Source organism: Streptomyces sp. NPDC042371, from assembly GCF_056437465.1.
The window spans coordinates 398,277-510,048 of record NZ_JBWKAP010000005.1 but is presented as its reverse complement, the minus strand read 5'-3'; the positions used below and the strand labels follow the sequence as shown (position 1 = coordinate 510,048).

Annotated in this window: 104 protein-coding genes and 1 riboswitch (2 of these 105 only partly in view); of the genes, 48 read left to right on the top strand and 56 right to left on the bottom strand. The window is 72.1% G+C overall.

Annotated features, from left to right (window positions below):
- The 3 genes in view from AC068B_RS18345 to otsB are tightly spaced (at most 19 nt apart) and all read left to right on the top strand, a layout consistent with a single transcriptional unit that may run on beyond the window.
- A protein-coding gene (locus AC068B_RS18345; protein ID WP_478672574.1) for an ABC transporter substrate-binding protein crosses the window boundary here: on the top strand, positions 1–888 show its 3' portion. 378 nt of this gene lie to the left of the window's left edge; the window shows 888 of its 1,266 coding nt (coding positions 379–1,266); its start codon lies off the left edge, out of view; it ends in the stop codon at positions 886–888.
- Between the two features lie 9 nt (positions 889–897).
- Positions 898–1,140, top strand: a complete 243-nt coding sequence (locus tag AC068B_RS18340) for a DUF3263 domain-containing protein (RefSeq protein WP_055567260.1) — start codon at positions 898–900, stop codon at positions 1,138–1,140.
- 19 nt (positions 1,141–1,159) lie between these two features.
- Positions 1,160–2,014: a trehalose-phosphatase gene (gene otsB / locus AC068B_RS18335; protein ID WP_478672572.1), complete on the top strand. Its 855-nt coding sequence runs from the start codon at positions 1,160–1,162 to the stop codon at positions 2,012–2,014.
- 8 nt (positions 2,015–2,022) lie between these two features.
- Here otsB and AC068B_RS18330 read toward each other — a convergent pair whose 3' ends face one another.
- From AC068B_RS18330 to AC068B_RS18315, 4 genes are all read right to left on the bottom strand, one after another.
- The gene (locus AC068B_RS18330; protein ID WP_478672571.1) at positions 2,023–3,540 is read right to left on the bottom strand and encodes a right-handed parallel beta-helix repeat-containing protein; all 1,518 of its coding nucleotides are present in this window, start codon (positions 3,538–3,540) and stop codon (positions 2,023–2,025) included.
- A gap of 72 nt (positions 3,541–3,612) precedes the next feature.
- Positions 3,613–5,019 (bottom strand): alpha,alpha-trehalose-phosphate synthase (UDP-forming), encoded by a 1,407-nt coding sequence (locus AC068B_RS18325; RefSeq protein ID WP_478672570.1) that lies wholly within the window; start codon positions 5,017–5,019, stop codon positions 3,613–3,615.
- Between the two features lie 98 nt (positions 5,020–5,117).
- On the bottom strand, positions 5,118–7,217 hold the full coding sequence (locus tag AC068B_RS18320) for a DUF7927 domain-containing protein (RefSeq protein WP_478672569.1): 2,100 nt from the start codon (positions 7,215–7,217) through the stop codon (positions 5,118–5,120).
- 80 nt (positions 7,218–7,297) lie between these two features.
- Entirely contained in the window at positions 7,298–8,242 is a 945-nt protein-coding gene (locus AC068B_RS18315; RefSeq protein ID WP_478672568.1) for a glucosyl-3-phosphoglycerate synthase, read from the bottom strand.
- A 155-nt stretch (positions 8,243–8,397) separates the two neighbouring features.
- Positions 8,398–8,571: riboswitch (SAM riboswitch) on the top strand.
- Positions 8,572–8,588: 17 nt separating this feature from the next.
- Here AC068B_RS18315 and thrC point away from each other — a divergent pair.
- The 4 genes from thrC (at position 8,589) to groL (ending at position 12,861) form a co-directional block, all read left to right on the top strand.
- Positions 8,589–9,884: a threonine synthase gene (thrC, locus tag AC068B_RS18310; RefSeq protein ID WP_478672567.1), complete on the top strand. Its 1,296-nt coding sequence runs from the start codon at positions 8,589–8,591 to the stop codon at positions 9,882–9,884.
- Positions 9,885–9,985: 101 nt separating this feature from the next.
- Entirely contained in the window at positions 9,986–10,261 is a 276-nt protein-coding gene (locus tag AC068B_RS18305) for a MoaD/ThiS family protein (protein WP_306333740.1), read from the top strand.
- A gap of 419 nt (positions 10,262–10,680) precedes the next feature.
- Entirely contained in the window at positions 10,681–10,884 is a 204-nt protein-coding gene (locus tag AC068B_RS18300; protein ID WP_005315736.1) for a cold-shock protein, read from the top strand.
- Between the two features lie 351 nt (positions 10,885–11,235).
- A complete protein-coding gene (gene groL / locus AC068B_RS18295; protein WP_356266648.1) occupies positions 11,236–12,861 on the top strand; it encodes a chaperonin GroEL in 1,626 nt (541 codons plus the stop codon).
- Between the two features lie 119 nt (positions 12,862–12,980).
- Here the strand turns inward: groL and AC068B_RS18290 are convergent, their stop codons facing one another.
- From AC068B_RS18290 to AC068B_RS18270, 5 genes are all read right to left on the bottom strand, one after another.
- Positions 12,981–14,261, bottom strand: a complete 1,281-nt coding sequence (locus AC068B_RS18290; protein ID WP_478672566.1) for an esterase/lipase family protein — start codon at positions 14,259–14,261, stop codon at positions 12,981–12,983.
- A 291-nt stretch (positions 14,262–14,552) separates the two neighbouring features.
- Positions 14,553–15,134: a Uma2 family endonuclease gene (locus tag AC068B_RS18285; RefSeq protein WP_478672565.1), complete on the bottom strand. Its 582-nt coding sequence runs from the start codon at positions 15,132–15,134 to the stop codon at positions 14,553–14,555.
- 56 nt (positions 15,135–15,190) lie between these two features.
- Positions 15,191–16,105 (bottom strand): hypothetical protein, encoded by a 915-nt coding sequence (locus AC068B_RS18280; protein ID WP_478672563.1) that lies wholly within the window; start codon positions 16,103–16,105, stop codon positions 15,191–15,193.
- A gap of 1,577 nt (positions 16,106–17,682) precedes the next feature.
- Positions 17,683–17,970 carry a DUF397 domain-containing protein gene (locus AC068B_RS18275; RefSeq protein WP_478672562.1) on the bottom strand — a complete coding sequence of 96 codons (288 nt, stop codon included), beginning with the start codon at positions 17,968–17,970 and terminating at the stop codon, positions 17,683–17,685.
- Positions 17,951–18,793, bottom strand: a complete 843-nt coding sequence (locus AC068B_RS18270; protein ID WP_478672561.1) for a helix-turn-helix domain-containing protein — start codon at positions 18,791–18,793, stop codon at positions 17,951–17,953. Before AC068B_RS18270 ends, AC068B_RS18275 begins: the two co-directional genes overlap by 20 nt.
- Positions 18,794–18,915: 122 nt before the next feature.
- Here AC068B_RS18270 and AC068B_RS18265 point away from each other — a divergent pair, with 122 nt between their 5' ends.
- Entirely contained in the window at positions 18,916–19,128 is a 213-nt protein-coding gene (locus AC068B_RS18265) for a hypothetical protein (RefSeq protein WP_478672560.1), read from the top strand.
- The gene (locus tag AC068B_RS18260; protein WP_478672558.1) at positions 19,125–19,349 is read left to right on the top strand and encodes a hypothetical protein; all 225 of its coding nucleotides are present in this window, start codon (positions 19,125–19,127) and stop codon (positions 19,347–19,349) included. Before AC068B_RS18265 ends, AC068B_RS18260 begins: the two co-directional genes overlap by 4 nt.
- A gap of 8 nt (positions 19,350–19,357) precedes the next feature.
- On the opposite strand, the gene AC068B_RS18255 is transcribed toward AC068B_RS18260, so the two are convergent.
- Positions 19,358–19,693 (bottom strand): helix-turn-helix domain-containing protein, encoded by a 336-nt coding sequence (locus AC068B_RS18255; RefSeq protein WP_478672557.1) that lies wholly within the window; start codon positions 19,691–19,693, stop codon positions 19,358–19,360.
- Positions 19,690–20,067, bottom strand: a complete 378-nt coding sequence (locus AC068B_RS18250; RefSeq protein WP_478672556.1) for a type II toxin-antitoxin system RelE/ParE family toxin — start codon at positions 20,065–20,067, stop codon at positions 19,690–19,692. The genes AC068B_RS18255 and AC068B_RS18250 overlap by 4 nt, the downstream gene beginning before the upstream one ends.
- Positions 20,068–20,130: 63 nt before the next feature.
- Here AC068B_RS18250 and AC068B_RS18245 point away from each other — a divergent pair, with 63 nt between their 5' ends.
- Complete coding sequence (locus AC068B_RS18245) at positions 20,131–20,331, top strand: hypothetical protein (RefSeq protein WP_478672555.1); 201 nt, start codon at positions 20,131–20,133, stop codon at positions 20,329–20,331.
- A 263-nt stretch (positions 20,332–20,594) separates the two neighbouring features.
- Here the strand turns inward: AC068B_RS18245 and AC068B_RS18240 are convergent, their stop codons facing one another.
- The 4 genes from AC068B_RS18240 to AC068B_RS18225 form a co-directional block, all read right to left on the bottom strand.
- A complete protein-coding gene (locus AC068B_RS18240; protein WP_478672553.1) occupies positions 20,595–20,759 on the bottom strand; it encodes a hypothetical protein in 165 nt (54 codons plus the stop codon).
- A gap of 142 nt (positions 20,760–20,901) precedes the next feature.
- Positions 20,902–22,422 (bottom strand): PTS transporter subunit EIIC, encoded by a 1,521-nt coding sequence (locus tag AC068B_RS18235; protein ID WP_478672552.1) that lies wholly within the window; start codon positions 22,420–22,422, stop codon positions 20,902–20,904.
- Positions 22,423–22,481: 59 nt separating this feature from the next.
- Positions 22,482–23,453 carry an N-acetylmuramic acid 6-phosphate etherase gene (gene murQ / locus AC068B_RS18230; protein ID WP_478672551.1) on the bottom strand — a complete coding sequence of 324 codons (972 nt, stop codon included), beginning with the start codon at positions 23,451–23,453 and terminating at the stop codon, positions 22,482–22,484.
- A 43-nt stretch (positions 23,454–23,496) separates the two neighbouring features.
- Positions 23,497–24,423, bottom strand: a complete 927-nt coding sequence (locus AC068B_RS18225; RefSeq protein WP_478672549.1) for a MurR/RpiR family transcriptional regulator — start codon at positions 24,421–24,423, stop codon at positions 23,497–23,499.
- Between the two features lie 114 nt (positions 24,424–24,537).
- On the opposite strand from AC068B_RS18225, the gene AC068B_RS18220 reads away from it, so the two are divergent.
- Positions 24,538–24,894, top strand: coding sequence for a hypothetical protein (locus tag AC068B_RS18220; protein ID WP_468563950.1), 357 nt, complete (start codon positions 24,538–24,540; stop codon positions 24,892–24,894).
- On the top strand, positions 24,891–25,157 hold the full coding sequence (locus AC068B_RS18215) for a DUF4031 domain-containing protein (protein WP_356268167.1): 267 nt from the start codon (positions 24,891–24,893) through the stop codon (positions 25,155–25,157). The genes AC068B_RS18220 and AC068B_RS18215 overlap by 4 nt, the downstream gene beginning before the upstream one ends.
- An 89-nt stretch (positions 25,158–25,246) precedes the next feature.
- On the opposite strand, the gene AC068B_RS18210 is transcribed toward AC068B_RS18215, so the two are convergent.
- The 3 genes from AC068B_RS18210 to AC068B_RS18200 form a co-directional block, all read right to left on the bottom strand.
- Positions 25,247–26,476, bottom strand: a complete 1,230-nt coding sequence (locus tag AC068B_RS18210) for a Cmx/CmrA family chloramphenicol efflux MFS transporter (RefSeq protein WP_478672734.1) — start codon at positions 26,474–26,476, stop codon at positions 25,247–25,249.
- Between the two features lie 102 nt (positions 26,477–26,578).
- On the bottom strand, positions 26,579–27,655 hold the full coding sequence (locus AC068B_RS18205; protein ID WP_478672548.1) for a GNAT family N-acetyltransferase: 1,077 nt from the start codon (positions 27,653–27,655) through the stop codon (positions 26,579–26,581).
- A gap of 25 nt (positions 27,656–27,680) precedes the next feature.
- On the bottom strand, positions 27,681–28,370 hold the full coding sequence (locus AC068B_RS18200) for a hypothetical protein (RefSeq protein WP_478672546.1): 690 nt from the start codon (positions 28,368–28,370) through the stop codon (positions 27,681–27,683).
- Positions 28,371–28,447: 77 nt separating this feature from the next.
- Between AC068B_RS18200 and AC068B_RS18195 the strand changes: the two genes are divergently transcribed.
- Entirely contained in the window at positions 28,448–29,125 is a 678-nt protein-coding gene (locus AC068B_RS18195) for a maleylpyruvate isomerase family mycothiol-dependent enzyme (RefSeq protein WP_478672545.1), read from the top strand.
- A 90-nt stretch (positions 29,126–29,215) separates the two neighbouring features.
- A complete protein-coding gene (locus tag AC068B_RS18190; protein ID WP_478672544.1) occupies positions 29,216–29,869 on the top strand; it encodes a CatB-related O-acetyltransferase in 654 nt (217 codons plus the stop codon).
- Positions 29,870–29,903: 34 nt separating this feature from the next.
- Here the strand turns inward: AC068B_RS18190 and AC068B_RS18185 are convergent, their stop codons facing one another.
- Positions 29,904–30,881 (bottom strand): hypothetical protein, encoded by a 978-nt coding sequence (locus AC068B_RS18185; protein WP_478672543.1) that lies wholly within the window; start codon positions 30,879–30,881, stop codon positions 29,904–29,906.
- Between the two features lie 167 nt (positions 30,882–31,048).
- Here AC068B_RS18185 and AC068B_RS18180 point away from each other — a divergent pair, with 167 nt between their 5' ends.
- The 3 genes from AC068B_RS18180 (at position 31,049) to AC068B_RS18170 (ending at position 34,910) form a co-directional block, all read left to right on the top strand.
- Positions 31,049–33,358 carry a heavy metal translocating P-type ATPase gene (locus AC068B_RS18180; protein ID WP_478672542.1) on the top strand — a complete coding sequence of 770 codons (2,310 nt, stop codon included), beginning with the start codon at positions 31,049–31,051 and terminating at the stop codon, positions 33,356–33,358.
- A gap of 147 nt (positions 33,359–33,505) precedes the next feature.
- Entirely contained in the window at positions 33,506–34,204 is a 699-nt protein-coding gene (locus tag AC068B_RS18175; protein ID WP_478672541.1) for a copper homeostasis protein CutC, read from the top strand.
- Between the two features lie 88 nt (positions 34,205–34,292).
- Positions 34,293–34,910 (top strand): DUF2165 domain-containing protein, encoded by a 618-nt coding sequence (locus tag AC068B_RS18170; protein WP_478672540.1) that lies wholly within the window; start codon positions 34,293–34,295, stop codon positions 34,908–34,910.
- Here the strand turns inward: AC068B_RS18170 and AC068B_RS18165 are convergent.
- Both AC068B_RS18165 and AC068B_RS18160 read right to left on the bottom strand, forming a co-directional pair.
- On the bottom strand, positions 34,907–36,985 hold the full coding sequence (locus AC068B_RS18165) for a HelD family protein (protein ID WP_478672539.1): 2,079 nt from the start codon (positions 36,983–36,985) through the stop codon (positions 34,907–34,909). The genes AC068B_RS18170 and AC068B_RS18165 overlap by 4 nt on opposite strands.
- 223 nt (positions 36,986–37,208) lie before the next feature.
- Entirely contained in the window at positions 37,209–39,752 is a 2,544-nt protein-coding gene (locus tag AC068B_RS18160; protein WP_478672538.1) for a helicase-associated domain-containing protein, read from the bottom strand.
- 137 nt (positions 39,753–39,889) lie between these two features.
- Between AC068B_RS18160 and AC068B_RS18155 the strand changes: the two genes are divergently transcribed.
- Positions 39,890–41,533 (top strand): DNA repair helicase XPB, encoded by a 1,644-nt coding sequence (locus AC068B_RS18155; RefSeq protein ID WP_356268185.1) that lies wholly within the window; start codon positions 39,890–39,892, stop codon positions 41,531–41,533.
- Positions 41,534–41,635: 102 nt separating this feature from the next.
- A complete protein-coding gene (locus AC068B_RS18150; protein WP_478672537.1) occupies positions 41,636–41,917 on the top strand; it encodes a type II toxin-antitoxin system RelE family toxin in 282 nt (93 codons plus the stop codon).
- Here AC068B_RS18150 and AC068B_RS18145 read toward each other — a convergent pair.
- Complete coding sequence (locus tag AC068B_RS18145) at positions 41,819–42,982, bottom strand: glycosyltransferase 87 family protein (protein WP_478672733.1); 1,164 nt, start codon at positions 42,980–42,982, stop codon at positions 41,819–41,821. The two genes, AC068B_RS18150 and AC068B_RS18145, sit on opposite strands and share 99 nt — an antisense overlap.
- Before the next feature lie 88 nt (positions 42,983–43,070).
- Entirely contained in the window at positions 43,071–43,259 is a 189-nt protein-coding gene (locus AC068B_RS18140; protein WP_468563920.1) for a hypothetical protein, read from the bottom strand.
- Positions 43,260–43,454: 195 nt separating this feature from the next.
- Here AC068B_RS18140 and AC068B_RS18135 point away from each other — a divergent pair, with 195 nt between their 5' ends.
- Entirely contained in the window at positions 43,455–44,540 is a 1,086-nt protein-coding gene (locus tag AC068B_RS18135) for a hypothetical protein (RefSeq protein WP_478672536.1), read from the top strand.
- Positions 44,541–44,577: 37 nt separating this feature from the next.
- Here AC068B_RS18135 and AC068B_RS18130 read toward each other — a convergent pair whose 3' ends face one another.
- The 4 genes from AC068B_RS18130 to AC068B_RS18115 all read right to left on the bottom strand — a co-directional run bounded on the left by AC068B_RS18130 (position 44,578) and on the right by AC068B_RS18115 (position 48,559).
- Positions 44,578–45,558 carry an ABC transporter substrate-binding protein gene (locus AC068B_RS18130; protein ID WP_478672534.1) on the bottom strand — a complete coding sequence of 327 codons (981 nt, stop codon included), beginning with the start codon at positions 45,556–45,558 and terminating at the stop codon, positions 44,578–44,580.
- 87 nt (positions 45,559–45,645) lie between these two features.
- A complete protein-coding gene (locus tag AC068B_RS18125; RefSeq protein ID WP_478672533.1) occupies positions 45,646–46,476 on the bottom strand; it encodes an ABC transporter ATP-binding protein in 831 nt (276 codons plus the stop codon).
- Positions 46,473–47,564 carry a FecCD family ABC transporter permease gene (locus AC068B_RS18120; protein WP_478672531.1) on the bottom strand — a complete coding sequence of 364 codons (1,092 nt, stop codon included), beginning with the start codon at positions 47,562–47,564 and terminating at the stop codon, positions 46,473–46,475. Before AC068B_RS18120 ends, AC068B_RS18125 begins: the two co-directional genes overlap by 4 nt.
- Positions 47,561–48,559: a FecCD family ABC transporter permease gene (locus tag AC068B_RS18115; RefSeq protein ID WP_478672530.1), complete on the bottom strand. Its 999-nt coding sequence runs from the start codon at positions 48,557–48,559 to the stop codon at positions 47,561–47,563. The genes AC068B_RS18120 and AC068B_RS18115 overlap by 4 nt, the downstream gene beginning before the upstream one ends.
- Before the next feature lie 82 nt (positions 48,560–48,641).
- Between AC068B_RS18115 and AC068B_RS18110 the strand changes: the two genes are divergently transcribed.
- A complete protein-coding gene (locus AC068B_RS18110) occupies positions 48,642–49,277 on the top strand; it encodes an HAD family hydrolase (protein WP_478672529.1) in 636 nt (211 codons plus the stop codon).
- Positions 49,278–49,327: 50 nt separating this feature from the next.
- On the opposite strand, the gene AC068B_RS18105 is transcribed toward AC068B_RS18110, so the two are convergent.
- Complete coding sequence (locus tag AC068B_RS18105; RefSeq protein ID WP_079074994.1) at positions 49,328–49,579, bottom strand: hypothetical protein; 252 nt, start codon at positions 49,577–49,579, stop codon at positions 49,328–49,330.
- Positions 49,580–49,772: 193 nt separating this feature from the next.
- Here AC068B_RS18105 and AC068B_RS18100 point away from each other — a divergent pair, with 193 nt between their 5' ends.
- Positions 49,773–50,156 carry a cold-shock protein gene (locus AC068B_RS18100; protein WP_076685560.1) on the top strand — a complete coding sequence of 128 codons (384 nt, stop codon included), beginning with the start codon at positions 49,773–49,775 and terminating at the stop codon, positions 50,154–50,156.
- Positions 50,157–50,221: 65 nt separating this feature from the next.
- On the opposite strand, the gene AC068B_RS18095 is transcribed toward AC068B_RS18100, so the two are convergent.
- From AC068B_RS18095 to AC068B_RS18080, 4 genes are all read right to left on the bottom strand, one after another.
- Complete coding sequence (locus AC068B_RS18095; RefSeq protein ID WP_478672528.1) at positions 50,222–51,133, bottom strand: 1,4-dihydroxy-6-naphthoate synthase; 912 nt, start codon at positions 51,131–51,133, stop codon at positions 50,222–50,224.
- Positions 51,126–51,767, bottom strand: a complete 642-nt coding sequence (locus AC068B_RS18090; protein WP_478672526.1) for a futalosine hydrolase — start codon at positions 51,765–51,767, stop codon at positions 51,126–51,128. Before AC068B_RS18090 ends, AC068B_RS18095 begins: the two co-directional genes overlap by 8 nt.
- 64 nt (positions 51,768–51,831) lie before the next feature.
- Positions 51,832–52,338, bottom strand: a complete 507-nt coding sequence (locus AC068B_RS18085) for a DUF2771 domain-containing protein (protein ID WP_478672525.1) — start codon at positions 52,336–52,338, stop codon at positions 51,832–51,834.
- Between the two features lie 121 nt (positions 52,339–52,459).
- On the bottom strand, positions 52,460–53,854 hold the full coding sequence (locus tag AC068B_RS18080; protein ID WP_478672732.1) for an MFS transporter: 1,395 nt from the start codon (positions 53,852–53,854) through the stop codon (positions 52,460–52,462).
- 509 nt (positions 53,855–54,363) lie between these two features.
- Between AC068B_RS18080 and AC068B_RS18075 the strand changes: the two genes are divergently transcribed.
- The 3 genes from AC068B_RS18075 to AC068B_RS18065 all read left to right on the top strand — a co-directional run bounded on the left by AC068B_RS18075 (position 54,364) and on the right by AC068B_RS18065 (position 60,710).
- Positions 54,364–55,302 carry a DUF3027 domain-containing protein gene (locus AC068B_RS18075; protein ID WP_478672524.1) on the top strand — a complete coding sequence of 313 codons (939 nt, stop codon included), beginning with the start codon at positions 54,364–54,366 and terminating at the stop codon, positions 55,300–55,302.
- A 1,034-nt stretch (positions 55,303–56,336) separates the two neighbouring features.
- On the top strand, positions 56,337–59,684 hold the full coding sequence (locus tag AC068B_RS18070) for a sacsin N-terminal ATP-binding-like domain-containing protein (protein WP_478672522.1): 3,348 nt from the start codon (positions 56,337–56,339) through the stop codon (positions 59,682–59,684).
- 183 nt (positions 59,685–59,867) lie between these two features.
- Entirely contained in the window at positions 59,868–60,710 is an 843-nt protein-coding gene (locus AC068B_RS18065) for a DUF5707 domain-containing protein (protein WP_478672521.1), read from the top strand.
- 25 nt (positions 60,711–60,735) lie between these two features.
- Here AC068B_RS18065 and AC068B_RS18060 read toward each other — a convergent pair whose 3' ends face one another.
- Positions 60,736–63,138, bottom strand: a complete 2,403-nt coding sequence (locus AC068B_RS18060) for a cation-translocating P-type ATPase (RefSeq protein WP_478672520.1) — start codon at positions 63,136–63,138, stop codon at positions 60,736–60,738.
- 107 nt (positions 63,139–63,245) lie between these two features.
- Positions 63,246–63,503 (bottom strand): DUF2530 domain-containing protein, encoded by a 258-nt coding sequence (locus AC068B_RS18055; RefSeq protein WP_055568429.1) that lies wholly within the window; start codon positions 63,501–63,503, stop codon positions 63,246–63,248.
- Between the two features lie 217 nt (positions 63,504–63,720).
- On the opposite strand from AC068B_RS18055, the gene AC068B_RS18050 reads away from it, so the two are divergent.
- Positions 63,721–65,175: an NCS2 family permease gene (locus AC068B_RS18050; RefSeq protein WP_478672519.1), complete on the top strand. Its 1,455-nt coding sequence runs from the start codon at positions 63,721–63,723 to the stop codon at positions 65,173–65,175.
- A 33-nt stretch (positions 65,176–65,208) separates the two neighbouring features.
- Here AC068B_RS18050 and AC068B_RS18045 read toward each other — a convergent pair whose 3' ends face one another.
- Positions 65,209–65,391 carry a ribbon-helix-helix protein, CopG family gene (locus AC068B_RS18045; protein WP_079075028.1) on the bottom strand — a complete coding sequence of 61 codons (183 nt, stop codon included), beginning with the start codon at positions 65,389–65,391 and terminating at the stop codon, positions 65,209–65,211.
- A 143-nt stretch (positions 65,392–65,534) separates the two neighbouring features.
- Between AC068B_RS18045 and AC068B_RS18040 the strand changes: the two genes are divergently transcribed.
- Together AC068B_RS18040 and AC068B_RS18035 are read left to right on the top strand one after the other, a co-directional pair.
- A complete protein-coding gene (locus tag AC068B_RS18040; RefSeq protein WP_055568427.1) occupies positions 65,535–65,972 on the top strand; it encodes a MarR family winged helix-turn-helix transcriptional regulator in 438 nt (145 codons plus the stop codon).
- A gap of 225 nt (positions 65,973–66,197) precedes the next feature.
- Positions 66,198–67,466 carry an MFS transporter gene (locus AC068B_RS18035; RefSeq protein WP_478672518.1) on the top strand — a complete coding sequence of 423 codons (1,269 nt, stop codon included), beginning with the start codon at positions 66,198–66,200 and terminating at the stop codon, positions 67,464–67,466.
- Positions 67,467–67,506: 40 nt separating this feature from the next.
- Here AC068B_RS18035 and AC068B_RS18030 read toward each other — a convergent pair whose 3' ends face one another.
- Positions 67,507–68,037, bottom strand: coding sequence for a GNAT family N-acetyltransferase (locus tag AC068B_RS18030; RefSeq protein WP_478672517.1), 531 nt, complete (start codon positions 68,035–68,037; stop codon positions 67,507–67,509).
- A gap of 41 nt (positions 68,038–68,078) precedes the next feature.
- Between AC068B_RS18030 and thpR the strand changes: the two genes are divergently transcribed.
- A complete protein-coding gene (gene thpR, locus AC068B_RS18025) occupies positions 68,079–68,669 on the top strand; it encodes an RNA 2',3'-cyclic phosphodiesterase (RefSeq protein ID WP_478672516.1) in 591 nt (196 codons plus the stop codon).
- Positions 68,670–68,813: 144 nt separating this feature from the next.
- Here thpR and AC068B_RS18020 read toward each other — a convergent pair whose 3' ends face one another.
- From AC068B_RS18020 to AC068B_RS18005, 4 genes are all read right to left on the bottom strand, one after another.
- Entirely contained in the window at positions 68,814–69,806 is a 993-nt protein-coding gene (locus AC068B_RS18020) for an aldo/keto reductase (protein WP_356268226.1), read from the bottom strand.
- 61 nt (positions 69,807–69,867) lie between these two features.
- On the bottom strand, positions 69,868–70,329 hold the full coding sequence (locus AC068B_RS18015) for a MarR family winged helix-turn-helix transcriptional regulator (RefSeq protein WP_478672514.1): 462 nt from the start codon (positions 70,327–70,329) through the stop codon (positions 69,868–69,870).
- Positions 70,233–71,483 carry a DUF418 domain-containing protein gene (locus AC068B_RS18010; protein ID WP_478672513.1) on the bottom strand — a complete coding sequence of 417 codons (1,251 nt, stop codon included), beginning with the start codon at positions 71,481–71,483 and terminating at the stop codon, positions 70,233–70,235. Before AC068B_RS18010 ends, AC068B_RS18015 begins: the two co-directional genes overlap by 97 nt.
- A 47-nt stretch (positions 71,484–71,530) precedes the next feature.
- A complete protein-coding gene (locus AC068B_RS18005; protein WP_478672511.1) occupies positions 71,531–72,541 on the bottom strand; it encodes an AraC family transcriptional regulator in 1,011 nt (336 codons plus the stop codon).
- Positions 72,542–72,630: 89 nt separating this feature from the next.
- On the opposite strand from AC068B_RS18005, the gene AC068B_RS18000 reads away from it, so the two are divergent.
- Complete coding sequence (locus AC068B_RS18000) at positions 72,631–73,551, top strand: MBL fold metallo-hydrolase (protein ID WP_478672510.1); 921 nt, start codon at positions 72,631–72,633, stop codon at positions 73,549–73,551.
- Here AC068B_RS18000 and AC068B_RS17995 read toward each other — a convergent pair.
- Positions 73,532–74,236, bottom strand: a complete 705-nt coding sequence (locus AC068B_RS17995; protein WP_356268238.1) for a GDSL-type esterase/lipase family protein — start codon at positions 74,234–74,236, stop codon at positions 73,532–73,534. The genes AC068B_RS18000 and AC068B_RS17995 overlap by 20 nt on opposite strands.
- Positions 74,237–74,338: 102 nt before the next feature.
- On the opposite strand from AC068B_RS17995, the gene AC068B_RS17990 reads away from it, so the two are divergent.
- On the top strand, positions 74,339–75,340 hold the full coding sequence (locus AC068B_RS17990) for a TolB-like translocation protein (protein WP_478672509.1): 1,002 nt from the start codon (positions 74,339–74,341) through the stop codon (positions 75,338–75,340).
- An 86-nt stretch (positions 75,341–75,426) separates the two neighbouring features.
- On the opposite strand, the gene serC is transcribed toward AC068B_RS17990, so the two are convergent.
- The 7 genes from serC to AC068B_RS17955 form a co-directional block, all read right to left on the bottom strand.
- Positions 75,427–76,545 carry a phosphoserine transaminase gene (gene serC, locus AC068B_RS17985; RefSeq protein ID WP_478672508.1) on the bottom strand — a complete coding sequence of 373 codons (1,119 nt, stop codon included), beginning with the start codon at positions 76,543–76,545 and terminating at the stop codon, positions 75,427–75,429.
- 108 nt (positions 76,546–76,653) lie between these two features.
- Positions 76,654–77,877 carry a cytochrome P450 family protein gene (locus AC068B_RS17980; protein ID WP_478672506.1) on the bottom strand — a complete coding sequence of 408 codons (1,224 nt, stop codon included), beginning with the start codon at positions 77,875–77,877 and terminating at the stop codon, positions 76,654–76,656.
- Complete coding sequence (locus tag AC068B_RS17975) at positions 77,874–79,133, bottom strand: cytochrome P450 (RefSeq protein WP_478672505.1); 1,260 nt, start codon at positions 79,131–79,133, stop codon at positions 77,874–77,876. Before AC068B_RS17975 ends, AC068B_RS17980 begins: the two co-directional genes overlap by 4 nt.
- Positions 79,130–79,774, bottom strand: a complete 645-nt coding sequence (locus tag AC068B_RS17970; protein WP_478672504.1) for a GTP-binding protein — start codon at positions 79,772–79,774, stop codon at positions 79,130–79,132. Before AC068B_RS17970 ends, AC068B_RS17975 begins: the two co-directional genes overlap by 4 nt.
- Positions 79,755–80,111 carry a DUF742 domain-containing protein gene (locus AC068B_RS17965; RefSeq protein WP_478672503.1) on the bottom strand — a complete coding sequence of 119 codons (357 nt, stop codon included), beginning with the start codon at positions 80,109–80,111 and terminating at the stop codon, positions 79,755–79,757. The genes AC068B_RS17970 and AC068B_RS17965 overlap by 20 nt, the downstream gene beginning before the upstream one ends.
- On the bottom strand, positions 80,108–80,554 hold the full coding sequence (locus AC068B_RS17960) for a roadblock/LC7 domain-containing protein (RefSeq protein WP_356268258.1): 447 nt from the start codon (positions 80,552–80,554) through the stop codon (positions 80,108–80,110). The genes AC068B_RS17965 and AC068B_RS17960 overlap by 4 nt, the downstream gene beginning before the upstream one ends.
- The gene (locus tag AC068B_RS17955) at positions 80,551–82,128 is read right to left on the bottom strand and encodes an ATP-binding protein (RefSeq protein WP_478672502.1); all 1,578 of its coding nucleotides are present in this window, start codon (positions 82,126–82,128) and stop codon (positions 80,551–80,553) included. Before AC068B_RS17955 ends, AC068B_RS17960 begins: the two co-directional genes overlap by 4 nt.
- Before the next feature lie 319 nt (positions 82,129–82,447).
- On the opposite strand from AC068B_RS17955, the gene AC068B_RS17950 reads away from it, so the two are divergent.
- The 3 genes from AC068B_RS17950 to AC068B_RS17940 all read left to right on the top strand — a co-directional run bounded on the left by AC068B_RS17950 (position 82,448) and on the right by AC068B_RS17940 (position 87,533).
- Entirely contained in the window at positions 82,448–85,201 is a 2,754-nt protein-coding gene (locus AC068B_RS17950; protein WP_478672731.1) for an FAD-binding and (Fe-S)-binding domain-containing protein, read from the top strand.
- Between the two features lie 117 nt (positions 85,202–85,318).
- The gene (locus AC068B_RS17945) at positions 85,319–86,572 is read left to right on the top strand and encodes an SPFH domain-containing protein (protein ID WP_478672501.1); all 1,254 of its coding nucleotides are present in this window, start codon (positions 85,319–85,321) and stop codon (positions 86,570–86,572) included.
- A gap of 25 nt (positions 86,573–86,597) precedes the next feature.
- Positions 86,598–87,533 (top strand): C40 family peptidase, encoded by a 936-nt coding sequence (locus AC068B_RS17940; RefSeq protein WP_478672500.1) that lies wholly within the window; start codon positions 86,598–86,600, stop codon positions 87,531–87,533.
- Here the strand turns inward: AC068B_RS17940 and AC068B_RS17935 are convergent.
- Positions 87,530–88,444, bottom strand: a complete 915-nt coding sequence (locus tag AC068B_RS17935; protein ID WP_478672498.1) for a LysR family transcriptional regulator — start codon at positions 88,442–88,444, stop codon at positions 87,530–87,532. The two genes, AC068B_RS17940 and AC068B_RS17935, sit on opposite strands and share 4 nt — an antisense overlap.
- Before the next feature lie 286 nt (positions 88,445–88,730).
- On the opposite strand from AC068B_RS17935, the gene AC068B_RS17930 reads away from it, so the two are divergent.
- From AC068B_RS17930 to AC068B_RS17895, 8 genes are all read left to right on the top strand, one after another.
- Entirely contained in the window at positions 88,731–89,744 is a 1,014-nt protein-coding gene (locus AC068B_RS17930; RefSeq protein ID WP_478672730.1) for an EamA family transporter, read from the top strand.
- Between the two features lie 75 nt (positions 89,745–89,819).
- Positions 89,820–90,704 carry a TIGR03084 family metal-binding protein gene (locus AC068B_RS17925; protein WP_478672497.1) on the top strand — a complete coding sequence of 295 codons (885 nt, stop codon included), beginning with the start codon at positions 89,820–89,822 and terminating at the stop codon, positions 90,702–90,704.
- Positions 90,705–90,763: 59 nt separating this feature from the next.
- A complete protein-coding gene (locus AC068B_RS17920; protein ID WP_478672728.1) occupies positions 90,764–92,416 on the top strand; it encodes an acyclic terpene utilization AtuA family protein in 1,653 nt (550 codons plus the stop codon).
- Positions 92,413–94,017: an acyl-CoA carboxylase subunit beta gene (locus AC068B_RS17915; RefSeq protein ID WP_478672496.1), complete on the top strand. Its 1,605-nt coding sequence runs from the start codon at positions 92,413–92,415 to the stop codon at positions 94,015–94,017. The genes AC068B_RS17920 and AC068B_RS17915 overlap by 4 nt, the downstream gene beginning before the upstream one ends.
- Before the next feature lie 11 nt (positions 94,018–94,028).
- Positions 94,029–95,909, top strand: coding sequence for an acetyl/propionyl/methylcrotonyl-CoA carboxylase subunit alpha (locus tag AC068B_RS17910; RefSeq protein ID WP_478672495.1), 1,881 nt, complete (start codon positions 94,029–94,031; stop codon positions 95,907–95,909).
- Complete coding sequence (locus AC068B_RS17905) at positions 95,906–97,090, top strand: acyl-CoA dehydrogenase family protein (RefSeq protein WP_478672494.1); 1,185 nt, start codon at positions 95,906–95,908, stop codon at positions 97,088–97,090. Before AC068B_RS17910 ends, AC068B_RS17905 begins: the two co-directional genes overlap by 4 nt.
- Before the next feature lie 12 nt (positions 97,091–97,102).
- Positions 97,103–97,837: an enoyl-CoA hydratase family protein gene (locus AC068B_RS17900; RefSeq protein WP_478672492.1), complete on the top strand. Its 735-nt coding sequence runs from the start codon at positions 97,103–97,105 to the stop codon at positions 97,835–97,837.
- Positions 97,825–98,418 carry a TetR/AcrR family transcriptional regulator gene (locus tag AC068B_RS17895; RefSeq protein ID WP_478672491.1) on the top strand — a complete coding sequence of 198 codons (594 nt, stop codon included), beginning with the start codon at positions 97,825–97,827 and terminating at the stop codon, positions 98,416–98,418. Before AC068B_RS17900 ends, AC068B_RS17895 begins: the two co-directional genes overlap by 13 nt.
- 93 nt (positions 98,419–98,511) lie before the next feature.
- Here the strand turns inward: AC068B_RS17895 and AC068B_RS17890 are convergent, their stop codons facing one another.
- A complete protein-coding gene (locus AC068B_RS17890; RefSeq protein WP_478672490.1) occupies positions 98,512–99,612 on the bottom strand; it encodes a citrate synthase 2 in 1,101 nt (366 codons plus the stop codon).
- Between the two features lie 375 nt (positions 99,613–99,987).
- Between AC068B_RS17890 and pdxH the strand changes: the two genes are divergently transcribed.
- Positions 99,988–100,623, top strand: a complete 636-nt coding sequence (pdxH, locus tag AC068B_RS17885; RefSeq protein WP_478672727.1) for a pyridoxamine 5'-phosphate oxidase — start codon at positions 99,988–99,990, stop codon at positions 100,621–100,623.
- Positions 100,624–100,737: 114 nt separating this feature from the next.
- Here pdxH and AC068B_RS17880 read toward each other — a convergent pair whose 3' ends face one another.
- Together AC068B_RS17880 and AC068B_RS17875 are read right to left on the bottom strand one after the other, a co-directional pair.
- Complete coding sequence (locus AC068B_RS17880) at positions 100,738–101,601, bottom strand: alpha/beta fold hydrolase (protein ID WP_478672488.1); 864 nt, start codon at positions 101,599–101,601, stop codon at positions 100,738–100,740.
- Positions 101,602–102,213: 612 nt separating this feature from the next.
- Entirely contained in the window at positions 102,214–102,906 is a 693-nt protein-coding gene (locus tag AC068B_RS17875; protein ID WP_356268287.1) for an iron-dependent transcriptional repressor DtxR, read from the bottom strand.
- Between the two features lie 150 nt (positions 102,907–103,056).
- Between AC068B_RS17875 and AC068B_RS17870 the strand changes: the two genes are divergently transcribed.
- Positions 103,057–103,821: an SIS domain-containing protein gene (locus AC068B_RS17870; protein ID WP_478672487.1), complete on the top strand. Its 765-nt coding sequence runs from the start codon at positions 103,057–103,059 to the stop codon at positions 103,819–103,821.
- A gap of 65 nt (positions 103,822–103,886) precedes the next feature.
- Here AC068B_RS17870 and AC068B_RS17865 read toward each other — a convergent pair whose 3' ends face one another.
- The gene (locus AC068B_RS17865) at positions 103,887–105,080 is read right to left on the bottom strand and encodes a sensor histidine kinase (protein ID WP_478672726.1); all 1,194 of its coding nucleotides are present in this window, start codon (positions 105,078–105,080) and stop codon (positions 103,887–103,889) included.
- 41 nt (positions 105,081–105,121) lie between these two features.
- Entirely contained in the window at positions 105,122–105,790 is a 669-nt protein-coding gene (locus AC068B_RS17860) for a response regulator transcription factor (RefSeq protein WP_478672485.1), read from the bottom strand.
- 138 nt (positions 105,791–105,928) lie between these two features.
- Between AC068B_RS17860 and AC068B_RS17855 the strand changes: the two genes are divergently transcribed.
- The 4 genes from AC068B_RS17855 to AC068B_RS17840 are packed head-to-tail and all read left to right on the top strand — an operon-like array spanning position 105,929 to position 109,474.
- Positions 105,929–106,462 carry a hypothetical protein gene (locus AC068B_RS17855; protein ID WP_478672484.1) on the top strand — a complete coding sequence of 178 codons (534 nt, stop codon included), beginning with the start codon at positions 105,929–105,931 and terminating at the stop codon, positions 106,460–106,462.
- Positions 106,459–107,529, top strand: coding sequence for a peptidoglycan-binding protein (locus AC068B_RS17850; RefSeq protein WP_478672483.1), 1,071 nt, complete (start codon positions 106,459–106,461; stop codon positions 107,527–107,529). The genes AC068B_RS17855 and AC068B_RS17850 overlap by 4 nt, the downstream gene beginning before the upstream one ends.
- A complete protein-coding gene (locus tag AC068B_RS17845) occupies positions 107,526–108,245 on the top strand; it encodes an ABC transporter ATP-binding protein (RefSeq protein ID WP_478672482.1) in 720 nt (239 codons plus the stop codon). The genes AC068B_RS17850 and AC068B_RS17845 overlap by 4 nt, the downstream gene beginning before the upstream one ends.
- Positions 108,242–109,474: an ABC transporter permease gene (locus AC068B_RS17840; RefSeq protein ID WP_478672480.1), complete on the top strand. Its 1,233-nt coding sequence runs from the start codon at positions 108,242–108,244 to the stop codon at positions 109,472–109,474. The genes AC068B_RS17845 and AC068B_RS17840 overlap by 4 nt, the downstream gene beginning before the upstream one ends.
- A gap of 401 nt (positions 109,475–109,875) precedes the next feature.
- On the opposite strand, the gene AC068B_RS17835 is transcribed toward AC068B_RS17840, so the two are convergent.
- Both AC068B_RS17835 and AC068B_RS17830 read right to left on the bottom strand, forming a co-directional pair.
- On the bottom strand, positions 109,876–111,252 hold the full coding sequence (locus AC068B_RS17835) for a PAS domain-containing protein (RefSeq protein WP_478672479.1): 1,377 nt from the start codon (positions 111,250–111,252) through the stop codon (positions 109,876–109,878).
- 469 nt (positions 111,253–111,721) lie between these two features.
- A protein-coding gene (locus tag AC068B_RS17830; protein ID WP_478672478.1) for a transporter crosses the window boundary here: on the bottom strand, positions 111,722–111,772 show its 3' portion. It continues 1,560 nt past the right edge of the window; only the last 51 of its 1,611 coding nucleotides appear in the window; its start codon lies off the right edge, out of view; its stop codon occupies positions 111,722–111,724.

Below are 111,772 nucleotides of genomic sequence, written 5' to 3'. Positions count from 1 at the left end.
CTGGCCCCCCTCTCGCGCGCCGGAGAGGTCAACCGCATCCAGTACGGCATGCCGTTCGCCTCCTCGACCCGCCTGCTCTTCTACAACACCAAGCTCTTCAAGGACGCGAACCTCACGCCCCCGCAGAGCTGGAGCGAGCTGCAGTCCGATGCGAAGGCGCTGAAGGCGCGCGGCGTGAAGATCCCGTACGCGCTGCCCCTGGGCCCCGAGGAGGCGCCCGCCGAGACGCTGATGTGGATGCTCAGCGGCGGCGGCGGTTACACCGACAACGTCGGCTCGTACGCCATCGACTCCCCGCAGAACGCCAAGACGTTCGACTGGCTCAGGGACGAGCTCGTCGGCAAGGGCCTCACCGGCCCGACGCCGCCCTCGAAGATGAACCGTGCCGAGGCGTTCGCGGCGTTCTCCCGCGGCGAGGTCGGCATGCTCAACGGCCACCCGACGCTGATGAAGATGGCCGCCAAGAAGGGCGTGAAGTTCGGCATGGTGCCGGCGCCCGGCGTCAACGGCAAGGCGCAGGGCACGATGGGCGTCGCCGACTGGATGATGGCGTTCAAGCAGAACGGCCACCGCAAGGAGGTCGGCAAGTTCCTGGACTACGCCTACAGCAAGAAGAACGTGCTGGAGTTCTCGAACGAGTACGACATCCTGCCGGTGACGACCTCCGCGTCCGAGGCGATGGCCAAGGACCGCGGCCACACCGAGCTCGGCAAGTTCCTCGACGAACTGCCGACCTCCGAGCTGTACCCGGTGGGCAAGACGTCCTGGGCGCAGGTCTCGGCCGACATCAAGAAGGACATCGGCAAGACGGTCAGCGAGGGCGGCAACCCCAAGTCGGTGCTGAGCCGGATCCAGACCCGGGCGATGACCGAGGAGAACGCCGAGTAGCGTGCGGGCATGACCGATCACGAGTCCGACGAGCTCTCCGCGCGGGATCGTGCCGTGCTTGCGCTCGAACGGCGGCAGTGGACCGGGCCGGGAGCCAAGGAGCGTGCCATCCGCGAGGAGCTCGGGATGGTCCCGGTGCGCTACTACCAGATCCTGAACGCCCTCCTCGACGACACGCGGGCGCTCGCCCACGACCCGATTACGGTCAATAGGCTGCGCCGGGTGCGGGAGTCCCGGCGCGACGAGCGCTGACGCGACTATGGTCGGGCCCATGGGTGACCCTACGTACTCACTGTCGGACCGGCCCGAGCCCGTGACACCGGCGGGGCGCGACGGTCTCGCCGCGCTGCTCGCCCGGCCCGAACGGGCCGTCGTGGCACTGGACTTCGACGGCACGCTCGCCCCGATCGTGCCCGACCCCGAGCAGGCGCGCGCCCATCCCGACGCGGTGCCCGTGCTCGCCGCGCTCGCCCCGCGGCTGCGCTCGGTGGCGGTGGTCACGGGCCGCCCCGCGGGCGTCGCCGTGCGGTACGGCGGCTTCGCGGGCGTGCCGGGCCTGGAGCACCTCGTCGTCCTCGGGCACTACGGCGCCGAGCGCTGGGACGCCGTCACCGGCACGGTGCGCGCCGCCGAGCCGCATCCCGGGGTCGCGGCCGTGCGCGCCGAGCTCCCCGGGTTCCTGGACGCGATCGGCGCCTGGCGCGGCACGTGGACCGAGGAGAAGGGCCGGGCCGTCGCGGTGCACACGCGCCGCGCACAGGATCCGCAGGCGGCCTTCGAGGCGCTGCGGGAGCCGCTGGGCGAGCTGGCGGCCCGGCACGGCCTGATCGTCGAGCCCGGCCGTCTCGTCCTGGAGCTGCGGCCGCCCGGCATGGACAAGGGCGTGGCCCTCGCCGAGTACCTGCGGGAGGTGGGCGCCGAGTCCGTGCTCTACGCGGGGGACGACCTCGGCGACCTGCCCGCGTTCGGCGCCGTGGAGAAGCTCCGCTCGGACGGGGTCGCGGGTCTGCTCGTGTGCAGCGGCAGTTCGGAGGTCGCGGAGCTCGCCGGGCGGGCCGACCTGGTGGTGGACGGTCCCGCCGGAGTGGTGCGGCTGCTGTCGTGGATCGGCGCTCAATTGGATTGATCTCTGGTTCAACTGGATTGATCCGCCCCGATGTTGGGCGGGTTCGGGATCCGATTGCCGAAGTAGTCGTGCGTGGTCCCGTCGGCGGTCGGCGTGCCCGCGCCCCGCGCGGGTGAACCGGGCTTCAGGCGTACGTCGCCGGGGGCGCGCGGCGCGGTGGAGACGAGGCGCGGGTCGGCGTTCACGGCCTTCGGGTCGCGGGGCTGCGCGGTGTTCCAGTACAGGTTGCCCTCGTAGGTGCTGACCGTGTCCTTGATGGGGGAGCCCGCGCCGGGCGCGCCGACGAAGACGTTGTCGCGGAAGGTGACGCCGGACGGCCCGTTGTTCGAGACGAGGGCGGTGTCGGAGCGGTCGGTGACGACCGTGTTGCGGTAGACCTGCGTGTCCGTCGACGCGCCGCAGACCACGGAGATCACGGCGTAGGGCGACGCGGTGTTGCGGTCGTTGACGCTGATGTTGTCGTGGACGCGGTTGCCGTCGCTGATCGTGTCCTCGGCGTTGCAGACCAGCAGGAAGCCGCCCTCGTTGTCGTGGCTGTAGTTGTAGCGGTAGACGTTGCGGTTGTTGCCGCCGTCGATGTCGTACGCCATGGAGTCGCGCGTCCCGTGGCCGCCGGTCACCTCGTTGTACTGGTAGACCACGTCGTCGGACTGCCAGGCCCACAGCCCCGCGTTGTAGCCGCCGGAGCGCATGTTGAAGCCGTCGACGTAGTTGTGCTCCGCCAGCGCGCCCCTGGCCTTCTGCACGACGATGCCGTCGCCGCCCACGTCGTACACCTTGTTGCGCCGGAACCGCACGCCGGTGGAGAGCCAGTTGGCGCCCTCGACGTCGCGGCCCCAGGTGGAGGAGGTGGCGATGCCGGTGCGGTCGACGTGGCGGACGGTGGAGTTCTCGACGCGGACGCCGTCGAAGCGGGTGGGCTTCGCGGTGCCCTGGACGGTGAAGAGGATGCCGCCGCTGGGGTCGGGGTCCTTGAAGTCGGCGCCGTTCACGTCGTGCACGTCGACCCCGTCGACGACGAAGTGGTGGGCCACGCCGTAGTCGGCCAGCCGGACGTAGAGGCCCGCGCGGCGCTCGGTGGTGGTGGCGGGTCCGGTGTTGGAGAGGTCCAGGTTCCGGATCTCCCACTGCTCGGTGTCGACCAGGTGGAGGGCCGCGCGGGCGCCGCCGCCCTCGATGTGCGGCTTGGCGGCCCGCTTGCTTCCGTACGCGTCGATGCGCACGGGGGCGCCGGCCGCACCCGCACCTTTGGGAGCCAGCACCCCCGTGCAGCTTGTGCCCCGCTTCAGCAGGAGCCGGTCGCCGGGGCCGAAGGCGTGCCCGCTCGCCTTGGCCACCGTGCGCCAGGCCGTCCTCGCGGAGGTGCCGGACGCGGAGTCGTCGCCCGCGGCGCAGTCGACGTAGTAGGTGGACGCCTTCACAAAGGCGGAAGGGGCGGAGGAGGCCTCGGAGGCGGAAGGTGCCAACGGGGCCGCCGCCGCGGCCAGGACCACGGCTGCCACGATGCTCGTGCGACGCAGAGTCATGCCGTGGACCGTAGTGACGCCCGCGCCCCGGCGCCCATGGACAAACGGAAGGGGTGCTTGGACTGCCCGGGGTCAGCCGGTGAGCGCCCGCAGCTGGTCCAGGAACCACTGGGCGGGCGGCAGCGCCGTCGCCGCCGCCGCGAGCCGCTTGGTGCGTTCGGCGCGCTCGTCCTGCGGCATGAGGAGGCCCGCGTGCAGCGCCTCGGCCGTGGCCATCACGTCGAAGGGGTTCACGGAGAGGACGTCGTCGGCGAGCTCCTCGTGGGCGCCCGCCTCCCGCGACAGGACCAGCGCGCAGCCCTCGTCGGAGACGACGGGGACCTCCTTCGCGACGAGGTTCATGCCGTCGCGGATGGGGTTGACCAGGGCCACGTCCGCCATCCGGTAGGCGGCGAGCGAGCGCGCGAAGTCGTCCTTGACGTGCAGGACGACCGGCGTCCAACCGGCCGTGCCGAACGTGGAGTTGATCTCCGCGGCGACCCGCGAGACCTCCTCCGTGTAGTCGCGGTAGACGGCGAGGTCCTGCCGGGAGGGGTAGGCGAAGGCGACGTGCACGACGCGCTCGCGCCATTCGGGGCGGGTGTCCAGCAGCTCCCGGTAGGCCAGCAGGCCGCGCACGATGTTCTTGGACAGCTCCGTGCGGTCCACCCGCACGATCAGCTTCCGGGCCTCTCCGTCCTGCTCACCCGCCTGCTCCCGCAGCGCCCGCATCCGCTCCTCGACGTCGTCCCGCCGCGACCGCTCCCGCAGGAAGTCCGCGTCGGCGCCGAGCCCGTGCACCCCGATCCGGGTGCCCGACGTGCCGCCGACGATCCGCACGCAGCACTCGGTGAACGCGTCCGCCCACCGCCCGGTGAGGAAGCCGAGCCGGTCCGCGCCGAGCATCCCGCGCAGCAGCTGCTCGGCCACGTCGTCGGGGAGCATCCGGAAGTAGTCGGCGGGCGCCCACGGGGTGTGCGAGAAGTGGCCGATGCGCAGGTCCTCGCGGAGTTCGCGGAGCATGCCCGGCACCAGCGCCAGGTGGTAGTCCTGCACCAGAACCGCCGCCCCCGGCGCCGCCTCCCGGGCCAGCGCCTCGGCGAACGCCCGGTTGTACGTCTCGTACGCCGCCCACTGCGTGCGGAACTCCGGGCCGAAGACCGGCTCCAGCGGTGTCTGGTAGAGCATGTGGTGGACGAACCACAGCACCGAGTTCGCGATGCCGTTGTACGCGTCCGCGTGGATCGCCGCGTCGATGTCCAGCATCCGCACGCCGGGCTCCCCGACGCCGCGCCGCACCGCCTCGCGGTCGCCCTCGCCGAGCGCCGCGCACACCCACAGGGCGTCGGCGTCGTCGCCGATGGCGCTGAGCCCGGAGACGAGGCCGCCGCCGCCGCGCTTGGCACTCAGCTCCCCGTCCTCTCCCACGCTGTACGAGACGGGGCCGCGGTTGGACGCGACGAGGACGTGCGCTGCTGACGATGTGGACTCGGAGACCATGTGGCAGAACGTAGCCAGTCCCGTAAACCCTCAAACGTACGGCGGCCGGACTCCCTGGGAAGGAGGTCCGGCCGCCGTGCTCCGCCGTGCCGGGTGGGTCAGTCGCGGCGCCCGCGTGCCGCGACGAGCACGAGCACGCCGAGCCCGCACAGCGCGGCCGCGGCCCCGCTGTAGAACAGGGTCGAGGAGGGGCCCGCCGCGGCGAGCTCACCGCGCGCACGGTGCGGCTGCTTGCTGGGCCGCTGCGGTCCCGCCTGCGGCTGTCCGGGCTGCTCCGGTGCCGGTGCGGCCCTGCCCTGCACCCGCTGGGCGAGGATCGCCGTGGTGCAGGGGTCGTCGCCGCCGCGCCGCGTCCTGGCGCAGTTGCTGCCCGGTGCCGTCACGGTGATGACGGTGACCTTGCCGGGGGTGCAGGACACCTTGATCTTCTGGGTGATGGTGACCTTGCCCTTGGCGGGGACGTTGCCCTTCCACACGTAGGTGGAGCCCCGCTTGGTGACCTTGCCCGCACTGGCCACGGGCTCGCTGCCGGGCCGCACGGGCCAGGACGCGGTGGCGCCGACGCGGGGGTCGCGCGACGGGTTGCGCACGGTGATCGTGTTCGTGGTCGAGCCGCACGCCGGGACGGTCCGCCGGGCGGGGGAGCTGCCCACGACGACCGGCGGCACGGGCATGTCGATGACCGGCTCGGACGTGCAGTTCGGGTCGGTGCTGCCCTTGTCGCAGTTGGAGCGCGGGGTCTCCACGTCGACGTTGTTGAGCAGCTTGCCGTCGCCGCTGACCGGATCGTTCACGGTGACCGAGTAGGTGACGGTCGCGGTCTCGCCGGGACCGATGTCACCGACGTAACCGATCTTCGGTTTCGTGTACGAGACGGTTCCGGTGGAGGCCTTCACGTCGTGGTCGTACGTCGCGTCGTCGAGGTTGCCGCTCAGGTCGTCGCTGAACCTCGCGCCGGGGTAGGGCAGTTTGCTGATGTTCTTCGCCTTGACCGTGTACGTCAGCCTGTCGCCCGGCTTCACCTTCGCGGGCGAGGCGGTCTTGGTGACCTCCAGGTCCGGCACCGGCACGGAGAGCGCCAGCTGGGAGGGGACGTACACGTCGCCGGTGCTGGTGAAGGTCAGCTTCGCCGACGTGGCGCCCACGGGGATCGCCCCGTCCGGCACCTCGAAGGCCTTGGCGTCGATGCTCAGGTTGTTGCGGTACTTGGGATCGACCGCGCCGTCGTCCTCGCTGACGAAGAAGTTGTCGGCCTTGCCCGAGTGCGGCTCGGTGACCGGTTTGCCGTCGACGAGGAACCGGTCGCCCTTGGTGTTCCAGTCCCCCTCGTACGCGGTCACGCTGGCGTGGATGTCGCCCGCGGTGCGGTAGAAGCCGTCGACGGGGACGGTGGTGGAGCCGTCCGGGGCCGCGGCGCGCCTGGTCGAGCGCTGGATGACGTGGCCGCCCCAGATGTAGACGTTGCGGCGGTCCGGCGCGTACTGCTCGTTCGGCCCGTCGTACTTGTAGACGACGGTCAGCGACCAGCCGCCGACGCAGCCCTGGCCGGACGGCGCCCAGATGTTGCCGACGGCCACCTCGACGGGGCTGCCGGTGGGCGCGCCCTGGAAGGCGTCGGTGACGTCGGCCTCGGCGGTGTAGTAGTGCGGGCCCTGCGTCGCGTTCGGGGAGCGGACCGCGTTCTCGACGTTCACCGTGGACTGGGCGCCGCCGCCGACGCGGATGACCGGGCTCGTGGTGAGCGGGTCGCCGGGCGCCGGGTCCACGGGCTTGTTGCCCTCGCGGTTGAGGTCGCAGATGTCGCGCACGGTCCTGCCGAAGCGGTGCGTGCCCGCGTTGCCGCCCCAGAACAGGCGCGCGTAGTCGACCTGGGCGCCCGGTGGGACGGTCACCCGGCCGGTGCTGGAGTCGAAGGTGCCGGTCAGGCCCGCGGTGTCGATCCGGCGCTCGACGAAGTTGTTGTTGTTCTTGGCGCCCTTGGCCTGCTGGGTCTCCTCGCAGGAGGCGGCCACGTCGGCGGGGCTCGTCGGGCAGTCCAGGACCGTGTTGCCGATGGTCTTGAAGTCCCCGTACAGCGATTCGTCGTAGCGCTTCGCGAAGGGCTCGATGACCTCGGCGGAAGCGGGTGTCGCGGTCGCGGTGAGCACCCCGGCGGCGACGGTGGCGGTGGCGAGTGTCAGTCCGCCCGCTCGCCGCATGGCTCTCATGGCATCTCGTGCCCACATACGTCTGACCCACATAAAAGGGCAATGTAGGCAAAACGGATCATATCCGGTGGCTACGCCACGCGACGGTGCGCATACTCGTCGATATCGGCCATGGGCGGCCGCTCCTCCGTGTCCACCGGATGGGTCCTCGGCTCGAACCCGTGCTCGCCGCGGACGAACTGCGTGAGCTCGGGACGTACGAGATGCCCGCGCGCCAGCCGCAGCTGAGCCGTCCGGTAGATCGCCGCCGCCATCCGCCCGAGCGCCTGCCCGTCCTGGTGCCGGTGCCTGCGCACCCCCACGTCGACCTGTGCCAGCGCGTCCAGGCCCACGGTGTGCAGCGCGTCCACGAGCAGGCCCAGCTCCACGCCGTACCCGACGGGGAACGGCAGCCGCTCAAGGAGCGACCTGCGGGCCGCGTACTCACCGCCCAGCGGCTGTACGAAACCGGCCAACTGCGGCCAGTGCATGTTCAGCAGCGGCCGCGCCATCAGCTCGGTGACCCGGCCGCCCTGCCCGGCGGCCCCGGCCAGCGGACGGTCGTACATCGCCTTCACGAACGCCACGTCCGGGTCGGTGAGCAGCGGGCCCACGATGCCGGAGACGAAGTCCGCCGAGAAGTCCTTCAGGTCCGCGTCGACGAACGCCACGATGTCGCCGCCCGTCACCAGCAGCGAGCGCCACAGCACCTCGCCCTTGCCCGGGACCGCGGGCACGCGCGGCAGGATCGCGTCACGGTGGACGACCTTGGCGCCCGCGGCCGCGGCGACCTCGGCGGTACGGTCGCCGGAGCCGGAGTCGATCACCAGGAGCTCGTCGACCAGCGGGACCTTCTCCATCAGCTCACGACGGATCTCGGCGACGATCTCGCCGACCGTCCCCTCCTCGTCGAGCGCGGGCAGCACGACGCTCACCGACGCGCCGCCCGCACGTTTCGCGGCGGCCAGCCGGTCCCGCGGGCGGTCGGCGACGGACCAGGAACGCCTGCTCAGCCAGTGCTCGACCTCTTCCAGCACGGTCGTGGTCCTCCCATATGTGATCCATCTCGCGGTTCGGACGACTATCTCAAGGGTCCGGGGCTTCGGTTACAGTCTTGAACAACGCCGGTGACCATCGCATGTCGGGGTCGCCGCCGCGTTGAGATCGACAACTGAAACCCATAATCGAATACCGCTCATCCAGAGGGGCAGAGGGATACGGCCCGTTGAAGCCCCGGCAACCACCCAGCCGCCACGCGTCGGTAGACGCATTCGTCACCGTGTGCGCAGTAAGCGCCGCGAGGCTCCCGGCTCGGGAAGGTGCCAATTCCGTCTCGTGGCGAGATGCGTCGCGAGGAAGATGAGGAGAAAGGGCCTCGCCTCCATGGCTGTGCAGACTGTCGCCACCGAAAGCACCACCTCTTCCGTAGACCTCGGGCCCGCATCCGGCCTCTCCTGCCGTGAGTGCGGCACCAAGTTCCCGCTCGGTCCGATCTTCGCCTGTGCCGAGTGTTTCGGTCCCCTCGAAGTCGCGTACGACCTGCCGCTCGGTGACCCGGAAGCCCTCCGCAAGCAGATCGAGTCGGGCCCCGCCAACATCTGGCGCTACGCCCCCCTCCTGCCCGTCCCCGCCGACGTGGCCGACAAGCCCAACCTGAACCCCGGCTGGACCAAGCTCGTCAAGGCCGACAACCTCGCCGCGGAGCTCGGCGTCGAACAGGGCAAGCTGTTCGTCAAGGACGACTCCGGCAACCCCACGCACTCCTTCAAGGACCGGGTCGTCGCGCAGGCGCTCGAAGCGGCGCGCGCCTTCGGCTTCACCACCCTGTCGTGCTCCTCCACCGGCAACCTCGCGGGCGCCGTCGGCGCCGCCGCGGCCCGCGCCGGTTTCCGCTCCTGCGTGTTCATCCCGCACGACCTGGAGCAGGGCAAGGTCGTCATGGCCGCGGTGTACGGCGGCGAGCTCGTCGGCATCGAGGGCAACTACGACGACGTGAACCGCTTCTGCTCCGAGCTCATCGGTGACCCGCTGGGCGAGGGCTGGGGCTTCGTCAACGTCAACCTGCGGCCGTACTACGGCGAGGGCTCCAAGACCCTCGCGTACGAGATCTGCGAGCAGCTCGGCTGGCAGCTGCCCGACCAGCTCGTCATCCCGATCGCCTCAGGATCGCAGCTCACGAAGATCGACAAGGGGCTCAAGGAGCTCATCGCCCTCGGCCTCGTCGAGGACAAGCCCTACAAGATCTTCGGCGCGCAGGCCGAGGGCTGCTCGCCGGTGTCGGCGGCCTTCAAGGCGGGCCAGGACGTGGTCCGCCCGCAGAAGCCGAACACCATCGCCAAGTCGCTGGCCATCGGAAACCCCGCCGACGGGCCCTACGTGCTCGACATCGCGCGTCGTACGGGCGGGGCGGTGGAGGACGTGAACGACGAGCAGGTCGTCGACGCGATCAAGATCCTCGCCCGCACGGAGGGCATCTTCGCGGAGACCGCGGGCGGTGTGACGGTGGGCGTCACCAAGAAGCTGGTCGAGGCGGGCCTCATCGACCCGTCCCTCACCACGGTCGTGCTCAACACCGGGGACGGCCTTAAGACGCTCGACGCCGTCGCTGAGACGTCGCAGGCCACGGCCACCATCAAGCCGAGCCTCGACGCGTTTCGCTCCGCGGGTCTTGCCGGATAGGCCGTAGCTTCCCTGCGGGCCCGCTGCGGCTGGTCGCGCAGTTCCCCGCGCCCCTTTCAGGGGCGCCATCCCTCCGCCCCCGTACTTCTGAGGTGAACACCATGAGCGTCAACGTCCGCATCCCCACCATTCTCCGCACCTACACCGACGGCAAGTCCGAGGTCGCCGCCGAGGGGGCGAACCTCGGGGAGGTCATCGCCGATCTGGAGAAGAACCACACCGGCATCGCCGCCCGCGTCCTGGACGACCAGGGCAAGCTGCGCCGCTTCGTCAACGTGTACGTGAACGACGACGACGTCCGTTTTGAGCAGGGCCTGGAGACGGCCACTCCGGACGGTGCCGGTGTCTCGATCATTCCCGCCGTCGCCGGCGGCTGAATCTTTACGCAAGCACCCTGCGTTATCTGAATTGCCCCCTCCGCGAGAGAAACGGAGGGGGCAATTCTGCATGGTTGAGCGCGGTACAGTTGGGAAGCGTGCTTCGCCGTCAGTGCCGAGTGCATATACGAAGTCGGCCTGGAGCCGACAAGAAGTAGCCAAAGAGTGCTGCCCATTTGATCCTTATGCGGCATTTGCCTGGCCCGAATTGCCCTGACTTCTGGCGAACTCTCCGCATATCGCCGATCGCGCGTGCCCAGAATTCTCGTCCGATTGACCTGTTGCAGACGGCAGTTGGACAGATACATTCAGCGGCGGTCGACGCGTTCCGGCGCACACCCCTACCAGTGGGGGGTGAGGTCTGACCCGGGTCCGCGAAGTGCGGTCCTGTGCAAGGGCCAGTAATAGGGGAGTTAGGCATGGCTCAGGGCACCGTCAAGTGGTTCAACGCGGAGAAGGGGTACGGCTTCATCGCGGTCGACGGTGGTGCGGATGTTTTCGTCCACTACAGCGCGATCCAGATGGACGGTTACCGCACCCTTGAAGAAGGTCAGCGAGTCGAGTTCGAGATCTCGCAGGGCCAGAAGGGTCCGCAGGCGGACATGGTCAAACTCGCCGTCTAGCTCGGCGCGACCGACCACCGAAGCAAGCATCGCGAGGGGCTCGTATCCCATCTGGGGTACGGGCCCCTCGTGTGCGTCCGGGGCGTCCGGGGTAGGCCAGGGGCCTGTCCGTGATCTGCGAGAGGCGCTTGCACTCGCAGGGGTCGAGTGCTAATCATTGGGCTTAGCACTCTCCCAGTGAGAGTGACAGAACTTGGATCGGGCCGGTGAGGTCCGCAGGCCGAGTGGGGCAAGGAACCACAAGGGCTGCAGGCCGTCCGTCGCGGGCACCTCCACGATCCGTTGCGTTTCCTCCCCCAAGCTCCTGGAGGGAGCAGGGGGGACCCCCATCGTCCGGGAGGACCACTTCACATGGCCAAGATCATCGCGTTCGACGAGGAGGCACGGCGCGGCCTCGAGCGCGGCATGAACCAGCTCGCCGACGCCGTCAAGGTGACCCTGGGCCCCAAGGGTCGCAACGTCGTCCTCGAGAAGAAGTGGGGCGCCCCCACGATCACCAACGATGGTGTTTCCATCGCCAAGGAGATCGAGCTCGAGGACCCGTACGAGAAGATCGGCGCCGAGCTGGTCAAGGAGGTCGCGAAGAAGACGGACGACGTCGCCGGTGACGGCACGACGACCGCGACCGTCCTGGCCCAGGCCCTGGTGCGCGAGGGTCTGCGCAACGTGGCCGCCGGTGCCAACCCGATGGCCCTCAAGCGCGGCATCGAGAAGGCCGTCGAGGCCGTCTCCGGCGCCCTCCTCGAGCAGGCGAAGGATGTCGAGACCAAGGAGCAGATCGCTTCCACGGCCTCCATCTCCGCCGCCGACACCCAGATCGGCGAGCTCATCGCCGAGGCGATGGACAAGGTCGGCAAGGAAGGCGTCATCACCGTCGAGGAGTCGCAGACCTTCGGTCTCGAGCTCGAGCTCACCGAGGGCATGCGCTTCGACAAGGGCTACATCTCGGCGTACTTCGCCACCGACATGGAGCGTATGGAGGCGTCGCTCGACGACCCGTACATCCTGATCGTCAACTCGAAGATCTCGAACGTGAAGGACCTCCTTCCGCTCCTCGAGAAGGTCATGCAGTCCGGCAAGCCGCTGCTGATCATCGCCGAGGACGTCGAGGGCGAGGCCCTGTCGACCCTGGTCGTCAACAAGATCCGTGGCACCTTCAAGTCCGTCGCCGTCAAGGCGCCCGGCTTCGGTGACCGCCGCAAGGCCATGCTCGGCGACATCGCCATCCTCACCGGTGGCACCGTCATCTCCGAGGAGGTCGGCCTCAAGCTGGAGAACGCCGGTCTCGACCTGCTCGGCCGCGCCCGCAAGGTCGTCATCACCAAGGACGAGACGACGATCGTCGACGGCTCCGGTGAGAGCGACCAGGTCCAGGGTCGCGTCAACCAGATCCGCGCCGAGATCGAGAACAGCGACTCGGACTACGACCGCGAGAAGCTCCAGGAGCGCCTGGCGAAGCTCGCGGGCGGCGTGGCCGTCATCAAGGCCGGTGCCGCGACCGAGGTCGAGCTCAAGGAGCGCAAGCACCGCATCGAGGACGCCGTTCGCAACGCGAAGGCCGCCGTCGAAGAGGGCATCGTCGCCGGTGGTGGCGTGGCCCTGCTGCAGGCCGCTGCTGTCTTCGAGAAGCTCGAGCTCGACGGTGACGAGGCGACCGGCGCCAACGCCGTGAAGCTCGCGCTGGAGGCCCCGCTCAAGCAGATCGCCGTCAACGGTGGTCTCGAGGGTGGCGTCGTCGTGGAGAAGGTCCGCAACCTCACCGTCGGCCACGGCCTCAACGCCGCGACCGGTGAGTACGTGGACATGATCGCCGAGGGCATCCTCGACCCGGCGAAGGTGACGCGCTCTGCCCTGCAGAACGCCGCCTCCATCGCCGCGCTGTTCCTCACCACCGAGGCCGTCATCGCCGACAAGCCGGAGAAGGCGGGCGCTGCCCCGGCCGGCGGCGGCATGCCGGGCGGTGACATGGACTTCTGATCGACCTCTGGTTGATCACGTCCTGACGTACCGAGGGCGGCACTCCTTCCCAGGAAGGGGTGCCGCCCTCGGGCGTTTCCCGAACCGGGCGCTTCAGCGTTCGTAGGGGCCAGGGCGCCCTACGGCAGACGCTCCATGAGCCAGGTGCAGAGCTCTTCGGTGACGAGGGTGTGGCCCTCGTTCCGGGAGGCGCAGAGGAACTCGTCGAGTTCGCTCTCCTTCTCCGCCGCGGCCGTCACCGGCTCGTACAGCTTCTCGTGCGTGTCGATGTCGCGCAGGGCGATCGCGCTGACCGTCGGCACGAAGCAGTGCTCCCGGATGTCCGCCTCGGAGCGGAGGCCGATCAGGGCCGGGACCTTGTTCAGCTCGTCGGCGAGGATGCCGAAGCCTTCCAGGGTGCCGCCCGGAGCGCCGTCGATCTCAGGCAGCCCCGACGTGTTGATGTGCGGCCGCCGCAAGGTCACCACCCGCAACTGCGCCACGAGTTCGGCCTCACCCGCGGACTGCGTGTACAGCCGGGTGCCGGTGATCGCCAGCCCCTTCCCGTGGAACGCCTGCTCGCCGGGGCGGATCCCGTTGCTCTCCCCGATGCGCACCCCGTTCGCGACGCCGATCTTCCTGGGCCGCGACGGCCATCCGCCCACCCGCTCCAGCTCGGCGAGGAACGTACCGCGTTCCTTGTCGGTCTCCGGTGTGTCACCCCACTCGCCGATGTGCTGCCACAGCAGCTGCCGCGCGGCCGGGCTGTTCATCTGGTTCGAGAACGCGGCGTTGAGCTTGCGGATGTAGTGCGCGAACGCCTGCAGCGCGATGGGGATCCAGGCGCCGCGGTGCGGGCTGTCGTAGGAGAAGTACAGGTCCGTCTGGTGGTCGTTCTCCGGTCCTCCGTCGTGCTCCATTTTGGCCAGTGCGTACCGCGTGACCAGGCCGCCCATGCTGAACCCGCCGACGGCCAGCGGGTGGTTGCCCCGGCGCCGCGCGATCGCCTCCAGGATCGCGGCCCTCGCGACTTCCGCGTTCTCCAGGATCGACGCGCTGCGCTCGTCGAAGCCGAGCAGGATGACGTCGCGGCCGCGGTTGCGCAGCTCGCTCAGGAACGGATACGGGCCGCGCTCCAGGATCTCCCAGGAGAAGTCCAGCTCGCTCGGCCCGCTGTTGAAGCCGTCGCCGAGGATCACCGGGCGGGTCAGGCCCTTCTCCTTGTCGGCGAGGTACACCCAGGCGGTGCCGCCGGGCAGCGCCCACTCGTCGTCGGGCGCCGGTGCCTCGGCGGGGGCCTCCCGTGCTTCCCTCGGGCCGGGGGCCAGGGTGATGCGGGCGGCGGCCCCGATCGCTTCGGCCACCTCGCGCTCGTCCAGGTGCTCCAGATCGGGCTGAGTGGGCTCGTTGGAGTCGGTCATGAGGGTCCCCTCCGGTCGTGCCGCTTCGATGACGTGGGGTGCCATCATCGGTACGCGCCGTGATCAGGGGCAGGGTCTCGGCGACCTTTCGGACAGCGCGCGTTCGGCCGTTCCCGTGCGGGGCTCACGAGGGGTCGGGGCGGTCGGCCAGGGGTGACCGGGCGGTACGGGGCGGGGGCGCGCAGGAAGGGGTGGTGCGTCGGCCACGTGAGGGCGGGGCGAGGGGCGTCGGCTGCCCGCCCGGCGGGGAAAGTATGTCGCGAAGACGACGCGGGGGCGGTGCGTGCCGTGTCAGTCGGCGTAGTCCTTGAGCTTCTCGGTGGCCAAGGTGATGTTCACCGGCTCGGGCAGCCGGACGGTGTCCCCGAAGGGGTAGGTGGGGCAGCGCTGATACGCACCGTTCATGGGTTCGCTGAATACGACGAGTACGCCCTTGTCGCGGTCGACGAGCAGGTAGACGGGGATGCCCGCCGCCGCGTAGCCGTCGCGCTTCTCCACTCGGTCGCGGAGATGGGTGTCCGAGTCCTTCGAGGTGACCTCGACGACCATCAGGACGCCCTCGGTGTCGGCCCACATGCCCTCCTGATCCACGAAGTGGTCGACCGGAGCGAGGGCGCCGTCCGCGTAGGCCCGGCCGTTCCGGTACGCCTCCACCTGGAGATCCTGTTCGGGGTACAGCAGCAGCTCGGGGCGTTGCTGCATGCACTGGGTCAGCAGCCACATGACGATGGCCCTGTGACGCTGGTCCGGCATCGGCTTGACCTTCAGCTTTCCTCGGATGAATTCGAGCTTCACCGCGTCGGGAGCATGCTTCTCCAGATGCTCGAACTCTTCGACGGTCATCTGGGCGTGCTCTTCGATGCTGGGGGTCATGGCGTCGCCTCCTCCCCTACATCGTGCCCCGCTTCTGGCGCGAGTGAGCCGCATGGTCATGGCTGTGTCCTCTCCTGTGAGCGGGATGCCGCTGCGCGGGCGGTGGCCGCGTGTGCATGGACCCGGGCCGATGGCAGCGCTGAGGGGTGCCGCCGGTGGCCGGGCTCGCCCCGGCACGGGCCGCACACGCCACCCGGCAGGACCTCTGGGCGGCCCGGGGCGCCGCAGGTCATGCACTCCAGCACGCGGAGGACGGGGCGGGGCGGCGGCTCCGGGGGGAGCTTCGTCGTGAGGCGGCTCCGGACGAGGGCCGCGGGGCTGTGGACCGGGCTGGGCAGCCCGGCTGTGAGCGCACGGAGCATGTCCGGCTCCGCGGCACCTCGCGCGAACCACGCCGTGGCCAGCGGTGCCAGGGCGGCGCAGTCCGCGGACGAGAGGGACAGCGCGGGGGCCGTCCGGCCGAGGGCCGCGAGCAGGATGAACGCGCGGCTGCGGGTGGCGGGCCGGTGTCTGTCCGGCCCCGCTCCCTCCGGCCCCGCTTCCTCCGATCCCGCTTCCTCCGCTACGTCGCCCCGCGTGAACGCCGCCCACCAGGCGTCGTCGCGCGCGGTGCGCGAGAACCACGTTCGGGTGATCCAGCGGGCGCTGCCGCTGCCGCTCACGTGTTCCCTGCCGCGTTTCAAGTGCCCTGCGTCCTGGATCCTGTTGAGGGCCGTGCGGAGGGCGCACTGTCCGTACGGGAGGTGCTTGGCCAGCGTCTTCACGGAGATGTCCGTGCCTTCGGGAAGCCGGTCGAGGTACGCGGCGATGGACGCCTCGCGGGGCGGGAGGTGGAGGAAGTCGTCGTTCGTCCGGGGGAGTTGGGACGGGGTGGAGCGTTTCCCGTAACCCGGGTTGGCCATCGGGTGGGAGCCCGCGTGGGGGGTCGCGTGCGTGGGCAGGAAGGCGGCACTAAGCTTGGCGTCAGCCATGGATCGGAACTCGTTCTTTCGATCGTGATGGTTAAACCCCCGCAGGTGTTCCAGCACCGGGCGGGGGTTGTTCGTTATGCGGGCACGCTAAGCCGTTGTCACGCTGCGTGGCAAGTCGAACGCGAAAAGTGTTGGGTCCTCCAACTCGCAGGGAGGGAGGGTGGGTTGAGGCCCGCCTCCCGTTCCACTGAAAGAGGGCTCGGGGTTCGTGACTTGAGCGTCGGGGTGGGCGCCGGGCGGGGACTTCGGTGGGCCGGGGGCGTTGATGGTGACCGGGGCCGCCCGGTGTTTTGCGGAGTGTGGCGGTTCCGGGCCGGGAGTAAAGGGCGCTCCTGCGTCGCGTCGGCTGCGCCGATTCCGCTGCGCTCCACCCTTGACTCCCGTCCCTCCACCGCACGTTGACTTTGACCCGGACGGCCAGGGGTGGGGGCTACGGGTCCGGCTGGGATGAGTCATCACCTTTCATCGCCGGGTGCGGACCGGTCCATCGTGGGCGGCCGCCACGGTCGCGGCTGGGCCAGCCGCGCGGCGTCGCCGCTCGGGCCATCCGCTCGCGCGGCCGGGTGCGGACCGGCCCAACGCGAGCGGGCGTCACGGTTTGGGGTGGGTCAGCCGCTCTCGTTGCCGGGTGCGGGCCGGCCCATCGTGGGCGGGAGCGATGGTCGATCTGCCGATGGGCCGCCAGACCCCGGGCCCTCCGGCACCTGTTTTGGAAAAGTGGTGAATGGATTCCCCGCGCGCCCCCCACCCGTGCCCGATGCGCCCCCGGGCATGCGGGGCGTGCCCTGCCGGATGCGCGAGGTGTGGGGGGTGTGGGAGCGGGTGGTTGGGTCGGGCCGCGCCCTCCGGCACCTACTTTCGGAAAGTTGCGAAGGGGATCGCCGTGCGCCCCCCATCCAAGCCCCATGCGACCCCCGCGCATGCGGGCTTGCCCTGCCGGATACGGGAGATGAGTGGTGGGCGGGACGGCGCACGGGGTGTGGGAAGGGGGCGCGCGGCGGGTCGGTTCGCAACTTTTCCAAAGTAGGTGCCGAAGGGCCCGGGGCCCGGGGCCGAGGGCTGGTGGCGCTTGGGGCGGGGCGGTCGCCGCCCGCACGCCATGCCGCACCCACACCCACACCCGCACCCGCACCCGCACCCGCACCCGCACCCGCACCCGCACCCGCACCCGCACCCGCACCCCAACCGCGACGGTGACGGCGAGGCACGATGGGCCGGACCGCACCCAGCAACGAGAGCGGCTGACTCACCCCAAACCGTGAGAGCGACGCACGTTGGGCCGGTCCGCACCCGGCAGCGCGAGCCGATGACCCGAGCGGCGATGCCGCACGCGTGCGGTGAGGGTGACTCACGTTGGGCCGGTCCGCACCCGGCGATGAAAGGTGATGGCCCGAGCGGCGATCCCGCAGCCCCCACCCCTGGCCGTCCGGGTCAAGGTCTGCGTGCGGTGCAGGGGCGGGAGTCAAGGGTGGAGCGCAGCGGAATCGGCGCAGCCGACGCGCAGCGCAGCGGAGCGCCCTTTACTTCCGGCCCGGAGCCGCCACACTCCGCAAAACACCGGGCGGCCCCGGCGACCTTCAAAGACGCAGGCCCACCGAAGTCCCCGGCTTCATGTGCGCCACGAACGCGGACCAGCTCGCGGCGCGGAAGGTGAGGTGGGGTCCGTTCGGGTTCTTGGAGTCGCGGACGGGGACGAACTCCGGGTGACCGTCGGCCACTTCGAAGCAGTCGCCGCCCTGACCTCCGCTGTACGTCGACTTCCGCCAGGAGGCGACCTCCAGGCAGTTGCCGCCGCTTGCGTCGCTGTAGGAGGACTTGTGCCACGTGGCGTTGCTCAGGTCGTAATCAGGGCTGTTGCTCTTCATGTGAGTAATCCTCTGCCACTGACTCAATCAGGGCCAGGGAATCTCGCGGCGAGAGGGCGCTGGCTCCGAGCAGATCGTGAGCCAACTCGTACCGAGCGACGGCCGCAGGGTCGTCTTCAAGGCGCCCCGTTCCGAAGCCTTCCAGATAGGCGAGCGTGGGAGCGTTCTCGCAGGACATCAGCTTGAGCGAGCCGCCCATCGCGATGTGCCCACCAGCTGCGAAGGGCAGTACCTGCACGATGACCCGGCGCTTCCGTCCCAGCGCCGCAGTGTGATGCAGGACTTCCGCCATTACGGCAGGTCCGCCGACCACTCGGCGCAGAACCGCCTCGTCAAGGACGGCCCACAACAGGGGGGTTGTTGGGTCGTCGAGCAGGTGCGCCCGCTCCAGCCGGGCGACGACCAGCTGGTCGATCTCGTCATCTGTTGCAGTAGGTCGGCCATCGCAGAACATTGCTCGCGCGTACGCCTCCGTCTGCAACAACCCCGGGATCAGCTGAGGCGCGTACTCCCTGATGGCCGTCGCCACCGCTTCCGCCTCCGCCGCCTCCGCGAAGTGATCCGGGTACTTGGACTTCGCGATGGCCTGGCAATTGCGGGCGAAGAAGCCCCCCGTGCCGAGGGCCTCGTCGAAGTACACCGCGTACTCCATGTGCATCCGCCGCGTACCCGACTCCAACTGCCCGATGAACGAACCGCTTACGAAGAGCGGGCCGCCCAGCGCCTCCTGGCTGAGGCCCGCCCGCTCGCGGGCATGGCGGAGTTCGGCGCCCAGGAGGGCCCGGGGGTTCGAGGACGGGTCCAGGTCCTTGGGGCGGGTCATGGGCAACTCCTCCATCGGCGCTGGACATGGGGGGTTGTTGGGTCACCGGAGCTTTTCAGCGTACGCAGAGGCGGACACGCTTAGTGAGGAAACAGCAACACTCGGTGTGAAGGGCAGGGCACATGGCGCTGACGGCGGAGGAACGGTTGAGGGCGGCGGAGGAGGCCGTACGGCAGCTGCGAGGGGGCCTCGCGGGAGTGGGAGTCACCCTGCCGTCGCTGCGCGTGGACCCGCTGACCGCGGCGGGCGACGGCACGCTGCCCCTCGTGGAGTTGGGGCGCTGCAACCTCGACACGGCACTGCGGCTGGCCGCCGCGCTGGAGGCGGCGCGGTGAGTGAGGACCCGAGCGTGCCGGAGACGGGCACGTACGCGATCGACTACCGGGACGGGAGCGTCGGGGAGGTCATGGGCTGCGAGGGGGGACTCGTGCAGCTGAGGCCGCTGGGCGGCGGGAGGGAGTGGGACTGTCCGCCGGGGTCGGTGGGGGAGGCGCCGACGGGGGACGTGCTGCTGGAGAGGGTGCGGCGGGTGAATCGGGAAGGGAGGTTGCCGTGAGCGGCGGATCAGGCCGCTGGGTTGCCGATGAACCTGACCTCTTCGTGGTCGGCGTCGAGCGCGATGTTCAGGGAGGCGTTCATCGCCGAGGCCAGGCGGCGCAGGAGGGGCAGGGTGGGGACGGCGTCCGCGCCCTCGACGCGGGAGATCTTGGCCTGGGTGAGGCCCGCGCGATCGGCGAGTTGCGTCTGGGTCAGGCCGAGTTCGGTGCGGCGGTCGTACACGGCCTTGGCGAAAGCCATCGCGAGGCGGATCTCGGCGCGCTCGGCCTCGACTTCGGGCGTCTCGGCGTACCCCTTGCGGAGCTTCCTCTCGCGGGCCAGCTTCCAGCGGGTGTGGCTCATTTCGCTTCTCCGTCCTTGGCTCGGTCGTACGTCAGATGGGCCGGGCCGTGCTCGCTCTCGCACACCTTACGGACCCGCACCGCGCGGTCGATCTGACCCTTCTCCTGCATCCGGGTCTTGTGGAAGACCGTGAGGAGCACGATGCGACGGGCCGGTGCGAACCAGTAGGTGATGCGCGTGTCCTGTCCGTCTGAGGTCGGGCGGAGCTCGTACACCCCGGCGCGCAGCGGGCGGGCGAACGGCATGGGGATGTACGTGCCCATGGCGGCGAGCAACTCCGCGTACTCCTCGACCTTGCGGTGCTGTCGATCGGTGAGGAGTTCGAGCCAGGCGCGGACCTCCGGCTCCATCTCGATCGTGTACAGGGTTTCCATGCGGGAACCGTATTATGTAGTTGACGACATAATAGCCGTTGTGGCCTGGCTTCGCCGGATCGAGTGACGGAGTTCGCCGACCCGAGATCGCAGACCGAGATGTCGCTGACGTCTATTGAGATCGACGACGAGGCACTGGCGATCGCCATGCGTCTCGGGGGCACCGGACGAAGGCGGCCGCTGTCGCGCATGCCCTTCAGGCGTACAACAGGCGGCTGGAGCGGGCCGCCGCATCGCGCCGTGAAGGAGACGCGCAGCGATTGAGGGGGCAATGCGCCGAAGGGCGGCACCCCGGTCAGTGAGGGTGCCGCCCCTCGGAGGCGGACCTCCGCCGCCTTGTCTGTCAGGTCCCGACGGGCTTGAAGTAGAGGGACCGGAACTTGACGTTGGGATCGGCCTCCCCGCCCACACCTACGTCTGTCCTGGTGCCCGTGCACTCCTCCTCCGAGAAGAGCATCACCTTCGATGACGTCCAGTTCTTGAACTTCCAGGCGTCCGTGCTCTTCCCGGATTCGACCTCGGCGACCTCAAGGCACTGCTGATTCGGGGTCCTCCAGCTTTGTGAACTGCGGGCTCGCGGGGTCGCCCCACGCGTAGAAGGCGTGGCCGTCGGCCGCGGCGGCCGAGTTGGGCAGAGCCGTGAGGAGGACGAGGGCGCCGAGGGCGGCGCCGAGAGTGTGACGAAGACGCATGGGAACCGATCCTTCTTCCTACCAGGGTCTTGGGCTCTCGAAGGATGGCGTCGGGCCGTCGTGCGTCCCCCTCGACCGGGCTCTCAAACCACCCGCAGGAAGTGCGAGGAAACGAATCTCCCGCGGCCATGTGGGTGCGGGCTCAGACCGCCGCCGGAGCCTTCGCCGGGTCGGTGCCGGGAGTGGCTGGTTCCGCTTCCGCTCGGGCCGCGGGGGACTCCCCGGCATCGACGTCCGCGTTCAGCTCCACCAGCATCTCCTTGCTGAAGCCGAAGAAGTACGTCGCGAGGAACCCGACCAGGTAGCCGACGAGCAGGCCGCCGCCGTAGATCGCGATCGTCAGGCCGAGGCCCTTGTTGCCGTCGAGGAGGGGGAAGAGGGCCCAGCCCGACGGGCCGATCGCCGTCGAGCCGACCTTGTCGCCGATCATCGAGAAGAAGCCGATGAACGCGCCGCCCGCCGCGCCGCCCACGCACGCCGTGATGAAGGGGCGGCCGAGGGGGAGCGAGACGCCGTAGATCAGGGGTTCGCCGACTCCCAGGAAGCCCGCGGGGAGCGCCGACTTGATCGTCGTACGGATGGAGGTGTTGTGCTTGAGGCGCTCGAACACCGCGATCGCGCACCCCACCTGGCCCGCGCCCGCCATCGCCAGGATGGGGAGCAGGACGGTGAAGCCCTGCTGTTCGATGAGCGTGGTGTGGATGGGGATCAGGGCCTGGTGCAGGCCCAGCATGACCAGGGGGAGGAAGAGGCCGCCGAGGACCAGGCCCGCGAACGCGCCCGTGTTGTCCAGGAGCCAGTTCGCCGCCGTACCGATGCCGGTCGACACCTCGCCCGCCAGGAACATCAGGCCGAAGATCGTGACCAGGCCCGAGATCAGGACCGTGAGGGTGGGGGTGACGAGAACGTCCACCGCCTCCGGGACCCACTTCCGGCACCACTTCTCGACGTAGGTGGCCAGGACCGCGGCTCCGAGGGCGCCCAGTACGCCGCCCTGGCCCGGGGAGAGCTTCTGGCCGAACGCCTCGATGTTCGCGACGCCCGCGTACACGATGATCGCCGCGACCGCGCCGCCCAGGATCGGCGTACCGCCGAACTCCTTCGCCGTGTTGAAGCCGACGAACACCGCGATCAGCGCCATGAAGCCGGAGGCGATGGCGGCGAGGGCGGGGGTGATCGACGGCAGCCACTCCAGGTTGATCAGGAGGCCGTTGATGCCCGCGATGATGCCGCAGCCGATCAGGGCGGGGATCAGCGGCACGAAGATGTTCGCGATGCGGCGCAGGAAGAGCTTGAAGGGCGTGGCGTTCTTGGCCTTGCGGGCTTCCTTGAGCGCGGCGCCCTGAGCCGCCAACTCCTCGGCCGTGAGGGTGTGTTCGGGGGCGGCCGTCGGTGCGTCCGACCGCCCTTCCGCCACCATGGCCTCGAACTCCGGCGTGACCCGGGCGACCGTGCCCGGTCCGAGCACGATCTGGTACGTGTCGTCCTCGACCACGCCCAGCACGGCGGGCACGGCCTTCAGCGCGTCGTCGTCGACGAGCGAACGGTCGGCCAGGCCCAGGCGGAGCCGGGTCATGCAGTGGGCTACGGACGTGACGTTCTGGGCGCCGCCGACGAGGGGGAGGATCGCGGCGGCGGTGGCGCGGTTCTTGTCAGGTGCCATGGTGCGGTGCCTTGCTGTGCGGGTGGCGCGGGTGGCGCTGTGCCTGGGGGGTGGGTGGCCTAGCTGGTACGGGCGTTGTCGAGGGCCGCGCGGAGGTGGCCGTCGGACGTGGCGAGGAGTTCGGCGGCGGTGGGGCCGTCGACCTGGCCGAGGATGGTGAGGATGGCGTTCTTCACCTCCCCGTCGGTGGCGGCGAGGGCGGCCTCGATCTCCGCGTCGGAGGCGCCGGTGGCGAGGGCGACGATCCGGCGGGAGCGGGCCCGCAGCTTCTCGTTGGACGCGCGCACGTCCACCATCAGGTTTCCGTACGTCTTGCCGAGGCGGATCATCGTGATCGTCGACAGCATGTTGAGGACGAGCTTCTGGGCCGTGCCCGCCTTGAGCCGCGTCGAGCCGGTGAGGAGTTCGGGGCCGACGACGACCTCGATGCCGTGCTCGGCGGCGGCCGCGAGGGCGCTGTCCGCGTTGCAGGAGAGTCCGATGGTCAGCGCGCCGTAGCGGGCGCGGGCGTGCTCGACCGCGCCGATCGCGTACGGGGTGCGGCCGGAGGCGGAGATCCCGACGACCACGTCGTCCTCGGTGAGGTTCAGCCCTTCCAGGTCCCCGGAGGCGAGCTCCTTGCTGTCCTCCGCGCCCTCGACCGCCTTCACCATCGCGCTCGGCCCGCCCGCGATGAGCCCGAGGACCTCGCTCGGGTCGGTGTTGAAGGTGGGCGGGCACTCGGAGGCGTCGAGCACCCCGAGCCGTCCCGCGGTGCCCGCGCCCGCATAGATCAGGCGGCCGCCGCGGGCCATCCGCTCGGCGGTGCCGTCGATGGCGGCGGCGATGGCGGGCAGCTGCTCGGCGACGGCGGCGGGGACGGTGGCGTCCTCGCCGTTCATGATCCGCGCGATCTCCTCGGTGGGCAGCCGGTCGATCTCGGAGAGCTCGGGGCGGAACGCCTCGGTGGTGAGGGTGGCGAGCTGGGCGCGGAGCTCTCCGTAGTTGTCGCGCGGCTCGCTCGTGCCGGTCGCGTCGGTGGTCGAGGTCATGGCGTCTGCGGCTCTTTCGTGTGCGGGGGGTGGTCGGGGGAGGTCAGCGGCTGTTGCCGCTGCGCGGGTGGTGGCGGTGGGCGAGCGCTTCGTAGGAGGCGGCGAGCGCGGGGGCCGCCGTCTCGTACGTCCGCTGCGCCACGCCCACGAACAGGCAGTCCACGACGAGGAGCTGGCTCGTACGGGACGACATCGCGGCGGGCCTCAGCTCGCTCTCGCGGGCCGTGGAGGTGGTCAGTATGTGATCGGCGTACTGCGAGACGGCCGCGCCGGGCCGTCCGGTGATCGCGATCGTGGTGGCGCCGTGCTCGAAGGCGACGCGGAGGGGTTCGATCACGTCGCCGGTCGAACCGGAGTGGGTGATCGCGATGGCCACGTCCTTGGCGCGCAGCGTCACGGCGTTGGTGACGGCGAGGTGCGGGTCGGAGTGGGCGTGCGCGATGTGCCCGATGCGGAGGAGCTTCTGGGCGAGGTCCTGGGCGACGAGGCCTGAGGCCGCGACGCCGTAGATCTCCACGCGGCGGGCGGTGGCGAGCGCGGCCACGGCGGCGCCGAGCTGCACGGTGTCCAGCCCGGCCGCGGTGTCGGCGAGGGTCTGCTGCTCGTCGTACGCCAGCTTCGCCACGACGTCCGCGATCGGGTCGTCGACGGCGATGTCCGCGGTGACGGCGGGGGCGCGGCCCGACTGCTGCTGGGCGGCGAGTCCGGCGAGCGCGAGGCGCAGGTCGCGGTAGCCGGGGTAGCCGAGGAGGCGGGCGGTGCGCACGACGGTCGCCTCGCTGGTGCCGGTGAGCTCGGCGAGGCCGGTGACCGTGAGGGCGGCGCATCCCGCGGGGTCGCCCGCGACGGCCTCGGCGACCCGCTGCATGGAGCGGGTCATCGACGGCGCGAGGGTCCGCACCTTGGCCGCGAGGGCGGCGGGGGCGGGGGGCGCGGCGTCCGCGAAAATTTCCTTCACATCATGGGTCACATTTGAAAGATATTTTCAGACCGGTGGCCGGGTCAAGACCCCGGAGGTCCCGAGCTCACCCGGGACCTTGGCCTCTCCTTTTTGCTGGGTTGCGTACGGGGCGACAATGGCTGCATGGACACGATCGACCCCTTGGAGCAGGCGCTGCACGCCGCTCGCGCCCTTGTACTCGCCGACCTGGTGGCCCGCGAGGTCGCCCAGTCCGAGGTCGTCTCGCTCGTCGAGGAGTCGGTGGCGCACCGCCGCTGGTGGGTCGAGCAGTGGCCGGAAGGCGTGGACTACGTCGCCGGTCTCGTCGCCCAGGATGTCCAGGACGCGCTCCTGGAGCGGTACGGGCGGTGGCCGCTGTGCCCCGTGTGCGGCGCGGGCGACCCCCACGCCCTGGACGTGGAACCGGAGCTCGGCCCCGACCCGCACTGGGTCTGCGGCAAGGCGGGCGTGGTCGTCGCGCCGGTGGGCGGCCTGACGTGACCGTCTACATAGACCCGCCCACCTGGCCGGGCCACGGCCGCATGTGGTCCCACCTGGTCAGCGACGTCTCCTTCGAGGAGCTGCACGCCTTCGCGGCCGCCGTCGGCTGCCCGCCGCGCGCCTTCGAACGCGATCACTACGACGTGCCCGCGGAGCGGTACGGGGACGCGGTGCGGGCGGGGGCGGTGGAGATCGGGTCCAAGGAGCTGGTGCGGAGGCTTACGGGGGCGGGGTTGCGGAGGCCTAAGGGGCGGCCTGCGTAGGGGTCCGTCGGTTCCGTCGGCCCCGTCCGTCCTGTTGGTCCCGTCCGTCCTGTCGGTTTCGTCGGCCCCGTCCGTCCCGTCGGTCAACTTCAGCTCCAGGAGGGGCTTTTGGTGCTGTCCTCGGCAGGGTTGGGGGAAGGGGCGGAGGACGTGGTGATCACGCGGCTCGGGGCTGTCTTGCGGTGCAGGCGGAGGGAGAGCGTCACCGCGACGATCGCCGTCGCCGTCATCGCCGCGCCCGCCCACGCCGTCGCCTCGTAGCCGAGCTTCAGGTCGATCACCGTGCCGCCCAGCCACGGGCCGCCCGTGTTGCCCAGGTTGAACGCGGCCGTCGTGGTCGCGCCCGCGAGGGTGGGGGCGGCGCCCGCGACGTTGAACATGCGGGCGTTGAGCGCCGGGGCCGTGTAGAACGCGGAGACGCCGAGGAGGAACGAGAGCGTGATCGCGGCGGCGGGGGCCGCGGCGAACAGGGCCAGGGCGACCAGGAAGACCGTGGACGCGGCGATGCCGCTCAGGAGGACGCCGAAGAGGTGGGCGTCGGCCACGCGGCCGCCGATCGTCGTGCCGACCAGGGCGCCCGCGCCGAAGAGCCCGAGGATGGTCGGGACCCAGCTCTCGGAGAGGCCCGCCACGTCCGTGAGGAGCGGGGAGAGGTACGAGAACGCGCAGAAGACGCCGCCCGCGGCGAGCGCGGTGACGGCGATCGACAGCCACACCTGGCGGTCCCCGTAGATCGACAGCTCCTTCTTCAGCTGGGGCTTCTCGGCGGGGAGCGGGATGCGGGGGATGAGGGTGAGGACGCCGACGAGCGCGATGGCGGAGGCCGCGCCGACGGCCCAGAAGGCCGAGCGCCAGCCCAGGTTCTCGCCGAGGAAGGCGCCCGCGGGGACGCCGAGCACGTTGGCGATGGACAGGCCGCCGATCATGACCGCCATGGCGCGGGCCCGCTGGTTGAAGTCGACCATCGCGATGGCGACCGCCGCGCCGACCGCCCAGAAGCCCGCGCAGGCGAGGGCGCTGACGACGCGGGACGCGAAGAGGATCTCGTAGGTCGGGGCGAGGGCACCGGCGACCTGGCCCAGGCCGAAGACCGTGATGAGGGCGATGAGGGTGGTGCGGCGGGGGAGGCGGAGGGTCGCCACGGCGAGGAGCGGGGCGCCGATGACCATGCCGATGGCGAAGGCCGAGATGAGGAGCCCGGCGCGGGGGATGGTGACGTTCATGTCGTCGGCGATGGGCGGGAGGAGCCCGGAGAGCATGAACTCACTGGTGCCGAGCGCGAAGACGGCGAGGCCGAGCATGTAGACGGCTATGGGCATGCGGGTGGCCGCGCCGGGCTTGAGCGGGGGGACGGAGTTCGGCATAACAGGAGTGAACGTTGGGGTGGCTGCTGTCATTCCCTGGGGACGGGGGAGCTGTCCCTACTTCCGGTGCAGCCCGTACGCGTAGTGCGGCGTGCGGTCCGGGAGGCGGGTGTAGCCCGCGCCCGTGGCCACCTTCTGGGACGCCGTGTTCTCGGGGGTGGTCAGGGCGAGCAGGGACTGGACCTCGGGGTGGGTGAGGGCCCAGGCGGAGAGGGCGCGGAGGGCCGGTGCCGCGTAGCCGTGGCCGCGGGCCTGCTCCACCAGGTCGTAGCCGACCTCGACGCACCCGTCGTCGTCCGGGGCGCCGTGGAAGCCCATGCCGCCGACGGCCAGCTCGTCCGCGGTGCGGACCAGCGCGTACAGGCCCCACCCGGGCCGGTGCACCCCGGCGACGTACGCCTTGAACACCGACCCCGCGGCCGCCCGCGTCCCGCCGAAGGGGGCGCCGCCCAGCCAGGTGAGTCCGCCCGTGCCGCCCTCGGCGAGGTCCGCCGCTGCGGCGGGGGTGACCTCGCGCAGGGAGAGGGCGCCCGCGGGCAGGGCGTGAGGGTTGTGCCAGCGCCAGTGGGTGGGGCGGGCGCGGCCCGGCAGGTCGCCGCGGCCCGTGGCCCAGAGCAGGGTCGTCCAGGGCGTGCCGCCCACGGGGGTCGGCGGGACGTGCGGGAAGAGGTGGGACAGGACGGCCTCGCAGAGCGCGGCGGGCGGCTCCGCGTCGACGCCGAGCGCGCGGGCGATGTCGTACGAGTGGAGCAGGGCCTCCGTGACGCCCATCGCCGCGAAGCCCGACGCGTTCGCGCCGCCCGACGGGTACGAGTGGTAGGCGCGGATGCCGGGCGGCGTCGTGCGGACCACCGCGGACAGGATGCCGCCGGACGCCTCGATCGCGTGGATCGCTCCCTCGGGGACCGTGCCCTCGTCGAACACGGAATCGATCGGGAGCCACCCGTCGGTGGCGCGGCCCGTCAGCTGGCCCGCGTACGCGGTGAGGACCCCCGCGATGTGTTCGGCGGTCTTCAGGCAGCTCCAGTCGAGCCCGTCCGCCTCGACGCTCCAGTCGCGGTCGGCCCCGGCGCGCAGCACCCCGGCCGCGTACGCCACGGCCTCGTCGATCTGGTCCCCACCCATGTGAATCATGGGGGTGAGCGTACGTAAGGCCGGTTCAGGGGGACAGGAGTTTTAGTTCCGTCGCCAGGTTCTCGCGGGCCGGGGTCTCCCAGTTCGACGTCCCGTACGGGGTGCGGAACAGGCGGGGGAGCGCCATGAGCTGGCGCAGGACCTCCGCCCTGCCCTGGCGGAACGCCTCGTCCGGTACGAACGCGTACTCCTCGCGGATCGCCGCCGCGTACGCCGCGTACGTGTCCGAGGGCGCCGCGAGGATCGCCAGGTCGGCGTCGCACAGCGCCTCGCCGTTGGTGTCGCCCTCGTCGGGGTCGTGCGTGACGGTGAGGCGGACCAGGCGGGCCACCTCTGCCGTCTGGTCCTCCGTCAGGCCCGCCTCGGGCAGCGCGCGTTCGGCGAGGCGGGCCGAGCGCTCCTCGTTCTCGGAGCGGTCGGGTGCGTACACCGCGTCGTGGAACCAGGCGGCCAGGCGGACGAGTTCGGGGTCATCGGCGTGCTCTTCCAGTACGTCGATGTGGTCCAGGACCGCCGCCAGGTGATCGGTGGTGTGGTAGCGGCGCTGCGGCTCGGCCCAGCGGGCGAGGAGCCGCTCCGCGAACGGCGCGGGGTCGGGGCCGGGCGTGCCGGGGGCGCCGGGCGTGCCGGGGGCGCCGGGCGTTCCCGGAGTGCCTCCGCTCGCGCGGAGCAGGGTCGCGGCCCAGCGGGCGTGGAGGTCCTTGTCATCGGCCATGCGTCGACCCTAGCCCGCGGGCCCCTGGGGCACGGGTGGCCGTTGCCATGCGCCGCCGGACACGGTTGGCTGCCGCCATGACCGCCATCGATGAGAAGACTTACGAACCCGAGCGCGCCGGACGCCTCCTCCGCGCCGAAGGCGACGCCCTCGTACCGCTGTTGCGGGCCGCTCCCGACGACGCGTACGAGATCCGCAGCTGCTGTCCAGGCTGGACCGTGCGCCATGTGCTCGCGCACTGCAGCTCGGCGCTGATGCGGGTGGTGGAGGGACGCTTCGAGGAGGGCGTGTACTCGCCCGAGTGCAATGAACGCGACATCGCCGAGCGCGCGGACTGGTCCCACTCCCGTGTCGTGGACGAGCTGGAGCACGCCATGACGGAGGCCGGGCCCGTCATAGCCGCGGCCAAGGGGCACCTCGACGGGGTCGCGCTCGGCGAGTGGGTGCACGCCGGAGACGTACGCGAGGCCTGGGGGAAGCCGGGCGCGTACGGGGGCGACGGGCTCGTGGACGCGCTGGCCCTGCTGGCGCAGTTCAGCAGGTCGGCGCATGCCGCCGCGCCCCTGCCGCTGCACGCGGACATCGACGGCAGGGACGAGCCGCTGATCCTGGGCGTGGCCGACGGCAAGCGGCCGCCCGCCCGCTACATCGGGGACGCCCCGACGCTGATCCGGCTGTGCACGGGACGGCCGCTGGCCGGTACGCGGTACGAGCTTGCGGGCGCCACGGAAAAGGAGTTGCCGCTGTTCGGCTGACGAGGATCATGGGACGGTCCGTCCGATGGCGAGGATCATGGGGCGGTCCGTCCGACGAGTCTGCCGATTCTGTTGAGGAGTCCCCGCGCGATGCCCACCGGACCTGCCGTCCCCGCCGACCCGACCGTGGTGCACCCGATGCCGGAGCAGCCCCGCGTGGTGCTGCTCAAGCCGCTGGTGACCTCGCCGCTCATCGAGGTCGGGGACTTCTCGTACTACGACGATCCCGATGACCCGACCGCCTTCGAGACCCGCAACGTGCTCTACCACTACGGTCCGGAGCGGCTGGTCATCGGGAAGTTCTGTGCGCTGGGGGAGGGCGTGCGGTTCATCATGAACGGCGCCAACCACCGGATGGACGGGCCCTCGACCTTTCCGTTCCCGATCATGGGCGGGTCGTGGAGCGAGCACTTCGACCTGATCAGCGGGTTGCCGGGGCGGGGCGACACGGTCGTCGGCAACGACGTCTGGTTCGGCTACCGGTCGACCGTCATGCCGGGCGTCCGGATCGGGCACGGCGCGGTCATCGCCTCGGGTGCCGTGGTCGTCGACGACGTGCCCGACTACGGGATCGTCGGCGGCAATCCGGCCAAGCTGATCCGGCGCCGCTTCGGCGACGACGACATCGCCCGGCTGCTCGAACTCGCCTGGTGGGACTGGCCCGTCGAGCATCTGACCGAGCACATCCGAGCCGTCATGTCGGGCAGTGTCGAGGAGCTGGCGGCCGTGGCGCCCGGCGCGTAGTCGGGGGATCTCCTTCTGGCGGGGGCGGCGGTCATCAGTGCTGGTGGCCGCCGCCCTCGTCCTCCTGGGACGCCGCGTGCCCGCCGCCCTTCTCCGCGGCCCCCGCCCCGCCCGCGTGCACCGTGAACGCCGCCGTGCGGACCTTGCCCTCGTGCTTGAAGTCCAGGAACAGGCGGTACGGGCCCTTGCTCGGCGCCGCCGTGCCGAACGAGATGCCGGGGCCCGCCTTCGTCCTGCCGTCGCCGGGCGTGCCGTTCGGGTGGACGTGGAGGTAGGCCAGGTCTCCCGACCGCAGGGCCACCAGGTGGCCGTACGCACCCAGGTAGGGCTGCAGGTCGGTCACGGGCCTGCCGTTCTTCGCCACGCTCAGGGTGAGGTCGCCGCCCGCGCCCGTCTTCAGCTCGCCCTTCAGCGTGACGTCGTAGCCGTCGACCTTCGCGGTGGTGCTCTGCGCGGGAAGCTCCTTCGGCTCGTACGCCCCCGCCACGCCGAGGTCCGCGCCCAGCGTCAGGCCCTCCTTCGCGCTCTGGGGGCGGAAGTCGGCGAAGACGCGGTAGCCGCCCGCCTCGGGCAGCCGGACCTGGGTCGACCAGGTGCCGTTCGCCGCGCGCGTCGGGTGCAGGTGGCGGTAGGTCGTCAGGTCGCGTGAGGCGACGATGAGGTGCAGTTCCTTGTCGTGCTCCTTGGCGTACGAGGTGACGTTCCGGCCCGTCGCGTCCTCGACGACGGTGAAGCGGAGCTGCTGCTTCTTGTCCGCCTCGATGCGGGTGCTCGCCAGGTTCAGCGTGTAGCCGCCGTCGGAGATCTGCAGGCCGCCGGGGGGCTGCTCGGGGGGCTGCTCTTCCTTCCTGCTCTCTTTGCCCTTCCGCTGGCCGTCGTGGTCTCCGTGCCGCGCCGTCGGCGTCTTCTCCTTGTCCGTGACGGGGGCGATGCCCGTGCCCACGCCGTACGCGGTGCCGAAGGTCGCGGCGACGGCGGCGACGAATGCGGTGATCTTCAGGCCGGTGTTCATGACGGCTCCCCATGCAGGTCGAAGTGATGCCTCGAAGATACCCCCCTAGGGTATGAAGTCAAGCGGTCGTCCGCCCTTGCGTCGAGTACCCCCCAGGGGTATACATGGATCTCGTCAGCGATACCCGGGCCGGGTATCGGAGTCCCATCCGTACAGGAGACCCAGACATGGCCACCACCACACCCGGTGCCGCCGACGCGGCGGCGTCCGCCGCGTCCGCCGCAGAGGTCGAACTCGCCATCGGTGGCATGACCTGCGCCTCCTGCGCCGCCCGGATCGAGAAGAAGCTCAACCGCATGGACGGCGTCGAGGCGACCGTCAACTACGCCACCGAGAAGGCCAAGGTCACCTACCGCGGCGACGACGTCTCCGTGCGGGACCTGATCGCCACCGTCGAGGCCACCGGCTACACCGCACAGGAGCCCGCCCCCGTGCGCACCGGGAGCGATGGGGGCGGCGGCGACGGCAGCGACGAGGAGCGGGCCGCCGCCGAGGAGCTGCGGCCGCTGCGGCAGCGGCTCACCGCCGCCGTCCTGCTCTCCGTGCCGGTCATCGCGATGGCGATGGCCCCCGCGCTGCAGTTCGAGTACTGGCAGTGGCTGTCGCTCACGCTGGCCGCGCCCGTCGTCACGTACGCGGCCTGGCCCTTCCACAAGGCGGCGGTCACCAACGCCCGGCACGGCGCGGCCACCATGGACACGCTGATATCCGTCGGCACGTCGGCGGCGTTCCTCTGGTCCCTGTGGGCGCTCTTCTTCGGCACCGCGGGCACGCCAGGGATGACGCACCCCTTCGAGCTGACCATCGCCAGGAGCGACGGCGCCGGGAACATCTATCTGGAGGCCGCGGCCGGTGTCACCGCTTTCATCCTCGCCGGGCGCTACTTCGAGGCCCGGTCGAAGCGGAAGGCCGGGGCCGCGCTGAAGGCGCTGCTCCAGCTCGGGGCCAAGGACGTCACCGTGCTGCGAGACGGTGGGCGTGAAGAGACCGTCCCTGTGGGTGAGTTGAAGGTCGGTGACCGCTTCCTCGTGCGGCCCGGCGAGAAGATCGCCACGGACGGCAAGGTCGTCGAGGGTTCGTCGGCCGTGGACGCCTCCATGCTCACCGGCGAGTCCGTGCCCGTCGAGGTCGGCGCGGGCGACGCGGTCACCGGAGCCACCCTCAACGTCGGCGGACGGCTCGTCGTCGAGGCCACCCGCGTCGGCGCCGACACCCAGCTCGCCCGCATGGCCAAGCTCGTCGAGGACGCGCAGAACGGCAAGGCCGCGGCCCAGCGCCTGGCCGACCGGATCTCCGCGGTGTTCGTGCCGGTCGTCATCGGCCTGGCGCTCGCCACCCTCGGCTTCTGGCTCGGCAACGGGGCCGGTCTCACCGCCGCCTTCACCGCGGCGGTCGCCGTACTGATCATCGCCTGCCCGTGCGCCCTGGGCCTCGCCACGCCGACCGCCCTCATGGTCGGCACCGGCCGCGGCGCCCAGCTCGGCATCCTCATCAAGGGCCCCGAGGTCCTGGAGTCCACCCGCAAGGTCGACACCATCGTCCTGGACAAGACCGGCACCGTCACGACCGGCCGGATGACCCTCCTCGCCACCCACACCGCCCCCGGCACCCCGGCCGCCGACGTCCTGCGCCTGGCCGGTGCGCTGGAGCACTCCTCGGAGCACCCCATCGCCCGCGCCGTCGCCGCCGGTGCCGCCGCCGAGGTGGGCGAGCTGCCCGTGCCCGAGGACTTCGCCAACGTCGCGGGGCTCGGCGTGCAGGGCATCGTCGAGGGGCACGCGGTCCTGGTCGGCAGGGCCCAGCTGCTCGCGGAGTGGGAGATCCGGCTGCCCGGCGGGCTGGCGCGCGCCAAGGCGGAGGCCGAGGCGGCGGGACGTACCGCCATCGCGGTCGCCTGGGACGGCGAGGCGCGGGCGGTCCTTGAGGTCGCCGACGCGGTCAAGGACACCAGCGCCGAGGCCATCGAGCGGCTGCGTGCGCTCGGTCTCACCCCGATCCTGCTGACCGGCGACAACGAGGCGGTCGCCGCGTCGGTCGCCGCGGAGGTCGGCATCGCCCCGGACGACGTGATCGCCGAGGTCATGCCGCAGGACAAGGTCGACGTGGTGAAGCGGCTGCAGGCCGAGGGGCGCAGCGTGGCCATGGTCGGCGACGGCGTCAACGACGCGGCGGCCCTGGCCCAGGCCGACCTGGGGCTCGCGATGGGCACGGGCACGGACGCCGCGATCGAGGCCGGTGACCTGACGCTCGTACGGGGCGACCTGCGGGCGGCGGCCGACGCGATCAGGCTCTCGCGCCGCACCCTCGGCACCATCAGGTCGAACCTGTTCTGGGCCTTCGCCTACAACGTCGGCGCGCTGCCGCTGGCCGCCGCCGGTCTGCTCAACCCGATGATCGCGGGCGCGGCCATGGCGTTCTCGTCCGTCTTCGTGGTCGGGAACAGCTTGAGGCTGCGGGGATTCAAGCCGCTGTCCTGACGGGGTTTCCCGCGGATTCTCCGCATGTTTCCCTCACCCCGGTGCGAGCGACTCGCCTCGCGCCGGGGTGTTCTGCGCGTAGGCTGGTAATTGGACTAGACCTATGTGCCCGGGATCGCGACCAGTGAGCAGAAGGAAGAGACATCCATGAGCAAGCGTGCAGTCCTGGAGGTGATCGCCCTCGACGCCGAGGACGCGGTCGCCGCCCAGGCCGGCGGAGCGGACCGCCTCGAGCTGGTGACCGACATGGCCGCGGACGGCCTCACCCCGTCCCGCGAGACCTTCGCCGCCATCCGCTCCTCCGTCGACATCTCGCTGCGCGTCATGCTCAGGCTGGCCGACGGGTTCGCCGCGGGCGATGTCGGTGAAGTCGATGACCTGCTCCGCCGCACCCGTGAGCTCAGGAGCGAAGGCGCCGACGAGTTCGTGCTCGGCTTCCTCGACGAGGCGGGCGGCGCCGACCTGCCCGCCGTGGAAGCCCTGGTGGACGCCCTCGACGGCTGCCGCTGGACCTTCCACCGGGCGATCGACCGCGCCGCCGACCGCGACGCCCTGCGCAAGCAGCTCGCCGACCTGCCGGGCCTTGACACCTACCTCACCGCGGGCTCCGCGGCCGGGGTCGACGAGGGCCTGCCGACCCTGCTCGCCGAGGCGGCCCGGCGCGGCGAACCCGGCTACGAACCGCAGCTCCTCATCGGCGGCGGCCTGCGCCTCGACCATCTGCCTGGGCTGCTGGCCGCCGGTGTCGACGCGTTCCACATCGGCGGGGCCGCCCGCCCCGACGGCTGGTCGGCGCCCGTCTCCGCCCCGGCGGTCGCCCAGTGGCGGGCCGCGCTCGACGGCTGATCCACGTCATCGTTCCACCGCGTGATCGTTCCTCGTGATCGTTCCTTCGCGGGACGCGATAGAACTGGGTCGACACTGAGGGGACTTCATGCCGACACCAGAACACCCGCGTCCCGCGGAGCGCATGCTCGCGGCCGGAACACTGCCCGTGGCCGCGACGCTGCTCACCGGAACGATCGCGCTCTACATCGCGCTCGTCGCGTTCGGGAACATCACCGACTTCGAGACCAACCAGCAGTTCGTACGCCATGTCCTCGCGATGGACACCACCTTCAAGGACAACGGCCTGCGGTGGCGCGCGGTGGATTCCACCGCGCTGCAGGACACCGCGTACGTCGTCATCATCGCCTGGGAGACCCTGGCCGCACTGATCCTGGGCACGTCGACGGTCCTGTGGGCCCGCGCCCTGCGGCGGCCCCAAGGGCTGCGCCGGGCCCAACTGACGGGCAGCATAGGCCTGATGATGATCCTTCTCCTCTTCGGAGTGGGCTTCATCGGGATCGGCGGCGAATGGTTCGCCATGTGGCAGTCGGAGGCCTGGAACGGCCTGGACGCTGCCATCCGCATGGTCACGTTCGCGGGCATCGTGCTCATCGCCACGCATCTGCCTGCCGCCTCGGAGCCGGGCCGTGCGCCGTCCGCCGCGTCGTCGGCGGACGGCCTCAAGGGTGACCTCAAGGACGGCCGCAAGGAGGGCAGACCCTAAGCCAGTTGCCCGGGCAGTCCGGCCGCGTGCACGACGATCAGGCCCGACACGGCACGGGTCAGCGCCACGTACAGACGGCGCAGGCCCGTCCGCTCGTCGGGCTCACCGGCCACGACCGCGGAGGGCTCGTCCAGCACCACGTAGTCGTACTCCAGGCCCTTCGCGAGGGACGCGGGCACGAGCGTGAGCCGGGTGTCGGGCGTCGTCTCCTGACCGGGGTCGAGGTAGGTGACCCCGGCCGCCGTCAGCGCCGCCGCCAGCGCGGGAATCCGGTCGTCCGCCGCGATCAGGCCGACGGAACCCTCCTGCCGCAGCGACTCCGCGCAGGCCTCCAGGCAGGCCGCGTCCAGGGCCGTGGTGTCCGCGGCGGCTCCGGCCTCCGCCACGTGCCGAACCGCGAGCGAACCGGGCGACTCACGCACCGAGTCGACCGCCGCGAGGCCCGGCGCGATGTCCGGCAGCAGCCGCGAGGCGTACGCGATGACCTCGCGCGGCACACGGAAACCGGCCGTCAGCTCCTCCACCACCGCGTTGTCCTTGCCGAGGTGCTTGAGGGCCTCGTCCCAACTCCGCGTCGCCCAGGGCGTGGTGCCCTGCGCGAGATCGCCGAGCACGGTCGCCGAGCCGGTCGTGCAGCGGCGGCCCACCGCCCGGTACTGCATGGGTGACAGGTCCTGCGCCTCGTCGAGCACCACATGGCCCAGGGAGTGGGTGCGCGCGACCAGGTCGGTGGCCTCGTCGATCAGGACGGCGTCCGCGGCGGACCACTTGGCGCTCTTCACGCTCCGGGCGGGCTTCGCCCACAGCACGGCCTTCTGCTCTTCGGCGCTCAGGACCCCCTCCGCGTGCGCGGCCAGGAAGTCGGCGTCGGACAGCAGCCGCAGCACGAGCTTCGCGGGCTCGACGGGCGGCCACACCGCCTTCACCGCCGCCTTCACCGCGGCATTGCGGGCCACCGCGTCCTGCACCCGGTCGTCCGGCGCCTCGCCCGCCTGCTCCATGCGGACCAGCACGGCGTGCGCGATGCGCTGCGGCAGGGCGTCCCGCGCGGCGCCGTACCGGATGTCCCGCGCGAGCAACTCCTGGACGATCTCCTCCAGTTCGTACGCCGGGACGCGCCACCTGCGCGATCCGCGCACCACCATGACGGGCTCGGTGGGCAGGGTGACGTGCGACCGCACGGCGTTGCGCAGCACCTGGGCCATGCGGGCGTCGCCCTTGACGAGGGCGGCCGTGGAGTCGTCCGTGCCGCGCACCTCCACGTGGGCGACGAGGTCGTCGACGGTGGCCTGCTTGACCTCAAGCTCGCCGAGGGCGGGCAGGACCTGCTCGATGTAGTGCAGGAAGGAGGCGTTCGGGCCGATGACGAGGGTGCCCGTGCGGGCGAGCCGCTCCCGGTGCGCGTACAGGAGGTAGGCGACCCGGTGCAGGCCGACGGCGGTCTTTCCGGTGCCGGGACCGCCCTGCACGCACACGCTGCCGCCGAGCCCGCTGCGGACGATCTCGTCCTGCTCGGGCTGGATGGTCGCGACGATGTCCCGCATCGGTCCCACGCGCGGCCGCTCGATCTCCTGCTGGAGGAGCCTGCTCGTCCGCTCGGCCTCCGTGGCGTCGCTGAGGTGCTCGTCCTCGTACGCGGTGAGGTCCCCGGACGTGTAGCCGAAGCGGCGGCGCAGCGCGATGTCCATCGGGTCCTTCTTCGAGGCCCGGTAGAACGGCTGGGAGACCGGCGCGCGCCAGTCGATGACCATCGGGTCCCCGTCGGCGTCGTGCACGTGCCGCCGCCCGATGTAGAACTGCTCGCCCTCCGCTCCCTCGGCCTGCTCGGCGCCGGGCGCGTGCAGGTAGTCCAGGCGGCCGAAGAACAGCGGGGTGTGCGCGAGGTCGGCGAGGGACTTGATGCGCTCGTCCAGCTGGCGCTCCAGGACGGCCGCGTTCACCCAGTTCGCGGTGACGTCGCGGATGTCGAGGGCCTCGGCGTCCTCACGCATGGCGCGCAGGGCGGAACGGGACGCGGCGAGGTGGCCGCGCTCCCGGGCGAGCGGGTCGGACTCGGACTGGGCGTGCGCGTGCACGGGGTGCCTCCGGCGGTTCAGCGGTGTCGTGTGCGGGCCTCTGCTCTGGTACTGCTCGGCTCAGGCGAGGAGCCGACCGGTTTCCGTCCGGGCGGCGGCGCTCCACGGGGGAGGCGGGGAAGGAGGCATCCTAGGGCGCGGTGGCTGTGGGGGCCAACGGTTTTTTACGTAGGCCTCGTAGGCCTCGTAGGCCTCGTGCGTCCCGTGCGTCCCGTGCGAAGGGTCAGTCGTCTGCCAGTTCCGCTACGCCCGTGACGCGGTGCAGGGGGTACGTGCGGACCTCGTCCGCCGTGTGGTCGTACGCCGTGACGAAGCCGCCCTCCACCCGGACCGGGGCGATGACGCGCTGGCTCGCGGTGCCCTCCGCGTTCACGTAGCCGATCCAGACCGCCTCGCCGGTCAGTACCGCCGCCTGCATCGTGGCGAGGGTCTCGGCGGCCGTGGTGCGCGGCAGCCTGCCGTCCGACGCCGACGCGGGGGCCTCCTTGCGGGGTGCCGTCGACGCGAGGTCGCCCGCGCGGATCGCCCGCACCGCCGCGCCGATGAGCGTGTCGCCGGGCAGCGGCGGGCCGTCCGGCACCGGCTCGGGGGCCGAGCGGGGCGGGGTGCGGTGGGCGTGCGCGCGGGTGATCAGGACATCGCCCTCCGCGCTCTCCGCCGCGGGCGCGAAGCCCATCGAGCGCAGCCCGTCGAGGAGCGTGCCGGGATCGGCCTGGGCGGCGAGCACGGTCGGCGCGAGACGGCGCAGCCGCAGGCCCTGGGCGCGCTTGTCGGCGAGGATCTCGTTGAGCAGGGCCTCGTCGTCGCAGCGCACGTACGCGGCGGCGGCGCCGATCCGCAGGTGGCCGTGTTTGCGGGCCACGTCGTCGATCAGATAGGCGAGGGGCTGCGGGACGGGGGTGCGGGAGTGGGCGGTGAGGAACGCGTGCAGGTCGGATGCCGACTGCCCCGCGTCGAGCGCCCGGCGTACGGAACCCGGCGTGAAGCGGTAGACGGTGGCGCCGCCCTTCGACTCGACGTCGGCGAGCACGGCGAGGGCGTCGCCGAGCGGCCGCTCCAGCGGGCCGGGCGCCACGGCGGTGAGGTCGGCCTGGAGCAGGACGTGGTCGAGGGGTTCGGGGAGGAGGGGGGCGAGGAGTCGGGCGGCTTGGGCGGCGTGGGTGGTGGTGACGCCCTGCCCGGTGGGGGTGGTTGCGCTCTCGGCTGCGGGCAGCAGTGCTCTGCCGTGCGACGCCAGCGCGCCGCGGCCCGTGACGCCCAGCAACTCGGCCTCGTTCAGCGTCCATTGCGCGATGCGGGAGCGCAGGTCCTGCGGGGTCGGCGAGTCGGCGGGGTGCGCGGCGCCGTCCTGGGCGGGGCGGCCGCGGGAGGCCGACGGGCGCTCCCAGCGGAGCCGGTCCCTGAGCGAGTCCGGGGCGGGCGCCGTGCCCTCGGGGAGCGTGGCGAGGAGGGCGAGGACCCGGTGGCGCACCTCGGGGGACGCCGAGCGGTCCAGGTGCGGGCCGAGCGCGGAGAGCGTGCGGTCCTTGCCGTCGCGGCCGCCCACGAGACCCGCCGTGCGCGTGGCCGCGAGCCAGGCCGTGGCAAGCGCCGACCAGCGCTCGGGCGCGGGCAGCTCCTGCCACTCGTCGTACGCGGGCGTCGCGGCGTACCGCTCGTCGGCGTCGCCGTCGGACGCCAGCAGGCCCGCCGCATAGGCCAGTTCGACCCAGAACGCGGCCAGCGGCTCGGACGTGTCGAGCGCCACCGCGGTCCGCTTCAGGTCGCGCACGCTCAGCCCGCCCGCGCGCAGCACGGCGGGACCGCCCTCGTCCCAGTCCTTCAGCAGCTCCTCGACGGTGGCGAGCGCGGTGTACGCCTGCCCGGCGGCGGCCGCGTCCACAACCTGTGGACGGTATTCGCGCGCGGCCTCGACCGGCGGCGGCGTCGGCTCGGGCGTGCGGTGGGCGCGGCCCGCGCGCAGGTGCAGGGCCGCCTCCCGGGGCAGCACGACCGTGCCGGGCGCGGTGGGCAGCAGCAGGCCCCGGTCCAGGAGCCAGCGCAGGTGCCGGGCCGGGTCCGCGGTGACCTGGCCGTAGGGCGGCCCCCAGACCAGCCGGGACAGCACCTCCACGGACTCGGCGGGCGCCTCGTCGAGCAGCGCCGACATCCGGCGGCGGTCGGTGAACAGGGCGGTCAGCGACCGCACGGCCGACACCGGGTCGTGGGTGGTCGGCAGCCCGGCCGCCGCCACGATGTCCTGCACCCGGGTCGGCGACATCCCGGCCGTGGCCTCGGCGACGGTGGGGCCCAGACCGGTCGGGGACGGGTGCTGCGGGGTCGGGGCGAGGAGCTCGCGGGCGGTGCGCACCAGCCGGAGCCGGTCGTCGGGCCCCCACACCAGGGCCTGCTCGTGCAGGGTGCCGAGCGCCCGGGGCAGGGCCTGCGCGACGGCCGGGGCGCCCTCGTCACCGGCCAGCAGGGCGAGCACCTCCTCGTACGAGGCGGGGTCGGGGGCCACGGCGAGCGCCTCCGCGACCTGCTGCGCGAACCGGTCGAGCCGCTCCAGGGCACGCACCACCGAGGCACGGGTCCCCGCACGGGTGGCGAGCTGCGTGAGGTCGTTCGGCACCGGGTTCAGGAGATCGGGCCTGGCCCGCAGCAGATCGGCGAGCGCGCCGTCCTCCCGCGACCGGAGCGCTTCGGCGAGGGAGCGGGGCGTGTCCGCGGCACGCGGCGGTGCGGGGTCGCTCGCGCTGTCCGTGGGCTGCGTCTCGTCGGTGCTCATCCGGCTCACGGTAGCGGGTCGGACCGGCTCCCCACCGCGCCGACGCCCGTCCCGGGAGCCGTCGGGGACGGCTTCGAGGGCGTGTACCGGCGCCGGTGCGGCACACTGGACGTTTGGCCTATGGAAAGGGCGCTCGCGTGAACGGACCCCTCATCGTCCAGTCGGACAAGACCCTCCTGCTCGAGGTCGACCACGAGCAGGCGGACGCCTGCCGCCGTGCCATCGCGCCCTTCGCGGAGCTGGAGCGGGCGCCCGAGCACATCCACACCTACCGGGTCACCCCGCTCGGGCTGTGGAACGCACGGGCCGCCGGGCACGACGCCGAGCAGGTCGTGGACGCGCTCGTGGAGTTCTCGCGGTACCCCGTGCCGCACGCGCTGCTCGTCGACGTCGCCGAGACGATGGCGCGGTACGGACGCCTCACGCTCTCCAAGCACCCCACCCACGGACTGGTGCTCACCACCACCGACCGGCCGGTCCTGGAGGAGATCCTGCGGTCGAAGAAGGTGCAGCCGCTCGTCGGCGCGCGCCTCGACCCGGACACCGTCGTCGTGCACCCCTCCGAGCGCGGGCAGGTCAAGCAGACGCTGCTGAAGCTGGGCTGGCCCGCCGAGGACCTCGCCGGGTACGTCGACGGCGAGGCGCACGCCATCGACCTCGACGAGAGCAACTGGTCGCTGCGGCCCTACCAGCAGCAGGCCGTCGAGGGGTTCTGGCACGGCGGCAGCGGCGTGGTCGTGCTGCCCTGCGGCGCGGGCAAGACGCTCGTCGGCGCCGGGGCCATGGCGCAGGCCAAGGCCACCACCCTCATCCTCGTCACCAACACCGTCTCCGCCCGGCAGTGGAAGCACGAGCTGGTGAAGCGGACCTCGCTCACCGAGGACGAGATCGGCGAGTACAGCGGGACCAGGAAAGAGATCCGGCCCGTCACGATCGCCACGTACCAGGTGCTCACGACCAAGCGGAAGGGCATCTACCCCCACCTCGAACTCTTCGACTCGCGCGACTGGGGCCTCGTGATCTACGACGAGGTGCACCTGCTGCCCGCGCCCGTCTTCAAGTTCACCGCCGACCTCCAGGCCCGCCGCCGCCTCGGGCTCACCGCGACCCTCGTGCGCGAGGACGGGCGCGAGTCCGACGTCTTCTCGCTCATCGGGCCCAAGCGGTTCGACGCCCCGTGGAAGGAGATCGAGGCGCAGGGCTACATCGCGCCCGCCGACTGCGTCGAGGTGCGCGTCAACCTCACCGACAGCGAGCGGCTCGCGTACGCCACCGCGGAGGCCGAGGAGAAGTACCGCTTCTGCGCCACCACGGCGACCAAGCGGAAGGTGACGGAGGCGCTGGTCAAGAAGCACGCCGGGGAGCAGACCCTCGTCATCGGGCAGTACATCGACCAGCTCGACGAGCTCGGCGAGCACCTGGACGCGCCCGTCATCAAGGGCGAGACGACCAACGCGCAGCGCGAGAAGCTCTTCGACGCCTTCCGGCAGGGCGAGATCTCCGTCCTCGTCGTCTCCAAGGTCGCCAACTTCTCCATCGACCTGCCCGAGGCGACCGTCGCCATCCAGGTGTCCGGCACGTTCGGTTCGCGGCAGGAGGAGGCGCAGCGGCTCGGGCGCGTGCTGCGGCCCAAGGCCGACGGGCACGAGGCGCGCTTCTACTCCGTCGTCGCGCGCGACACCATCGACCAGGACTTCGCCGCCCACCGGCAGCGGTTCCTCGCCGAGCAGGGGTACGCGTACCGGATCGTGGACGCGGACGACCTGCTGACCGGGGGCTGACGGGCATTTCCCGGTCGCCGCCCCCGGCCCGCCGCAGATCGGTACCCTGGGGAGCGGCCGGGCGCCGACGCAACCGGCCACGTCAAGGGCAAGGAGGGCGCCATGCCTCACCAGGAAATCTACGAGGTGCTCTACACCGAGCCCGCGGCTCGGGACCGCGACCACCTCGACCCCGCCCGCAGGGCGTCCTTCGACAAGGCCATCGAGATCCTCGCGCGCGATCCGTACACGGAGCACTCACGGTCGATCGGAGTCGGCGAGCAGGACCGTGAGATCCGCCTGACCTCACAGATCGTGGCCGAGTACATGGTGTCGCGCGGCCGCCTGCTCCTTGTCGTCCTGCGGGTGTTCGACGACGCGGACATCCTGCTGGCCGAGGACTGACGCCCACAGCGCCGACGCGCCCAGCAGCCCCAGTGCAAGGAGCGCGTACGGCGAGGCGAGCGGCTGCTGCCACCACGGCAGCGCGAGGTCCAGGTCGCCCTCGTGCGGGAGCAGCCAGAACGTGCGGGCGGTGAACAGCACCGCCACGGCTGCCGCCACGCGCGGCCTGCCCTCGGCGATCAGGACGGCGATGAGCGGCACGCACCACACCCAGTGGTGCGACCAGCTGATGGGCGAGACCAGCAGCGCCGTGCACGCGGCCAGGAGCAGCGCGCGGGGCTCGCCGGGCGTACGGCGGGCCGCCCAGAGGCCGACGGCGGCGGTCACGGCAGCCGGGACCGCCCAGGCCGCGCCGGGAGCCGCGTCGTGCAGCAGCCGGGCGATCAGCCCCTGCAGCGACTGGTTGTCGACGATCCACGCCTTGCCGACCCGGCCCGTCTCGAAGATCCGCCGTGTCCAGAACTCGACGCTCGCGGCGGGCAGCACCAGCGCGCCGAACAGCACGGTGCCCGCGAACCCGGCGAGCGCGACGGCCGCCTCGCGGACGCGCCCGCGCAGCAGGAGGTACGCGATGAAGAAGGCGGGCGTCAGCTTGATCCCGGCCGCGACACCGAGCGCGAACCCCTTGCCGGGGGCGCCCTGCGGACGGGTGAGGTCCCACAGGACCAGACAGGCGAGCGCGAGGTTGATCTGGCCGAACAGGACGGTCTGGAAGACGGGTTCGAGCCACAGGGCGAGGGCGGTGGCGGCGCAGAGGAAGGGCGCGCGGGCGGCGAGACCGGCCAGGTCGCAGGAGAGGCGGACCAGCAGGGCGAGGAGGGCGACGTTGCCAACGAGGAAGACCGCCTTCAGCGCACCCAGGGGGAGCCAGGTCGTCGGGACGAAGAGGATCGCGGCGAACGGCGGGTAGGTGGCGGGCAGTTCCCACTCGGTGACGGTGAACCCGTACAGATCACTGCTGTCGGCGACGGCGGCGCCCTCGGCCCGGTAGACCAGGGTGTCGGCCATCGGGACGTGCTGGACGGCGCAGAGGACGGCCAGGGCGGTGAGGGAGACCGCGAGCAGCACACCGGCTGCGGTGGGTGAACATCTCGTCACGATCCGTGGTGTCACGGCGTGACTTTACGTGACTGACGCGCCCAGCCGCGGTGGGTCAGCGGGTGCGCACGCCTGCTTCCTCGGCGTACTCACCGAGCACGACGACGCCGAACGCGGCGCTCACGAGGACCTTGGCGGCGCGCAGGGCGCCGCCAAGGCGGTGCGGGTGCGGGGCGCCGTGCGGCACGGCGCCGGGGTCTGCGGAGGACGGCACGGACGCGGGGGTGAAGGTGGTTGCGCTCATGTCTCCATGATGGTTTTCCCGCACCCCGCGCACATCGGCCTGCGGTGCAACCCGCCCCGGACCCGCCGTGCAACCTGCGGTGGAGCCCGTAGGCCTTGAGGAGGACGCCACCCCCTAGGGCCCCCGGAGAAGGTACCGTCGAGAGCGCTGGGAACAACCGCGGCGCGTCAACGCAGCCGCCCCGGAGGGGACTTCGTGGGGATCGAGAGCGATCAGCTGGTCTTTGACTATCTGAGCAGGGTCGGAGACCTGGCCCAGCAGCGGCAGTTGCCGTCCGGCGACCGGATGCGGCTGGTCTCCGAGCTGCGGGGCCGGATCGACCGCGGCCGTGACAAGGCCGTCGGCGACAACCCCGCGGCCGTCCGCCGCATCCTCGCCCGCCTCGGCACCCCGGAAGAGGTCGTGGAGGCGGCGGGCGGCAGCCCCGGAGACGTCACGGGGGCCCTGCCGGAAGACGCGGGGACCAAGGCGCCGGGCGACGTGCCCGCGAAGCCCCGCACCCTCCGCGTGCCGAAGCCCCGCCGCGCCGCCCGCGCCAAGGAGGACAAGGGAGCCAGGGGGGACAAGGGGGCCAGGGAGACTCCGGAGGCCGCGCAGATCCCGGAGCCGCGCCATCCGTCCGACCTCTTCGAGGGCGCGTCGCCGCCGCACCTCGCGGGCACCGACGAGCTGGGGCCCAGTGACTCCCAGCCCGACTGGTGGCGCGTGGACAGCAGCCCGTTCGGCCTCGCCGACAGCGTCCCCGGCTTCGTCGGCGGCGTGGAGATCCCCGAGCTGTTCAAGCCCCCGCCCAAGGCGGGCGGCAAGGCGAAGGCCGAAGAGGAAGAGGCCGAAGAAGAGGCCGATGACGAGGAGGAAGAGTACGAGGAGGAGGCGGCGGAGTCGGCCGGGCGGCGCCGGTGGCGGCTGCCCCGGGCGCGGGCCGCCGCCGACACCGGGCCGACGTTCAGCAACCCGCTGCTCCTGCTCGCCGCCGCGCTCCTCATCGTCGGCGCGGTCCTCGGCAACCTGGTGGTCCTCGGCGTCGGCTGGCTCATCGCCTACGCCTCGCGCAGGCTCTCCCGCGCCGAGGTGAAGTTCGCCGTCCTGGTGCTGCCGGGCCTCGCGGTGGCCGCCGGGATCACCTGGCTGTGGGGGCGCAGCGAGGGGCGCTGGGGCGAGGCGATCGAGGAAGGGCACATGAGCGACGCCATGGCCGACACGTGGCCGTGGGTGGTGCGGGGGGCGGCCGTCGCCTCCGCGCTCTTCCTGCTGTGGAGGTCGCAGCGGCAACGGCTGTGAGGAGCGGGCCCGGCAAGGCTCAGCAGGTCCAGGGGGCCTACTTCTTCGTCAGGTCGGCCTGCATCTCGTCCAGGATTTCGTCTGCCGCGGTGTAGCCGATGCCCTGGATCCACAGCTCGTCGTCGACGGTGTGGACGTTGCCCGACTTCACCGCCTTCATGTTCTTCCACAGGCCGCTGCCCACGGTCTGCGTCTCCTTGGACTTCTTCGGATCGCCGTACGTGGAGCGGAAGATGACGTCCGTGTCCGCGAGGTCGATCTTCTCGGGGGACAGGTCGTAGGAGAAGCCGTCCTTGGCCTTCGCGGAGATCGGCGCGCGGCCGAGGCCGACGTCCTTGAGCAGCGTGGCGATGTAGCTCTGGTCGCCGTAGAGGCGGATGTCGGCGCCCTCGATGAAGCGCAGGACGTTGACCTGGGTCTGCTCGGCCTTCGCGGGGCCGCCGATGGCGGTGGTGACCTTCTTGGTGTGCGCCTTGTAGTCGGCGACGACCTTCTTCGCCTCGGCCCGCTTGCCCAGCGCGTCGGCGTGCACCTGGAAGTTCTCCTTCCAGGGGTAGCCGGTCGTCTCCGTCATGACGGTCGGCGCGATCTGCTTGAGCTGGTCGTACTTGGCGGCGTGCCGGATCTTCGACGTCAGGATGAGGTCGGGTTTCAGCGCCGCGATGGCCTCCATGTTCGGCGTCATCATCTCGCCGACGTCCTTGATGCCGCTGACCTTGTCCTTGGGCAGATAGCCCAGGAAGCCCGACGACGCCTCGACGTGCGTGGCGCCGACCGGCTTCACACCGAGCGTGATCGCGGAGTCCAGCTCGGCGGTGTCGAGGACGACGACGCGCTGCGGGTGCGCGGGCACCTTCACGTCGCCCATGGCCGTCTTCACCGTGTGGGTCCCGCCCGAGGCCGCGGTGTCATCGCCGGAGTCCGAGGAACCGCAGGCGGTCAGGGCCAGCGCGCCGGTCAGGGCCAGCGAGCCGGTGAGGAGCGCGGGGCGGTGCAGGGGGGAGCGGAGGAAGGTCATGGGGGGACGCCTTTCGTGCGGTCGGACGGTGCGATGCGGTCAGGCGGTGCTGTGCTGTGTGAGGTGGTGCTGTGTTGTGCGGTGCGGTCAGGCGGACGTGCCGCTGTGGGCGGGGGCGGTCGCGGACGCGGACCACGGGGGTCCTGGGACGACCAGGGGGGAGCCGGTCACGGGGTCCGGCACGACCACGCACTCCAGGCCGAAGACCTGGCGCACGAGTTCCTCGGTGACGACCTCCGCGGGGGTGCCCTCGGCGACGACCTCGCCTGTCTTCATGGCGACGAGGTGGTCGGCGTAGCGCGCGGCCTGGTTGAGGTCGTGCAGGACCACGACGACCGTGCGGCCCCGGTCGTGGTTGAGCTCGCGCACCAGGTCGAGGACCTCGACCTGGTGCGAGATGTCCAGGTAGGTCGTGGGCTCGTCGAGGAGGAGCAGATCGGTGTCCTGGGCGAGGGCCATCGCGATCCACACGCGCTGGCGCTGGCCGCCCGACAGCTCGTCGACGGAGCGCTCGGCGAGCGCGGCGACGTCGGTGCGCTCCATCGCCTCCGTCACCGCCTTCTCGTCCTCGTCGGACCACTGCTGCCACCAGTGCTGGTGCGGCTGGCGGCCGCGTGCCACGAGGTCGGCCACGGTGATCGCCTCGGGCGCGACGGGCGTCTGCGGGAGCAGCCCGATCTGCTGGGCGATCTTCTTGGTGGGGAGCTTGGCGAGGGACTCGCCGTCGAGGAGGACGGCGCCGCTCTTCGGCTTGAGGAGGCGGCCGAGGGCCCGCAGCGTCGTCGACTTGCCGCAGGCGTTGGGGCCGACGATCACCGTGACCTTGCCGTCGGGGATCGTGAGGTCGAGGCTGTCGACGACCGTGCGGTCCTCGTAGGCGAGGGTCAGCTCGCGGGCCGAAAGGCGGGCGGCGGTCACGAGGTGCCTCCATTGCGGACGGAACGGCTGCGGATGATCAGCCAGATCAGATAGGGCGCCCCGATGGCCGCGGTGAGCACGCCGACGGGCAGCTCGGTCGGCGAGAAGAGCCGCCGGGCCAGCAGGTCGGCGAGGACCACGATGAGCGCGCCGAGCAGCGCCGAGCACAGGAGCGGGATCTGCGCGGTGCGGGTCAGCCTGCGGGCGATCTGCGGGGCGAGGAGCGCCACGAAGTCGACGGGCCCCGCGGCGCCGGTCGCCACCGACGCGAGGACCACGCCGAGCAGCACGAGCCCCAGGCGTACGTGGCCGAGGCGCGTCCCCAGGGCCGTCGCCGTGTCGTCGTCCATGCTGACCGCGCGCTGGGCGCGGGCCGCCCACAGGACGAAGGGGAGCAGCACGAGCAGGGTCAGGCCGAGCGGGTTCGCCTCGGCCCAGCCACGGCCGTTCAGCGAGCCCGTCATCCAGATCTGGGCCTGCTGGGCGACAAGGTAGTCGCCCTTGGTCATGAAGAGCGTCGTCACCGAGCGCAGGGCGATGGCGAAGCCGATGCCGATGAGGACGAAGCGGGTGGCGTGCAGGCCGCCGCGCCACGCGAAGACGTAGACCAGGGCGGCCGCGGCGACGCCGCCGAGCACCGACAGATAGGGCAGGACGGTGTACGAGGTGATGCCGAAGGTCATCGCGCCGACCGTCAGCGCGCTCGCGCCCTGGCTGATGCCGATGATGTCGGGGCTGGCCAGGGGGTTGCGGGCGACGGTCTGGATGAGCGCGCCCGCGACCCCGAAGGCGGCGCCGACCAGCAGGCCCACCACCATGCGGGGTTCGCGCAGCGTGCCCACGACCAGCTCGTCGGCGGAGGGCCGTCCGAAGACGACCTTCAGGGCCTCGACGGGCGGGACGAAGGACTCGCCGACACAGAGGTACGCGAGACAGCTCGCGGCGAGCAGCACGGTGAGGGCCACGGCGACGGCGGCGCCCCTGCGATGCACGAGGAACGCGGCCCGGCGCACGCGGAGCACCGCGTAACCGGCGGGGCGGATCCGGGGTCTGGCCGGTGCGGGCGCCGTGGTGATGCCGCCTGTCATGCCGCCACCGCCTTCCGTCGTACGAGGGTGACGAGGAACGGCACACCGATGAGCGCGGTCATCACCCCGGCGGGCACCTCGCTGGGCGGGAAGACGATCCGCCCGACGGTGTCGGAGACCAGCAGCATCACGGGCCCGAGGACGGCGGCCAGCGGCAGCACCCAGCGGTGGTCGCTGCCGATGAGCGCGCGGGCGATGTGCGGGACGGCCAGGCCGATGAAGGCGATGGGGCCCGCGGCGGCCACGCCCGCGCCGGTCAGGACGGTCGCGCCGAGCCCGCCGACGATCCGTACCGCCGCGACGTTCTGGCCGAGGCCCTTCGCGACGTCCTCGCCGAGCGCGAGCGCGTCCAGGCCGCGCGCCACCGCGAGGACGAGCACGAGGCCCACGACGAGGAACGGCCAGATCTGGCCGACGATCTCGGAGTCGCGCCCGGCGAGCGAACCCACCTGCCAGAACCGGAACTCGTCGAGCGCGGAGGCCTTCGTGGTGAGGATGCCCGTCGTCACGGAGACGAGCAGCGCGTTGACCGCGGCGCCGCCGAGCGCGAGTTTCACGGGGGTCGCGCCGCCCCGGCCACCGGCCGCGATGGCGTAGACGGCGACGGACGCGATCCCGGCGCCGACGAACGCCCACCAGACGTATCCGGTGAGGGTGTGGACACCGGCGTAGGCGATGGCGAGGACGACACCGACCGAGGCGCCCTGGCTGATGCCGAGGATGCCGGGGTCGGCGATCGGATTGCGGGTCACGCCCTGGAGGACCGTCCCGGCCAGCGCCAGCGAGGCGCCGACCAGCACGCCGATCACGGTGCGGGGCACCCGCATCTCGCGGATCACCTCGGCGGAGTCGCTGTGCCCGCCGTGCAGCAGCGCGTCGAACACGGCGGACGGCGCGATGGCGCGGGCACCGACGGCGAGGCTGAGCAGGACGGCCAGCAGCAGGGCCACGACGGCCGCCGTCAGCACGGCGGCGCGTCGGACGGGCACACGCATCGACTGGGCTCGTTTCACAGGGTGGTAAGGGTGGGCTAAGTCTACGTGCGGCCGGGGTGCCCGCCCTCGGCACAATGGGCGCATGACCTCTCACACCCTGACCGTCGGCTTCGACCTCGACATGACCCTGATCGACTCCCGGCCCGGCATCAAGGCCGCCTATCAGGCGCTTTCCGCGAGGACAGGGACGTACGTCGATGCCGACCTGGCGGTCACCCGGCTCGGCCCGCCGCTGGAGGAGGAGCTGCGGAACTGGTTTCCGGAGGCGGAGATCGCGGAGACGGCCGACCTCTACCGCGAGATCTACACCACACACGCCATCGAGCCGACGCTCGCGATGCCCGGCGCCCGCGAGGCCATAGCGGCGGTGCACGCGCACGGCGGCCGCGCGATCGTGGTGACCGCCAAGCACGAGCCCAACGCGAAGCTCCACTTGTCGCACCTCGGCATCGAGGCCGACGCCGTCATCGGCTGGCTGTGGGCCGAGGCGAAGGCCGAGGCGCTGCGCGAGTACGACGCGACGGTGTACGTCGGGGACCACACCGGTGATGTACGCGGCGCGCGTACGGCGGGCGCGCTGTCCGTCGCGGTGGCGACCGGACCGTGCGACGCAGCGGAACTGCGCGCGGCGGGCGCCGACGTCGTCCTCGGCGGCCTGACGGAGTTCCCGGCCTGGCTCGACGCGCACGCCGCGCGGCAGACCGCCCAGGAGCGCTGAGTGGCGCCGGGCGGTCCGCGCTCGGTGGTGTCAGGTGGTGTCAGCCGGTGTCAGGTGGTGCTGGACCTGGCCTGCCGTCGTTGGAAGGCGATGCCGCGCAGGACACCGGCCATCGCGATGAGGAACCCGACGCCCATCAGCATGCACACCGCGTAGGCGATGGATGGAAAGGGATCGGTGCCCAGGAAGAGCGGGGCCACCGTGACCAGTGTGGCCACGGCTCCGACGAAGAAGACGATTGCTCCGGTCCGGACCATTCCATCGCCCGGCCCGGCGGAATTCGCTTGGGTTTTGTCACGCACCCGACCAGGGTAGTTCCCAGCGCGAAGGAAGAATCCGGGGACGTCTTGTCACCGGCCCCCGGACCCATAGTCTTGTGTCCTGGCGGGTCGGGCGACCCGCTGTAGTGCTATCCAGAGCCGTTTTCGCCCCGTCGTTCCTGACGGGCGGACCCGGCATAGACGAGTACGACGAGTACGAGGACGAGGACTTCACGTGCCTACCGGCAAGGTCAAGTGGTTCAACAGCGAGAAGGGCTTCGGCTTTCTCTCCCGCGACGACGGCGGCGACGTCTTCGTGCATTCCTCAGTACTGCCCGCCGGCGTCGACACACTCAAGCCCGGCCAGCGCGTGGAATTCGGCGTGGTCGCGGGACAACGCGGTGACCAGGCCCTTTCGGTGGCGATTCTCGATCCCACGCCGTCGGTGGCGGCCGCACAGCGCCGTAAGCCGGATGAACTGGCGTCGATCGTCCAGGATTTGACGACCCTGCTCGAGAACATCACACCCATGCTGGAAAAGGGCCGCTATCCCGACAAGGCGTCCGGCGCGAAGATCGCGGGCCTGCTGCGGGCGGTCGCCGACCAACTGGACGTTTAGCGCGGGCGTGCGGCGCGGGCGGAGGCGGGATTCCGCCTCAAGTCCCGCCGCCGCCTCAAGAGTCGCTAGGGAAACGACAGAGCGTTCGGGCCGAGGGGCGGTACGAGTCCCTCGGCCGCGGCGCGCGTCAGCAGTCCGCGGACCGCCGCGTAACCGTTCTCGCCGAGGTCGGCCGTGAACTCGTTGACGTACAGGCCGATGTGCTGGTCCGCCACCGCCGGATCCATCTCCTGGGCATGCTCCAGGACGTACGGACGCGAGGCCTCCGGGTCGTCCCACGCCATGCGCACCGACGTACGGGCCGCCTCGGCGATCCGCTCCAGCGCCGCCGTCCCCAGGCTCCGCCGCGCGATGATCGCGCCCAGCGGGATCGGCAGCCCCGTCGTGGCCTCCCAGTGCTCGCCCATGTCGGCGAGGCAGTGCAGGCCGTAGTTCTGGTACGTGAAGCGCGCCTCGTGGATGACCAGGCCCGCGTCGACCTTGCCGTCGCGCACCGCGGGCATGATCTGGTCGAACGGCAGCACCACGATCTCCCCGACGCCACCGCCCGCCAGCGTGTCCGCCGCCCAGAGGCGGAAGAGCAGATACGCCGTCGACTTCTCGCTGGGCACGGCGACGGTCTTGCCGGTGAGGTCGGTGCCCGGCTCGCGGGTCAGCACGAGCGGCCCGCAGCCACGGCCGAGCGCGCCGCCGCACGGCAGCAGCGCGTACTCGTCCAGGACGTACGGCAGCACGGCGTACGACACCTTCAGGACGTCCAGGTCGGAGGTCTGCGAGGAGGACGCGGCGCGCTCCGCGATGCCGTTGGTGATGTCGATGTCCGCGAACGTGACGTCGAGGGCGGGCGCACCCGGCACCCGGCCGTGCGCCCAGGCGTCGAAGACGAACGTGTCGTTGGGGCAGGGCGAGTACGCGATGCGCAGCGGGCGGTCGAGGAAGGCCGCTCGGGGCTGCGGGGTTTCCGGGGACTCAGTCATGTGTGTTCCAACTCCTCAGTACCGGCGCGAACTTCCCGAACGCGTCGCTCAGCGCGGCCAGCGCGTCGCCGATCCGCCAGGCCGCGCGGTCGCGCGGGCCGACGGGGTTGGAGATCGCGCGGACCTCGAGGACGGGCAGGCCGTGCAGCGCGGCGGCCTCGGCGACACCGAAGCCCTCCATCGCCTCGGCCAGGGCGTGCGGATGGCGCAGCCGCAGTCCGGCGGCGCGCTCGGCGGAGCCGGTCACGGTGGAGACGGTGAGGACGGTGCCGGTCGCGGCACCGCAGGCGTCGGCCACCTCCCGTACGAGGGAAGGCGGCGGACGGTGGGTGACCGCGCCGAAACCCAGCTCGGTGACGGGCGCGAAACCGTCGGGGGTCTCGGCGCCCAGATCGGCGACGGTGATCTCGTCGGCGACGACGAGCGAGCCGACGGGCGCGTCGGGCGGCAGGTCGGCCGGGAAACCGCCGCCGATACCGGCCGACACGACGAGGCCGAAGGGCCGACCCTCGGCGGCGGCACGGGCGAGTGCGGTCGCCGTGCCCGCCGCGGCGGCCGCGGGGCCCACGCCGACGGCGAGGACGTCATGGGCGGGTACGTCACGGGCGGGGGCCTCGGACAGCGCCCCGGCCACCGCGTCCCGTTCGGCGGGGACGGCGGTGGCGACGAGGACGCGCGGGGCCCCTTGCGAGATCAGGTCAGGAGTCCTTCTCGAACTTGAACGACCACAGGCCCGTCGCCTTGGACTCCGAGCCCTTGCCGCCCTCGAGGAGGCTGACGGTCGACTTCTTGCCGCCACCGCCGTACTGCTGGTTGAAGAAGACGTTGCCCGGGATGACGACGTACGTCTTCTTGCTGGCCTCGGTCAGCGGCTGACCGTTCATCAGCAGCGTCCAGCCCTTTTCGGCCATCTCCGGGTCGACGCCGAAGCGGACCTTCTCGTCCGGATCGATCTTCACGGACTTGACGTCCTTGTCCTGCAGGCAGGACTTCAGCTGCGACTGCTCCAGCTCCTTGCCGTCGTTGTAGCAGGAGGCGTCCGTGTGTACGGAATTGCTGCCCACCGTCACGGTGGCGAGCGGCGTCGGCTTGTCGCAGGCCGAGAGGACGAGGAGTCCGGCGGAGACGGCGCCAAGTGCGGCCGCGGTGCGGCGGCGGCGCGCGCTGTTCACATTCGCGGCTCCGCCGCGGAGCAGGGAGGTCATGGGCGAAGGCTATCGGGCGCGCCGGGGGGTGCTGTTACGCGGGGGGCATGGGCGTGCCGTGCGGGGGTGAGGGGTGCGTCGCGCGGGGGTGGGGGGAGCACGTGGTGGGGAGCGGGGCAGGTCAGACCACCCGGGCCCGGCGGGGGCTGCCGCGGCGGGCCGAGGCGAGCAGGCCGCGGACGGTCGACAGCCAGCCCACCGCCACGATCGCGGCCGCCACCCAGAGCCCGAGCGTGCCGACCAGCGGCAGGGCGATGCCGATGCCGCCGCCGACCACCCAGGCCATCTGGAGCAGCGTCTCGGAACGGGCGAACGCGGACGTGCGGACCTGCTCGGGGACGTCCCGCTGCAGCAGCGCGTCCAGGGACAGCTTGGACAGCGCCTGCGCGAAGCCCGCGCACGCGCCGAGACAGGCGACGCCGACCGCCCCGAAGAACAGCGCGGACGTGACCGCCACGCCCAGCACCACCGCGACCACGGTCACGATGATCACCTCGGGCGCCCGCGATTTCAGCCAGGCACCGACGGCCGTGCCCAGCGCGTTGCCCGCGCCCGCCGACACCCCCACGATGCCGAGCGACACCGCCGCGCTCTGCCCCGCGAGCGGATGCTCCCGCAGCAGGAACGCCAGGAAGAAGATGAGGAAGCCGGACAGACAGCGCAGCGCCGCGTTCGCGCCCAGGGCGTGGGTGACGGCCGGGCCGACCGTACGCAGCCCCATGCGTCGTCTGCGGGACGTGTCGGAGCCCGCCTCGGCGCGGGCGTGCAGATGCAGATGCTCCTCGTCCGCGGCGAGCAGCGCCCTGCTCTCGCCCTTCGACGAGTCCACCTTGTGCGGCAGCGAGAACGACAGGAACATCCCCGAGACGAAGATCACGAAGGCGCCGAACAGGGGCCACCGAGGCCCGAGCGCCTGCAGCCCGGCCCCGGCGGGCGCCGCCACGGCAGTCGCGAGCAGACCCCCCAGAGTCACCCGGGAATTGGCTTTTACCAGGGAGAACCCCGGTGGCAGGAGCCGTGGCACGACAGCGCTTCTGACCACCCCGTACGCCTTGGACGCGACCAGCACGCCGAGCGCGGCCGGATACAACTCGACACTCCCCGACACCACCGCCCCCGACAGCACCAGCGCGAGCAGCGCGCGCGCCAGCATCGCCCCCGCCATCGCGGCCCGGCGGCCGTGCGGCAGGCGGTCGAGGAGCGGGCCGATGACCGGGGCGAGGAGCGTGAACGGCGCCATCGTGATCGCCAGATAGAGCGCCACCCGGCCGCGCGCCTCGTCCGTCGGCACCGAGAAGAAGACGGTCGAGGCGAGCGCGACGGTGATCATGACGTCGCCCGCGCCGTTGACCGCGTGCAGCTCGATCAGTTTCCCGAGCCCCGACTCGCCCGCTCCGTGGGCGTGGGTGGCCTTGCGGATGCCCCGGGCGGTACCGGTGAAGGGCAGGTGCAGGGCGCGGCCCAGCGCACGGGCGGTCCGCCTCGCCGGGCCCGGCGAGGCGGTTCCTACGGACATCGACCTGGTGGGGGCCACCCCGTCATAGTGCCCCCTCGGGGGCCCTACTAGTGCGGATACCGGCTGTGAGCCGCAGCGCCCCCTCTCCGCGCCGGGGTGGGGGCGGTCGCGCTTCGCCGCTCCGCGGCGGGATTCCCGCCCACCCGTTTGCGCCACGCGGTGGGGAGGGCTCGGCGGTTTGCCGGGGGAAAATTTCGGGTGCCCGTTTCTTCGCTTCGTGCCCTCCGGCACGGCGTGGAGAGGCGTGCCGGGCAGGGGCGCGGGAGCGGATCGGGGCGCGGTGGCGTACGTCGGTGTAGGCCCAGGGGCCAGGAGAAGGTAGCGTGCGTAGCGCGCCTGCGGCGGTTGTTCTTGGCCGCGCGCCTCTCGGTCATCCCGCAGAATGGGTGACGTAGGCGCGCCCCGGAACGTCGGGCGCGGACGTTGACGCGGCCCTCTGGTCCGCTCCGTCCGCACCCCCGCGTAAAGGTGGCGCACTCGTGAGACGGCGTAGGAGAGAAGCGATACCTGTGAGCGCAGCGACAACGCGAAGCCGTACCCCGCGCACCCCGCGTACCCCCGACCGCCTCTGCGCCGAGGCGGTGGGCCTGGCACGTGCCGCGGCCGAGGAGGCCGCCGCGCCCGGTGTGGTCGGTGAGCATGTCGAGGTCGTCGTGGAAGGCGACCGCGTCGTCACACACCTCTTCGAATGCAAGGAGTTCGGCTACCGCGGCTGGCGCTGGGCGGTGACGGTCGCCCGTGCCTCGCGGGCCAAGGTCGTCACCCTCGACGAGACGGTGCTGCTTCCGGGCCCCGACGCGCTCCTCGCCCCCGAGTGGGTGCCGTGGAGCGAGCGGCTCCGGCCGGGCGACATGGGACCGGGCGACCTGCTGCCGACGGACGCAGAGGACCTGCGCCTGGAGCCCGGCTACTCCGGCGAGGAGGAGCCGCCGCCGAACTCCGTGGTGTCGGACGAGATGGCCGAGCTCGTCGAGGCGGAGGACGCCGAGGTGACGGCGGTGCCGCCCGCCGAGCTGCCGGTCGCGCCCGCCCGCGGTTCCATCACGGCGGTCGCCGACGAACTGGGCATGCGGCGGGCGAGGGTCCTGTCCCGTTACGGGCTGCACGTCGCTGCGGACCGCTGGGACGAGGCGTACGGAGCGAAGACCCCGATGGCGCAGGCGGCGCCCGCGGCGTGCGTCAGCTGTGGCTTCCTCGTACGGATCGGCGGCTCGCTCGGGCAAGCGTTCGGTGTCTGCGGCAATGAGTTCGGGCCCGCGGACGGGCGGGTCGTCTCCCTCTCGTACGGCTGCGGAGGCCACTCGGAGGCCGCGGTCATGCCGAAGCCGCCGCGGCCTGCGGCGCCGGTGCTCGATGAGACGCGGGTGGACGTGCTGCCGCTGCGGCCTGCGGCGGACTCGGGCTCCGTGAGCGCGGAGGGCCCCGGCGAGGACCTGGGCCACTCCTGACCCCCCGGAGCCGGGGCCACCCCACTCGCCGACAGCCCCTCCCGGTGCTGAAGCGGGCGAGGACCTGGGCCACTCCTGCCCCCCGGGAGCCGGGGGCCACCCCACTCGCCGACAGCCCCTCCCGGTGCTGAAGCGGGCGAGGACCTGGGCCACTCCTGACCCCCGGGAGCCGGGGGCCACCTCACTCGCCGACAGCCCCTCCCGGTGCTGAAGCCCCACTCCTGCCAAAGCCCTCGACCTCACGAGGCCTCTCCGGTGCCGGAACCCCGGCTCCGGACCCCGCTCCGCGAGCCGGACCCACCCGGTTCCTCGGCGCCCCCGCCCTCTGAGCCGGAGTCGCGTGGGTGGGCCCGCGAGGCCCCCTGCACCACCGGCACGGCCCCCGCTCTCCGAGCCGGAGCCCCGTACCGGCCCACGAGGCTCCCCGCACCGTCTTGTCCCGCGTCGCCGCTGCGCGGCGTTTCCCCCACCCACCCGCCCTCATCCCCGTGTCGGGACCGCCGGCTGGGCAGGCGCGGCACGCCCACTCGGTGGTGTGGGGAGTCCACTATCGCCCCGCCGCGGAGCGGCGGAGTGCTGGACGTTCACTTGGCGGTGCGGGGTAAACGGGCGGGTGGGTGGGTGAACCGCCGCGGAGCGGCGTAGCAGGGGGACTTGGCGGTGCAGGGACACGGCAACCCCGTCCCTGCCGCGGAGCGGCGGAGTGCTGCGCGTTCGCTTGGCGGTGCGGGGTGAACGGGCGGGTGGGTGGGTGAACCGCCGCGGAGCGGCGTAGCAGGGGGACTTGGCGGTGCCGGGACACGGCAACCCCGTCCCTGCCGCGGAGCGGCGGAGTACTGCACGCTCACCCGGCGGTGCGGGGTGAACCCGCCGCGGAGCGGCGTAGCAGGGCACCGCACCCCCACCCCCGCCGCGGAGCGGAGACGATGGCGCCCCTCAAGGAGAGGGCGCGATACCGTTCGCCCGCAAGGCACAAGGCACGTCGCCACCTGCCCACCCCCACACCTGCCCACCCCCAGAGGAGACAGTCGACCGTGAGCAAGACCGTGCGGCCGGCGGCCGAGGGTACGGATCCCTTCGGCACCGCCCGCCTCCGCCGCGGAGTACTCGACGCATGGGCGGCGGCCCCGTCCCGTTTCCGCGAGGACGCCAACGCCGAGGAAGACCTCGCCCTCGGCGGCTACCGCGACCGCCTCGTCGTGGAGCTCGCCCAGAACGCCTCCGACGCCGCCGCCCGCGCGGGCGTTCCTGGCCGACTGGCGTTGACGCTGCACGGCGGAGTCCTCGCCGCGGCCAACAGCGGTGCTCCGCTCGACGCCACCGGGGTCGAGTCCCTCTCCACCCTCCGTGCCTCCGCGAAGCGGGAGCCGAGCAGCACGGCCACAGCCACACAGGCCACCGCAGCCACCACCGGCGCCGTAGGCCGCTTCGGCGTCGGCTTCGCCGCCGTGCTCGCCGTCTCCGACGAGCCCGCGGTCGTCGGCCGCACCGGCGGCGTCCGCTGGTCGCTGTCCGAGGCGCGGGAACTGGCCGCGGAGACCGCCAGGTTCAGCCCGGGCCTCGGGGACGAGGTACGACGGCGGGACGGCCACGTGCCGCTGCTCCGCCTCCCCTTCGCCGCCGAGGGCACCGCCCCCGACGGCTACGACACGGTCGTCATCCTGCCGCTGCGCGACGCCGCCGCGGAGGACCTCGTGGCGAGGCTGCTCGACGGGGTCGACGACGCGCTGCTCCTCGCCCTGCCGGGTCTTGCGGAGGTCAGCATCCGGACCCCGGACGGGACCACGCGCACGCTGCGTCGCCGTACCGAGGCCCCGTACACCGTGATCGAGGACAGCCGCGACGGCACCACCCGCTGGCGTACCGTCAGCAGGCAGGGGCCGCTCGACGCCGACCTCCTGAAGGACCGGCCCGTCGAGGAGCGGCTGCGCCCGCACTGGTCGGTCACCTGGGCCGTGCCCACGGGCCGCGACGGTGCTCCGGAGCGGCCGCGCACCAGCCCCGTCGTGCACGCGCCGACGCCGAGCGACGAGCCCCTGGGCGTACCCGCGTTGCTCATCGCCTCGTTCCCGCTGGACACCGCGCGGCGGCATGCCGCTCCGGGGCCGTTGACCGACTTCCTGGTGGAGCGGGCCGCGGACGCGTACGTCGAACTGCTCGCCGACTGGCGGCCGGTCACCGAGGGGATCATCTCCCTCGTGCCGGGGCCGCTCGGCAAGAGCGAGCTGGACGGCGCGCTGCGGCAGGGCATCCTGGACCGGCTGCCCCGTACCGCCTTCCTGCCGCCCGCGCTGCCCCGTGCCGAGGGCGATGAGGGCGACGAGGACGGACTGCCGGAGGCGTTGCGGCCGCGTGACGCGGAGGTCGTCGAGGGCGCCGGTGCCGACACGGTCCGTGTCCTCGCCGAGGTGCTGCCCTGTCTGCTGCCCGCGGGCCTGGAGCGCCGTGCCGAGCTGCGCACGCTGGGCGTGGCGCGGATCGCGCTGACGGAGGCCGTGGACCGGCTCGCGGGTCTGGAGCGGGAGCCCGGCTGGTGGCGGCGGCTGTACGACACGCTGGCCGGGGTCGACCCGGACCGGCTCTCGGGGCTGCCGGTGCCGCTGGCGGGCGGGCCGACGCCTTCGCCGGGTTATGAGGACTTGGGCCATGAGGACTTGGGCCATGCGGGCTTGGGCCATGCGGGCTTGGGCCATGCGGGCTTGGGCCATGCGGGCTTGGGCCATGAGGACCCAAGCCCTCATGGCCCGGACCGCGAGAACGGGGGAGGTTCCCGCGGGCGCGCCGCGCGCACCACCATCGGCCCCCGCCAGGTCCTGCTCCCCACCCCCGCCGACGGGCCCGACCGCGCCGTCGACCCCGCCTCCCTCGCCCGCCTCGGGCTGAAGATCGCCCACCCGGATGCCGCCCACCCGCTCCTGGAGAAGCTCGGCGCGCTGCCCGCCACGCCCCGCGCCGTCCTCACCACGCCGCAGGTCCGTGCCGCCGTCGCCGCGTCGCTCGACGACGACACGTGGGACGAGGATGCGCTGGACGCCGAGGAGTTGGCGGACGTCGTGCTCGCCCTCGTACGGGACGCGAACCTCGCGCCGGGCGACGAGCCGTGGCTGGCCGCGCTCGCGCTGCCCGACGAGGACGGCGAGCTCGCCCCGGCCGGTGAGCTCGTGCTGCCCGGCAGCGACTTCGCGCAGGTCATGCGGGACGACGAACTCGCGCTCACGGACCAGGAGCTGGCCGACCGCTGGGGCGAGCAGCCGCTCGCCGCATGCGGCGTGCTCGCCACCTTCGCCCTCGTACGCGCCACCGACGTCGTTCTCGACCCCGATGAACTGGAGCCCCGCGAGGGCGACTTCCCCGAGCCGGACGACGCGGGCCTGCTCGACGCCGTGGACGTGTGGTGCGAGGACGTGCTCGACCGGCTGCCCGACACCCCGGTGCCGCCGGTGGCGACCGAGATCGTCGCCGTGCGGGACCTCGACCTGGTCGACGACGACTGCTGGCCGCAGGCGCTGGCGATGCTGTCGCGTCCGCCGTTGCGGGACGCGCTGACGCAGCCGCTGCGGGTGCTGCTGCCGGACGGGACGACGGAGACGGTCCGTTCGTACACGGCCTGGTGGCTGCGCGGGCACCCGGTTCTCGACGGCCGCCGTCCCGCCGGGCTGCGGGCGGAGGGTGGGGATCCGCTCCTTGTCGGTCTGTACGACGCGGCGGACGCGTCCGGTTTTGGCGACGAGCAGGTCCTGCGGGCGCTGGGCGTGCGGACGTCCGTGAGCGCCCTGCTGGCGGAGCCGGGCGGTGCGGCCGAGCTGCTCGACCGCCTCGCGGACCCGGAGAGGACCGTTTCCGCGGCGCAGCTGCATGCGCTGTACGGGGCGCTGGCCGATCTCGACCCGGAGCAGGTGACGCTCCCGGACGAGCTGCGCGCGGTGGTGGACGGCGAGGTCGTGGTGGTCGACGCGGCGGACGCGGTGGTCGCGGACGCCCCCGATCTGCTGCCGCTGGCCGGTGGTGTGGCGCTGCTGCCGGTGCAGCCGGGCCGGGCGGCGGATCTGGCGGAGCTGTTCCAGGTGCGGCGGCTGAGCGAGACGGCGGCCGTGGAGCCCGCGGGGGAGGGCGTCGAGCACGCGGTGCCGGAGTCGGTGCGGATCCTGCTCGGGTCGGCGACCCCGGAGACGTACGTCGAGTACGACGAACTGGTCGCGGGCGGCGTGGAGCTGGACTGGCGCCGCACGCCGGACGGCACGGTGCACGCGGCGACCCTGGAGGGCGTCGCGGCCGGGCTCGCCTGGGCGGCGGGGCAGTGGCCGCGGCGCTTTGAGGTGGCGGCGCTCCTGGAGGACCCGTCGCGGACCGAGGAGCTGGCGCGGGACCGCTGGTTCGACTGAGGCGAAGGAGACCGCGTTTCGGAGCATGATGTTCCGAAACGCGGTCACATTTTCTTCACTTGGTGTACAACCAGCCACCCCTGTCGAAAGTCTGATCTTCCGAGTCAACAGACTCCTAGATCACTTGGGACCCGCGTGACCGCGTCACGCTCCGCGGGTCCCCTTCTCCACCTGGGGAAACACATGCGCATCCGTGCCACCGTGGCCGCACTGTCCGGCACCCTGGCCCTTTCCGCACTCGCCGTTCCGGCCGCGACCGCCGCCGACGCCCCGAAGGCGCCGGAGGCCGCGACCTTCGCGGCCAAGGCTCCGGCCGACGGAACCGTGGGCGACACCAAGATCACGAAGATCACCGTCAACGGTGGCAAGGACATCGTCGTCGGCACCTCCGCCAAGAAGTCGGTCAAGATCTCCGTCACGGCGACGGACCCGTCCGGCATCGAGGACGCCGTCGCGTTCCTGTGGCACGGCACGGACTTCGACGCCGAGCACGGCATCGACGGCTCGATGGTCCCCGAGCAGGAGACCGGCGACTGCAAGGTCGTCGACGCGACCACGTCCACCTGCTCCGTGACGGTCGTCGCCGACCCGAAGGACAACATCTACGGCAACGTCCTGGCCGGCAAGTGGAAGGTCTGGACGATCGCCCAGGGCAAGGACGGCGACCACATCCAGAAGGACGCCTTCCCGACCAACGCCTCGGTGAAGCGCGCCGCCCGCCTCACCACCAACGCCTCCCCGGAGCCCATCAAGAAGGGCAAGACCCTCACGGTCACCGGCGCCCTCACTCGCGCCAACTGGGACACCCTGAAGTACGCGGGCTACACCAAGCAGTCCGTGCAGCTGCAGTACAAGAAGAAGGGCGCCAGCAGCTACACGACGCTCAAGACGGTCAAGTCCGACACCAAGGGCAACCTGAAGACCACGGTGAAGGCCTCCGCCGACGGCTACTTCCGCTACGTCTTCGCCGGTACGTCCACGACCCCGGCCGTGACGTCGACGAGCGACTTCGTCGACGTCCGCTAGGACCGCGGCAGCCCCGGACCAACCCCTACGCCGGGAAGCGGCGGTCCACCCACCGGTAGATGACCTCGATCACGAGTGAGGCCACCGCCGCGATGGCGACCGCCGCCCACGGCATCGTCGTGCCCACCAGCTTCAGCTGGAAGAAGTCCTGGAGCCAGGGCACGGTCAGCACGAACAGGAAGCCGAGACCCATCGCGCCGATGAGGCCGATCCGCCACCACGTGTAGGGGCGGGCGATGATGGCGAGGACCCACATGGCGATCAGGAACAGCGCCAGGGTCGCCGCGCTGGTCTCGGCTTCCCGCGCGCCCGCGCCGTCGTAGTGGTGCCGGGCCAGCAGATACGTCACGAACGTGGCGACACCCGCGACGACGCCGCCCGGGATCGCGTACCGCATGACCCTGCGGACGAAGTGCGGTTTCGCGCGCTCCTTGTTGGGGGCGAGCGCGAGGAAGAAGGCCGGGACGCCGATCGTCAGCGTGGAGAGCAGCGTCAGGTGGCGGGGCAGGAAGATGTACTCGACCTGCGAGCAGACGACGAGCAGCGCGATGATCACCGAGTAGACGGTCTTCACCAGGAACAGCGTGGCGACGCGCGTGATGTTGCCGATGACGCGGCGGCCCTCGGCGACGACGGAGGGCAGCGTCGCGAAGCTGTTGTTGAGGAGCACGATCTGGGCGACCGCCCGGGTCGCCTCGGAGCCGGAGCCCATCGAGACGCCGATGTCGGCGTCCTTGAGGGCCAGCACGTCGTTCACGCCGTCGCCCGTCATCGCGACCGTGTGGCCGCGGGACTGGAGGGCGCCGACCATGTCGCGCTTCTGCTGCGGGGTGACGCGGCCGAAGACGGAGTTGTCGTCGAGGGCCTGTGCCATCTCGTCCTGCTCGGTGGGCAGTCGGCGGGCGTCCACGGTGTTCTCGGCGCCCGGCAGGCCGAGCTTGCCCGCGACGGCGCTCACCGAGACGGCGTTGTCGCCGGAGATGACCTTGGCGGCGACGTCCTGCTCCTCGAAGTAGCGCAGGGTGTCGGCGGCGTCGGGCCGCAGCCGCTGTTCCAGGACGACCAGGGCGGTGGCCTTCGCTCCGGACGCCACGGCGGGGTCGTCGAGGTCGACGGCCGCGCGGGCCAGGAGCAGGACGCGCAGGCCCTGCCGGTTGAGGTCCTCGATCTCGGCGAGCGACGGGTCGCCGTCGGGCAGGAGCACGTCGGGGGCGCCGAGCAGCCAGGTCGACGTGGTGCCGTCGCCCTCGCCGAAGGAGGCGCCGCTGTACTTGCGGGCGGAGGAGAAGGGCAGCGACTCCGTGCAGCGCCACTCCTCGCTGTCGGGGTAGGCGTCGATGATCGCCTGGAGCGAGGCGTTCGGCCGGGGGTCGGACTCGCCGAGGGCGCCGAGGACCTTGCGTACGTACGTCTCGTCGGCGCCGCCCAGCGGGCGCAGCTCGGTGACGTCCATGCCGCCCTCGGTGAGGGTGCCGGTCTTGTCGAGGCAGACCGTGTCGACGCGGGCGAGGCCCTCGATGGCGGGGAGTTCCTGGACGAGGCACTGTTTGCGGCCGAGCCGGATCACGCCGATCGCGAAGGCCACGGAGGTGAGGAGGACGAGCCCCTCCGGGATCATGGGGACGATCCCGCCCACCGTGTACGCGATGGACTCCTTGAAGTTGTCGTCCTTGACGACGAGCTGGGAGATGACCAGGCCGATGGAGGTCGGGATCATCAGCCACGTCACGTACTTGAGGATCGTGGAGATGCCGGTGCGCAGCTCGGAGTGGACGAGGGTGAAGCGGCTGGCCTCCTCGGCGAGCTGCGCGGCATACGCCTCGCGGCCGACCTTGGTGGCGGTGAAGGCGCCGCCGCCCGCGACCACGAACGAGCCCGACATCATCTTGTCGCCGGGCTTCTTGATGACGGGGTCGGCCTCACCGGTCAGGAGCGACTCGTCGACCTCCAGGCTGTCGGTCTCGACGGCCTCGCCGTCCACGGGGATCTTGTCGCCGGGACCCAGTTCGACGAGGTCGCCGAGGACGATCTCGGAGGTGGAGATCTCGGCGGCCCGGCCGTCGCGCCGCACGGTGGGTTTGGCCTCGCCGATGACGGCGAGGCTGTCCAGCGTCTTCTTGGCGCGCCACTCCTGGATGATGCCGATGCCGGTGTTGGCGACGATCACGAAGCCGAAGAGGCTGTCCTGTATCGGCGCGACGAACAGCATGATCACCCAGAGCACGCCGATGATCGCGTTGAAGCGCGTGAAGACGTTGGCCCGGACGATCTCGCTCAGCGAGCGTGAGCTGCGAACCGGTACGTCGTTGACCTCGCCGCGTGCGACTCGCTCGGCCACCTCGGCGGTGGTCAGGCCGGTGGCCCGCCCGTTGGGGGGCGGCACCGGGTGGACCGGGTCGAGCTCGGCGCCCGCGTCGATATGCGTCATGCATTCGACGGTAAGGGCGGTCCTGCGGCTTCACCCCTTGAATGCCCCAAAGATCCGACCAGGGTAGGACGCGTCCCGTCCCGTGGTTGTACGGACCGCCGGGCGGACTACTGGGGCTGAGTGACTTTCGACCTCTTGATCGCGGCGTCGCGCTTGCGTACGTACCAGATCCCGATGAGGCCGAGACCCGCACCGGCCAGGCAGGTCCACACCCACCAGGTCGCGTCGCGGTCGTCGAACCAGCCGTAGAACGGCAGCTGGACCAGGAAGAGGACGAACCAGAGGATCGTGCCACCTGTGATGGTGGAGACCACGGGGCCCTCCAGGGGCTCCGGCGCCTCGTGCTTGGGGGTCCACTTCGCCATGGGTACAGCTTACGAGGCGGGGTCGACGGCTCGTACACCCGTGGCCCGGCGCCCGTACGGCCGTTGCCTCGCAGGGGTCTACGCGCGGAGATAGCGATTTTTGCTTCATGTATTCATACTGAAACCGCTCGTTAATGGCCGATTGCTTTCGTATGAAGGTACAAGTTCGCGAAACTCGGCTCGTCACCTTCTTCATTCACAGGTCATGAGGTTCTCCATGTCTTCCTCGGCCAACGCTCCGGTCGATGCCCGTAAAGAGCCGCCGAAAGCCCCGCTGAACGGCCTCGACGCGTTCTTCAAGATCTCGGAGCGCGGCTCGACCCTGGCCAGGGAAGTCCGCGGCGGTTTCGCCACCTTCTTCGCGATGGCCTACATCGTCGTGCTGAACCCGATCATCCTGGGCAGCGCGAAGGACATGTACGGGCACCAGCTCGACAACAAGCAGCTGGTCACCGCGACCGTGCTGACCGCGGCCTTCACCACGCTCCTCATGGGCGTCATCGGCAACGTCCCGATCGCCCTCGCCGCGGGGCTCGGCGTGAACACCGTCGTCGCCCTCCAGCTCGCGCCCCGGATGTCCTGGCCCGACGCGATGGGCATGGTCGTCCTCGCGGGCTTCGTGGTGATGCTGCTCGTCGCGACCGGACTGCGGGAGCGCGTGATGAGCGCCGTGCCGCTGGGCCTGCGCAAGGGCATCGCGATCGGCATCGGCCTCTTCATCATGCTGATCGGCCTCGTCGACGCGGGCTTCGTCTCGCGCATCCCGGACGCCGCGCACACCACCGTCCCGCTGCAGCTCGGCGGCGACGGCCACCTCAACGGCTGGCCCGTCCTCGTCTTCGTGCTCGGCGTGCTGCTCACCCTCGCGCTCCTCGTGCGCAAGGTGCCGGGCGCGATCCTGCTCAGCATCGTCGTCATGACGGTCGTCGCGATGATCATCCACGCCGCCGCCGGACTCGACGGCGCGTCCTGGGGCCTGACCAGCCCCGAGTGGCCCGGCAACCCCGTCTCGACGCCGGACTTCGGGCTCGTCGGCGAGATCAGCCTGTTCGGCGGCTTCGAGAAGGTCGGCGTGCTGACCGGCGTCCTCTTCGTCTTCACCGTGCTGCTCTCGTGCTTCTTCGACGCGATGGGCACGATCATGGGCATCGGCGACGAGGCGAAGCTGACCGACGCCAACGGCAACATGCCCGGCATCAACAAGGTGCTCTTCGTCGACGGCATCGCCGTCGCCGCGGGTGGCGCCTCGTCCGCCTCCGCCACCACCTGCTTCGTGGAGTCCACGGCGGGCGTCGGCGAGGGCGCCCGCACGGGCTTCGCGAACGTCGTCACCGGCGGGCTCTTCGCCGTCGCGCTCTTCCTCACGCCGATCGCCACGATGGTCCCGTCCCAGGCCGCCACGCCCGCGCTGCTCGCGGTCGGCTTCCTGATCCTGTCCGGGTCCATCGGGCAGATCGACTGGGCGGACTACACGATCGCGATCCCCGCTTTCGTCACGATGCTGATGATGCCGTTCACGTACTCGATCACGAACGGCATCGGCATGGGCTTCATCACCTTCACGGTGCTGCGGCTCGCGGCGGGGCGCGGGCGCGAGGTGCCGGTCGCGATGTACGCGGTGTCGGCGGTGTTCGCCTTCTACTACCTGATGCCTGCGCTGAACCTCACCTGAGGTTCCGCCGCGGTTCAGCCGCCGACGGGGCGCTCAAGCCGCCCCGTAGAACTTCTCTGTCTCCTCGACGGACGCCTTGAAGCGCTCGTCGAAGTCGTCCCGAATGAGCGTCCGGACCACATAGTCCTGGACGCTCATTCCTCTTTTGGCCGCGTGCTGTCGGAGCCGGTCGAGCAGCTCACCGTCTATGCGCAGGCTGAGCACTGGCGATCCCATGCCTGACAGGGTCCACGGCCCCCCGCGGCCGGTGCGTCACTTTCCGGAGTCACCTCACTCATTCGGGTGACGAAATGATTCGGTGCCACCCATAAGGGAATCCGAGTGGTCCTTAGCTTGGGTAATGAGTTACGCTAACAAACATGCCGGACCTCTCCCATGGTGACGATGCCGTCGCCGTGAACGCCCTGCGCTCCGCTGTGATGCGCCTGTCCCGTCGACTCAAGCACCAGCGTGTCGACGAGTCGCTGAGCCCCACCGAAATGTCGGTGCTCGGCACCCTCGCCCGCTGCGGCTCCGCCACCCCGGGCGAGCTCGCCCGCAAGGAGCACGTGCAGCCGCCGTCGATGACCCGCATCGTGGCGCTGCTCGAAGCCAAGGGGCTGGTCCGGCTCGAGCCGCACCCCGAGGACCGCCGCCAGAAGGTGGTGACCCAGACCGAGACCGCCGAGGCCATGCTCGAAGAGAGCCGCCGCAAGCGGAACGCCTGGCTCGCCGGTCTGGCCCAGGACCTCGACGAGGACGAGTGGGCGCGGCTCCGTGCCGCCGCTCCCGTGCTGGAAAAGCTCGCGCACCTGTAGGGGTCTGTCGGCCCCCAAGCCCCGCGGCACCCCGCGGGCACTCCCGCCGCCCGGCGGCGGGAGCCGTACGTACGCCAAGGAGGCGAACGCACTTTGAGTACGGGATCCGGAGCAGACTCCGCCCCCGCACCAACCGCCCTCGACGAAGCCCGCCCGTCACCCGGCCACCGCCCCTCAAGGGGCCTGCTGCGCAGGCGCAGGAATGATGGCCCCCACAAGACCTCGATGTTCAGCTCGCTGAAGATCCGCAACTACCGGCTCTTCGCGACCGGCGCGGTCGTCTCGAACACCGGCACCTGGATGGCCCGCATCACCCAGGACTGGCTGGTGCTGAGCCTCACCGGATCCTCCGCGGCCGTCGGCATCACCACGGCCATGCAGTTCCTGCCGATGCTGCTCTTCGGCCTGTACGGCGGCGTGATCGCCGACCGGTTCGCCAAGCGCAACCTGCTCTTCCTCACCCAGGGCGCGATGAGCCTCAGCGGGCTCTTCCTCGCGGCACTGACGCTCAGCGGGCACGTCCAGGTCTGGCACGTCTACTTCGCGGCCTTCTTCACCGGCCTCGTCACCGTCGTCGACAACCCGACGCGGCAGTCGTTCGTGTCCGAGATGGTGGGACCCGACCAGGTCCGCAACGCCGTCTCGCTGAACTCCGCCAACTTCCAGTCCGCGCGTCTCATCGGCCCCGCCGTGGCGAGCGCGCTGACCGCCGCCGTCGGACCCGGCTGGGCGTTCCTGGCCAACGGCCTGTCCTTCCTCGCACCGCTCACCGGCCTCATGCTGATGCGCACCGCCGAGCTGCACCACACCCCGCGCAAGCCGCGCGGCAAGGGGCAGCTGAGGGAGGGCCTCAACTATGTGTCGAAGAACCCCGAGCTGATCTGGCCGATCGTCCTCGTCGGCTTCATCGGCACCTTCGGCTTCAACTTCCCGATCTGGCTGAGCGCCTTCGCGGACGACATCTTCCACGGCGGCGTGGGGATGTACGGGCTGTTCAACACCCTGATGGCGATCGGCTCACTGGCCGGTGCGCTGCTGGCGGCCCGCCGCGGCACCTCGCGCCTGCGGCTCCTCGCCGGGGCGGCCATCGCCTTCGGCGTGCTGCAGATCGTGGCGGCGTTCGCGCCCGAGCTGTGGATGTTCGTCACGCTGATCGTGCCGATCGGCATCCTCGGCCTGACGGTGAACGTCACCGCCAACTCCTCGGTGCAGATGGCCACGGACCCGGAGATGCGGGGCCGTGTCATGTCGCTGTTCATGATGGTCTTCACCGGCGGTACGCCGCTCGGCGGCCCGCTCTTCGGCTGGCTCGCCGATGCCTACGGCGTCCGGATCAGCATGGCCGTCGGCGGTCTGGTCTGCGCACTCGCCGCGGCCGGTGTCGGCCTGATGCTGGCGCGTGCGGCGAACCTGCGGCTGAAGGTGGATCTCCGCCGCGGCCGTCAGCACGTGCAGTTCGTGCCGCGGGAGCGGGAGCTGGCCGCCGCGGCGTGAGGCCGCGCGGCCTCAGGGCGGAGCGGTGTGCCCGGCCCGGTCAGACTCGCTGTGCGAGTACCTGGCCGGGCCAGCTGCCGTCCGGGCCCGTGAAGGGCTCCGTGGCGGTGAAGCCGTTGCTCTCGTAGTACGCGACCAGGGCCCGGTCCTCGCTCCGGTAGCAGTCGACCCGCAGCAGCCCGACACCCTGTCTGCGGGTCTCCTCGACGGCGTGCGCGAGGAGGGCGCGGCCCACGCCACGGCCCGCGTGGCGGCGGTGGTCGGCGGCGAGCAGGTGGACGTACCGCTCGGGTTCGTCGGCCTTCGGGATGATGTCGCCGCCCGGCCCGTCGGTCAGCGTCAGGGTCCCCGCGACCGCGCCGCCGATCTCCGCGATCCACGGCTGGCCCGTCGTCAGGTACTTCTCGACCATCGCGACGGCCTTCGGGTTGGCCGACCAGGGCTTCGTGCCCCACTGCCCGGTGCGGCCCCGGGCGACGAGCCACTCCACGGCCCCGTCGAAGAGCGCGATGACCGCGGGGATGTCGTCGGCCCCGCCCGGCCTGATGTCTATGGGCTCAGTGGTCCTCATGGGCTCGGAGTGATTCATGGGGGGAGGCTAGCGTCACCCCCATGAGACTCTTCGCCGCGGTCCTCCCGCCGGACTCCGCGACCTCCGAACTGGCCGACGCGGCACGCGCGTTGCAGGACCTGCCCGGCGCCGACGCGCTCCGCTGGACGGCCCGCGACAGCTGGCACTTCACCCTCGCCTTCATGGCCGAGGTCGACGAGGCGACGCTGCCGGACCTCACCGCGCGCCTGGAGCGCGCCGCGCACCGCACGCCGCCGTTCTCCCTCGCCCTGCGCGGTGGCGGACACTTCGGGGAGCGGGCGCTGTGGGCGGGCGCCACGGGCGACGTTCCGGCGCTGCGGCTCCTGGCCGGGCGGGCGGACGCGGCGGCGCGCAAGGCGGGCGTGACGATGGAGGAGCACCGGCACTACCGCCCCCACCTGACGCTGGCGCGCGGTGGCGGCGAGACGGGTCTCGGCCCGTACGTCGACGCGCTCGCCGCCTTCGAGGGCACCGCGTGGACGGTGGGCGAGCTGACGCTCGTACGCAGCAATCTGCCGCGCGGCGGGGTGCCGGGGGAGCGGCCGCGGTACGAGGCGGTCGGGCGCTGGGTACTGGGAGGCGGCGTCCGGGTGCCGGGCGGCGCCGGTTAACCTCGACGGTGTGGACCCGAAGACCAGAAACCGGATCATGGCCGGTGTGCTCGTGCTGATGTTCGTCGTGGTGGCGCTGGCGGCCGCGTTCGGCGGTTAAGCCGACGCGGGCCGCCCGCGCATGCCTCGTTCTCCCTGAGGGGATCACCAGGCGAAGGACTCCGGCGAAGGGCCGGGGCCGGGGAAGATCTCGTCCAGCGCGTCGAGGACCTCTCCGGACAGTTCGAGCTCGACCGCGCGCAGTGCGGATTCGAGCTGCCCCGCCGTGCGCGGGCCGACGATCGGCCCGGTGATGCCGGGCCGGGACAGCAGCCAGGCCAGCGCGACCTCGCCGGGCTCCAGACCGTGCTTGTCGAGCAGGTCCTCGTACGCCTGGACCTGCGCGCGCACCTCCGGCTTCGCGAGCTCCACGGCGGCGCGGCCGCCGGTGCGGCGCGAGCCCTCGCCCTCCTTCTTCAGCACACCGCCGAGCAGGCCGCCGTGCAGCGGCGACCACGGGATGACGCCGAGGCCGTAGTCCTGCGCGGCCGGGATGACCTCCATCTCGGCGTCGCGGGCGGCGAGGTTGTAGAGGCACTGCTCGCTGACGAGGCCGTAGCTGCCGAGGCGCCGCGCGGTCTCGTTGGCCTGGGCGATCTTGTAGCCGGGGAAGTTGGACGACCCCGCGTAGAGGATCTTGCCCTGCTGCACCAGGACGTCGACGGCCTGCCAGATCTCCTCGAACGGCGTCTGCCGGTCGATGTGGTGGAACTGGTAGAGGTCGATGTGGTCGGTCTGCAGCCGCTTGAGGCTCGCCTCGACGGCACGGCGGATGCTGAGTGCGGAGAGCCGGTCGTGGTTGGGCCAGGCCTCCTCCCCGTGCGGGGCCATGCTCCCGTACACCTTGGTGGCGAGCACCACCTTGTCGCGGCGGCCGCCGCCCTGCGTGAACCAGGTGCCGAGGATCTCCTCGGTACGGCCCCTGCCCACGCTCTGCCCGTACGTGTTGGCGGTGTCGAAGAAGTTGAGGCCCGCGTCGAGCGCGGCGTCCATGAGCGTGTGGCTGTCGGGTTCGTTGGTGAGCGGCCCGAAGTTCATGGTGCCGAGCGTGAGTCGGCTGACCTTGAGCCCTGTGCGTCCCAGCTGCGTGTACTTCATGGTGCCCCAGCCAAGGGCCTGGAGTGGGCTCCAGGCAAGCCAGTTGTGGTGGCCGGGGCCGTCACGCGCCGCCCAGCCAGCCCGCCGCGTCCAGCCGGAACGCCTCCTGCGGGACGACCGCGCGCAGGTCGTCCTCCATGGCCGCCAGCTGCCGTACGCCGATCCGCCGCGCCCACTCCGCCCGCAGCTCGTCGAAGACCGCCGCCGAGCGGCGGAGCGCGTCGATGCCGTGCGGGGTGAGGCGGACGAGCTTGCGGCGGGCGTCGGCGGGGTCGTCGGTGCGGGCCGCGTAGCCGAGGGCGATCAGGCGGTCGACCGTCTTGCCCGCGGCCGGGCATCGGCACGTACCCGATGTCGACGCTCGCGAACCGCCTGACCAGGGCTGCGTGAGGCCACCCGCGCGCCCGGAACCCCACACCCGATACCTCACCTCCCGTACATCACGCGCCGCAGCACCACCTCGACCGGCCCCCGCCGCCCCGCCCGCTCCAGTGCGTACGCCCCCGCCACCGTCACCAGCCACACCGCCGCCGCGACGAGCGCCATGGTCGCGCTGGTCAGATGCGCGCCGAGGCCGAGGCCCCAGGCGGCGAGGAGCGGGGCGAAGAGGAGGGAGTGTGCGAGGTAGCAGGAGAGGGAGCGTTTGCCGACGGCGGAGAGTGCGGTGACCGCCCGGGTGCCGCGCCGGGCCGGGCGCCGGACCCACCAGTGTGCGAACAGCGCGATCGCCGCGATGTAGCCGAGGCCCGCCGCGTTCCCCGTCACGTCGCGCACCAGGCCGAGGACCCCCGCCTCGCTCTGCGCGTCGTCCGGTACGTCGAGGGCGCCGATGTGCGCGAGGGCCGCGGGCAGCGCCCCGAGCCAGCCGATCGCGATGCCGATGACGGCGGTGCGGCGCAGCAGCGGAAGGTGGCGGCCCGGCTCCTCCAGGATGCGGCGGCGCGCGGCCCAGAACCCGAGCAGGAAGATGGTGAACCCGCCGCCGACGAGGGAGAGCGGCGCGGCGACGAAGGTGACGAAGAGCCCGCTCTCGGCACGGGTGCCCGCGGAGCTCAGCCAGCTCGGGTCGTCCGCCGCGTAGGCGTCCGCGCCGGGCTCGGCCCCGGCGTCCCCGAGCGACCCCAGCTCGCCGTTCAGCCAGGCGGACGCGATGGGCTGGAGGGCCCCGAAGAGCAGCAGCGCGGCACCGATCCCGATCCACCACTTCAGCGCCCGGTCGCTGCGCCGCAGGAAGAGCCAGCCGAGGGCGAGGCTCAGCAGCCCGTAGTAGCCGACGATGTCGCCCGCCATGAGGAGGGTGGCGTGCGCGAGCCCGATGACGACCAGGCAGAGGCTGCGGCGGCGCAGGACGGCGACCGTGTCGCGCGCGGACGCCCCCGTACTGGTCCGCCGCAGGAAGAGCTGCGTCATCCCGTACCCGAAGAGGAACGCGAAGAGCGGGTACACCCGCATGTCGAGGGTGGTGATCATCGTGAACTGGACGGCGTGGTCGAGCGCTCCGCCGTCCACGGGCTGCCAGCCGGAGGGCCCGTGCTCCGCCTTCCAGAGGTGGAAGGCGGTGTTGGACAGCACGATGAGCAGGAGCATCAGGCCCCGGGCCAGGTCCGGGGCGAGGGCCCGGGCGCCGGTGGGCGGGGCGGGCGTCGCCGTCTCGTGCGCAGTGATCTCGACCGTCATGCCTGGACGGTATGGAGGCGGGGGCGGTGCGGGCGTCAGCCTTCCGGCTAGGGGGCGGCGACGAAAGTGTGCTTGTCGGGGGAGGCGGTCCGGTACCGGCCGGGTGTCGTGCCGAACGTGCGGGTGAAGGCGTGGGAGAGGGCGTAGGGGGAGCTGTAGCCGACCTGGCGGGCCACCGTGTCCAGGGACGCCGTCGAGTCGCGCAGCAGCGTGGCCGCGCGGGACATGCGCCACCACGTCAGATACGCCATGGGGGCGCGGCCCACGAGGGACGTGAAGCGGCGGGCGAGCGTGGCGCGGGAGACGCCGGTGCGGGACGCCAGCTCCTCGTTGCTCCACGGCGCTTCGGGTGCCTCGTGCAGGAAGCGCAGGGCCTTGGCGACCACCGGGTCGCCGAGCGCGGTGGGCCAGCGGGCCGTGCAGTGGTCGTCGGCCAGGGACTCCGCGAGCCAGGCGCGCACCATGTAGACCAGGAGCAGGTCCAGGAGGCTGGGCACGGCGACGTCCGCGCCGCAGCGTGCCGCGCCCGCCTCCCTGCCGAGCAGGTCGATCGCGGCCTGCAGCTCGGGGTGGCGGCCCGCCCGGCGGGGCAGGTGGACGATGTCGGGGATCTCGTCGAGCAGCGGGTGGGCGTGGCCGCGGTCCAGGTGGTACTTGCCGCAGAGCATCTCGACGGCGGAACCGGGGGAGTTGGGGGCGTCGGGCGGCTCGGGGGACGCCGGGGCGAGTGTGGTCGGTCCGTCGTGCGTCACCGGCAGGGCGTGTGAGTCCAGCCAGAGGTCGAAGGGGACCGCGCGCTCCACGGTGGGGCCGTCCGCGGGGGAGTCCGCGAGGATGTGCCCGGTGCCGCGCGGCAGCAGCACCACGTCGCCCGCAGCGAGCATGAACGGGGCGCTGCCGTCGTCGGGCAGCAGCCAGCAACTCCCCTCCAGGAGTACGCGGAAGCCCATTCCGTCGTACGAGGGGATCCTGCTGCACCAGGAGCCGGACACCCTGACCCGGTTGGAGGCGGGCAGCCCGACCCGCGCCGCCGAGATCGCATCACTGACCACATCCATGGCGGGAGTCTACTGCGTGAGACGTATGCGTATCTGATTGAGGTGAGCGGGCATTGAGGCGCTCGTCGCACCCTCCCTACGGTGAACCCATGAGCGAATTCAGCAGTGAAGTCGGCAGTGAAGTCAGCGGTCAGAAGATCCTGTTGGGTGACGTCGAGGTCAGCCGCGTCGTCGAAGTCGAGAGGTTCCCGCTCGCGGCGCGGACGATCGTGCCCGAGGTGCCCGACGAGGTGTGGCGCGACAACGAGGAGTGGCTCGTGCCCGACCACTGGGACCCGGGCAGCGGCGACGCCATCGCGCTCATGCAGACCTGGGTGCTCAGGAGCGAGGGCAGGACCGTCCTCGTCGACACGGGCATAGGCAACGGCAGGGAGCGGCCCGGCGTGCCCCCCTTCGAGCACCTCGACACCGACTACCTCGACCGGCTCGCCGCCGCGGGGGTCCGGCCCGAGGACGTCGACGTCGTCGTCAACACCCATCTGCACGGCGACCACATCGGGTGGAACACACACAACGTGGGCGGCAGTTGGGTCCCCACCTTCCCCAACGCCACCTACCTGATCCCCGCCGCCGACCACGCCTTCTTCGGGCCCGACCGCGGCGACGCCGTCCGCGAGGACAACCGCTACGGCTTCGCGGACAGCATCGCGCCCGTCGTACAGGCAGGTCAGGCCGTGCTGTGGGAGGGCACGCACCGCATCGACTCCCACCTCACCCTGGAGTCCGCGCCCGGCCACACCCCCGGCTCGTCCGTGCTGCGGCTGCGGTCCGGCACCGACCGCGCCGTCTTCGTCGGCGATCTGCTGCACACCCCGGTGCAGATCCTCGAACCGTGCTGCAGCAGCGAGTTCTGCGAGGACCCGAAGGAGGCCGCCGCGTCGCGCGTCCGGGTCCTCGGGCGGGCCGCCGACGAGGGCGAGCTGGTGGTCCCGGCGCACTTCGCCGGTACCGGAGCGGTCGAAGTGCGGCGCGAGGGAGGGAAGTTCGGGATCAGCCGGTGGGCGTCATGAGCGTCCCCGCGTAGGGGCCGCCGATGCCCCACGCCTGGGACAGGGCGTCCGCGAAGGCCGACGCCAGCTTGTGCTCGCCGCTCGCGTTCGGGTGCGTGCCGTCGTACGTGTCGAGGTGGATGTCGTACGACGGCGGGCGCGAGGCCAGCAGGAGCGGGGAGCGGGGCGTGTCCAGGTCCGCCACCGCCTTCGCGAGGAGCACGTTGAAGCGGTCGACCTCCGCGGCGAACGGGGCGTCGGACTCGGCCCGGACGTTCGGGATGACGGGCAGCAGCACCATCCGGACGTGCGGGTTCGCCGTGCGGGCCGCCGTGACGAAGGCGCGGACGTTCTCCGCGGTCTGCTCCGCGTTCGTGTAGAAGCCGAGGTCGATGAGGCCCAGGGAGACGAGCAGCACGTCGGCGGGGTCGCGGGTCAGCGCGCCGGAGATCTGCGGGGCCAGGTGCAGCCAGCCCTCGCCCCAGCCCGCGAGGTGGTTGCGGGGGAAGTCCGGGGACGCGTCGGCGTACGCGTGGGAGAGGGGTTCTCCCGCCGCCTTGTCGTGGAGGGCGGTGCGCGGGCCGACCACGGCGACGCCCTCGGGGCCGAGGGTGTCGCACAGGTGCCGCCACATGCGGTGGCGCCAGGTGTGTTCACCGGCGCTCCCGATCGTCATGGAGTCGCCGACGAACATGAACCTGAGCATCCGGTCATCATCCCGGATCCGGGCCCCGGCCTGCGATGTGAGGCTGAGCACGCTCCGTGCCCCGACGGCCGGCGCGCGGGGGCAGGTGGCACGCTTGGCCCCATGCGTTCGCTTCGGGCTGTTCCGTCTGTCCTTGCCGGTGCCGTGCTGGCCTTTGCCTTCGCCGTGGCCGTGCCCGCCGCGGCCGACGGCCACGACGGGTTCACGATCGAGGACCCGCGGATCGTCGAGTCCAGCGGCCTCGCCGCGTCCCGCGCCCACCCCGGCATCTACTGGACGCACAACGACCAGGACAAGGGCGCCTACCTGTACGCGGTCGACTCGAAGACGGGCAAGACCGTCGCCACCGTCACGATGACCGGCGTGGGCGCGCCGCGCGACGTCGAGGCGATCTCGGTCGGCAGCGACGGGAACATCTACGTCGGCGACATCGGCGACAACCTCAACGGCACCTGGCCGAACGTCTGGGTCTACAAGCTGCCCGAGCCCAAGACCCTCAAGGACCAGACGGTCCGCGCCACGCAGTACGTGGTCAAGTACGCGGACGGGGCGCGGGACGCGGAGGCGCTGATGGTGCACCCGAAGACCGGCCGGATCTACATCGTCAGCAAGAACGAGGACGGCGGCGGGCTGTACGAGAGCCCGGAGCGGATGTCCGCGTCGGGGACGAACGTCTTCAAGCGGATCTCCGAGGTCGACCTGTGGGTGACCGACGGCGCCTTCTCGCCCGACGGCAAACAGCTCGCGCTGCGCGGCTACTTCGGCGGCATCTGGTACGCGTGGCAGGGCGAGGGCAAGAAGCCGCAGCGCAAGGGCCGCCTGAGCGTGCCGCTGCAGCGGCAGGGCGAGTCCGTGACGTACACGCTCGACGGGACCACGCTGATGTACGGCACCGAGGGCGAGCAGAGCGAGGTCAAGCCGGTGGAGGCGCCGGGCGGGTCCGGGGGCGGCTCCGGCTCGTCGTCGGGCGGCGCGGGGTCCGGTGACGGCGGCGGGGACGCCGGGGCCGAGGGGGGCCTCAAGACGGGGGCGATCGTCGTCGGGGCGGTGCTGCTCGCCGTGTTCGGCTTCAGGCGGCTGGGGAGGCGCGGCGGCGGCAAGTAGCGGTACGGAAGTTCAAGCAGCTGAGCCGGTAGAACGCGCTTCGGGGCGCCCGCCCGGTGGGACGGGCGCCCCGAAGGGGAGTGTTGCTAGAGCTTCTCGATCACGTAGTCGATGCACTTCGTCAGCGCCTCGATGTCCGCCGGGTCGATCGCCGGGAACATCGCCACGCGCAGCTGGTTGCGGCCCAGTTTGCGGTACGGCTCCGTGTCCACGATGCCGTTCGCGCGCAGTGCCTTGGCGATCGCGGCGGCGTCGATCTCGTCCGAGAAGTCGATCGTGCCGATGACCTGCGAGCGCTTGGCCGGGTCCGTGACGAACGGGGTCGCGTGCTTGGACTCCTCGGCCCAGCCGTACAGCGTGCGCGAGGACGCGGCCGTGCGGCCCGTCGTGAACTCCAGGCCGCCCTGGGAGTTCATCCAGTCCAGCTGCTCGGCGAGCAGGAAGAGCGTGGAGAGCGCGGGGGTGTTGTACGTCTGGTTCTTGCGGGAGTTGTCGATCGCCGTGGGGAGCGAGAAGAACTCCGGGACGTGGCGGCCGGACGCGTGGATCCGCTCGGCGCGCTCGATCGCCGCCGGGGAGAACGCCGCGAGCCACAGGCCGCCGTCGGAGGCGAAGGACTTCTGCGGGGCGAAGTAGTAGACGTCCGTCTCGGCGATGTCGACGGGCAGGCCGCCCGCGCCGGACGTCGCGTCCACCAGGACGAGGGAGCCGGAGTCGGCGCCCGCGACGCGCTTGACCGGGGCCGCGACGCCGGTCGAGGTCTCGTTGTGCGTGTAGGCGTAGACGTCGACGCCCGCCTCCGCCTTCGGGTCCGGGTGCGTGCCCGGGTCCGAGGAGATCACGGTCGGCTCGGCCAGCCACGGGGCGAGCTTCGCCGCCTTCGCGAACTTCGAGGAGAACTCGCCGAACGTGAGGTGCTGCGACCTGTTCTCGATCAGGCCGTGCGTCGCCACGTCCCAGAACGCGGTGGAGCCGCCGTTGCCGAGGATCACCTCGTACCCCTCGGGGAGGGAGAAGAGGGAGTTGATGCCCTCGCGCACACGGCCGACCAGGTTCTTGACCGGGGCCTGGCGGTGGGAGGTACCGAGCAGGGAGGTGCCGGTGGCGGCCAGGGCGTCCAGCGCCTCCGTACGCACCTTGGAGGGGCCCGCGCCGAAACGGCCGTCGGCGGGCTTCATGTCAGCGGGAATCTGGATCTCAGCCACGGGGTGAGCCTAGCGGCTCGGGGCGCGGGGTCCTGGTGGTGTCCGCCGGGTGAGATCGTGCCCCCACCCGGCGTGGACGACTCGGGGCTCCGCCCCGGACCCCGCTCCTCAAACGCCGGAGGGGCTGTCTCCCAGTCGCACCGGCAGCTCGAACAGGTCGTTCTGTGTCACCACCGGCTTGTTGCGGAGTTCCGAGTGGGGGACCGCCAGGGTCAGGTCGGGGAAGCGGGCGTACAGGGCCGGGAGGGCGACGCCCGCCTCCAGGCGGGAGAGCGCCGCGCCGGGGCACACGTGCGGGCCGTGGCCGAACGAGATGTGGCGGGTCGGCGACGTGCGCGTGATGTCGAACGCGTCCGCCGTGGGACCGTGCGCCTGCTCGTCGCGGCCTATCGCGCCGTACGACACGATCAGCGCGTCACCCTTGGGGATCACCTTGTCCCCGACGGGGACGTCCTCCGCGGCGAAGCGGATCAGGACGTGCGAGGTGGGGGTGGAGTGGCGCAGGGTCTCCTCGATCACCGCGTCCCAGCCGACCTGCCCGGAGCGGACGAGCGCGAGCTGCTCGGGGTGGGCGGAGAGGTTCACGACGGCGTTGACGATGAGGGAGATCGTCGTCTCGTGGCCCGCCGCGACCATCAGCTGGAGGGTGGAGACGATCTCCTCGTCCGTGAGGTGGTCGCCGTCCTCGGAGGCCTGGATCAGCGCGCTCGTCAGGTCGTCGCCGGGCTCCGAGCGGCGGGCCGCGACGACCTTGCCCATCATCCCGGCGAGCTCGCCGAGCGTCGCCACGACCTCCTCCGGGGGCGTCTGCGTGGAGAAGAACTTGTCGAAGAGGACCTTCAGGCGCGGGTGGTCCGCCTCGTCGATGCCCATCAGGTCACTGATGACGTACATGGGAAGGGGGTAGGCGAACTCCGCTTTCAGGTCCACGGGTTCGGAGCCGGGAGGGAGCTTGTCCAGGAGGCCCTTCGTCAGCTCCGCGATGCGCTCCCGCATCCGCTCCACCCGCCGCGGCGTCAGCGCCTGCGCGACCAGCGTGCGCATCCTGCGGTGCTCCTCGCCGTCGACCGTCAGCATGGAGCGGCCGGGGTTGGCGAGGCCGATCAGCGGCCAGTCGGCGGGGATCTCGCCGCGCCGCCAGGCGCCCCAGACCTCGATGTCCTTCACCAGCCGCTTGTCGGTGAGGAGTTGCCGGGCCTCGGCGTGGTGCGTGACCGCCCACACCGGCACGCCGCCCGGCAGCTCCGCCTCGGCGAGCGGGCCCGCCGCGCGCAGCCGTGCGCTCTCGCCGTCGAGGTCGGTGACGAACGGATCCAGGGCGATGCGCGTCATCTGGTGTCTCCAAAGGCTGAGGTCGGGGTCGGGGTGAAGCTCACCGGCAGGTCGGTCAGGCCGCGCAGCCAGGGCGAAGGGCGGCGCGTCAGGGCGTCGGCCGGTACCGCGAGGTCGAGGTCGGGCAGCCGGTCGAGGAGGACCTCGATGCCGGTCCGCGCGATGACCTCGGCGACCTCCTGCGCGGGGAAGGGGCAGCGGTGCTCGCCGTGGCCGAAGGAGAAGTGGGCGCTGTTGCCGCCGGTCAGGGCGGAGCCGTCGGTGCGGACCTGCGGGTCGGCGTTGGCGGCGGCGAGACCGAGGAGGAGCAGGTCACCGGAGTTGATGCGGCGCCCGCCGAGCTGGGTGTCGCGCGAGGCCCAGCGCCCGGCGACGTTCTGCGTCGGGGTGTCCTCCCACAGGACCTCGTTCATGGCCTCCGCGACGCTGTGCCTGCCGCCGAACAGGGACGCGGCGAAGCGGTCGTCGGTGAGCATCAGGCGCAGCGAGTTGCCGATCCAGTCGGCGGTCGGCTGGTGGCCCGCGGCCATCATCACCATGAGGTCCTGGGCGATCTCCTCGTCCGTGAAGCCGGAGCCGTCCTCGGCGAGCTGCGTCTCCAACATGTACGAGGCGACGTCCTGGCCCGGCTCCGCGTGCTTGCCGGCGATGAGCCGCATCATCGAACCGCCCAGGTGCTGCTGGCCCGCGAGGGCCCGCTCACGGCCGTCGATCATGTCGTTCATGGCGGTGACGAGGCCGGGGCCCTCCTCGTCGGAGAAGCCGTAGATGCGGGCGAGGACGCGGACCGGGAGCAGCATCGCGTACTCGGCGACGATCTCCGTGGTCCCCTTGCCGCAGAAGCGGTCGATCAGCTCGTCCGCGAACTTCTCCGCGTGCGCCCTGAGTTCGAAGGGGTCGATCGCCTCAAGGGCGTGCGCGATCATCGCGGCGCGCCGGGTGTGCCGCTCGCCGACCGTGTAGAGGATCGACGGCTGCTTGTGGCCGATCATCGGGAGCAGCGGCCAGTCCGCGGGGATGTCCGGCCACTGGTTCCACAGCTCGGAGTCGCGGCTGTAGAGGACCGGGTCGCCGGTGACCTGGTGCAGCTCGCGGTAGCCCAGCACCAGCCAGGCCGGTATGCCGCCGTCGAGCAGGACGGGGGCGACGGGGCCGTGGTCGCGGCGCATCTCCCGGTACAGCTGGGTGGGTTCGGTGGCGAACCGCGGTCCGGAGAGCGGTACGGGCGCGCCGGCGCCGGTCACGGGGCAGGTCACTTGGCGGTCTCCTGAGGGGCGTGGCGCTGGGCGGCGTACAGCGACTGGAGGTGTTCGACGAGCGTGATCAGCACGTCCTTGCTGGACTCGCGCGAGCGGGCGTCGCAGTCGACCAGCGGCACGCCGGGGTCGAGGTCGAGCGCCTCGCGCAGCTGCTCGGGGGTGTGCCCGGAGCCGCCGAAGTCGTTGCGGGCCACGATGAACGGCGTGCCGTGGTGCTCCAGGCGGTCGATCGCGTACCAGGAGTCCTCCAGGCGGCGGGTGTCGACGAGGACGACCGCGCCGAGCGTGCCGGAGAAGAGGCGGTCCCACAGGAACCAGAAGCGTTCCTGGCCGGGGGCGCCGAACAGATAGAGGATGTTGTGCGCGTCGAGCGTGATGCGGCCGAAGTCGAAGGCGACGGTCGTGGACGTCTTGCCGCCCAGGCCTGCCAGGCCGCCCGTCTCGTCGATGCCCTGCCCGGCCTGCGTCATCGTCTCCTCGGTGTTGAGGGGACGGATCTCGCTGACGGAGCGGACCAGCGTCGTCTTGCCGACGCCGAAGCCGCCGACCACGACGATCTTCAGACCGTTGTCGGCGGTCGCGGTCAGTTCGGTTCGGGTGGTCCCGGTAGCGCTGCGTTCAGAGATTGCGGAGTCCAACGAGCACCTGCTCCAGGATGTCGGGGTCGGGAAGGCTGCGGCCTGCCGCCGCGCGCGGGTGGCGGGCGCTGATCCGGCCCGCGTCGAGCAGGTCGGACAGCATGATGCGGGTGATGCTCACCGGCAGGCCGAGCTCGGCGGCGATCTCCACGACGGCCGTGGGCAGCCCGCAGAGCCGCAGGATCGCGGCGTGCTCGGACTGCATGCCGGGGACCGGGCCGGACTCGGCGACGATCAGGGTCACCAGGTCGAAGGGTGCGTCGGGCGCCGACCGGCTGCGTCCACCGGTGAGGGTGTACAGCCGGTCGGGGGAGTCGTCCCGGCCGGGGCGGCTCATGAGGCGGGCAGGGTGCGGGGGCCGTCGTCGGCGCGGGGCTCGGCGCGCAGGTGCTCGCCGAGCTGCTCGACCAGCTCGCTCATGGTGTGGCCGACGAGGCCCGCGTCGGCGTCCTCGGCGGCGATGACCGCGAGGTGCGCGCCCTCGCCCGCCTCGACGATGAAGAGGATCCCGCCGTAGAACTCCGCCATCGCGGAGCGCACCCCGCCGCTGCCGTCGCCGAACTCGGCGGACGCGCCGTGCGACAGGGACTGGATGCCCGCGGCTATCGCGGCGAGCTGGTCGGCCTGGTCGACGGAGAGCTCGGGGGTGCGGCACAGCTTCAGGCCGTCACGGGAGAGCACGAGGGCGTGCCGGGCGCCGGGGGTGCGCTCCAGGAGGCCTTCCAGCAGCCAGGTGAGCTTGGCGTCGGTGGTGGTGCCGGGGGTGGTGCCGGTGGTCATCGGGGGGTTTCGCCTTCCGGGTGCGGGGGTGTTGCGGGGGCTGTCGCGTCCTCGGAGGGTGTGGAGTCCGGGGGTGTGGCGCGGACGGCCTGGCGGAAGCTGCTGAAGCGGGCCGCGGTGCTCGCGGCGGTGGCGGGGCGGGGACGCCTGGTCTCTCCCGTGTCGCTGTCGGCGCGGGCTCGCTCGGCGGCGGCGAGGGTGCGGCCGCGGGGGCGCTTGGGGAGGGGGGCGTCGGCGGTGGCGGGGGTGTCCTCGGCCGGGTGCCCGGGGGTCGTCCGTGGGTGCGGGGCCGCGGGGGGATGTGCGTACTCGCCGTCCCTGCGCCGCGTCGGAAGTTCCTGGATGTCACGGTCGGCTCGGTGCTCCGTGCGCACGTCCCCCCGCGTCCCCTCCGGCGCGCTCGCGGGCGCCGGTGAGTCGGTGGTGGCGGAGGGCGGTGCGGGTGGGAGGGCCGCTGTCGTCGTGGGCGATGCTGCCGTCAGCGAGGCCGGGACCGGGGCCGGAGCCGTCTCCGAAGGGCGGGAAAGGAGCTCCTGGGGTATCAGGAGGAGTACGCCCGTGCCGCCTCGTGCCGATGGGCGGAACGACACCGTCAGGCCGTGTTTGCGGGCCAGCCTGCCGACCACCGCGAGGCCGAGCCTCGTGCCGGACAGGCCGCTGAGGCCCTTGGCCTCGCCGGACACGGCCTGCTCGGCGCGGCGCTGCTGCACGGCGCCCATCACCAGGCCGCTGTCCTCGACGGAGACGATGACGCCCGCCGCGACCTCCTCGATGTACACGTGTACTTCGGAGGTGGGCGGCGAGAAGTTGGCAGCGTTGTCGAGGAGTTCCGCGAGGGCGTGCATGACGCCCTCGGCGGCGTGGCCCGCGACGGCGACCTCGCTGGCCGAGTGGACGCGCACGCGCTGGTAGCCGCCGATGCGGCCCATCGCGCCGCGCAGGATCGACTCCATGACGATGGGGCGGGCCCAGCGGCGGCCCGAGCGGGCGCCGGTGAGCACGGCCACCGAGTCGGCGATGCGGCCCGCCTGCGCGGTCCTGTGGTCGAGGTGGAGGAGGTCGGTGAGGACGTCCTCGTCCGCGTGCCTGCCCTCCATCTCGCGCAGGTCGGCGAGCATGCCGGTGGCCAGGGCCTGCATGCGGCCCGCGGCGTTGGCGCTGGCGGCGAGGGCGGCGGCCCGCTCGGACTCGGCGGCGCGGGCGCGCACGGTCAGTTCGTTGCGCTCACGGACGAAGTGTTCGGTGAGGGCGGTCCGCTCGCGGGTGAACTCCGCGGTGCGGGCGGCCTGTTCCTGTACGAGCCGTCCGGCGTCCTGCCGGACCTCCTCGACGCGGCGGCGCAGCAGGGCGTTGCCGCGGATGGAGTGGAAGGCGAGCGTCACTGCGGCGCTCAGTGCGAGGGCCGCGGCGCCGGATCCCCAGGCCAGGGGGGTCCGTACGGAGCCGGGCGCGAGGGCGACGGCGGCTCCGGTGAGTGCCGCGGTGACCAGGGCACTGGCCAGCAGGACGAGCGCGGTCGGGCGCAGCGGAGGTTGCTCCGTCCCGGGGCGCGCTAGGGGGGTTGGCGCGGTCATCAATCGGGGTCCTAGATCGGAAGCGACACACTCTGCTCAAGTCGGGATCACTATAGGAGAGTTAGTGACCGAGTTGGGAATCTTCCCGTCCGGATCGTGAAAAAACGGGTGAGGCGGGGTGGCCGGAAGGGGCCTCTGCGGGGGCATCCTGGGCGGTATGAGCGATCTCGACGCCGACCCCGGCGGCCCGACGCGGAACCGGGGAGACCAGGAAAGGGCGGGCCGACAGCCCTCTGACCCGGGTGGGTTCGCGCGGGATCTGCGCGCCGCCGTGCGCGGCGACGTGGACCTCTCCGTCACCGCACGCGCCCTGCACACCATGGACGCCTCCAACTACCGTCGCGTGCCCGCCGCGGTCGTCGCCCCGCGCGACGCCGACGACGTGGCCGCGGCCCTCGCGGTCTGCCGCGAGCACGACGTGCCGGTGGTACCGCGCGGCGCGGGCACCTCGATCGCCGGACAGGCCACGGGAGTCGGCGTCGTCCTCGACTTCACCCGCCACATGAACCGCATCGTCTCCCTCGACCCCGGGGAACGGACCGCCGTCGTCCAGCCGGGTGTCGTTCTGGACGACCTCCGCTCCGCCGCCGCCCCGCACGGCCTCACCTTCGGCCCCGACCCCTCCACCCACAGCCGCTGCACCCTCGGCGGCATGATCGGCAACAACTCCTGCGGCTCGCACTCGGTCGCCTGGGGCACCACCGCCGACAACGTCGCGGCCCTCACCGTCGTCGACGGCACGGGCACCCCCCGCCGACTGGCCCGGGGCTGGGACGCCGCCCCCGCGGGCCTGCGCCCCCTGGTCGACGGCGACCTGGCGCTCCTGCGCACCGGCTTCCCCGACCTGCCACGCCGCATCTCCGGATATGCCCTGGACGCGCTGCTTCCTGAAAAGGGAACTGACCTCGCACGCGCCTTCTGCGGCTCGGAAGGCACGCTCGGCGTCCTCACCGAAGCCGACGTACGCCTCGTCGAGGCGCCCCGCGCGCGGGCGCTCGCCGTGCTCGGCTACAGCGACGAGAGCGCGGCCGCCGAAGCCGCGGCCGGACTGCTCCCGCACGGCCCGCTGACCGTCGAGGGCATGGCCGCCGACCTCGTGCGCGAGCCCTCGCAGAAGAGCGGCCTGCCCAAGGGCGGTGCCTGGCTCTTCGTGGAGACGGGCGGCGCGAGCCCGGCCGAGGCACGCGCGCGTGCGGAGGCGATCGTGCGGGCGGCCGACGTCCTCGACGCCGTGGTCGTCGACGACCCGGCGGGGCAACGGGCGCTGTGGCGCGTACGGGAGGACGCCAGCGGGACGGCGACGCGCATGGCGGACGGCAGCGAGGCGTGGCCCGGCTGGGAGGACTGCGCGGTGCCGCCCGCCCGGCTCGGCGCCTATCTGCGGGACTTCCGGTCCCTGCTCCGTGACCACGACCTGCGCGGCACCCCGTACGGGCACTTCGGGGACGGCTGCATCCACGTGCGCATCGACTTCGACCTGCTCACGAGTGAGGGCATCGCCCGCTTCCGCGGCTTCTCCGAGGAGCTCGCGGAGCTCGTCGTCGCGCACGGCGGCTCGCTCTCCGGCGAACACGGCGACGGGCAGGCCCGCGCGGAGCTCCTGCCGAAGATGTACGGTCCCGAACTCGTCGGTCTCTTCGAACGGGTGAAGGACGTCTGGGACCCGGCGGACCTGCTCAACCCCGGCATGCTCGTGCGGCCCGCGCCCCTCGACGCCGACCTGCGCTTCGCGCCCCTGCCCCGCGAACCGGTCGACGTGGTCTTCGGCTACCCGCACGACGGCGGCGACTTCTCTGCGGCGGTCAGGCGGTGCGTGGGCGTCGCCAAGTGCCGTACGTCGTCGCCGGGCTCCCCGACCGGCGTGATGTGTCCGTCCTTCCGCGTCACGGGCGAGGAGGAGCACTCCACGCGCGGTCGCGCCCGGCTGCTGCACGAGATGCTCGCGGGCGAGGTGGTGACGGACGGCTGGCGCTCGACCGAGGTCAAGGACGCGCTCGACCTCTGTCTGTCCTGCAAGGGCTGCCGCTCGGACTGCCCGGTGGGCGTCGACATGGCCACGTACAAGGCGGAGTTCCTGCACCACCACTACGAAGGCCGCCGCAGGCCCGCCGCCCACTACGCGATGGGCTGGCTGCCGCGCTGGCTGCGGGCGGTCGCGGCGACCCGCACGGCCGGGCTCGTCAACGCCCTCGCCCGCGTCCGCCCGCTGGCCGCGCTCGGCAAGCGGGTCGGCGGGCTCGCCCCGGAGCGGGCGGTGCCCGAGGTGGCGCCGCGGACGTTCCGGCAGTGGTGGCGGAGGCGGCCGAGGGGTGGGGGGCGCCCCGATCTCGTGCTCTGGCCCGACACCTTCACGGACCATCTCTCTCCGGCGGTGGGGCGGGCCGCGGTGGCGGTACTTGAGGACGCCGGGCTCACCGTCGCGGTGCCGCCGCGCGGGGTGTGCTGCGGACTGACGTACGTGTCGACGGGGCAGCTCGACCGCGCCCGCGCGGTGCTGCGGGCCACCCTGGACCGGATGGAGCCGCTCCTGGACGCCGGAACACCGGTCGTCGTCCTGGAGCCGAGCTGCGCCGCGGCGCTCCGGACCGACCTGGCCGAACTGCTCGGCGACGACCCGCGCGCGGCCCGGCTCGCCGCGTCGGTCCGCACGTTCGCGCAGGCGGTCGAGGAACTGGCCCCGCAGTGGCGGCCCCCGCACGTCGGCCGCCCCGCCGTCGGCCAGACCCACTGCCACCAGCACGCGGTCCTCGGCGACGCGGCGGAGCGGCGCCTGCGGGCGGAGGCGGGCCTGACGGGCGAGTTGAGCGGGGGCTGCTGCGGGCTCGCCGGGAACTTCGGGTTCGAGCGGGGCCACTACGACGTCTCGAAGGCCTGCGCCGAGGAGCAGTTGCTGCCCGCGGTGGCGGAGGCCGACCCGGACGCGGTGGTCCTGGCCGACGGCTTCTCCTGCCGGACCCAGCTGACGCAACTGGCCGGGGTGCGGGGCCGCCACCTGGCGGAGGTCCTCGCGGAGGGGATCGCGGCGAGAGGGGCGACGGCCAGCGGTGCCGCGGGCCGGGACCAAAGTCCCTGAGACAGGTGACCTTTGCGGCGGCGGAACGGTGTCCGGTTGCGGCAGGATCGGCATGGTTCATGATCATCTGTCGAGGCGTCAGCTGTGCTGCGCCCGCGAGAAGTCTGGTGTGCCACCGTGCCGGAAGAGCCGAAGGAACCCGCAGCGCCGGAGGGGGCCGGGGCGCTGGAGGGGGCTGGGCTGGAGGAGCTCGGCGCACCGGCGGAGCCCAGCGTGTCGAAGAAGCCCGCCGGGCTCGACCGGCCCGCCGTGCGGGACGGGGACGACCTTCTCCGTGAGCTCGTCGTGCGCAACCGGCGCGACTCCATACCGATGGATCTGCTCTTCCGGGGCGATACCGCCGAACTGCCGAAGGTGCAGCAGCAGAAGAAGAACAAGGTGGGGGCGGAGACCCCCGTCGCCAAGGGGGGTGCGGCCAAGAGTGCGCGGCAGGTGTCCGGGGCGGTGCCCCGGCCCGACCGGGAGCTCGTCGAGCGGCGCGGGCCCGCCTGCTCCGGCTGGTGGGCGCTGCTCGTGACGCTCCTCGCCGTCGGCGGCGCGGGCTGGATCGTGTGGTCCGGCGGGCTTCTGCCCACCCGCGTCACGGAGTTGCTGCGGCTGCCCGAGCGGACCGGGCACGGGCTCGGCGCGGCCCGGTGGGCGGCCGTCGACGGCTGCGGTGTCGTCGTCCTCTTCGCGCTCGGCGGGCTCACCCGCGGGCGGGTCGGCAGTGCCTGGATCCTCTCGCTCTTCGGGCGGTACCGGGGCGTCGTGCGCCGCACCGGACTGATGTGGATCAGCCCCCTGATGCTGCGCAGACGCGTCGACGTACGCCTGCGGCACTGGCGGAGCGAACCGATCACGGCGGTCGACGCGCACGGCGTGGAACTCCGCGTGGTCGTCCTGGTGGTGTGGCAGGTCAAGGACGCGGCACGGGCCCTCCTCACCGTCGACGACCACATCGCCTACCTGCGCGAGCAGGTGGAGGCGGTGACCGTGCGCGTCGCGTCACGGCTGCCCGCGGACTCCTTCCGCGAGCCCGCCGACGACGTGCCGACCCTGCGGGACGCCGAGGCCGTCGGCTCCGCGCTCACCGCCGCCCTCGCCGCGGAGTGCAGGGCCGTCGGCATCGAGGTGTTCTCCGCCCGGCCCACCCGCGTGGAGTACGCACCGGACGTGGCCGCGGCGATGCAGCGCCGCCGGATCGCCGCCATCGACGCCAGGCACCGGGACAGCGTGCTGACGTCGGTGCTCGACGCCGTGGACGACACGGTCCGCAGACTCACCGAACGGGGACTCGTCGAACTCGACGACTACGAACGGAAGGCCCTGGTCAAGGACTTGACCGTGGCCTTCTACACGGCGCGGGGGAACGCCGTCGACACCCGCTGAACCGTACGGAACGAGAGGGCCCCAAGTGCAGACTCCCCGATTCACCGAAGAGATACCCGCCGACTGCGGGTGCGGACACTGCACCGGGGCGCAGGCCCCGGGCCGCGCCGGGCAGCAGCACTGCGGCAGCGTGCGCGGAGCCGTCGTGGCCGCGGTCGGCGCGGCCGTGCTGGTGGGCGCCGCGGCAGGGACGGCCTCGGCCGAACCCGCGCCGAGCCACGCGGGCTGGGACGGCGCCAAGTACTGGTACAAGGACGCGACCGGCTGGTGGCGGTGGACGTCGCACTACGACAAGTACGTGGCGCGCGGCGGCAAGGGCGCCGCGGCCTCGGCCTCGAAGGGGAAGGGCGCGACCGCCGGTACGCGCAGGTCCGCGTCCGCCGAGCCCGTCTTCCGCGGCCGTCAGGGCTGGGACGCCACCGACCGCGTCTACTGGTACCGGAAGGCCGGGCACTGGTACTGGACCAGCCACCAGGACAAGTACGAGCGCTACACGGGCCGTTCGGGCTCCGCCGCCTCGGGGCCGTCCTCCACCCGCCCCGCCGGGAAGCCGAGCACGAAACCCTCCACCAAGCCCTCCACCGGCACCCCCAGCCGCCACGGCACCGAAGCCGCCATCTCGTACGCCATGAGGCACCTCGGCGACCCCTACGTCTGGGGCGGCAACGGCCCGCACGGGTGGGACTGTTCGGGTCTGGTCCTTGCGGCCTACCGGCAGGCGGGCATCGCCCTGCCCCGCGTCGCCGACGCCCAGTACCGCGCCACGCAGCCCATCTCGCGGGGCCAGCTGCGCCGCGGTGACCTGGTGTTCTGGAGCAGCAACGGCAATTCGTCCGGCATCCACCACGTGGCGATCTACCTGGGCGGCGGCCAGTACCTGGAGGCACCGCGCCCCGGCAAGAACGTCCGGGTCTCGTCCTTCAGCTGGTACAACCCGAACATGTACGGGCGGGTCCGCTAGGACGAGCCCTGGGGATGCCTGCCCCGCCCCGTGACCTCGCCTACGAGCGCGCACAGGTCGTCCAGCGCCGGGTGGCTCGGCGGGCCGTCGCGGCGGGCCAGGAGCACGGGGACGCGCGGCGCGTCGGGCAGGGGGACGTAGGCGACCCCCGGGTGCGGGTGCAGGTCCGCCGTCGCGGTGGTGGTCACGCCGACCGCGCGGGACGCGGCGATCGCGGCCAGCCAGTCGTCCGTGTTGGCGACGCTGATCATCGCGGTGGGGCGCGCGTCGGCGGGCCACAGGTCCGCGGTGGTGGTGCCGGACACCGTGTTGAGGGCGATCGTGCGGTCCGTCAGGTCCGCGAGGTCCAGCCGGGCGCGGGAGGCCAGCGCGCTGTCGGCGGGGACGGCGGCCACCCGCGCCTCCGTGTGGAGGAGCTCCGTGACCAGGCCCGGGGCGATGTTGTCGACGGGGCCCCGGAGCAGCGCCGCGTCGACCGCGCCCCGGGCGAGGCCCGCCGTGCGGTCGTCGATGCGGAGCAGTTCCAGGGGGACGTCGGGGTGCGTCTCGCGCCAGCGGCGCAGCAGGGGCGTCGTGTACGGGCCCGCCGCCGACCACGCGTGCCCGAGCCGCAGCGGACGGCGCAGCGAGCGGCCCGCGTCCAGCGCGTCCTCGAAGGCGGCGACGGCGACCGCCGCCTTGTCGCGGAAGCCGCGGCCCACCGCGGTGAGCCGCAGGTGATGCGTGGAGCGGTCCACCAGGCGCGAGCCGAGCTCGTCCTCCAGTGCGGCGAGCGTGCGGGACACGGCGGGCTGGGTGATGCGGAGGCGGGCGGCGGCGCGGGTGACGCTGCCCTCCTCGGCGACGGCGAGGAAACAGCGCAGGTGGCGCAGCTCGACGGAGGTCCTGGTCGGCCTGGTCGGATCGGTCATGTCCGCGGAGCATAACGGGAGCGCAATCGGCATTTCACAAGCCGTGCCGGGCGCCGTAGCTTCGATATGTGGACGTGGGTTGCGTACAGCAGTAAAGGGGCCCCACAATCCTGTCGTAGTGCATTAGCTTGGACGGTAAAGTCCAGCGCCTTGAACTCCGGAGCTCCGGAGTGCGCACCCCGGAAGAATCCCGAAAGTGCCGCAGAGCACCAGGAAAGGCTCGCCCGTGAACGTCTCCCGCAGCGACCAGGCAACACCCGCGGCGACCCCTGGGGGGACGGCGGGCATCCGCGGCCGCATCGGCGCACTCGGCCCCGTCGGGCTCGTCCTCGCGGGCGGGATCTCCGTGCAGTTCGGCGGCGCGGTCGCCGTGAGCGTGATGCCGAGGGTCGGGGCCGTCGGCATCGTGGCGCTGCGGCTCGCCTTCGCCGCGCTCGTGCTGCTCGTGGTGTGCCGACCGAAGGTGCGCGGGTATTCGCGCGCCGACTGGGGCACGGTCGTGGCGTTCGGCGTGGCGATGGCGGGTATGAACGGGCTCTTCTATCAGTCCGTCGCCCGTATCCCCATGGGTCCCGCCGTCACCCTCGAAGTCCTCGGACCGCTCGCGCTCTCGGTGCTCGCCTCGCGCCGCGCGGTGAACCTGATCTGGGCCGGGCTCGCCCTGTGCGGTGTCTTCCTGCTCGGCGGCGGAGGCGGCTTCGACGGCCTCGACCCGGTCGGTGTGGCCTACGCCCTCGGCGCGGGCGCCATGTGGGCGACGTACATCCTCTTCAGCGCGCGCACCGGGCGGCGCTTCCCGCAGGCCGACGGCCTGGCCCTCGCGATGGTGTTCGCGGCGGTGCTGTTCATGCCACTCGGGATCGCCGTGGCCGGGTCGAAGCTGATCGAGCCGGGCACGCTGGCGCTGGGCGCGGCCGTCGCGGTGATGTCGTCCGTGCTGCCGTACACCCTCGAACTCCTCGCGCTGCGGCGGCTGCCCGCGCACACCTTCGCGATCCTGATGAGTCTGGAACCGGCCATCGCGTCCATCGCCGGGTTCCTCATCCTGAGCCAGGCCCTGTCCGTCGTGGAGGCGCTGGCGATCGCGCTGGTCATCGCGGCGAGCATGGGGGCGGTGCGGACGCAGGTGGGGCGGCGCGCGAAGGCGGATCCGGCCGCGGGGTCGGCCGGTGAGGCGGCTTCGGAGACGGGTCCCGTCGCGGAGGCCGACGTGAACCCGGTCGTGGAGATGGGCGCGGGGCCCGCCGCGGCAGCCGATGTCGAGGCGCTCACGGAGTCTTCGGCGCGCTCCGGAAAGTAATGCAAGCACGCTTGCTTGTTTCTGCGAGCGCTGCCATGCTCCCAGGCACTGTCGTGCCCCCGAGGGGAGCGTTCCGTGTCCGATGCCCTGCCCGTGCTCGACGACCTGCGCAGCGAGAGCGAGGAACTCGACGGCCTTGTCGCGGAGTTGAGCCGGGAGAGGTGGTCCCTTGCGACACCCGCGCCCGGCTGGACCGTCGCCCACCAGATCGCGCACCTGACCTGGACGGACCGGGCCGCGCTGCTCGCCGCCACCGACCCGGACGCGTTCGCCGCCGAGGTCGAGAAGGCGGTGGCGGCACCCGGCTCGTTCGTCGACGAGGGCGCGGCGGAGGGCGCCGCGCTGCCGCCCGGCGAGCTGCTCGCCCGCTGGCGGACCGGCCGCGACGAGCTGTGGCGGGTCCTGAGCGAGGCCCCGGCCGGTACGCGCCTGCCCTGGTACGGGCCGCCGATGGCCGTCCCGTCCATGGCGACGGCACGGCTCATGGAGACCTGGGCGCACGGCCAGGACGTGGCCGACGCGCTCGGGGTGGCGCGGGGCGCGACCGACCGGCTGCGGCACGTGGCGCGGATCGGGGTGCGGGCGCGTGACTTCGCCTTTGCGGTACGTGGACTGAGCGCTCCGGGCGAGGAGTTCCGGGTCGAGCTGACCTCGCCGGTCACGGGGGAGGTGTGGGCGTACGGCCCCGAGGACGCCGCCCAGCGCGTGACGGGGCCCGGCCTCGACTTCTGCCTGCTCGTCACCCAGCGCGCCCACCGGGCCGACCTCGCCGTACGAGCCGAGGGCCCCGACGCCGACCGCTGGCTCGACATCGCCCAGGCCTTCGCGGGACCGCCCGGCGCGGGGCGGGCGTCGAAGGAGGACGCGGGGCGGGCGTCGAAGGGGGACGGGGACTCTGCGGCGACCGGCTCCGCGGAACCGCCCCGCACCGACCGCCCCTCGGAAGGAGTCGGCCGGTGACCGCACGTCCCCTGCGCATCGGCAACGCCTCCGGCTTCTACGGCGACCGCTTCGACGCGATGCGCGAGATGCTCACCGGCGGCCCCCTCGACGTCCTCACCGGTGACTACCTCGCCGAGCTCACCCTGCTCATCCTCGGCCGCGACCGGCTCAAGGACCCCTCGCGCGGCTACGCCAAGACCTTCCTGCGGCAGCTGGAGGAGTGCCTCGGGCTCGCCCAGGAGCGGGGCGTCCGCATCGTCGCCAACGCGGGCGGGCTCAACCCGGCCGGGCTCGCCGACGCCGTGCGGGAGCTGGCGGACCGGCTCGGGCTCGGCGGGCTGCGCATCGCGCACGTCGAGGGCGACGACCTCGGCGCCCGCTTCCCCGGCGCCCTCACCGCCAACGCCTACCTCGGCGGCGCCGGGATCGCCGCGTGCCTGGACGCGGGCGCCGACATCGTCGTGACCGGACGCGTCACCGACGCGGCCCTGGTCACCGGGCCCGCCGCGGCCCACTTCGGCTGGGCCCCCGACGCGTACGACAGGCTCGCGGGAGCCGTCGTCGCCGGGCACGTGCTGGAGTGCGGCTCCCAGGCGACCGGCGGCAACTACGCCTTCTTCGCCGAGCACGGGCGGGGGCCCGACGCCCTGCGGCACCCGGGCTACCCCCTCGCCGAGATCCACGAGGACGGCTCGTCCGTCATCACCAAGCACGACGGCACCGGCGGTTTCGTCGACGTCGGCACGGTGACCGCGCAGCTCCTCTACGAGACGCAGGGCGCCCGGTACGCGGGCCCGGACGTCACCGCCCGCCTCGACACGGTCGTCCTCACCCAGGAAGGCCTCGACCGCGTCCGCATCGACGGGGTGCGCGGCGAGGCGCCGCCCCCGACCCTCAAGGTGGGCCTCAACCGCCTCGGCGGCTTCCGCAACGAGGTCGTCTTCGTCCTCACCGGACTCGACATCGAGGCCAAGGCGGCCCTCGCCCGCGCCCAGATCGAGGACGCCCTCGACCGCGCCAAGTCCCGCCCCGCCGAGGTCCGTTGGGAGTTGGCCCGCACCGACCGCGCCGACACCCCCACCGAGGAGAGCGCCAGCGCCCTGCTCCGGCTCGTCGTACGGGACACCGACGCGGACACGGTGGGCCGCACCCTCAGCGGCGCCGCGATCGAGCTCGCCCTCGCCAGCTACCCCGGCTTCCATGTGACGGCCCCGCCCGGAAAGGGTTCGCCGTACGGGGTCTTCGAGGCGGCGTACGTAGAACGCGAAAGCGTCCCCCACGTCGCGGTCCTGCCGGACGGCGAACGCACGCCTGTCGCCGGGGACACCCGCTCCACCGAAACCCGCACCCTCGAACCTCTCGCGCCCCCACCCCTCCCCGCGCCCCTCCCGCCCGGCCCCACCCGCCGCGCCCCCCTCGGTCTCGTCGCCGGGGCCCGCAGCGGCGACAAGGGCGGCGACGCCAACGTCGGCGTATGGGTGCGGTCCGACGACGCCTGGCGGTGGCTCGCCCATGAGCTCACCGTCGAGCGGCTGCGCGAACTCCTGCCGGAGGCCGCCCACCTGCGCGTCGCACGCCACGACCTGCCCAACCTGCGCGCCCTGAACTTCGTCGTCGAGGGGCTGCTCGGCGAGGGCGTGGCCGCACAGGCCCGCTTCGACCCGCAGGCCAAGGGTCTCGGCGAGTGGCTGCGCGCCCGCCACCTGGACATACCGGAGGTACTCCTGTGACCGTCCTCGCCTCCGCGCTCGACCCATCGGGCGCCGAGTACGCCGAGCACCGACAGGCCATGCTGGACCGGCTCGCCGAGCTCGGCACCGAGCAGGGCAAGGCGCTCGCGGGCGGCGGCGAGAAGTACGTCGCCCGGCACCGCAAGCGCGGCAAACTCCTCGCCAGGGAGCGCATCGAACTGCTCCTCGACCCGGACACGCCGTTCCTCGAACTGTCGCCGCTCGCCGCCTGGGGCAGCGACTACCCCGTCGGCGCCTCCATGGTCACCGGCATCGGCGTCGTCGAGGGCGTGGAGTGCCTGATCACCGCCAATGACCCGACCGTCAGGGGCGGCGCCTCCAACCCCTGGACGCTGAAGAAGGCCTTCCGGGCGCACGAGATCGGGCACGCCAACCGGCTGCCGTCCATCCACCTCGTGGAGTCGGGGGGCGCCGACCTGCCCTCCCAGAAGGAGATCTTCATCCCGGGCGGTGCCCTCTTCAAGCACCTCACGCAGTCTTCGGCGGCCGGGATCCCGACCATCGCCGTCGTCTTCGGGAACTCCACCGCGGGCGGCGCCTACGTGCCCGGCATGAGCGACCACGTGATCATGGTCAAGGAGCGCGCGAAGGTCTTCCTCGGCGGCCCGCCCCTGGTGAAGATGGCGACCGGTGAGGAGAGCGACGACGAGTCGCTCGGCGGCGCCGAGATGCACGCCCGCACCTCCGGCCTCGCCGACTACCTCGCCGAGGACGAGCGGGACGCGCTGCGCCAGGCCCGCCGGGTTGTCTCGCGTCTCAACTGGCGCAAGGAGTACGCCGATCCGGACCCGGTGTCCGTGGCGGCGCCCAAGTACGACGAGGACGAACTCCTCGGGATCGTCCCCGGTGATCTGAAGAAGCCCTTCGACCCGCGCGAGGTCATCGCCCGCATCGTCGACGGCTCCGACTTCGACGAGTTCAAGCCGCTGTACGGGAGCTCGCTCGTGACCGGGTGGGCCGCCCTGCACGGCTATCCCGTCGGCGTCCTCGCCAACGCGCAGGGCGTCCTGTTCAGCGAGGAGTCGCAGAAGGCCGCCCAGTTCATCCAGCTGGCGAACCAGCGCGACATCCCGCTGCTCTTCCTGCACAACACCACCGGCTACATGGTCGGCAAGGAGTACGAGCAGGGCGGCATCATCAAGCACGGCGCGATGATGATCAACGCGGTCAGCAACTCGCGGGTGCCGCACCTTTCCGTGCTCATGGGGGCCAGCTACGGCGCCGGGCACTACGGCATGTGCGGGCGCGCCTACGACCCCCGCTTCCTCTTCGCCTGGCCCAGCGCCAAGTCCGCGGTCATGGGACCGCAGCAGCTCGCGGGCGTCCTGTCGATCGTCGCCCGCGCCTCCGCCGCAGCCAAGGGGCAGCCCTACGACGACGAGGCGGACGCCGGTCTTCGCGCCATGGTGGAGCAGCAGATCGAGGCGGAGTCGCTGCCGATGTTCCTGTCCGGGCGGCTCTACGACGACGGGGTCATCGACCCGCGCGACACCCGCACGGTCCTCGGTCTCTGCCTCTCCGCGATCCATACCGCCCCCTACGAGGGCGCGCGCGGCGGCTTCGGCGTCTTCCGGATGTGAGGAACTCCCCCATGATTACTTCCCTGTTGGTGGCCAACCGGGGCGAGATCGCCTGCCGCGTCTTCCGCACCTGCCGCGAGCTCGGCATCGCCACCGTCGCCGTGTACTCCGACGCCGACGCGGACGCCCTGCACGTGCGCGAGGCCGACACGGCGGTCCGGCTGCCGGGGTCCGCGCCCTCGGACACGTACCTGCGCGGCGACCTCGTCGTGAAGGCGGCCCAGGCCGCGGGCGCCGACGCGATCCACCCCGGCTACGGCTTCCTCTCCGAGAACGCGGGCTTCGCGCGCGCCGTCCTGGACGCGGGCCTCGGCTGGATCGGGCCGCCGCCCGAGGCGATCGAGGCGATGGCGTCCAAGACGCGCGCCAAGGAGCTGATGGGCGTCGAGCCGCTCGGGGACGTCACCGAGGCCGATCTGCCCGTCCTGGTGAAGGCGGCGGCGGGCGGTGGCGGGCGCGGCATGCGTGTCGTACGGGAACTGGCTTTCCTCGAAGAGGAGTTGGCGGCCGCCCGTGCGGAGGCCGCCAGTGCCTTCGGGGACGGTGAGGTGTTCGTCGAGCCGTACGTCGAGGGCGGGCGGCACGTCGAGGTGCAGATCATGGCCGACGCGCACGGCACCGTCTGGCCGCTCGGCACCCGCGACTGCAGCCTCCAGCGCAGACACCAGAAGGTCATCGAGGAGTCACCGGCCCCGGGCCTCGCGCCGGAACTCGTCGACGAACTGCACGCGCAGGCCGTGCGTGCCGCGCGCGTCACCGACTACCGCGGCGCGGGCACCGTCGAGTTCCTGGTGGCGGGAGGGCGGGCGCACTTCCTGGAGATGAACACCCGGCTGCAGGTAGAACACCCGGTCACCGAGGCCGTTTTCGGGCTCGATCTCGTGGCGCTGCAGATCCGGATCGCCGAGGGCCTCGCCCTGGAGAAGGACCCTCCGGCCGCCCACGGACACGCCGTCGAGGCCCGCCTCTACGCCGAGGACCCCGCCGCCGACTGGGCCCCGCAGACCGGCACCCTGCACCGCATCGACGTACCCGGCGCGGTGCGCCTGGACACCGGATACGCCGCGGGCGACACCATCGGCGTGCACTACGACGCGATGCTCGCCAAGGCCGTCGCGTACGCCCCGACGCGCTCCGAGGCGCTGCGCAAGCTGGCGGGCGCCCTGGAACGCGCCGCCGTGCACGGCCCCGTCACCAACCGCGATCTGCTCGTACGCTCCCTGCGGCACCCGGAGTTCACCGCGGCCCGCATGGACACCGGCTTCTACGACCGGCACACCGCCGCGCTCACGGCCGCCGCGCCCGACCCGCACGCACCGCTGGCCGCGGCGCTCGCCGACGCGCACGGCCGCTCCCGGTTCGGCGGCTGGCGCAACCTCCGCTCCCAGCCCCACCTCAAGCGCTACCGCACCGAGCCCGACGGCACCGAGCACGAGGTCCGCTACCACCACACCCGGCAGGGCCCGGCCGCCGACGGCGTGACCGTGATCAGTGCGAGCGCCGGACTCGTCGTCCTCGAAGTGGACGGCGTAAGACGGCAGTTCACGGTCTCCCGGTACGGGGAGCGCGTGCACGTCGGCACGCCCGAGGGGGACACCGCCCTCACCCCGCTGCCCCTGCTCCCCGAGCCCACCACCCGCCGCGCGCCCGGCTCCCTGCTCGCCCCGATGCCCGGCACCGTCGTGCGCGTCGCCGAAGGGATCGCCGAGGGGCAGCAGGTCACGGCCGGGCAGCCGCTCGTCTGGCTGGAGGCGATGAAGATGGAGCACCGCATCTGCGCCCCCGCCTCCGGCACGCTCACCGCCCTGCACGCCGTGCCCGGCCGCCAGGTCGAGGTCGGCGCGCTGCTCGCCGTCGTCCAAGCAGCCGCCCAGGAGGAAGAAGTCTCATGAGCACAAGCACCGCTCGCAGCACCGTCCTCGAAACCGAAGAGCACCAGGCCCTGCGCGCCGCCGTCGCCGCGCTCGGACGCCGGTACGGCCGCGACTACCTGGCCAAGGTCGCGGGCAGCGGCGGGCACCCCGACGAGCTGTGGGCGGACGCCGCCAAGCTCGGCTACCTGGGCGTGAACCTACCCGAGGAGTACGGGGGAGGGGGCGGCGGTATCGCGGAACTCTCCATAGTCCTTGAGGAGTTGGGCGCCGCTGGCTGCCCGCTGCTCATGATGGTCGTCTCGCCCGCGATCTGCGGCACCGTCATCGCCCGCTTCGGCACCGAGGAGCAGAAACGCACCTGGCTGCCGGGCCTCGCCGACGGCACCCGCACCATGGCGTTCGGGATCACCGAGCCCGACGCGGGCTCCAACTCGCACCGCATCACCACCACGGCCCGCCGCGACCCGGACTCCGGCGACTGGCTGCTGACCGGCCGCAAGGTCTTCATCTCCGGCGTCGACATCGCCGACGCGACGCTCATCGTGGGCCGTACGTCGGACGCCCGGACCGGCAGCCTCAAGCCGTGCCTGTTCATCGTCCCGCGCGACGCCCCCGGGTTCGAGCGCCGTCAGATCGAGATGGAACTCCAGGCCGCGGAGAAGCAGTTCGAGCTCGTCCTCGACGACGTGCGGCTGCCCGCGGACGCGCTCGTCGGCGACGAGGACGCGGGCCTGCTCCAGCTCTTCGCGGGGCTCAACCCCGAGCGCATCATGACGGCCGCGTTCGCGCTCGGCATGGGCAGGTACGCGCTGTCCCGCGCCGTCGAGTACGCCAAGGAACGCAGCGTGTGGAAGGCCCCGATCGGCGCCCACCAGGCCATCGCGCACCCCCTCGCCCAGTCCCACGTCGAGATCGAACTGGCCCGCCTGATGATGCAGAAGGCCGCCAGGCTCTACGACGAGGGCGACGACGTCGGCGCGGGCGAGGCCGCCAACATGGCCAAGCTCGCCGCCGCCGACGCCTGTGTGAAGGCCGTCGACCAGTCCGTGCACACGCTGGGCGGCAACGGCCTGACCAAGGAGTTCGGCCTCGCCTCGATGATCGTCGCGTCACGCGTGGCGCGGATCGCCCCGGTGAGCCGGGAAATGATCCTCAACTACGTCTCGCACCAGACCCTGGGCCTGCCCAAGTCCTACTGAGGAGCCCCCCCCATGAGCCTCACCGTCTCCTCGCCGGTACGCGGCATCACCACCGTCACCCTGGACGCGCCCGAGCGGCGGAACGCGCTCTCGGCGGACCTGGTGAAGGCCCTCGCCGAGGCGCTGGCCGACCTCGGCGAGGACGGCGACACCCGCGCCGTCCTGCTCACCCACACCGGCACGACGTTCTGCTCGGGCGCCGACCTGAAGGCGCCGCCCGACCCCGCCGCGTTCGTCGCGCTGCTCCGGCAGCTCGTGGCGCTGCCCAAGCCGGTCGTCGCGCGGGTGGACGGCCATGTGCGGGCGGGCGGGCTCGGGCTGCTCGGCGCCTGCGACCTGGCGGCCGCGGGTCCCGCCTCGTCCTTCGCGTTCACGGAGGTGCGCCTAGGCGTGGCCCCCGCCGTGATCTCCCTCCCCCTCCTGCCCCGCCTCGATCCGGGCGCGGCCTCCCGCTACTACCTCACGGGGGAGCGCTTCGACGCGGCGGAGGCGGCCAGGATCGGCCTGGTCACGGTGGCCGGACCGGACGTCGACGCCGCCCTGGAACCCCTCCTCGACGGGCTCCGCGCGGCGGCGCCGGGCGCCCTGGCCGAGACGAAGAAGCTGCTCACGGCTAGGGTGCTCGACGCATTCGACGACCAATCGGACGCCCTCACGGCCCTGTCCGCGCGGCTCTTCGGCTCCGCCGAGGCGCGCGAGGGGATGTCGGCGTTCCTCGAACGACGGGAGCGCCCATGGGTGCTGTGACCGCCGCCGACCGGGCACCCAAGCAGGACCGCAGCCGCGCGACCCGGCAGAAACTCCTGGAGGCCGCCGTGTCCTGCCTCGCCGAACACGGCTGGGCGGGCTCGACGGTCTCGGTGGTCGCCGAGCGGGCGGGTGTCTCGCGGGGCGCGGCGCAGCACCACTTCCCCACCAGGGAGGACCTGTTCACGGCGGCCGTGGAGTACGTCGCCGAGCAGCGCTCGACCGCGTTGCGCTCCCTGCCCGCGCAGGACCGGGCGTCCGTGGTCGCCGCCCTCGTCGACCTCTACACGGGCCCGCTCTTCCGCGCGGCGCTCCACCTGTGGGTGGCCGCGTCGAACGAGCCCGCGCTGGGCTCCCGGGTCACGGAACTGGAATCCCGCGTGGGCCGCGAGACGCACCGCATCGCGGTGGAACTGCTGACCGCCGACGAGTCCCGCCCCGGCGTCCGCGAGACGATCCAGGGCCTCCTGGACATGGCCCGCGGCCTGGGCCTCGCGAACCTGCTGACGGACGACGGGGTGCGCAGGGACCGGGTGGTGGCGCAGTGGACGGTGCTGGTGGAGGGCGCGCTCGAAACGTGAGCCCTCAACCGCCGGGGGAGGCTATGCAAGCCCCTCCAGCGATTGAGGAGCGGGGGCCGGGGCAGAGCCCCGAGACGTCAGCGCACCAGGGCCTCAGCGCGCGATCTCGCCGTAGCCCTCGATGGCCTGCGGGGATCGGCTGCCGGGGCCGATGTAACGGGCCGAGGGCCGGACGAGCCGCCCCGTCCGCTTCTGCTCCAGGATGTGCGCCGACCACCCCGCGGTCCGCGCACACGTGAACATCGACGTGAACATGTGCGCCGGTACCTCCGCGAAGTCGAGGACGATCGCCGCCCAGAACTCCACGTTCGTGGCGAGGACGCGGTCGGGCCGACGGGCGTGCAGCTCGTCGAGGGCCGCCTTCTCCAGCGCCTCCGCGACCTCGAAGCGCGGCGCCCCCAGCTCACGGGCGGTACGGCGGAGCACCCGGGCCCGCGGGTCCTCGGCCCGGTACACCCGGTGCCCGAAGCCCATCAGCCGCTCGCCCTTGTCCAGCGCCTGCTTCACGTACGCCACCGCGTCACCCGTGCGCTCGATCTCCTCGATCATGCCGAGGACCCGGGACGGGGCGCCGCCGTGCAGCGGCCCGGACATCGCGCCCACGGCCCCGCTCAGCGCCGCCGCGACGTCCGCGCCGGTGGAGGCGATGACGCGGGCGGTGAACGTGGAGGCGTTCATGCCGTGCTCGGCGGCCGACGTCCAGTACGCGTCGACGGCCTGCACGTGCTTGGGATCGGGCTCTCCGCGCCACCGCTTCATGAACCGCTCGACGACCGTCCCCGCCTTGTCGATCTCCCGCTGCGGGACCATCGGCAGGCCCTGTCCGCGGGCCGACTGGGCAACGTAGGAGAGCGCCATGACGGCGGCCCGCGCCAGGTCCTCGCGGGCGCGCTCCTCGCTGATGTCGAGCAGCGGCCGCAGGCCCCAGACGGGCGCGAGCATGGCGAGGGCGGACTGGACGTCGACGCGGATGTCGCCGGAGTGCACCGGGATCGGGAACGGCTCGGCGGGCGGCAGACCGGGGTCGAAGGCACCGTCGACGAGCAGGCCCCACACGTTTCCGAAGGAGACGTGGCCGACCAGGTCCTCGATGTCGACGCCGCGGTAGCGGAGCGCGCCGCCTTCCTTGTCCGGTTCGGCGATCTCCGTCTCGAACGCGACGACTCCTTCAAGGCCAGGTACGAAGTCGGACATCAGGCGGCTCCTCAAGATGTGTTCGACATGATGGTTGCGAGAGATGGGATTGCGATCAGCTCATGACCATGTGTCAAAAGTGGGCGTTTCCGGTCCGGTTCCACGGTCGTGTCCGCCGATGCGCGGCGAATCCGGCGACTCGCGGTCCGGAACGGTCTTCCCGGTGATGCCCCGTGAGGCTGGTGGTCACCCAACCGATGCGGCAGCAGGACGATATCTGTTGGTGCCACCTTTGGCGATGGCATGCGGCACTCAGTGCCACACGTCACCTCTCCGTGGGCCGGTGCGCCCCCTCGGAAGCCCCTGTGGCCGTGGCAAATACGGCAAGATGACCGCGTGACCGACTCCAGTGTCCCTCTTCCGGAACCGGCTGAGATGCGTGAGCAGTACGCCACCGGCGGGCTGTCCGAAACCGAGCTGCCGGCCGCGCCCATGGACCAGTTCGCGCTCTGGTTCAAGGAGGCGGCACGCGACGGGGACGCCGTCCACGAGCCGAACGCCATGGTCGTCTCCACGGCCGACGCGGCGGGCCGCCCCAGCTCCCGCACGGTGCTCCTGAAGGGCTTCGACGAGCGGGGCTTCGTCTTCTTCACCAACTACGAGTCCCGCAAGGCCCGTGAGCTCGACACCAACCCGTACGTCTCGCTGCTCTTCCCCTGGCACGCGGTGGCCCGTCAGGTGATCGTCTCGGGCACGGCGGAGCGCGTCGGCCGCGAGGAGACGGTCGCCTACTTCCGCACCCGCCCGCACGGCTCCCAACTGGGCGCCTGGGCCAGCGCCCAGTCCTCCGTGCTCACCTCACGCGCGGAACTCGACCGCGCGTACGCCGACCTGGCGGCGCGCTACCCCGAGGGCGAGCAGGTCCCGGTGCCCCCGCACTGGGGCGGCTTCCGGGTCCGTCCGCAATCGGTCGAATTCTGGCAGGGCAGAGCGGACCGCTTGCACGACCGCTTGAGGTACGTGCGTGAGGAGGCGGACCAGGGCTGGCGGGTGGAACGCCTGAGCCCTTAGAGCCTGTGTGATCACCCTGCCCGGCGCAGGCAGGACATGTGAGCCCGTCCGGCGATTGAGGACGAGCGGGCCGGAGGCCACGATCAGACGGCGCCCCACGCACAGAGCGCCAAGTCACCCCGTCAGGACCCCGTCCAGAAACGGTTCGACGGCGGCCCGCCACGCCGCAGGCTGGTCATAGTGCACAAGATGCCCCGCGTCGGCCACCTCCGCGTACTCCCCGCGGGGCAGGACGCGGACCATCTCCTGGGACTCGGCCCGGCCGAGCTCGCCGTCCTGGCCGCGCACGACGAGTGCGGGGCAGCGGACCTGGATCAGCTCCTCCCAGTGCGCGTCGTGCACCCACGTCTCGCGGGAGCGGAGCATCTGGGCGCGGTCGAAGACGGGCCGCCAGCCGTCGGGGCCCTCCGCCATCACCTCGGCGAAGAACTCCCCGCGCGCGGGGTTGGGACGCTCCACCCAGGGGTCGTCCTCGCCGAACCACTTGCGCACGTCGGCGAGCGTCGCGAACGGCACGGGCCAGGACTTGAACCAGTCCTCCCACTCGCGCTGGGAGGCCCCGCCGAGCGCGGAGGCCCGCATGTCGCAGATGATCAGGCCCCGGACGAGGTCGGGGCGGCGCGCGGCGAGCTGCCAGGCGGTGAGCGCGCCCATGGAGTGGCCGATGAGGACGGCGGGCGCGAGGTCGAGCTGGACGAGGGCGGCCTCGGCGTCGTCCACGTAGGCATCGCGGCTGTAGGGGCCGTCGGCGGGCTTCTCGCTCCTGCCGTGGCCGCGCTGGTCGAGGGCGACCGCGCGGTGCCGCTCGGACAGCCAGCGGGCGGTGCCCGTCCAGTGGGAGGCGCGGCCCATCAGGCCGTGCAGTAACAGCACCCCTCCGGAGGACCCCTCGGCCTCCCTGAGCTTGGGAGGGTCGGCGTACTCCCAGGCGGCGAGGCGTACGCCGCCCGCGCCCGTCACGTCGATGCGCCGCACCATGATTCCTGGCACCCCCCTTGGTTCCGCCCGGGTTTCACGCCTGGTCCTGCTCCACACCCCCGCACGCTATCGAACCTGTTTTCGAAAGCGGCCGGTTCGCCGGTAACACCCCTCGTTCGGGTGACCACGCTCAAGGATTGACTGCCGCGGCCGAGGGGAGATCTTCAGCGGGAGGCGGGCCGCTCGGGGAAACCGGCCCGTGGGGAATGACCCTGGGAGCTCGGGGCTCCGGGTCAGCACAGGGGAGGACAGGCCCCGGCGCTCTTGAGCGCCGGGGCCCTCGCCTTGTCCGTCGCCTTGTCCGTCCCGGCGGCGGGGCGCGCTCAGGCGCTCGCCGGGCGGGCGTTCGCGCTCACCGGACGGGCACATCCTCCAGCCCCCTCCCCGGCCGTCGGGCCAGACCTGGCGCCGACATGATCGAGAGTCCTCAGGTCATATGCCTCTCGCGACAGCCTGGCACGCAAAACGCTCGGCCGCTGCGATTCCGCACACTGAATCTTGGACTCCGCAAGAACTCACAGAGATCGCGGAGGCCCGTCAACTTCCTCTCCAGCAACGGGAGTTGACCTCAGTGCACCGAACGCACCCGGTGGCGTGCCGAACCGCCCCGGTTCAGCGCTTGGCGACGAAGACGTGCGACGCGACGTCGGCGGTCAGCTCGGCGGCCTCGCCGCTGCTCCCCACCAGGACGCCACCCGCGGACTCCGTCACGCTCACCACGGAGCCCGGCTGCACACCGGCCCGCCGCAGTGTGTACATCAGCTGGGCGTCCGTCTGGATCGGCTCGCCGATGCGGCGCACCACGACCGTCTTGCCCTCGGAGCCCGGGTCGAGCTCCGTCAGGGAGACCATGCCCTCGTCCAGGAACGGGTCCGCGCCGTCCTTCTCGCCCAGCTCCTCCAGGCCCGGGATCGGGTTGCCGTACGGAGACTCGGTGGGATGGCGCAGGAGCTCCAGGACGCGGCGCTCCACCGCCTCGCTCATCACGTGCTCCCAGCGGCACGCCTCGGCGTGCACCTGCTCCCACTCCAGCCCGATCACGTCGACGAGCAGGCACTCCGCCAGGCGGTGCTTGCGCATCACGCGCGTGGCCAGGCGGCGGCCCTCCTCGGTGAGCTCCAGGTGACGGTCGCTCGCGACCGCCACCAGGCCGTCGCGCTCCATGCGCGCCACGGTCTGGCTCACCGTCGGTCCGCTCTGGTCGAGCCGCTCCGCGATCCGGGCGCGCATGGGGACCACACCTTCCTCCTCCAGCTCGAGGATGGTGCGCAAATACATCTCAGTGGTGTCAATCAGCCCCGACATGGGTGCCCCTCAGAATTCGCTCGTGCGCTGGCCCTGCCCTCAATTCTGACGCATACCACTGACAACCGTGCCGCGCCGGTGGAATTCCCGCCCAGTACCGGCCTGAGACGGTGTTGACAGGGCGCTGGTCCAGACCGCAACGTGATGCGAATGAGCTCGAAGAGCGAGAGCAAAACAGCAGGTCGGTACTTCGACGCCGCGATCGGACTGCTCCAGAAGGTCCGCGACGAGGAATCCGGGAGCGTGGCCGACGCGGGCACGCTGCTGGCCGACGCCGTCGAGTCCGGCGGGCGGCTCTTCGCCTTCGGCGCCGGGCACTCCTCCCTCGCCGCGCAGGACGTCGTCTACCGCGCGGGGGGCCTCGCCCTCGTCAACCTCCTCGCCGTGCCCGGAGTGGTCGGCGTGGACGTGATGCCCGCCACGCTGGGCTCCGCCCTGGAGCGGGTCGACGGCCTCGCGGGCGCCGTCCTCGACTCCTCACCGGCCCGCCCCGGCGACGTACTGGTGATCATCTCGCTCTCCGGGCGGAACTCGCTGCCGGTGGAGATGGCGATGAACGCCCGCGCCCTCGGCCTGAAGGTCATCGGCGTGACATCGGTGGCGTACGCGACGGAGACGCGCTCCCGGCACGTCTCAGGCACCTTCCTGAAGGACCACTGCGACGTGGTGGTCGACTCCAAGATCGCGGTCGGCGACGCGGAGCTCTCCCTCGACGGCGTCGATGCTCCGTTCGGGCCCGCGTCGAGCGTCGTCACCAACGCGCTGATGCAGGCGATGACGGCCGCGGCGGTCGAGAAGCTCGCCGAGCGCGGCATCCAGCCGCCCCTCCTGAGGTCGGGGAACGTGGACGGCGGGCACGACTGGAACGGGCGGGTCTTCCAGGAGTACGGGGACCGCATCTTCTACCGGCACTGAGTGCCGCACGGGGCCGGGTGCCGTCTCACGGGGCCGGGTGCCGTCTCACGGGGCCGGGTCCCGTCCTACGGGGCCGGTTCCCGGGCGAAGGCGACGCGGACCGTCAGGCCCCCGCCCGCCCCGTTCGCCTCCGCCGTCACCTCCGCCCCGTGCGCCCGCGCGATCGCCGACACGATCGACAGGCCGAGGCCCGCCCCCTCGCCCTTCGCATGCGTACGTTCCTGCAGCCGCCGGAAGGGCTCGAAGAGGTGCGGGACCGTGTCCGCGGGGACCTCGGGGCCGGTGTTCGCCACCTCCAGGAAGCCGTCCGACGAGGTGCGCACGGCCACCCGGCCGTCCTCGACGTTGTAGCGCACCGCGTTCGCCACCAGGTTGTGCACCAGCCGGTCGAGCAGCACGCCGTCGCCCTCCACGGTCAGCGGCTCGGCCCGCACGGACACCGCGACCCCGCGCCCGGCCGCCTCCTCCGCGAGCCCTTCCGCGACGGCGTGCGCCAGGACGTCCACCGCGACGGGCTCGCGCCGCTCAAGGCCCTGCTCCGAGTCGGCGAGCAGCAGCAGACCCTCGACGAGGTGCTCGCTGTCGTCGGCCACGGAGATCAGCTTCGTACGGATCATCGCCACCCGGTCCGCGTCCGGGCTCCCCGCGAGACCGATCTCGGCGGCCGCCCGCTGCACGGCCAGCGGCGTGCGCAGCTCGTGCGCCGCGTTGGCCGCGAACCGCTGCTGCGCGCCGACCAGCCGCTCTATCCGGTCCAGCATCTCGTCGAAGGTGTCCGCGAGGCGCTTCAGCTCGCCCGGCGGCGCGTCCAGCGCGATCCGCTCGTGCAGATTGGCCCCCGAGAGCCGTCGCGCGATGCCGGTGATCACCGCGACCGGGCGCAGCACCCGGCCCGCCATCCACCAGGCGAGGGCGATCGACAGGACGGCGTACACGGTGAAGACGATCACCGAGACCGTCAGCAGGCGGTTGAGCGCCGCCTCGCCCGCCAGATCGCTGATCTTCGTGACGGCGAGGCCCTCGTCCAGGTCCAGCGGCATGCCCTCGACCCGCCGGGCGGGCACCGCCGACGCCGCCGGAGTCGGCACGGACCGCCACGGCGGACGCGGATCCCGGGGCACCGCGGTGGTCACCGCCGAGCTGATCGACGTATACAGCCCCTGCTGCACGAGCAGATACACGAGCCCGGTCAGCAGCGCCCCCGCCAGCACCAGCAACCCGCCGTACAGGGAGGTCAGCCGGGCCCGCTCGCTGCTCATCCGCATGCGCGGGGGTGTCCGCCCGCTCACAGGGACCGCGCTCACAGGGACTGCCCCGCGATCCGGTATCCGGCCCCCGGCACCGTCTCCACCACCGGCGGCTCGCCCAGCTTCGCGCGGAGCTTGGAGAGGGTGACGCGGACCGCGTTGGTGCGGTAGCTGGTGTCCTCCTCCCAGACCTGTTCGATCAGGTCCTCGCCGCTGACCACCGCGCCGTCCGCCCGCAGCAGGGCCTCCAGGACCGCGAACTCCTTGCGGGACAGCGCCAGATGACGTCCGTCCCTGCTGGCCTGGCGGCGCGCGGTGTCCAGGACGAGACCGGCCTGTTCGATCACCGGCGGCAGCGCGGGCCGGGCACGGCGGCCCAGCGCGAGGACGCGGGCCAGCAGCTCGTCGTACGCGAACGGCTTGGTCAGATAGTCGTCCGCGCCGAGCCCCAGACCCGCCACGCGGTCACGCACCGTGCCCGACGCCGTCAGCATCAGGACCCGGGTCAGCAAGCGCTGCTCGACGACCCTGCGGCACACCTCGTCGCCGTGCACGCCCGGCAGATCGCGGTCGAGGATCAGCACGTCGTACTCCCCGAGCTGCAGTTTCCGCAGCGCGGTGAGGCCGTCGGCGGCGACGTCGACGGCGAGCGCGGCACGGCGCAGCCCGTCGGCGATCATCTCGGCCAGGAATTCCTCGTCCTCCACCAGCAGTACGCGCATGCCGCCCTGTGTACCCGAGAGTGACCTTTCGCCGGTGTAAGCGTCTCCGTTGAGAGAAACGAAACCCCGCTCCCCGCCAGCCTGAGCGCGTCACGCACGCCACGGCGTCACGCACGCCGCATGTGAAGGGGAAGCCGAATGAGGACCGCCCGCACGACCCGTCCGACCCGCCCGACCGCCCGTACCCGCTCAGTGGCCTTCGCGTCGGTCTTCGCCGCGCTCGCCCTGTTCGCAGGCGCCTGCTCGTCCGGCTCGGACTCGGGTTCGGACTCCGGGTCCGGCTCGTCGGACAGCGCCGACGGCGGCAAGGGGGCGGACGCCGACAAGGCGTTCAAGGAGCGTGAGTGCCTGCGCAAGAACGGCCTCAAGGTGCCCGAGCCGAAGTCCGGCGAGGACGGCCGCGGCATCACCATCGGCGGCGACATGAGCAAGGAGAAGATGGAGGCCGCCATGAAGAAGTGCGGCATGGGCGGCGGTTCCAAGGGCGGCGGCGTCTCGCAGGCCGACAAGGACAAGATGCTCAAGTACGCCCAGTGCATGCGCAAGAACGGCTTCGACATGCCGGACCCGAAGTTCGACGGCGGAGCCATGCAGGCCCAGCCCATGCCCAAGGGTGCCGAGGCCAAGAAGATGGAGAAGGCCGCCGAGGCGTGCAAGGGCATCGTCAAGTGAGGCGCCGCACCGCCGTCGTCGCCACGGTCGTCGCCCTGCTCGCCGTCACCGGCGGCGGGATAGCCGTCAGCGCCCTCGCCGACGTGGGCGGCGAGCAGGAATCCCACCGGCGCGACGCAGGTCTGCCGCCCGCCACCGCGGCCGTCGAGCGCGGCGAACTCAGCAGCGGCACCCAGGTCGACGGCACCCTCGGCTACGCCAAGGAACGCAAGGTCAACGCCGGTACGACCGGCACGCTCACCTGGTCCGCGGAGTCCGGCTCCACCATCGGACGCGACGGGCGGCTCTACGAGGTCAACGGCACCCCCGTCCGCCTCATGTACGGCACCGAGCCCATGTACCGCACGCTGAAGACGGGCGACAAGGGCAACGACGTACGCCAGCTCGAAGAGAACCTCGTCGCCCTCGGTTACGGCGCCGGGCTCGCCGTCGACAACACGTACACCGACGGCACCGCGGCCGCGGTCAAGCAGTGGCAGAAGGCCCACGACCGCAAGCAGACCGGTCGCGTCGGCCCCGACCAGATCTCCTTCCAGCCGTCCGCGGTCCGCGTGAAGTCCGCGGGCTCGACGGTCGGCGACCAGGTCGCGCCGGGCAAGCCCGTCCTCTCGACGACCGGCTCCGAACGGGTCGTACGCATCCAACTCGACGTCGCGGAGGGCGGCTCGGCGAAGAAGGGCACCAAGGTCACCGTCACGCTCCCGGACGGCACGACCGCCAAGGGCAAGGTCGCCTCCGTCGGCAAGACCGCCAAGCCCGGCGACGACCCCAACGACAAGACCCCCAAGATCCCCGTCACCGTCACCTTCGACGACCCCGGCAAGGTCGATGGCTTCGACCAGTCGCCGGTCACCGTGAACCTCACCGGCCAGACCCGCGAGAACGTCCTCTCCGTCCCCGTCAACGCGCTCCTCGCGCTGCCCGGCGGCGGCTTCGGCGTCCAGGTCGTCGAGGGCGGCCGCACCCGTGACGTCAAGGTCGAGCTCGGCATGTTCGGGCAGGGCAGGGTCGAGGTGAGCGGCGGGGGGCTGCGGGAGGGTGCGAAGGTCGGGGTGCCGAAGGCATGAACGACTCTTCTACGCCGATCAGCGCGGCTCCCACCGTCGTCGAACTGTCCGGCGTCACCAAGGAGTATCCGGGCGGGGTCGCCGCCCTCCGTGGTGTCGACCTGAGCGTCGGCTCCGGTGAACTCCTCGCCATCGTCGGCCCTTCCGGCTCCGGCAAGTCGACGCTCCTGCACATCGTGGGCACCCTGGACCGGCCCACCGCGGGCTCCGTCGCCATCGCCGGGCACGACATCGCCACGCTCGGCGACCGCAGCCTCTCCGCGCTGCGCGCCCGGCACATCGGCTTCGTCTTCCAGGCGTTCCACCTCGTCCCCGGCATCAGCGCCCGCGACAACGTCGCCGAGGGCCTGCTGTACTCCGGCCTCTCGCGCGCCGAACGGCGCCGCAGGGCCGCGTACGCCCTGGAACGCGTCGGCCTCGCCGACCGCATGAAACACCGCCCCCACGAACTCTCCGGCGGCCAGAAACAGCGCGTCGCCATCGCCCGCGCGGTCGTCGGCGAACCCGACCTGCTCCTGGCGGACGAGCCGACCGGCGCGCTCGACTCCGAATCCGGCGAGGCCGTCATGGCCCTGCTGCACGACCTCAACGCGGAGGGCTCGACCATCGCCGTCATCACCCACGACACGGAAATCGCCGAGCGGCTGCCTCGGCAGGTGCGGATCAGGGACGGGCAGGTCGTCGCGGACACGCGGGCGGCGGGGGTCGCGGCGTGACGGCGGGGGAGCGGGCGAAGACGCGGCGCGGGCGCCGCGGGAATCTGAAGGCGGCGCGGCTCGGGCCGCGCGATGTCCTGCACGTCGGCTCCGCGGGGCTGCGGAGCCGACCGGTGCGGGTGGTCCTGTCCGCGCTCGGCATCGCCATAGGTATCGCGACGATGGTTGCGGTGGTGGGCATCTCGTCCTCCAGCAAGGCCCAACTCATGCGTGAACTGGACGCCTTGGGTACGAACATGCTGGTTGCGTCGCCGGGGGAGGCGATGTTCTCCGGCGAGGAGGTGAAGCTGCCGCGCGATGCGGCGGGGCGGGTCGGGCGGGTCGACGGGGTCGAGAACGTCGGCGCGACCGGTGACCTCGAACGGTCCGTGCGGCGCAGCGAGAAGATCCCCGAGGACGAGACCGGCGGCATCTCGGTGAAGGCGTCCACGGAGGGGTTGTTGAAGGTGCTGCGGGGCGGGATGGCGCACGGCAGCTGGTTCAACGCGGCGAACAGCCGCTATCCGTCGGTGGTCCTGGGCCACGTGGCGGCGAAACGCCTCGGCATCACGTCCCCCGGCCAGCAGGTCTGGATCGACGACCGCTACTTCACCGTCATCGGCATCCTCGACCCGCTGCCGCTCGCGCCCGACGTCGAGCGGTCGGCGCTGACCGGCTGGGACGCGTCGAAGGACCTCCTCGGCTTCGACGGGCACCCGACGTCGGTGTACGAACGCTCCACCGACGCCTCCGTCAACAGCGTCCGCAAGCTCCTCGCCGCGTCGATCGACCCGGAGAACCCGCGCAACGTCCAGGTCACGGACCCGTCGTCGGCGCTCCAGGCGAAGGCGGCGACGGAGGGCGCGTTCTCCACGCTCCTGCTCGGCCTGGGCGGGATCGCGCTGCTCGTGGGAGGGGTCGGGGTCGCCAACACCATGATCATCTCGGTCCTGGAGCGCCGCTACGAGATCGGCCTGCGCCGTTCCCTGGGCGCGACCCGCGGCCAGATCCGCATCCAGTTCGTGACGGAGTCCCTGATGCTGTCGGGCCTGGGCGGCGCGGCGGGCGTAGCACTGGGCGCGGCCGCGACGGCGGCGTACGCACTCTCCGGCGACCTTCCGTGGGTGGTCCCGCCATGGGCCATGGCGGGCGGCTTCGGAGCAACGCTGGCGATCGGCACGGTGGCGGGCCTGTACCCCGCGGTACGGGCGGCCCGCTTGTCCCCGACCCTGGCACTCCACGCGACGTAGGCTGGCGGGGGCGCCTTGGGCGGTGCGCCTGTTGTCTGCTTGTGGGTGCGGGGCCGCGGGGGTATGTACGTACTCGCTATCCCTACGCCACGCCTGAAGACCTTCTGGCTGTCAGGTTCGGCTCGGTGCTCCGTGCGCACATACCCCCGCGTCCCCTCCCGTCTCGTCCGCGGCTGCGGCCCGGCGGGCGTTGCCCCGGGCCCGGCTGTTGACCCTGCTGACGGCTGCGGGGGTCTCCCACCCACCCCCGCCCTGCCCACGGCGGGGCAACCCCGGGCCCCTACTCCCGCTGGACGTCGCGGGGCAAACGGGTGGGTGGGTGGGAGGCATCCGCCGCGGAGCGGCGGGCTTGAGGTTCCTAGCTTGCGGGGCGTCGCAGGGCAACGGGGCCCACCCGAGGCCTAGGGAGAGAGGGCCTGGGAGAGGTCCAGGGACGTGGCGACGCGGGATGCGACACTTTCCGCGTACGTCGCGTCGGAGCGGTCGAACTGTCCTCGCCCCGCCCCCCGGAGAAACGTCACCACGCCCAGCGTGCGCCCCCTGCTCCGCAGGACGACACAGAGAGCGTGCACCGAGTCATCGGGCCACTGACGAACCGCAGCCCACTCCCGCACCCGCTCCACCGAAGCCCCCGCCCCCGCACTGGCCCGCACGGAGCCGACCCGGTCCACGCTCTGCGGCGCGGGATGCCCCTCGGGGTAGCGGACGGGGACGCCCGCCGTGGCGACGGGACGGCAGGGGCCGGGCGGGCCCGCCGGTGTCGCGGCGATGCGGACCAGACGTACGGGATTCTCGCCCGCGAGCAGATCCACCAAGGCGTGGTCGGCGAACCCGGCGAGCGCGAAGTCCAGCTGGACCGTCGCCGCCTCCGTCGGGTCCTCGCACTCCGCGGTGGCCCGCGCCGCCCGGTGCAACTGCTGGGAGCGGAACCGCAGCTGCGACGCCAGCTGCTCGGTCTGCTTGGCCTCGGTGACGTCGAGGAACAGCCAGCCGACGCCCAGCGGCACGGGCTCCTCCGCGAGCGGCGAGGCAAGGCGCAGGAAGCCGCTGCGCCAGCACCGCCGCTCGTCCCCGTCCTCCGCACCGCCGGAGGCCCGCACCGTCACCCACAGCTCGGCGGGTGCGGGCGGCGTCCCCTCGGCCAGTACGTGCGTCAGCGCGCTCTCCAGCTCCTCGACGCCCTGCCCGAGCAGATCGGCCAGCGGCCGCCCGAGGACGGCGCTGCGGCCCACCCCGAAGGCGCGGGCGGCGTGTTCGTTCACGACGGCGGGCCTGAGGTCCGCGTCGACGAGCACCACGCCCCACGACGCGGTCTCGAACAGCGCCTCGCTCAGGGCGATGGACCGCTCCAGGTCGATCTGCGCGTGCACCTCGCTGAAGGCGCAGTACACCCCCGACGACTTGCCGTCCCCGCCCCGCACGGACGACGACTGCATCCGCACAAGGACCCGTCCGCCGTCCTTGGTCACCAGCGCGAACTCGTGCACCTGCCGCCCCGGCGCGTCCATCGCGGACTGCAGCCGCTCCTCGACCTCCCTGGCATCGGCGGCCCGCACGGCCCACCCGGTGAACCCGCGCCGCCCGACGGCCTCCGCCGCCGTCCAGCCGAGGATCCGCTCGGCCTCGCGGTTCCAGTGCGTCACCACGCCGTCGGCGTCGAACGCGCAGAGCGCGGCGTCCATTCCGTCGAGCAGCGCCGCGAGCAACTCGGCCCCACCGGGCTCGGGTTCTTCAGGACCCAGTTCGTCAGTAGTTCCGCTCTGCCGCGAAGCACTCACGTGGAACCCCCTACAGGCCGTGTCCTCGTCCTCATGAGCTGCCTGTACTGCATGAGCTGCGCGATCTGCCCGTACCGCATGTCAGATCATTCAACTGGAACGTGACGCAGCCCACAGGAAGTTCCCGGAAGTTGGAGAGAAATCGTTGTGCGATCGCGTACCCAGAAAATCGGTTGAGCCGCTCCTCGCCCCTTCCTAAGGTGTCTATCACTCGAAGAAAGGAGGTGATCCGGCAGTGATTTCATTGCGGACGCGAGAGGTGGCTGCGGGCTAGCGGCCTGCCACCACACCCAGTGCGGTGCCTGGCCGGCACGTGAGACGAGCGTGCAGCCGGCCCAAACCCAAGCAGTCACCCGACCCGCGAGCCGCCGGTACGTCCGGCCGGCTCCCTCCGCCCCGGGGCGGCAGGGAACCAGGCTCGCGGGTCGCCTGCGTTCCAGGCCCGTCATGGGTACGAGGTGTGCCGACTTCAGGCCTTGCTGACCGCCGTGAGGATTTCCGGCAGGCGCCGGGCCAGGCG

What these genes read in the sequence shown, in the direction of transcription:
- AC068B_RS18280 (WP_478672563.1), bottom strand. Translation starts at nt 16,105, where the DNA reads ATGGCTGACGCCAAGCTTAGTGCCGCCTTCCTGCCCACGCACGCGACC.
- AC068B_RS18050 (WP_478672519.1), top strand. Translation starts at nt 63,721, where the DNA reads ATGTCTTCCTCGGCCAACGCTCCGGTCGATGCCCGTAAAGAGCCGCCG.
- AC068B_RS18240 (WP_478672553.1), bottom strand. Translation starts at nt 20,759, where the DNA reads ATGCGTCTTCGTCACACTCTCGGCGCCGCCCTCGGCGCCCTCGTCCTC.
- AC068B_RS17995 (WP_356268238.1), bottom strand. Translation starts at nt 74,236, where the DNA reads ATGCTCAGGTTCATGTTCGTCGGCGACTCCATGACGATCGGGAGCGCC.
- AC068B_RS17965 (WP_478672503.1), bottom strand. Translation starts at nt 80,111, where the DNA reads ATGAGCCGCCCCGGCCGGGACGACTCCCCCGACCGGCTGTACACCCTC.
- pdxH (WP_478672727.1), top strand. Translation starts at nt 99,988, where the DNA reads ATGCGTGAGCAGTACGCCACCGGCGGGCTGTCCGAAACCGAGCTGCCG.
- AC068B_RS18300 (WP_005315736.1), top strand. Translation starts at nt 10,681, where the DNA reads ATGGCTCAGGGCACCGTCAAGTGGTTCAACGCGGAGAAGGGGTACGGC.
- AC068B_RS18140 (WP_468563920.1), bottom strand. Translation starts at nt 43,259, where the DNA reads ATGAGCGCAACCACCTTCACCCCCGCGTCCGTGCCGTCCTCCGCAGAC.
- AC068B_RS18080 (WP_478672732.1), bottom strand. Translation starts at nt 53,854, where the DNA reads ATGTCCGTAGGAACCGCCTCGCCGGGCCCGGCGAGGCGGACCGCCCGT.
- AC068B_RS18115 (WP_478672530.1), bottom strand. Translation starts at nt 48,559, where the DNA reads ATGCGTGTGCCCGTCCGACGCGCCGCCGTGCTGACGGCGGCCGTCGTG.
- AC068B_RS17905 (WP_478672494.1), top strand. Translation starts at nt 95,906, where the DNA reads ATGAGCACAAGCACCGCTCGCAGCACCGTCCTCGAAACCGAAGAGCAC.
- AC068B_RS18170 (WP_478672540.1), top strand. Translation starts at nt 34,293, where the DNA reads ATGCCGACACCAGAACACCCGCGTCCCGCGGAGCGCATGCTCGCGGCC.
- AC068B_RS17980 (WP_478672506.1), bottom strand. Translation starts at nt 77,877, where the DNA reads ATGACGCGCATCGCCCTGGATCCGTTCGTCACCGACCTCGACGGCGAG.
- AC068B_RS18290 (WP_478672566.1), bottom strand. Translation starts at nt 14,261, where the DNA reads ATGACCGACTCCAACGAGCCCACTCAGCCCGATCTGGAGCACCTGGAC.
- AC068B_RS18120 (WP_478672531.1), bottom strand. Translation starts at nt 47,564, where the DNA reads ATGACAGGCGGCATCACCACGGCGCCCGCACCGGCCAGACCCCGGATC.
- AC068B_RS17890 (WP_478672490.1), bottom strand. Translation starts at nt 99,612, where the DNA reads ATGTCCGACTTCGTACCTGGCCTTGAAGGAGTCGTCGCGTTCGAGACG.
- AC068B_RS18210 (WP_478672734.1), bottom strand. Translation starts at nt 26,476, where the DNA reads ATGCCCATAGCCGTCTACATGCTCGGCCTCGCCGTCTTCGCGCTCGGC.
- AC068B_RS17845 (WP_478672482.1), top strand. Translation starts at nt 107,526, where the DNA reads ATGAACGACTCTTCTACGCCGATCAGCGCGGCTCCCACCGTCGTCGAA.
- AC068B_RS17870 (WP_478672487.1), top strand. Translation starts at nt 103,057, where the DNA reads ATGAGCTCGAAGAGCGAGAGCAAAACAGCAGGTCGGTACTTCGACGCC.
- AC068B_RS17955 (WP_478672502.1), bottom strand. Translation starts at nt 82,128, where the DNA reads ATGACCGCGCCAACCCCCCTAGCGCGCCCCGGGACGGAGCAACCTCCG.
- AC068B_RS18150 (WP_478672537.1), top strand. Translation starts at nt 41,636, where the DNA reads ATGCCTCACCAGGAAATCTACGAGGTGCTCTACACCGAGCCCGCGGCT.
- AC068B_RS18265 (WP_478672560.1), top strand. Translation starts at nt 18,916, where the DNA reads ATGGCGCTGACGGCGGAGGAACGGTTGAGGGCGGCGGAGGAGGCCGTA.
- AC068B_RS18200 (WP_478672546.1), bottom strand. Translation starts at nt 28,370, where the DNA reads ATGGCCGATGACAAGGACCTCCACGCCCGCTGGGCCGCGACCCTGCTC.
- AC068B_RS18175 (WP_478672541.1), top strand. Translation starts at nt 33,506, where the DNA reads ATGAGCAAGCGTGCAGTCCTGGAGGTGATCGCCCTCGACGCCGAGGAC.
- AC068B_RS17880 (WP_478672488.1), bottom strand. Translation starts at nt 101,601, where the DNA reads ATGGTGCGGCGCATCGACGTGACGGGCGCGGGCGGCGTACGCCTCGCC.
- AC068B_RS18030 (WP_478672517.1), bottom strand. Translation starts at nt 68,037, where the DNA reads ATGAGGACCACTGAGCCCATAGACATCAGGCCGGGCGGGGCCGACGAC.
- AC068B_RS18060 (WP_478672520.1), bottom strand. Translation starts at nt 63,138, where the DNA reads ATGACGCATATCGACGCGGGCGCCGAGCTCGACCCGGTCCACCCGGTG.
- AC068B_RS18110 (WP_478672529.1), top strand. Translation starts at nt 48,642, where the DNA reads ATGACCTCTCACACCCTGACCGTCGGCTTCGACCTCGACATGACCCTG.
- AC068B_RS18305 (WP_306333740.1), top strand. Translation starts at nt 9,986, where the DNA reads ATGAGCGTCAACGTCCGCATCCCCACCATTCTCCGCACCTACACCGAC.
- AC068B_RS18000 (WP_478672510.1), top strand. Translation starts at nt 72,631, where the DNA reads ATGAGCGAATTCAGCAGTGAAGTCGGCAGTGAAGTCAGCGGTCAGAAG.
- AC068B_RS17895 (WP_478672491.1), top strand. Translation starts at nt 97,825, where the DNA reads ATGGGTGCTGTGACCGCCGCCGACCGGGCACCCAAGCAGGACCGCAGC.
- AC068B_RS17990 (WP_478672509.1), top strand. Translation starts at nt 74,339, where the DNA reads ATGCGTTCGCTTCGGGCTGTTCCGTCTGTCCTTGCCGGTGCCGTGCTG.
- thrC (WP_478672567.1), top strand. Translation starts at nt 8,589, where the DNA reads ATGGCTGTGCAGACTGTCGCCACCGAAAGCACCACCTCTTCCGTAGAC.
- AC068B_RS18190 (WP_478672544.1), top strand. Translation starts at nt 29,216, where the DNA reads ATGCCCACCGGACCTGCCGTCCCCGCCGACCCGACCGTGGTGCACCCG.
- AC068B_RS18055 (WP_055568429.1), bottom strand. Translation starts at nt 63,503, where the DNA reads ATGGCGAAGTGGACCCCCAAGCACGAGGCGCCGGAGCCCCTGGAGGGC.
- AC068B_RS17875 (WP_356268287.1), bottom strand. Translation starts at nt 102,906, where the DNA reads ATGTCGGGGCTGATTGACACCACTGAGATGTATTTGCGCACCATCCTC.
- AC068B_RS18320 (WP_478672569.1), bottom strand. Translation starts at nt 7,217, where the DNA reads ATGCGGCGAGCGGGCGGACTGACACTCGCCACCGCCACCGTCGCCGCC.
- AC068B_RS18325 (WP_478672570.1), bottom strand. Translation starts at nt 5,019, where the DNA reads ATGGTCTCCGAGTCCACATCGTCAGCAGCGCACGTCCTCGTCGCGTCC.
- AC068B_RS18010 (WP_478672513.1), bottom strand. Translation starts at nt 71,483, where the DNA reads ATGACGGTCGAGATCACTGCGCACGAGACGGCGACGCCCGCCCCGCCC.
- AC068B_RS18255 (WP_478672557.1), bottom strand. Translation starts at nt 19,693, where the DNA reads ATGAGCCACACCCGCTGGAAGCTGGCCCGCGAGAGGAAGCTCCGCAAG.
- AC068B_RS18095 (WP_478672528.1), bottom strand. Translation starts at nt 51,133, where the DNA reads ATGACTGAGTCCCCGGAAACCCCGCAGCCCCGAGCGGCCTTCCTCGAC.
- AC068B_RS18040 (WP_055568427.1), top strand. Translation starts at nt 65,535, where the DNA reads ATGCCGGACCTCTCCCATGGTGACGATGCCGTCGCCGTGAACGCCCTG.
- murQ (WP_478672551.1), bottom strand. Translation starts at nt 23,453, where the DNA reads ATGACCTCGACCACCGACGCGACCGGCACGAGCGAGCCGCGCGACAAC.
- AC068B_RS18185 (WP_478672543.1), bottom strand. Translation starts at nt 30,881, where the DNA reads ATGAACACCGGCCTGAAGATCACCGCATTCGTCGCCGCCGTCGCCGCG.
- AC068B_RS17860 (WP_478672485.1), bottom strand. Translation starts at nt 105,790, where the DNA reads ATGCGCGTACTGCTGGTGGAGGACGAGGAATTCCTGGCCGAGATGATC.
- AC068B_RS17855 (WP_478672484.1), top strand. Translation starts at nt 105,929, where the DNA reads ATGAGGACCGCCCGCACGACCCGTCCGACCCGCCCGACCGCCCGTACC.
- AC068B_RS18035 (WP_478672518.1), top strand. Translation starts at nt 66,198, where the DNA reads ATGTTCAGCTCGCTGAAGATCCGCAACTACCGGCTCTTCGCGACCGGC.
- AC068B_RS18160 (WP_478672538.1), bottom strand. Translation starts at nt 39,752, where the DNA reads ATGAGCACCGACGAGACGCAGCCCACGGACAGCGCGAGCGACCCCGCA.
- AC068B_RS18285 (WP_478672565.1), bottom strand. Translation starts at nt 15,134, where the DNA reads ATGACCCCCAGCATCGAAGAGCACGCCCAGATGACCGTCGAAGAGTTC.
- AC068B_RS18235 (WP_478672552.1), bottom strand. Translation starts at nt 22,422, where the DNA reads ATGGCACCTGACAAGAACCGCGCCACCGCCGCCGCGATCCTCCCCCTC.
- AC068B_RS17950 (WP_478672731.1), top strand. Translation starts at nt 82,448, where the DNA reads ATGGACGCCTCCAACTACCGTCGCGTGCCCGCCGCGGTCGTCGCCCCG.
- AC068B_RS17900 (WP_478672492.1), top strand. Translation starts at nt 97,103, where the DNA reads ATGAGCCTCACCGTCTCCTCGCCGGTACGCGGCATCACCACCGTCACC.
- otsB (WP_478672572.1), top strand. Translation starts at nt 1,160, where the DNA reads ATGGGTGACCCTACGTACTCACTGTCGGACCGGCCCGAGCCCGTGACA.
- AC068B_RS17920 (WP_478672728.1), top strand. Translation starts at nt 90,764, where the DNA reads ATGCGCGAGATGCTCACCGGCGGCCCCCTCGACGTCCTCACCGGTGAC.
- AC068B_RS17865 (WP_478672726.1), bottom strand. Translation starts at nt 105,080, where the DNA reads ATGAGCAGCGAGCGGGCCCGGCTGACCTCCCTGTACGGCGGGTTGCTG.
- AC068B_RS17960 (WP_356268258.1), bottom strand. Translation starts at nt 80,554, where the DNA reads ATGACCACCGGCACCACCCCCGGCACCACCACCGACGCCAAGCTCACC.
- AC068B_RS18340 (WP_055567260.1), top strand. Translation starts at nt 898, where the DNA reads ATGACCGATCACGAGTCCGACGAGCTCTCCGCGCGGGATCGTGCCGTG.
- groL (WP_356266648.1), top strand. Translation starts at nt 11,236, where the DNA reads ATGGCCAAGATCATCGCGTTCGACGAGGAGGCACGGCGCGGCCTCGAG.
- AC068B_RS18270 (WP_478672561.1), bottom strand. Translation starts at nt 18,793, where the DNA reads ATGACCCGCCCCAAGGACCTGGACCCGTCCTCGAACCCCCGGGCCCTC.
- AC068B_RS18195 (WP_478672545.1), top strand. Translation starts at nt 28,448, where the DNA reads ATGACCGCCATCGATGAGAAGACTTACGAACCCGAGCGCGCCGGACGC.
- thpR (WP_478672516.1), top strand. Translation starts at nt 68,079, where the DNA reads ATGAGACTCTTCGCCGCGGTCCTCCCGCCGGACTCCGCGACCTCCGAA.
- AC068B_RS18275 (WP_478672562.1), bottom strand. Translation starts at nt 17,970, where the DNA reads ATGAAGAGCAACAGCCCTGATTACGACCTGAGCAACGCCACGTGGCAC.
- AC068B_RS18045 (WP_079075028.1), bottom strand. Translation starts at nt 65,391, where the DNA reads ATGGGATCGCCAGTGCTCAGCCTGCGCATAGACGGTGAGCTGCTCGAC.
- AC068B_RS18085 (WP_478672525.1), bottom strand. Translation starts at nt 52,338, where the DNA reads ATGACCTCCCTGCTCCGCGGCGGAGCCGCGAATGTGAACAGCGCGCGC.
- AC068B_RS18250 (WP_478672556.1), bottom strand. Translation starts at nt 20,067, where the DNA reads ATGGAAACCCTGTACACGATCGAGATGGAGCCGGAGGTCCGCGCCTGG.
- AC068B_RS18130 (WP_478672534.1), bottom strand. Translation starts at nt 45,558, where the DNA reads ATGACCTTCCTCCGCTCCCCCCTGCACCGCCCCGCGCTCCTCACCGGC.
- AC068B_RS18065 (WP_478672521.1), top strand. Translation starts at nt 59,868, where the DNA reads ATGCGCATCCGTGCCACCGTGGCCGCACTGTCCGGCACCCTGGCCCTT.
- AC068B_RS18180 (WP_478672542.1), top strand. Translation starts at nt 31,049, where the DNA reads ATGGCCACCACCACACCCGGTGCCGCCGACGCGGCGGCGTCCGCCGCG.
- AC068B_RS17935 (WP_478672498.1), bottom strand. Translation starts at nt 88,444, where the DNA reads ATGACCGATCCGACCAGGCCGACCAGGACCTCCGTCGAGCTGCGCCAC.
- AC068B_RS18220 (WP_468563950.1), top strand. Translation starts at nt 24,538, where the DNA reads ATGGACACGATCGACCCCTTGGAGCAGGCGCTGCACGCCGCTCGCGCC.
- AC068B_RS18005 (WP_478672511.1), bottom strand. Translation starts at nt 72,541, where the DNA reads ATGGATGTGGTCAGTGATGCGATCTCGGCGGCGCGGGTCGGGCTGCCC.
- AC068B_RS17910 (WP_478672495.1), top strand. Translation starts at nt 94,029, where the DNA reads ATGATTACTTCCCTGTTGGTGGCCAACCGGGGCGAGATCGCCTGCCGC.
- AC068B_RS18330 (WP_478672571.1), bottom strand. Translation starts at nt 3,540, where the DNA reads ATGACTCTGCGTCGCACGAGCATCGTGGCAGCCGTGGTCCTGGCCGCG.
- AC068B_RS18205 (WP_478672548.1), bottom strand. Translation starts at nt 27,655, where the DNA reads ATGATTCACATGGGTGGGGACCAGATCGACGAGGCCGTGGCGTACGCG.
- AC068B_RS18020 (WP_356268226.1), bottom strand. Translation starts at nt 69,806, where the DNA reads ATGAAGTACACGCAGCTGGGACGCACAGGGCTCAAGGTCAGCCGACTC.